114 protein-coding genes, 1 other RNA gene and 1 pseudogene (1 of these 116 only partly in view) are annotated in these 111,164 nt (G+C 71.2%); 65 read left to right on the forward strand and 51 right to left on the reverse strand.

Annotated features, from left to right (window positions below):
• Positions 1-13: 13 nt before the first annotated feature.
• A complete protein-coding gene (locus IE246_RS18360; protein WP_189992365.1) occupies positions 14-763 on the reverse strand; it encodes a sulfite exporter TauE/SafE family protein in 750 nt (249 codons plus the stop codon).
• Between the two features lie 3 nt (positions 764-766).
• Entirely contained in the window at positions 767-1,330 is a 564-nt protein-coding gene (locus IE246_RS18365) for a GNAT family N-acetyltransferase (protein ID WP_189992366.1), read from the reverse strand.
• A 228-nt stretch (positions 1,331-1,558) separates the two neighbouring features.
• Between IE246_RS18365 and IE246_RS18370 the strand changes: the two genes are divergently transcribed.
• A complete protein-coding gene (locus IE246_RS18370; protein ID WP_189992368.1) occupies positions 1,559-2,515 on the forward strand; it encodes a PfkB family carbohydrate kinase in 957 nt (318 codons plus the stop codon).
• A 6-nt stretch (positions 2,516-2,521) separates the two neighbouring features.
• Here IE246_RS18370 and IE246_RS18375 read toward each other — a convergent pair whose 3' ends face one another.
• Together IE246_RS18375 and eda are read right to left on the reverse strand one after the other, a co-directional pair.
• Positions 2,522-3,151: a glutathione S-transferase family protein gene (locus IE246_RS18375; protein WP_189992370.1), complete on the reverse strand. Its 630-nt coding sequence runs from the start codon at positions 3,149-3,151 to the stop codon at positions 2,522-2,524.
• A gap of 279 nt (positions 3,152-3,430) precedes the next feature.
• Positions 3,431-4,054 carry a bifunctional 4-hydroxy-2-oxoglutarate aldolase/2-dehydro-3-deoxy-phosphogluconate aldolase gene (gene eda / locus IE246_RS18380; RefSeq protein WP_229837372.1) on the reverse strand — a complete coding sequence of 208 codons (624 nt, stop codon included), beginning with the start codon at positions 4,052-4,054 and terminating at the stop codon, positions 3,431-3,433.
• Positions 4,055-4,172: 118 nt separating this feature from the next.
• Between eda and ffs the strand changes: the two genes are divergently transcribed.
• The 10 genes from ffs (at position 4,173) to argB (ending at position 11,548) form a co-directional block, all read left to right on the forward strand.
• An RNA gene (gene ffs, locus IE246_RS18385) (signal recognition particle sRNA small type) lies at positions 4,173-4,269 on the forward strand.
• A gap of 53 nt (positions 4,270-4,322) precedes the next feature.
• Complete coding sequence (locus tag IE246_RS18390) at positions 4,323-6,224, forward strand: DNA polymerase III subunit gamma/tau (RefSeq protein WP_189992374.1); 1,902 nt, start codon at positions 4,323-4,325, stop codon at positions 6,222-6,224.
• 7 nt (positions 6,225-6,231) lie between these two features.
• Positions 6,232-6,555, forward strand: coding sequence for a YbaB/EbfC family nucleoid-associated protein (locus tag IE246_RS18395; RefSeq protein ID WP_189992375.1), 324 nt, complete (start codon positions 6,232-6,234; stop codon positions 6,553-6,555).
• 40 nt (positions 6,556-6,595) lie between these two features.
• Positions 6,596-7,189, forward strand: a complete 594-nt coding sequence (gene recR / locus IE246_RS18400; RefSeq protein WP_189992376.1) for a recombination mediator RecR — start codon at positions 6,596-6,598, stop codon at positions 7,187-7,189.
• A gap of 92 nt (positions 7,190-7,281) precedes the next feature.
• A complete protein-coding gene (rpmH, locus tag IE246_RS18405) occupies positions 7,282-7,416 on the forward strand; it encodes a 50S ribosomal protein L34 (RefSeq protein ID WP_189992377.1) in 135 nt (44 codons plus the stop codon).
• A gap of 30 nt (positions 7,417-7,446) precedes the next feature.
• Positions 7,447-7,872, forward strand: coding sequence for a ribonuclease P protein component (rnpA, locus tag IE246_RS18410; RefSeq protein WP_189992378.1), 426 nt, complete (start codon positions 7,447-7,449; stop codon positions 7,870-7,872).
• Complete coding sequence (gene yidD, locus IE246_RS18415) at positions 7,872-8,162, forward strand: membrane protein insertion efficiency factor YidD (RefSeq protein ID WP_189992379.1); 291 nt, start codon at positions 7,872-7,874, stop codon at positions 8,160-8,162. Before rnpA ends, yidD begins: the two co-directional genes overlap by 1 nt.
• Positions 8,159-9,904, forward strand: coding sequence for a membrane protein insertase YidC (yidC, locus tag IE246_RS18420; protein ID WP_189992380.1), 1,746 nt, complete (start codon positions 8,159-8,161; stop codon positions 9,902-9,904). Before yidD ends, yidC begins: the two co-directional genes overlap by 4 nt.
• Positions 9,901-10,557, forward strand: coding sequence for a ribosome biogenesis GTP-binding protein YihA/YsxC (gene yihA / locus IE246_RS18425; RefSeq protein WP_189992381.1), 657 nt, complete (start codon positions 9,901-9,903; stop codon positions 10,555-10,557). The genes yidC and yihA overlap by 4 nt, the downstream gene beginning before the upstream one ends.
• Positions 10,558-10,639: 82 nt before the next feature.
• On the forward strand, positions 10,640-11,548 hold the full coding sequence (argB, locus tag IE246_RS18430; RefSeq protein WP_189992383.1) for an acetylglutamate kinase: 909 nt from the start codon (positions 10,640-10,642) through the stop codon (positions 11,546-11,548).
• Between the two features lie 37 nt (positions 11,549-11,585).
• Here argB and IE246_RS18435 read toward each other — a convergent pair whose 3' ends face one another.
• Positions 11,586-12,866: a DUF2336 domain-containing protein gene (locus IE246_RS18435; protein ID WP_189992385.1), complete on the reverse strand. Its 1,281-nt coding sequence runs from the start codon at positions 12,864-12,866 to the stop codon at positions 11,586-11,588.
• Complete coding sequence (locus IE246_RS28230) at positions 12,863-14,545, reverse strand: sensor domain-containing diguanylate cyclase (RefSeq protein ID WP_189992395.1); 1,683 nt, start codon at positions 14,543-14,545, stop codon at positions 12,863-12,865. The genes IE246_RS18435 and IE246_RS28230 overlap by 4 nt, the downstream gene beginning before the upstream one ends.
• 111 nt (positions 14,546-14,656) lie before the next feature.
• Between IE246_RS28230 and IE246_RS18445 the strand changes: the two genes are divergently transcribed.
• The 6 genes from IE246_RS18445 to IE246_RS18470 all read left to right on the forward strand — a co-directional run bounded on the left by IE246_RS18445 (position 14,657) and on the right by IE246_RS18470 (position 19,721).
• Positions 14,657-15,316, forward strand: a complete 660-nt coding sequence (locus IE246_RS18445; RefSeq protein WP_229837374.1) for a pyrimidine 5'-nucleotidase — start codon at positions 14,657-14,659, stop codon at positions 15,314-15,316.
• Between the two features lie 75 nt (positions 15,317-15,391).
• Positions 15,392-16,252 (forward strand): 2,3,4,5-tetrahydropyridine-2,6-dicarboxylate N-succinyltransferase, encoded by an 861-nt coding sequence (dapD, locus tag IE246_RS18450; RefSeq protein WP_189992400.1) that lies wholly within the window; start codon positions 15,392-15,394, stop codon positions 16,250-16,252.
• Positions 16,253-16,266: 14 nt separating this feature from the next.
• Entirely contained in the window at positions 16,267-17,448 is a 1,182-nt protein-coding gene (gene dapE / locus IE246_RS18455; protein ID WP_189992403.1) for a succinyl-diaminopimelate desuccinylase, read from the forward strand.
• Between the two features lie 10 nt (positions 17,449-17,458).
• Complete coding sequence (locus tag IE246_RS18460; protein WP_189992405.1) at positions 17,459-18,031, forward strand: hypothetical protein; 573 nt, start codon at positions 17,459-17,461, stop codon at positions 18,029-18,031.
• A gap of 118 nt (positions 18,032-18,149) precedes the next feature.
• Positions 18,150-18,818, forward strand: coding sequence for a glutathione S-transferase family protein (locus IE246_RS18465; protein WP_189992407.1), 669 nt, complete (start codon positions 18,150-18,152; stop codon positions 18,816-18,818).
• 147 nt (positions 18,819-18,965) lie between these two features.
• A complete protein-coding gene (locus tag IE246_RS18470) occupies positions 18,966-19,721 on the forward strand; it encodes a sensor histidine kinase (protein WP_189992409.1) in 756 nt (251 codons plus the stop codon).
• Between the two features lie 10 nt (positions 19,722-19,731).
• Here the strand turns inward: IE246_RS18470 and IE246_RS18475 are convergent, their stop codons facing one another.
• The gene (locus tag IE246_RS18475) at positions 19,732-20,499 is read right to left on the reverse strand and encodes an alpha/beta hydrolase (RefSeq protein ID WP_189992411.1); all 768 of its coding nucleotides are present in this window, start codon (positions 20,497-20,499) and stop codon (positions 19,732-19,734) included.
• 49 nt (positions 20,500-20,548) lie between these two features.
• Between IE246_RS18475 and IE246_RS18480 the strand changes: the two genes are divergently transcribed.
• From IE246_RS18480 to IE246_RS18495, 4 genes are read left to right on the forward strand one after another with little or no spacing between them, the layout of a single operon-like run.
• On the forward strand, positions 20,549-21,802 hold the full coding sequence (locus IE246_RS18480) for a glycosyltransferase family 4 protein (RefSeq protein WP_189992413.1): 1,254 nt from the start codon (positions 20,549-20,551) through the stop codon (positions 21,800-21,802).
• A 44-nt stretch (positions 21,803-21,846) separates the two neighbouring features.
• Positions 21,847-22,797, forward strand: a complete 951-nt coding sequence (locus tag IE246_RS18485) for a glycosyltransferase family 9 protein (RefSeq protein ID WP_189992414.1) — start codon at positions 21,847-21,849, stop codon at positions 22,795-22,797.
• 7 nt (positions 22,798-22,804) lie between these two features.
• The gene (locus IE246_RS18490) at positions 22,805-23,452 is read left to right on the forward strand and encodes a glutathione S-transferase family protein (protein WP_189992416.1); all 648 of its coding nucleotides are present in this window, start codon (positions 22,805-22,807) and stop codon (positions 23,450-23,452) included.
• 26 nt (positions 23,453-23,478) lie between these two features.
• On the forward strand, positions 23,479-23,868 hold the full coding sequence (locus IE246_RS18495; RefSeq protein ID WP_189992417.1) for a RidA family protein: 390 nt from the start codon (positions 23,479-23,481) through the stop codon (positions 23,866-23,868).
• 177 nt (positions 23,869-24,045) lie between these two features.
• Here the strand turns inward: IE246_RS18495 and IE246_RS18500 are convergent, their stop codons facing one another.
• Positions 24,046-25,110 (reverse strand): hypothetical protein, encoded by a 1,065-nt coding sequence (locus IE246_RS18500; RefSeq protein WP_189992419.1) that lies wholly within the window; start codon positions 25,108-25,110, stop codon positions 24,046-24,048.
• A 273-nt stretch (positions 25,111-25,383) separates the two neighbouring features.
• On the opposite strand from IE246_RS18500, the gene thrS reads away from it, so the two are divergent.
• Positions 25,384-27,306: a threonine--tRNA ligase gene (gene thrS / locus IE246_RS18505; protein ID WP_189992420.1), complete on the forward strand. Its 1,923-nt coding sequence runs from the start codon at positions 25,384-25,386 to the stop codon at positions 27,304-27,306.
• A 21-nt stretch (positions 27,307-27,327) separates the two neighbouring features.
• Complete coding sequence (gene infC, locus IE246_RS18510) at positions 27,328-27,867, forward strand: translation initiation factor IF-3 (protein WP_189992837.1); 540 nt, start codon at positions 27,328-27,330, stop codon at positions 27,865-27,867.
• Positions 27,868-28,068: 201 nt separating this feature from the next.
• On the opposite strand, the gene IE246_RS18515 is transcribed toward infC, so the two are convergent.
• Positions 28,069-29,088: a GNAT family N-acetyltransferase gene (locus IE246_RS18515; protein ID WP_189992421.1), complete on the reverse strand. Its 1,020-nt coding sequence runs from the start codon at positions 29,086-29,088 to the stop codon at positions 28,069-28,071.
• A 41-nt stretch (positions 29,089-29,129) separates the two neighbouring features.
• Here IE246_RS18515 and IE246_RS18520 point away from each other — a divergent pair, with 41 nt between their 5' ends.
• On the forward strand, positions 29,130-29,336 hold the full coding sequence (locus IE246_RS18520) for a hypothetical protein (protein ID WP_189992424.1): 207 nt from the start codon (positions 29,130-29,132) through the stop codon (positions 29,334-29,336).
• 9 nt (positions 29,337-29,345) lie between these two features.
• On the opposite strand, the gene ltnD is transcribed toward IE246_RS18520, so the two are convergent.
• On the reverse strand, positions 29,346-30,263 hold the full coding sequence (gene ltnD / locus IE246_RS18525; RefSeq protein WP_189992425.1) for an L-threonate dehydrogenase: 918 nt from the start codon (positions 30,261-30,263) through the stop codon (positions 29,346-29,348).
• Between the two features lie 26 nt (positions 30,264-30,289).
• Positions 30,290-31,120 carry a sulfite exporter TauE/SafE family protein gene (locus IE246_RS18530; RefSeq protein ID WP_189992427.1) on the reverse strand — a complete coding sequence of 277 codons (831 nt, stop codon included), beginning with the start codon at positions 31,118-31,120 and terminating at the stop codon, positions 30,290-30,292.
• 146 nt (positions 31,121-31,266) lie between these two features.
• Between IE246_RS18530 and IE246_RS18535 the strand changes: the two genes are divergently transcribed.
• A complete protein-coding gene (locus IE246_RS18535) occupies positions 31,267-31,938 on the forward strand; it encodes a DNA-3-methyladenine glycosylase I (protein WP_189992429.1) in 672 nt (223 codons plus the stop codon).
• A gap of 4 nt (positions 31,939-31,942) precedes the next feature.
• Here the strand turns inward: IE246_RS18535 and IE246_RS18540 are convergent, their stop codons facing one another.
• The 7 genes and pseudogenes from IE246_RS18540 to IE246_RS18570 form a co-directional block, all read right to left on the reverse strand.
• Complete coding sequence (locus tag IE246_RS18540; RefSeq protein WP_189992430.1) at positions 31,943-32,701, reverse strand: SDR family NAD(P)-dependent oxidoreductase; 759 nt, start codon at positions 32,699-32,701, stop codon at positions 31,943-31,945.
• Between the two features lie 182 nt (positions 32,702-32,883).
• Positions 32,884-33,822, reverse strand: a complete 939-nt coding sequence (locus IE246_RS18545) for an ABC transporter substrate-binding protein (protein WP_189992432.1) — start codon at positions 33,820-33,822, stop codon at positions 32,884-32,886.
• Between the two features lie 31 nt (positions 33,823-33,853).
• Entirely contained in the window at positions 33,854-34,159 is a 306-nt protein-coding gene (locus IE246_RS18550) for a lipid-A-disaccharide synthase N-terminal domain-containing protein (RefSeq protein ID WP_189992839.1), read from the reverse strand.
• A 12-nt stretch (positions 34,160-34,171) separates the two neighbouring features.
• Entirely contained in the window at positions 34,172-34,954 is a 783-nt protein-coding gene (locus tag IE246_RS18555; RefSeq protein ID WP_189992433.1) for a glycosyltransferase family 2 protein, read from the reverse strand.
• A 93-nt stretch (positions 34,955-35,047) separates the two neighbouring features.
• Positions 35,048-36,880, reverse strand: a pseudogene (locus IE246_RS18560) (methyl-accepting chemotaxis protein); the annotation flags it as partial.
• 335 nt (positions 36,881-37,215) lie between these two features.
• On the reverse strand, positions 37,216-37,938 hold the full coding sequence (locus IE246_RS18565; protein ID WP_189992437.1) for a haloacid dehalogenase type II: 723 nt from the start codon (positions 37,936-37,938) through the stop codon (positions 37,216-37,218).
• Between the two features lie 115 nt (positions 37,939-38,053).
• Positions 38,054-40,333 carry a carboxylesterase family protein gene (locus IE246_RS18570; protein ID WP_189992438.1) on the reverse strand — a complete coding sequence of 760 codons (2,280 nt, stop codon included), beginning with the start codon at positions 40,331-40,333 and terminating at the stop codon, positions 38,054-38,056.
• Between the two features lie 207 nt (positions 40,334-40,540).
• Between IE246_RS18570 and IE246_RS18575 the strand changes: the two genes are divergently transcribed.
• The 4 genes from IE246_RS18575 (at position 40,541) to IE246_RS18590 (ending at position 44,414) form a co-directional block, all read left to right on the forward strand.
• A complete protein-coding gene (locus tag IE246_RS18575) occupies positions 40,541-41,200 on the forward strand; it encodes a sulfite oxidase-like oxidoreductase (RefSeq protein WP_189992441.1) in 660 nt (219 codons plus the stop codon).
• Positions 41,193-41,756 carry a glutathione peroxidase gene (locus IE246_RS18580; protein WP_189992443.1) on the forward strand — a complete coding sequence of 188 codons (564 nt, stop codon included), beginning with the start codon at positions 41,193-41,195 and terminating at the stop codon, positions 41,754-41,756. The genes IE246_RS18575 and IE246_RS18580 overlap by 8 nt, the downstream gene beginning before the upstream one ends.
• Positions 41,753-42,220, forward strand: coding sequence for a tetratricopeptide repeat protein (locus IE246_RS18585; protein WP_189992445.1), 468 nt, complete (start codon positions 41,753-41,755; stop codon positions 42,218-42,220). Before IE246_RS18580 ends, IE246_RS18585 begins: the two co-directional genes overlap by 4 nt.
• A 163-nt stretch (positions 42,221-42,383) precedes the next feature.
• Positions 42,384-44,414 carry a methyl-accepting chemotaxis protein gene (locus tag IE246_RS18590; RefSeq protein WP_189992447.1) on the forward strand — a complete coding sequence of 677 codons (2,031 nt, stop codon included), beginning with the start codon at positions 42,384-42,386 and terminating at the stop codon, positions 44,412-44,414.
• A gap of 7 nt (positions 44,415-44,421) precedes the next feature.
• Here the strand turns inward: IE246_RS18590 and IE246_RS18595 are convergent, their stop codons facing one another.
• The 7 genes from IE246_RS18595 to acdA all read right to left on the reverse strand — a co-directional run bounded on the left by IE246_RS18595 (position 44,422) and on the right by acdA (position 52,486).
• Positions 44,422-45,357, reverse strand: coding sequence for a DMT family transporter (locus IE246_RS18595; RefSeq protein ID WP_229837375.1), 936 nt, complete (start codon positions 45,355-45,357; stop codon positions 44,422-44,424).
• Positions 45,347-46,570: a CaiB/BaiF CoA transferase family protein gene (locus IE246_RS18600; RefSeq protein ID WP_189992449.1), complete on the reverse strand. Its 1,224-nt coding sequence runs from the start codon at positions 46,568-46,570 to the stop codon at positions 45,347-45,349. The genes IE246_RS18595 and IE246_RS18600 overlap by 11 nt, the downstream gene beginning before the upstream one ends.
• A 137-nt stretch (positions 46,571-46,707) precedes the next feature.
• Positions 46,708-47,337: a glutathione S-transferase family protein gene (locus IE246_RS18605; protein ID WP_189992450.1), complete on the reverse strand. Its 630-nt coding sequence runs from the start codon at positions 47,335-47,337 to the stop codon at positions 46,708-46,710.
• Between the two features lie 14 nt (positions 47,338-47,351).
• The gene (locus tag IE246_RS18610; RefSeq protein WP_189992451.1) at positions 47,352-48,092 is read right to left on the reverse strand and encodes a class I SAM-dependent methyltransferase; all 741 of its coding nucleotides are present in this window, start codon (positions 48,090-48,092) and stop codon (positions 47,352-47,354) included.
• 50 nt (positions 48,093-48,142) lie between these two features.
• Positions 48,143-49,240: a YeeE/YedE thiosulfate transporter family protein gene (locus tag IE246_RS18615; protein ID WP_189992452.1), complete on the reverse strand. Its 1,098-nt coding sequence runs from the start codon at positions 49,238-49,240 to the stop codon at positions 48,143-48,145.
• A gap of 388 nt (positions 49,241-49,628) precedes the next feature.
• Entirely contained in the window at positions 49,629-51,254 is a 1,626-nt protein-coding gene (locus IE246_RS18620) for a thiamine pyrophosphate-binding protein (protein ID WP_189992453.1), read from the reverse strand.
• Positions 51,251-52,486, reverse strand: a complete 1,236-nt coding sequence (acdA, locus tag IE246_RS18625) for a 3-sulfinopropanoyl-CoA desulfinase (protein ID WP_189992455.1) — start codon at positions 52,484-52,486, stop codon at positions 51,251-51,253. Before acdA ends, IE246_RS18620 begins: the two co-directional genes overlap by 4 nt.
• Before the next feature lie 136 nt (positions 52,487-52,622).
• On the opposite strand from acdA, the gene IE246_RS18630 reads away from it, so the two are divergent.
• From IE246_RS18630 to IE246_RS18645, 4 genes are read left to right on the forward strand one after another with little or no spacing between them, the layout of a single operon-like run.
• Positions 52,623-53,522: a LysR family transcriptional regulator gene (locus IE246_RS18630; protein WP_189992458.1), complete on the forward strand. Its 900-nt coding sequence runs from the start codon at positions 52,623-52,625 to the stop codon at positions 53,520-53,522.
• 36 nt (positions 53,523-53,558) lie between these two features.
• Positions 53,559-54,089, forward strand: a complete 531-nt coding sequence (locus IE246_RS18635; protein ID WP_189992460.1) for a PAS domain-containing protein — start codon at positions 53,559-53,561, stop codon at positions 54,087-54,089.
• Between the two features lie 54 nt (positions 54,090-54,143).
• On the forward strand, positions 54,144-54,656 hold the full coding sequence (locus IE246_RS18640; RefSeq protein ID WP_189992461.1) for a PAS domain-containing protein: 513 nt from the start codon (positions 54,144-54,146) through the stop codon (positions 54,654-54,656).
• 59 nt (positions 54,657-54,715) lie between these two features.
• Positions 54,716-55,477 carry a sulfite exporter TauE/SafE family protein gene (locus IE246_RS18645; RefSeq protein ID WP_189992462.1) on the forward strand — a complete coding sequence of 254 codons (762 nt, stop codon included), beginning with the start codon at positions 54,716-54,718 and terminating at the stop codon, positions 55,475-55,477.
• A 10-nt stretch (positions 55,478-55,487) separates the two neighbouring features.
• Here IE246_RS18645 and IE246_RS18650 read toward each other — a convergent pair whose 3' ends face one another.
• On the reverse strand, positions 55,488-56,480 hold the full coding sequence (locus IE246_RS18650; protein ID WP_189992463.1) for a 2-hydroxyacid dehydrogenase: 993 nt from the start codon (positions 56,478-56,480) through the stop codon (positions 55,488-55,490).
• A 119-nt stretch (positions 56,481-56,599) separates the two neighbouring features.
• Here IE246_RS18650 and IE246_RS18655 point away from each other — a divergent pair, with 119 nt between their 5' ends.
• The gene (locus IE246_RS18655) at positions 56,600-58,147 is read left to right on the forward strand and encodes a gamma-glutamyltransferase family protein (RefSeq protein ID WP_189992464.1); all 1,548 of its coding nucleotides are present in this window, start codon (positions 56,600-56,602) and stop codon (positions 58,145-58,147) included.
• 30 nt (positions 58,148-58,177) lie between these two features.
• Here IE246_RS18655 and IE246_RS18660 read toward each other — a convergent pair whose 3' ends face one another.
• Together IE246_RS18660 and IE246_RS18665 are read right to left on the reverse strand one after the other, a co-directional pair.
• Positions 58,178-58,558, reverse strand: a complete 381-nt coding sequence (locus tag IE246_RS18660; protein ID WP_189992465.1) for a type II toxin-antitoxin system VapC family toxin — start codon at positions 58,556-58,558, stop codon at positions 58,178-58,180.
• A complete protein-coding gene (locus IE246_RS18665; RefSeq protein WP_189992467.1) occupies positions 58,558-58,776 on the reverse strand; it encodes an AbrB/MazE/SpoVT family DNA-binding domain-containing protein in 219 nt (72 codons plus the stop codon). Before IE246_RS18665 ends, IE246_RS18660 begins: the two co-directional genes overlap by 1 nt.
• A 186-nt stretch (positions 58,777-58,962) precedes the next feature.
• Here IE246_RS18665 and IE246_RS18670 point away from each other — a divergent pair, with 186 nt between their 5' ends.
• From IE246_RS18670 to cobU, 3 genes are read left to right on the forward strand one after another with little or no spacing between them, the layout of a single operon-like run.
• On the forward strand, positions 58,963-59,343 hold the full coding sequence (locus IE246_RS18670; RefSeq protein WP_189992469.1) for a Zn-ribbon domain-containing OB-fold protein: 381 nt from the start codon (positions 58,963-58,965) through the stop codon (positions 59,341-59,343).
• The gene (locus tag IE246_RS18675; RefSeq protein ID WP_189992471.1) at positions 59,340-60,497 is read left to right on the forward strand and encodes an acetyl-CoA acetyltransferase; all 1,158 of its coding nucleotides are present in this window, start codon (positions 59,340-59,342) and stop codon (positions 60,495-60,497) included. Before IE246_RS18670 ends, IE246_RS18675 begins: the two co-directional genes overlap by 4 nt.
• A complete protein-coding gene (gene cobU, locus IE246_RS18680; protein WP_189992472.1) occupies positions 60,494-61,015 on the forward strand; it encodes a bifunctional adenosylcobinamide kinase/adenosylcobinamide-phosphate guanylyltransferase in 522 nt (173 codons plus the stop codon). The genes IE246_RS18675 and cobU overlap by 4 nt, the downstream gene beginning before the upstream one ends.
• A 7-nt stretch (positions 61,016-61,022) precedes the next feature.
• Here cobU and IE246_RS18685 read toward each other — a convergent pair whose 3' ends face one another.
• Positions 61,023-61,553 (reverse strand): hypothetical protein, encoded by a 531-nt coding sequence (locus IE246_RS18685; protein ID WP_189992474.1) that lies wholly within the window; start codon positions 61,551-61,553, stop codon positions 61,023-61,025.
• Between the two features lie 127 nt (positions 61,554-61,680).
• Here IE246_RS18685 and leuC point away from each other — a divergent pair, with 127 nt between their 5' ends.
• Together leuC and leuD are read left to right on the forward strand one after the other, a co-directional pair.
• Positions 61,681-63,078 carry a 3-isopropylmalate dehydratase large subunit gene (leuC, locus tag IE246_RS18690; protein WP_189992476.1) on the forward strand — a complete coding sequence of 466 codons (1,398 nt, stop codon included), beginning with the start codon at positions 61,681-61,683 and terminating at the stop codon, positions 63,076-63,078.
• Positions 63,079-63,088: 10 nt separating this feature from the next.
• Complete coding sequence (leuD, locus tag IE246_RS18695; protein WP_189992477.1) at positions 63,089-63,706, forward strand: 3-isopropylmalate dehydratase small subunit; 618 nt, start codon at positions 63,089-63,091, stop codon at positions 63,704-63,706.
• 165 nt (positions 63,707-63,871) lie between these two features.
• Here the strand turns inward: leuD and IE246_RS28175 are convergent, their stop codons facing one another.
• Both IE246_RS28175 and IE246_RS18700 read right to left on the reverse strand, forming a co-directional pair.
• Positions 63,872-64,006: a hypothetical protein gene (locus IE246_RS28175; protein ID WP_268245284.1), complete on the reverse strand. Its 135-nt coding sequence runs from the start codon at positions 64,004-64,006 to the stop codon at positions 63,872-63,874.
• Between the two features lie 310 nt (positions 64,007-64,316).
• On the reverse strand, positions 64,317-65,204 hold the full coding sequence (locus tag IE246_RS18700; protein WP_189992478.1) for a DMT family transporter: 888 nt from the start codon (positions 65,202-65,204) through the stop codon (positions 64,317-64,319).
• Between the two features lie 173 nt (positions 65,205-65,377).
• On the opposite strand from IE246_RS18700, the gene cbiB reads away from it, so the two are divergent.
• Positions 65,378-66,340 carry an adenosylcobinamide-phosphate synthase CbiB gene (gene cbiB / locus IE246_RS18705; protein WP_189992479.1) on the forward strand — a complete coding sequence of 321 codons (963 nt, stop codon included), beginning with the start codon at positions 65,378-65,380 and terminating at the stop codon, positions 66,338-66,340.
• A 7-nt stretch (positions 66,341-66,347) separates the two neighbouring features.
• Here the strand turns inward: cbiB and IE246_RS18710 are convergent, their stop codons facing one another.
• Both IE246_RS18710 and IE246_RS18715 read right to left on the reverse strand, forming a co-directional pair.
• Positions 66,348-66,740, reverse strand: coding sequence for a VanZ family protein (locus IE246_RS18710; protein WP_189992480.1), 393 nt, complete (start codon positions 66,738-66,740; stop codon positions 66,348-66,350).
• A gap of 183 nt (positions 66,741-66,923) precedes the next feature.
• Positions 66,924-67,577 (reverse strand): glutathione S-transferase family protein, encoded by a 654-nt coding sequence (locus IE246_RS18715; RefSeq protein ID WP_189992482.1) that lies wholly within the window; start codon positions 67,575-67,577, stop codon positions 66,924-66,926.
• A 111-nt stretch (positions 67,578-67,688) separates the two neighbouring features.
• Here IE246_RS18715 and IE246_RS18720 point away from each other — a divergent pair, with 111 nt between their 5' ends.
• The 6 genes from IE246_RS18720 (at position 67,689) to IE246_RS18745 (ending at position 75,309) form a co-directional block, all read left to right on the forward strand.
• On the forward strand, positions 67,689-69,074 hold the full coding sequence (locus tag IE246_RS18720; RefSeq protein WP_189992484.1) for a leucyl aminopeptidase family protein: 1,386 nt from the start codon (positions 67,689-67,691) through the stop codon (positions 69,072-69,074).
• A gap of 97 nt (positions 69,075-69,171) precedes the next feature.
• The gene (locus IE246_RS18725) at positions 69,172-69,540 is read left to right on the forward strand and encodes a MarR family transcriptional regulator (protein ID WP_189992486.1); all 369 of its coding nucleotides are present in this window, start codon (positions 69,172-69,174) and stop codon (positions 69,538-69,540) included.
• 113 nt (positions 69,541-69,653) lie between these two features.
• Positions 69,654-71,510, forward strand: coding sequence for an extracellular solute-binding protein (locus IE246_RS18730; RefSeq protein ID WP_189992488.1), 1,857 nt, complete (start codon positions 69,654-69,656; stop codon positions 71,508-71,510).
• A 28-nt stretch (positions 71,511-71,538) separates the two neighbouring features.
• Positions 71,539-72,630 carry a microcin C ABC transporter permease YejB gene (locus IE246_RS18735; protein WP_189992489.1) on the forward strand — a complete coding sequence of 364 codons (1,092 nt, stop codon included), beginning with the start codon at positions 71,539-71,541 and terminating at the stop codon, positions 72,628-72,630.
• Positions 72,631-72,634: 4 nt separating this feature from the next.
• On the forward strand, positions 72,635-73,684 hold the full coding sequence (locus tag IE246_RS18740; RefSeq protein ID WP_189992491.1) for an ABC transporter permease: 1,050 nt from the start codon (positions 72,635-72,637) through the stop codon (positions 73,682-73,684).
• Positions 73,681-75,309, forward strand: coding sequence for an ABC transporter ATP-binding protein (locus tag IE246_RS18745; RefSeq protein WP_189992493.1), 1,629 nt, complete (start codon positions 73,681-73,683; stop codon positions 75,307-75,309). Before IE246_RS18740 ends, IE246_RS18745 begins: the two co-directional genes overlap by 4 nt.
• 6 nt (positions 75,310-75,315) lie before the next feature.
• On the opposite strand, the gene clpS is transcribed toward IE246_RS18745, so the two are convergent.
• Together clpS and IE246_RS18755 are read right to left on the reverse strand one after the other, a co-directional pair.
• Positions 75,316-75,621 carry an ATP-dependent Clp protease adapter ClpS gene (gene clpS / locus IE246_RS18750; protein WP_189992495.1) on the reverse strand — a complete coding sequence of 102 codons (306 nt, stop codon included), beginning with the start codon at positions 75,619-75,621 and terminating at the stop codon, positions 75,316-75,318.
• A gap of 67 nt (positions 75,622-75,688) precedes the next feature.
• Complete coding sequence (locus IE246_RS18755; protein ID WP_189992497.1) at positions 75,689-76,315, reverse strand: glutathione S-transferase family protein; 627 nt, start codon at positions 76,313-76,315, stop codon at positions 75,689-75,691.
• A 130-nt stretch (positions 76,316-76,445) separates the two neighbouring features.
• On the opposite strand from IE246_RS18755, the gene IE246_RS28180 reads away from it, so the two are divergent.
• Both IE246_RS28180 and IE246_RS18765 read left to right on the forward strand, forming a co-directional pair.
• Complete coding sequence (locus IE246_RS28180) at positions 76,446-77,378, forward strand: 2-hydroxyacid dehydrogenase (protein ID WP_189992499.1); 933 nt, start codon at positions 76,446-76,448, stop codon at positions 77,376-77,378.
• Positions 77,379-77,397: 19 nt separating this feature from the next.
• Complete coding sequence (locus IE246_RS18765) at positions 77,398-78,324, forward strand: 2-hydroxyacid dehydrogenase (RefSeq protein ID WP_189992501.1); 927 nt, start codon at positions 77,398-77,400, stop codon at positions 78,322-78,324.
• 171 nt (positions 78,325-78,495) lie between these two features.
• Here IE246_RS18765 and IE246_RS18770 read toward each other — a convergent pair whose 3' ends face one another.
• The 3 genes from IE246_RS18770 to IE246_RS18780 form a co-directional block, all read right to left on the reverse strand.
• The gene (locus tag IE246_RS18770; RefSeq protein WP_229837376.1) at positions 78,496-79,863 is read right to left on the reverse strand and encodes a flavin monoamine oxidase family protein; all 1,368 of its coding nucleotides are present in this window, start codon (positions 79,861-79,863) and stop codon (positions 78,496-78,498) included.
• 64 nt (positions 79,864-79,927) lie between these two features.
• Positions 79,928-80,710: an inositol monophosphatase family protein gene (locus IE246_RS18775; protein ID WP_189992503.1), complete on the reverse strand. Its 783-nt coding sequence runs from the start codon at positions 80,708-80,710 to the stop codon at positions 79,928-79,930.
• A gap of 19 nt (positions 80,711-80,729) precedes the next feature.
• On the reverse strand, positions 80,730-81,341 hold the full coding sequence (locus IE246_RS18780; RefSeq protein WP_189992505.1) for a c-type cytochrome: 612 nt from the start codon (positions 81,339-81,341) through the stop codon (positions 80,730-80,732).
• A gap of 245 nt (positions 81,342-81,586) precedes the next feature.
• Here IE246_RS18780 and IE246_RS18785 point away from each other — a divergent pair, with 245 nt between their 5' ends.
• Positions 81,587-82,306: a 3-deoxy-manno-octulosonate cytidylyltransferase gene (locus IE246_RS18785; RefSeq protein ID WP_229837397.1), complete on the forward strand. Its 720-nt coding sequence runs from the start codon at positions 81,587-81,589 to the stop codon at positions 82,304-82,306.
• A gap of 46 nt (positions 82,307-82,352) precedes the next feature.
• Positions 82,353-83,219 (forward strand): prephenate dehydratase, encoded by an 867-nt coding sequence (locus IE246_RS18790; RefSeq protein ID WP_189992509.1) that lies wholly within the window; start codon positions 82,353-82,355, stop codon positions 83,217-83,219.
• 97 nt (positions 83,220-83,316) lie between these two features.
• Here the strand turns inward: IE246_RS18790 and IE246_RS18795 are convergent, their stop codons facing one another.
• The 3 genes from IE246_RS18795 to IE246_RS18805 form a co-directional block, all read right to left on the reverse strand.
• Complete coding sequence (locus IE246_RS18795) at positions 83,317-83,619, reverse strand: GIY-YIG nuclease family protein (RefSeq protein ID WP_189992511.1); 303 nt, start codon at positions 83,617-83,619, stop codon at positions 83,317-83,319.
• A 178-nt stretch (positions 83,620-83,797) separates the two neighbouring features.
• Positions 83,798-84,790, reverse strand: coding sequence for an NAD(+) diphosphatase (gene nudC, locus IE246_RS18800; RefSeq protein ID WP_229837377.1), 993 nt, complete (start codon positions 84,788-84,790; stop codon positions 83,798-83,800).
• 103 nt (positions 84,791-84,893) lie between these two features.
• Complete coding sequence (locus IE246_RS18805) at positions 84,894-85,352, reverse strand: Lrp/AsnC family transcriptional regulator (protein ID WP_189992515.1); 459 nt, start codon at positions 85,350-85,352, stop codon at positions 84,894-84,896.
• Positions 85,353-85,495: 143 nt separating this feature from the next.
• On the opposite strand from IE246_RS18805, the gene IE246_RS18810 reads away from it, so the two are divergent.
• On the forward strand, positions 85,496-88,957 hold the full coding sequence (locus IE246_RS18810; protein WP_189992517.1) for an indolepyruvate ferredoxin oxidoreductase family protein: 3,462 nt from the start codon (positions 85,496-85,498) through the stop codon (positions 88,955-88,957).
• A gap of 19 nt (positions 88,958-88,976) precedes the next feature.
• On the opposite strand, the gene IE246_RS18815 is transcribed toward IE246_RS18810, so the two are convergent.
• The 3 genes from IE246_RS18815 to tldD form a co-directional block, all read right to left on the reverse strand.
• Positions 88,977-90,434 (reverse strand): methyl-accepting chemotaxis protein, encoded by a 1,458-nt coding sequence (locus IE246_RS18815; RefSeq protein ID WP_189992519.1) that lies wholly within the window; start codon positions 90,432-90,434, stop codon positions 88,977-88,979.
• 25 nt (positions 90,435-90,459) lie between these two features.
• The gene (locus IE246_RS18820) at positions 90,460-90,768 is read right to left on the reverse strand and encodes a hypothetical protein (RefSeq protein WP_189992521.1); all 309 of its coding nucleotides are present in this window, start codon (positions 90,766-90,768) and stop codon (positions 90,460-90,462) included.
• A gap of 154 nt (positions 90,769-90,922) precedes the next feature.
• A complete protein-coding gene (gene tldD, locus IE246_RS18825; RefSeq protein WP_189992523.1) occupies positions 90,923-92,356 on the reverse strand; it encodes a metalloprotease TldD in 1,434 nt (477 codons plus the stop codon).
• 359 nt (positions 92,357-92,715) lie between these two features.
• Between tldD and coxB the strand changes: the two genes are divergently transcribed.
• The 9 genes from coxB to IE246_RS18870 all read left to right on the forward strand — a co-directional run bounded on the left by coxB (position 92,716) and on the right by IE246_RS18870 (position 100,472).
• Positions 92,716-93,486 (forward strand): cytochrome c oxidase subunit II, encoded by a 771-nt coding sequence (gene coxB / locus IE246_RS18830; RefSeq protein ID WP_373297894.1) that lies wholly within the window; start codon positions 92,716-92,718, stop codon positions 93,484-93,486.
• 18 nt (positions 93,487-93,504) lie between these two features.
• A complete protein-coding gene (gene ctaD, locus IE246_RS18835; RefSeq protein WP_189992527.1) occupies positions 93,505-95,124 on the forward strand; it encodes a cytochrome c oxidase subunit I in 1,620 nt (539 codons plus the stop codon).
• Positions 95,125-95,167: 43 nt separating this feature from the next.
• Positions 95,168-96,097 carry a heme o synthase gene (locus IE246_RS18840; RefSeq protein ID WP_373297895.1) on the forward strand — a complete coding sequence of 310 codons (930 nt, stop codon included), beginning with the start codon at positions 95,168-95,170 and terminating at the stop codon, positions 96,095-96,097.
• 5 nt (positions 96,098-96,102) lie between these two features.
• Positions 96,103-96,243, forward strand: coding sequence for a cytochrome c oxidase system small membrane protein (locus tag IE246_RS18845; protein WP_189992529.1), 141 nt, complete (start codon positions 96,103-96,105; stop codon positions 96,241-96,243).
• Between the two features lie 4 nt (positions 96,244-96,247).
• A complete protein-coding gene (locus IE246_RS18850) occupies positions 96,248-96,883 on the forward strand; it encodes a cytochrome c oxidase assembly protein (protein ID WP_189992530.1) in 636 nt (211 codons plus the stop codon).
• A gap of 66 nt (positions 96,884-96,949) precedes the next feature.
• Positions 96,950-97,735, forward strand: coding sequence for a cytochrome c oxidase subunit 3 (locus IE246_RS18855; protein WP_189992532.1), 786 nt, complete (start codon positions 96,950-96,952; stop codon positions 97,733-97,735).
• A gap of 109 nt (positions 97,736-97,844) precedes the next feature.
• A complete protein-coding gene (locus IE246_RS18860) occupies positions 97,845-98,126 on the forward strand; it encodes a DUF983 domain-containing protein (RefSeq protein ID WP_308434498.1) in 282 nt (93 codons plus the stop codon).
• Between the two features lie 121 nt (positions 98,127-98,247).
• Positions 98,248-98,970, forward strand: a complete 723-nt coding sequence (locus IE246_RS18865; protein ID WP_189992536.1) for an SURF1 family protein — start codon at positions 98,248-98,250, stop codon at positions 98,968-98,970.
• Positions 98,967-100,472, forward strand: coding sequence for a carboxypeptidase M32 (locus IE246_RS18870; RefSeq protein WP_189992539.1), 1,506 nt, complete (start codon positions 98,967-98,969; stop codon positions 100,470-100,472). The genes IE246_RS18865 and IE246_RS18870 overlap by 4 nt, the downstream gene beginning before the upstream one ends.
• Positions 100,473-100,602: 130 nt before the next feature.
• On the opposite strand, the gene fabF is transcribed toward IE246_RS18870, so the two are convergent.
• The 3 genes from fabF to IE246_RS18885 all read right to left on the reverse strand — a co-directional run bounded on the left by fabF (position 100,603) and on the right by IE246_RS18885 (position 103,692).
• Positions 100,603-101,871, reverse strand: coding sequence for a beta-ketoacyl-ACP synthase II (gene fabF / locus IE246_RS18875; RefSeq protein WP_189992540.1), 1,269 nt, complete (start codon positions 101,869-101,871; stop codon positions 100,603-100,605).
• An 86-nt stretch (positions 101,872-101,957) separates the two neighbouring features.
• Positions 101,958-102,413, reverse strand: a complete 456-nt coding sequence (locus IE246_RS18880) for a MarR family winged helix-turn-helix transcriptional regulator (protein ID WP_189992543.1) — start codon at positions 102,411-102,413, stop codon at positions 101,958-101,960.
• Positions 102,414-102,477: 64 nt separating this feature from the next.
• Positions 102,478-103,692, reverse strand: a complete 1,215-nt coding sequence (locus tag IE246_RS18885) for a citrate synthase (RefSeq protein ID WP_229837379.1) — start codon at positions 103,690-103,692, stop codon at positions 102,478-102,480.
• A 78-nt stretch (positions 103,693-103,770) separates the two neighbouring features.
• On the opposite strand from IE246_RS18885, the gene IE246_RS18890 reads away from it, so the two are divergent.
• From IE246_RS18890 to IE246_RS18900, 3 genes are all read left to right on the forward strand, one after another.
• Positions 103,771-104,901: a citrate synthase gene (locus IE246_RS18890; RefSeq protein ID WP_189992545.1), complete on the forward strand. Its 1,131-nt coding sequence runs from the start codon at positions 103,771-103,773 to the stop codon at positions 104,899-104,901.
• Between the two features lie 174 nt (positions 104,902-105,075).
• Positions 105,076-105,681 carry a DUF433 domain-containing protein gene (locus IE246_RS18895; RefSeq protein ID WP_229837380.1) on the forward strand — a complete coding sequence of 202 codons (606 nt, stop codon included), beginning with the start codon at positions 105,076-105,078 and terminating at the stop codon, positions 105,679-105,681.
• Positions 105,678-106,088 (forward strand): PIN-like domain-containing protein, encoded by a 411-nt coding sequence (locus tag IE246_RS18900; protein ID WP_189992549.1) that lies wholly within the window; start codon positions 105,678-105,680, stop codon positions 106,086-106,088. Before IE246_RS18895 ends, IE246_RS18900 begins: the two co-directional genes overlap by 4 nt.
• A gap of 29 nt (positions 106,089-106,117) precedes the next feature.
• On the opposite strand, the gene IE246_RS18905 is transcribed toward IE246_RS18900, so the two are convergent.
• Genes IE246_RS18905 through IE246_RS18915 form a run of 3 tightly spaced genes read right to left on the reverse strand, consistent with a single transcriptional unit; the run spans position 106,118 to position 108,010 of the window.
• Entirely contained in the window at positions 106,118-106,477 is a 360-nt protein-coding gene (locus IE246_RS18905) for a putative quinol monooxygenase (RefSeq protein WP_189992551.1), read from the reverse strand.
• A gap of 45 nt (positions 106,478-106,522) precedes the next feature.
• Entirely contained in the window at positions 106,523-107,068 is a 546-nt protein-coding gene (locus IE246_RS18910) for a DUF2061 domain-containing protein (protein ID WP_189992553.1), read from the reverse strand.
• A gap of 21 nt (positions 107,069-107,089) precedes the next feature.
• Complete coding sequence (locus IE246_RS18915) at positions 107,090-108,010, reverse strand: NAD(P)-dependent oxidoreductase (RefSeq protein ID WP_189992554.1); 921 nt, start codon at positions 108,008-108,010, stop codon at positions 107,090-107,092.
• A 128-nt stretch (positions 108,011-108,138) separates the two neighbouring features.
• Between IE246_RS18915 and thrC the strand changes: the two genes are divergently transcribed.
• Together thrC and IE246_RS18925 are read left to right on the forward strand one after the other, a co-directional pair.
• Positions 108,139-109,554: a threonine synthase gene (gene thrC / locus IE246_RS18920; RefSeq protein ID WP_189992555.1), complete on the forward strand. Its 1,416-nt coding sequence runs from the start codon at positions 108,139-108,141 to the stop codon at positions 109,552-109,554.
• A gap of 17 nt (positions 109,555-109,571) precedes the next feature.
• Positions 109,572-110,828 (forward strand): M16 family metallopeptidase, encoded by a 1,257-nt coding sequence (locus IE246_RS18925; protein ID WP_189992850.1) that lies wholly within the window; start codon positions 109,572-109,574, stop codon positions 110,826-110,828.
• Positions 110,829-111,110: 282 nt separating this feature from the next.
• Here IE246_RS18925 and IE246_RS18930 read toward each other — a convergent pair whose 3' ends face one another.
• Positions 111,111-111,164, reverse strand: the end of a protein-coding gene (locus tag IE246_RS18930) for a type II 3-dehydroquinate dehydratase (RefSeq protein ID WP_189992556.1). Its footprint extends 402 nt past the window's final position; the window shows 54 of its 456 coding nt (coding positions 403-456); the start codon falls outside the window, past its right edge — the gene reads right to left on this strand; the stop codon is at positions 111,111-111,113.

A 111,164-nucleotide genomic window follows, 5' to 3' on the forward strand; every position in this document is an offset into this window, starting at 1 on the left:
CCAAGAAGGAAAGCTACCCCAGCGTCGCCCGGCCGATCGCGATGACCGCCAGCAGGAACAGCAGCACCAGTGCGGCCTGCCTGACCCGCTGCTCGGGCGCGATGCCGTACAGCCGGCGGCCGAGCCAGACCGCGCCCTCGACCAGCGGCACCAGGATCAGGCAGCGCAGCGCCAGGTTCGTGTCGACCAGCCCGTAGCCGGCCATCACCGCCAGCGACACCAGGTCGGTGACCAGGAACACCGCCACCGCGGTCGCCCGCAGGGTGGCGGCCGGCAGCGGCGAGGACAGGTACAGCAGGATCACCGGCGGTCCCGGAATGCCGGCCGAGCCGGACAGCAGCCCCATGGCGACGCCGGTGCCGAGCTTCAGCCCGGCCCCCGGCGCCCGCTTGAGGCCGAGCCCGGCGGCGATCGCCAGGGTCGCGGCCAGCACCGCGATGCCGATCCCGAGCCGCATGGCGTTGTCGTCGACCGAGGCCAGGGCCAGCGCGCCGAGCGGGATGGCGGGGAGCGCCCCCAGCACCATCAGCGCGCTGCCGCGCCGGTCGATGTCGTGGCGGACATGCGGCAGCAGCCGGATGCCGGCGAAGATGTCGAGCACCAGGGAGATCGGCACGATCTCGGCCGGCGGCGCCAGCACCGAGACCGAGGTCACCAGGATCAGCGCGAAGCCGAAGCCGGTGAAGCCGCGGACCGTGCCGGCGACCAGCGAGGCGGCGGCGGCGAGCGCCCAGACCTCCGCCGACCAGCCGAGCAGCTCCACCGCTCAGCCGACCCGCAGGCGCCGGTGGGTCACGACGGCGTCGCCGTCGACATCGTCTCCTCGATGACACCTCCAGGGCAGGACGCGCAGGGCGGCGTCGCGCGGCAGGGTGTCGAGGGACTGGCCCGCCAGGTCCTTGACCTGCAGGTGGCCGGCCGTGATCGGCCCGGGCATCGCGATGCCGTACGGCGCCGCCGGCTCGAAGCCGTAGGGCCGGTAGTAGGACGGGTCGCCGGAGACCAGGCACAGCCGCCAGCCGCGGTCGCGGGCGACCGACAGGCCGTGGCCGACCAGCGCCCGGCCGAGGCCCTGGCCGCGCAGCTCCGGGTCGACGGCGAGCGGGCCGAGCAGCAGCGCCGGCCGGTCGAGACCGAGCATCACCGCCCAGAACCGCAGGGTCGCCAGCGGCCGGTCGGTTTCGGGGTTCGCGGCGATGAAGCCGAGGGTCGGGGCGCCGAGCCGCAGCTTGTACACCGTGCGGCCGCGCCGGTCCGGGCCGAAGCCCAGGTCGTTGAGGGTTTCGATGACGGCGCCGTCGGACGGCAGCTCGGAGCGGATCTGGAACATCGTGACCACCTGGCCGGAGAGGGAAGGGCTATCCCCGCTCCGGCAGTGGCCGGGCGGGATCAGACGAAGGCGCGTCGACGCGCGCACCCCGGAGGCGTGACCTGCCGGGGGGTGATTCGTCGTCGCAGCTGATCTCGGCTCGTCGGGGTCATGGCCCGTGATCGTCCTCTGATACAGTGCCGCAACAGGTAGTCGAAACCGCCCCCCGGTGCCAGAGGATTTTCGCGCATGCCCGACACGACGTCGACGCAACCCGGCGAGTCGGCCCCCGCGCGGACGCCGCAGGTGCAGGGCCCCTATGTGCAGTGCCTGGGCGCGGCGACCCTCGACACGGTGCTGCGGGTGCCGGCGATCCCGCCGTACGGCAAGGTGCTGGCCGAGGCCTGCGCGGTGTTCGGGGCCGGCATGGCGTCGGCGGCGGCCGCCTCGATCGCCAGGCTCGGCGGCCGGGCCGGAATCTGGGCGCGGATCGGCGACGACGACGCAGGCACCCGCTGGCGGGCCGACCTGGAAGGCGAGGGCGTCGACGTCTCGGCGGTGCGGGTGGTGCCGGGCCGCCGCACCGCGATCTCGACGATCGTCGTGGACGCCGCCGGCGAGCGGCTGATCGTGCCGTACTACGACCCGGAGATGCCGCGCGACCCGTCCTGGCTGCCGCTCGACAGGCTCGACGGAGCCGCGGCGGTGCTGGTCGACACCCGCTGGCCGGACGGGGCGGCCGCCGCCCTCGACGCCGCCCGGGCCGCCGGGGTGCCGGCGATCCTCGACGCCGACGTGGCCGACCCGGCGGTGCTGCACGAGCTCGCCGCCCGGGCCGACCACGTGGTGTGCTCGGAGCCGGGGCTGGCGCTGCTGGAGCCGTCGGGCGACCCGGCGGCGCTGGCGGCCCGGCTGCCGCAGGCGCGCGTGGTGGCGGTGACGCTCGGGGCCGAAGGGGTGCGCTGGATCGCCGACGGCACCGCCGGCCGCCAGCCCGGCTTCCCGGTCGCCGCCGTCGACACCCTGTCGGCCGGCGACGTGTTCCACGGCGCCTATGCGCTGGCGATCGCCGAAGGCCGGGCGGTGGCCGACGCCATGCGGTTCGCGGCCGCCGCCGCGGCGATCAAGGTGACCCGGTTCGGCGGCCGGCTCGGCGCGCCGGCGCGGGCCGAGGTGGAGGCGCTGCTGGCGGCGCCGGCCGTCTGAGCGCCGTCATTCGTCCTTCGGGAACAGCTCGGCGTCGGTCGCCTGGGCACGCTTGAACGCGGCCCGTCCGGTCAGCCGGCCGACATAGGCGGTGAACACGTCGGTATCGGGGATCAGCTCGAACAGCATGCCCCAGCGCAGGGTCGAGCCGATCACCACGTCGGCGGCGGTGAAGGTCTCGCCCATCAGGTAGGGACCGGTCGCCAGCGCGCCGCCCAGCACCTGCATCACCGTGTCGTAGTCGCCATAGCCGACCGTCGAGCGCGGGCCGGCCTCGCGCTTCATCATGCGGTCGGTCATCGCCGGCTCGACGCAGCCCGGCCCGAAGAACAGCCATTTCAGGTAGGGGCCGCGGCGCGGGTCGCCGACCGGGAGGCTCAGGCCGGCCTCGGGGAAGGCGTCGGCCAAGTGGCAGCAGATCGCCGCCGCCTCGCTGACCGGCACGCCGTCGTGCAGCAGCACCGGCACCTTGCCCATCGGGTTCAGCTTCAGGAACGCCGGCGACCGGTTCTCGCCGTTCTTTAGGTCGACCATCCGCAGCTCGTAGGGGTGGCCGATCTCCTCGAGCATCCAGTGGACGATCGACGAGCGCGACGGGACGGCGTGGTACAGGATCAGCTCGGACCGGTCGTGCATGGTCTGTGTCCCTCGGCGAATGGTTCGGTTTCGACGATCGTCCCGGTCCGTGACGGAGTCAAGAACGGATCGGGAACATTGTGGGGTTCATGATAGGCCGTTGGATCAGACGCCCGTCGCTTCGTGGGTTCCGGATCCGTCCCGCCTGTCGCGGTCCGGTCCGGAATGACGATGGGGAAGACGGCACTCCCTCACCTGTCGTCATTCCGGACGGGCGCGCCGTCCTCGGCGCGGTCGAGCCGGAACCCACGACGCGACGGGCGGGGCGGCGCCTCGCCTCTACCCCCGCAGCGCCGCCGCCTGCCGCGCCAGGTTCTCGATCCGAGCCCAGTCGCCGTCGCGGATCGCGTCGGTCGGGGCCGGGAAGCTGCCGCCGACGCACAGCACGTTCGGCAGCCCGAGGTATTCCGGCGCGTCGGCGGCGCCGATCCCGCCGGTCGGGCAGAACGCGATGTCCGGCAGCACCGGGCGGATCTGGTCGAGGGCGTAGGTGCCGCCGGCCGCCTTGGCCGGGAAGAACTTCAGGGTGTCGAGCCCGGCCTTGCGGGCCGCCATCGCCTCCGACACGGTCTGGACGCCGGGCAGGTAGGCGAGGCCGGCGGCCGTCACCGGCGCCACCAGCTCGACGTCCAGGCCCGGCGACACCGCGAACGCCGCGCCGGCCTCGACCGCCGGGGCGATCTGGGCGCGGTCGAGCAGGGTGCCGACGCCGACGATGGCGTCCGGCACCTCGGCGCGGATCGCCCGGACCGCGTCGAGGGCGGCGGGCGTGCGCATGGTGACCTCGATCACCCGGATGCCGCCGGCCAGCAGCGCCCTGGCGAGCCCCGGGCCGCGGGCCGCGTCGTCGATGGTGACGACCGGGATCACGGGCCCCGCCTTCAGGATGTCGCGGACGTTCATGGCCGAGTCTCCCATGCCCGAGTCTCCGTTCCGGATGTCCCGGGGAAGCTAGGCCGGCCGGCCGTCCGGAACAAGCGACCCTTGCGCCGACCCACCCCCACGTCCTATATGCCGCCTCGGAAGGTCGGCGCGGACGGGCTCCTCGCCAATCCGGTCAGGTCCGGAAGGAAGCAGCCGTAACGAGTTCCGGTCCGGGTCGCTGCCGGCCTTCCGCCTTAATCCTTCATCGTCGGTTTCACCCTCGCCCGCGGCGCCCTATGATCCCCGCATGAGCGACGCCGTCGACAGTCCCGAGGTCACCCGGCCCGAGTCCACTCAGGCCGAGAACGGCACCGCCGAGTACCGGGTGCTGGCGCGCAAGTACCGCCCGCAGACCTTCGAGGACCTGGTCGGCCAGGAGACCCTGGTCCGCACCCTGCGCAACGCCTTCGCGCAGAACCGCATCCACCACGCCTTCGTGCTGACCGGGGTGCGCGGGGTCGGCAAGACCACGACCGCGCGGATCGTGGCCAAGGGGCTGAACTGCACCGGGCCGGACGGCACCGGCGGCCCGACCATGACGCCCTGCGGGGTGTGCGAGAACTGCCGGGCGATCGCCGAGGACCGGCACGTCGACGTCATGGAGATGGACGCGGCGTCGCGCACCGGCGTCGACGACGTCCGCGAGATCATCGAGAGCGTGCGCTACCGGCCGGTGTCGGCGCGCTACAAGGTCTACATCGTGGACGAGGTCCACATGCTGACCCGCAACGCCTTCAACGCGTTGCTGAAGACGCTCGAGGAGCCGCCCGAGCACGTGAAGTTCATCTTCGCGACCACCGAGATCCGCAAAGTGCCGATCACGGTGCTGTCGCGCTGCCAGCGCTTCGACCTGCGGCGGATCGACGTGCCGGTGCTGACCGGGCTGTTCGAGAGCGTGTGCGCAAAGGAGCGGGTGGAGGCCGAGGCCGAGGCCCTGCGGATGATCGCGCGCGCCGCCGACGGCTCGGCCCGCGACGGGCTGTCGATCCTCGACCAGGCGATGGCGCTGGCCACCGGCCCGGTCACCGCGGCCCAGGTCCGCGACATGCTGGGCCTGGTCGACCGCGAGCGGGTCTACGACCTGTTCGAGGCGGTGATGGCCGGCCGCATCCCGGACGCGCTCGACGTGCTGCGCATGCTGTACGACGGCGGCGCCGATCCGGTGGTGGTGATCCAGGACCTGATGGAGCTGACCCACGCGGTCACCCGCATGAAGGCAGCGCCGAAGGCGGCCGGCGCCAACGATTTGGGCGAGGCCGAGCGCGACCGCGGCCGCAAGCTGGCCGAGACCTTGGCCGTACCGGCGCTGACCCGGTCCTGGCAGATGCTGTCGAAGGGGCTGGGCGAGGTCCAGAACGCGACCACGCCGATCGCCGCCGCCGAGATGGTGCTGATCCGCCTCGGCTATGCCGCCGACCTGCCGGACCCGGCCGACCTGATCCGGCTGCTGACCGACGGCTCCGGCGCGGTCGCCGGCGGTCCGCCTGCCGCGGCTGCCGCACCGCGTGCCGCCGCGGCCCCGGTCGCCACGGCCCCGGCTGCACCGGTTGCAGCCGCACCGGGTGTCCCGACGCCAGCGCCCGAGCCTTCGCCCGGCCCCGACGAGCCGCCGTCCTACGTTACCGAGGGGCCGCCGCCGGAGGACCAGGACGACGGCCTGGCGGCCATGCCGGAGAGCTTCCGGGCGATGGTCGAGCTGTTCCACGCCCGCGGCGAGCCGGTGCTGTCGGCCCAGCTCGCCGGCTCGGTCCACTGCGTGTCCTACGCGCCCGGCCGGGTCGACATCCGCCCGAAGCCCGGGGCGGATCCCCGGCTGACCGCCCAGATGGCGGCGCATCTCGGGCGCTGGACCGGGCAGCCCTGGGACATCCGGGTCTCGCGCGACGACGGCGAGCCGACCCTGCGCGAGCAGGCCGGCCAGGCTCGGGCCGAGCGGTTCGCCCGGGCGGCCGAGCATCCGGTGGTCTCGAAGGTGCTGGAGCTGTTCCCGGGTGCCGCGATCGAGGACATCACCGCCCCGCCGCCGCCGCTCGACACCATCGGCGAGGCCGACGACGACGAAGAGGCGCTTGACGACGTCGACACGGTCGTGCTCGACGACGAGCACGCGGTGGGCGACCAACCCGCAGGCAAGGCCAACCAGGCGTGAGGCAGACATGAAGAACCTCGGCCAGCTCATGAAGCAGGCTCAGGAAATGCAGTCCAAGGTCCAGGAGATGCAGGAGCGCCTGGCCCAGCTGGAGGTCACCGGCATGTCCGGCGGCGGCATGGTCGAGGTCGTGCTGACCGGCAAGGGCGAGGCCCGCAAGGTCTCGATCGACAAGGCCCTGGTCGATCCGGCCGAGGTCGAGGTCCTGGAGGACCTGCTGGTGGCGGCGATCAACGACGCCCGCGCCAAGGCCGACGCGCAGTCCGCCGAGGAGATGCAGAAACTGACCGGCGGCATCAGCCTGCCGCCGGGCTTCAAGCTGCCGTTCTGACGGCGCCCGTCCGCAGACGGATCCGCAAAGGGAGAAGCCGGTGGCCGGCGGCGAGCTCGACCGCGCGATGCAGTATCTGGCGAAGCTGCCGGGACTGGGCCCCCGCTCGGCCCGGCGCGCCATCCTGCACCTGATGAAGCGCCGGGAGTCGCTGATGATCCCGCTCGCCGAGGCGCTGGCCGAGGCGGCGCGGGCGGTCCGGCCGTGCTCGACCTGCGGCAACCTCGACACCGTCGACCCGTGCGGGATCTGCACCGACCCGCGGCGCGACCCGCACACCATCTGCGTGGTCGAGGACGTGGCCGACGTCTGGGCGCTGGAGCGGGCCGCCGCGTTCGGCGGCCGCTACCACGTGATCGGCGGCGTGCTGTCGGCGCTCGACGGGGTCGGGCCGGACGACCTGAACGTCGACACCCTGGTGGCGCGGGCCTCGGACCCGGCGGTCACCGAGGTGATCCTGGCGATGAACGCGACGGTCGACGGACAGACCACGGCCCACTATATAGCCGACAGGCTCGCACCGACCGGCGTGCGGGTGTCGCGTCTGGCGCACGGCGTCCCGGTGGGCGGCGAGCTCGACTATCTGGACGACGGCACCCTGGCGCAGGCGCTGCGGGCCCGGCAGGCGGTGTAGGCCCGGCCGCAGGGACGTTGACTCGCCCCGGCGCAGCCGATATACACCCGCCCTCGCCAAACATGGCAACGTCGACGTGACGGAGACTTCCCGTGAAGCGCACCTATCAACCGAGCGTCCTGGTCCGCAAGCGTCGGCACGGCTTCCGCTCGCGCATGGCTACCGTCGGTGGTCGCCGCGTGATCGCCGCCCGCCGCGCGAAGGGTCGCAAGCGCCTCTCCGCCTGATACCGTTCGACGGCGTCGAACGGTGAAGCGATGCGGACGACCGGCGCCACTCCGCTGCAGCGCCTGCTCCGTCGCGCCGATTTTCTGCGCGCCGCTCGCGGCGTGAAGGCGGCAATGCCAGGCCTGGTCCTCCAGGTCCGCCGCCGCACGCCCGAAGAGACCGGCGACGATCACCGTCCCCGGGTCGGCTTCACCGCCAGCCGCAAGGTCGGCGGCGCGGTGGTCAGGAACCGCGCACGCCGGCGCCTGCGCGCCGCCGTCGTCGACGTGCTGTCGCGCCGCGCCGAGCCGGATCACGACTACGTGCTGATTGCCCGCGCGGCCACCGCCGGGCGCCCCTACGACGACCTGCTGGCCGACCTGGAGCGGGCGCTCGACCGGACCCGGGCGGGCAACCGCAGGGCCGGCGGCAAGGACCGGTCGCCGGAGGCCCGGACCCTGGAGGCCCGGCCGTGATGCGCACCCTGGTCAGTGCGCCGGTCCAGCTGTACCGGCTGTTCATCTCGCCGCTGCTCGGTCCGGCCTGCCGCTACGCGCCGAGCTGTTCGGCCTACGCCCTCGAGGCGATCGCCGTCCACGGGCCGTTGCGTGGCTGGGGGCTGGCGCTGCGCCGCCTGCTCCGGTGCCATCCCTGGGGCGGTTCCGGCTATGATCCGGTGCCGCCGCTGTCGGCTTCCGACCTCGACCGCCTGCCCACCCTGCCCACCCTGCCATCCCGCGGCCTTACCGACGGACTGCCACGATGACCGACCAGAAGAACATGATCCTCGCGATCGTTCTCTCCGTGCTGATTCTGCTCGGGTTCCAGTTCTTCGTCGAACGGCCGAAATACGAGCAGCAACGGGCCCAGCAGGCGCAGGAGCAAGCCCAGCAGCAGGCCGGCAGCGAAAGCACGGTCCCGACGCCGGGCCAGCAGGCGGCTCCGGGCGTGCCCGGCGGCGCCGGCGGCGCGGCGGCCGGCGTCGGCCGGGACGCGGCGCTGGCCTTGTCGCCGCGGGTCAAGGTCAGCACGCCGAGCGTCCAGGGCTCGATCGCGCTGAAGGGCGCGCGGATCGACGACGTGGTGCTGTCGAACTACCGGGTCGCACTGGATCCGGCGAGCCCGCCGATCCACCTGCTGGACCCGAGCGGGTCCGCGCAGCCGTACTATGCCGAGTTCGGCTGGGTGTCGGCCGGTGGTGCCGCGGTCGCCCTGCCGTCGCCCGAGAGCGTGTGGAGCGCGAGCGCCGACACCCTGACGCCCGACGCCCCGGTCACCCTGACCTGGGACAACGGCCAGGGCCTGACCTTCGAGCGCACCGTCGCGGTCGATAAGGACTACCTGTTCTCGGTGAAGCAGCGGGTCGTCAACCGGACCGGCGAGCCGGTGACCCTGTACCCGTACGGCCTCATCAGCCGCGGCGGCACGCCCGCGACCGTCGACTTCTACATTCTCCATGAAGGGCCGCTCGGCGTGTTCGACGACACGCTGACCGAGTTCAAGTACGCCGACCTCCGCGAGGACGGCGACGTCAAGAAGACCGCGACCGGCGGCTGGATCGGCATCACCGACAAGTACTGGCTGGCCGCGCTGGTGCCCGGGCAGGGCAAGCCCTGGACCTACAATTTCCGCTACACCGACAGCAATCGGACCGACCGCTACCAGGTCGACTACCTGGGCGAGGCGATGTCGGTCGCGGCCGGCGGCGAGGCGGCCGTCGAGAGCCTGCTGTTCGCCGGCGCCAAGGAGGTCAAGCTGCTCGACCGCTACGAGGAGCAGCACGGCATCGCCAATTTCGACCTCGCGATCGACTTCGGCTGGTTCTACTTCCTGACCAAGCCGTTCTTCTACGTGCTGACGTGGCTGCACGCGCTGCTCGGCAACTTCGGCCTGGCGATCCTCGGCCTGACCGTCATCATCAAGCTGCTGTTCTTCCCGCTCGCCAACAAGTCGTACAAGTCGATGGCGAAGATGAAGGAGCTGACGCCCAAGCTCCAGGAGATGCGGGAGAAGTACGGCGACGACCGCCAGCGCCTGAACGAGGAGATGATGGCGCTGTACAAGCGGGAGAAGGTCAACCCGGCGGCCGGCTGCCTGCCGATCCTGATCCAGATCCCGGTGTTCTTCGCGCTCTACAAGACGCTGTTCGTCAGCATCGAGATGCGGCACGCGCCGTTCTACGGCTGGATCCGGGACCTGTCGGCCCCCGACCCGACCTCGCTGTTCAACCTGTTCGGCCTGATCCCCTGGGATCCGCCGCAGTTCCTGATGATCGGCGCGTGGCCGGTGCTGATGGGCCTGACCATGTTCCTGCAGCAGAAGCTGAACCCGCAGCCGACCGACCCGGTGCAGGCCAAGGTGTTCATGTTCCTGCCGATCATGTTCACCTTCCTGCTCGGCCACTTCGCCGCCGGGCTGGTGATCTACTGGACCTGGAACAACCTGCTGTCGATCGCCCAGCAGGCGATCATCATGCGCCGGATGGGCATCAGGCGGGCGCTTTCGTGAGCGCAGGCGGCCCCGGACCCGAAGCCGAGTTCACGCCGGAGGCCATCGAGGCCGCCCGGGTGCTGTTCGCCGCCGAGTGCCGGTTCGTCTGGGCGGCGGCGACGGTCGACCAGCTGCCGCCGATCGGCCTGCCGGAGGTCGCGTTCGCCGGCCGTTCGAACGTCGGCAAGTCGAGCCTGGTCAACGCCCTGACCGGGCGGAAGACCCTGGCGCGCACCTCCAACACCCCAGGCCGCACCCAGGAGCTGATCTTCTTCGACCTGGGCGGCCGGCTGCAGCTCGTCGACCTGCCGGGCTACGGCTACGCCAAGGTCTCGAAGACCAAGGTGCAGCTGTGGACCGACACCCTGTTCGCCTATCTGCGCGGCCGCACCAGCCTGCAGCGCGTGAACCTGCTGATCGACTCGCGCCATGGCCTCAAGGACAGCGACCTGCAGGCCATGGACCTGTTCGACCGCGCCGCGCTGTCCTATCAGGTGGTGCTGACCAAGGCCGACAAGCCGAAGTCCCCGGAGCTCGCCGCGGTCATGGAGCAGACCGCCGCCGCCCTCGCCAAACGTCCGGCGGCGCATCCGGTGATCCGCCCGACCAGCAGCCTGACCGGCGCCGGCATCCCCGAGCTGCGCGCCGAACTCGCCCGGTTCGCGGTCTGACCGGCGCCGCGACGCCCTCGGGCTTGCACGGCGGCGCGCAATTGGCTCTATTCAGCGCAACCAAGAAAACGGGGCAGCTGCGATGAAGCCGATCGACCTCACGCGCCGGGAGGAATGGCTCTCCAAGGCCGACATCCTGACCGAGGCGCTGCCGTTCATGCGCCGCTACAACGACAAGACCGTGGTCGTGAAGTACGGCGGCCACGCCATGGGCAACGACGAGCTGGCGCTGCAGTTCGCGGCCGACATCGTGCTGCTCAAGCAGGTCGGCATGCACCCGATCGTGGTGCACGGCGGCGGCCCGCAGATCGGCCGCATGCTCGAGCGGCTGGCGATCAAGAGCGAGTTCGTCGACGGCCTGCGGGTCACCGACAAGGAGACCGTGGAGATCGTCGAGATGGTGCTGTCGGGCGCCATCAACAAAGGCATCGTGGCGGCGATCAACGCCGCCGGCGGCCGGGCCATCGGCCTGTCCGGCAAGGACGGCGGCCTGATCCAGGCGCGCCAGCTCCGCCGCACCAAGATCGACCCGGACAGCAACATCGAGAAGGTGCTCGACCTCGGTTTCGTCGGCGAGCCGGTGAAGGTCGAGGGCGACATGCTGCATCGCCTGGTGGTCCAGGACCTGATCCCGGTGGTGGCGCCGATCGGCGCCGGCGCGAACGGCGAGACCTTCAACATCAACGCCGACACCGCGGCCGGCGCGGTCGCCGCGGCGGTCGACGCCAGCCGCTTCCTGCTGCTGACCGACGTCGCGGGCGTGCTCGACAAGGAAGGCCGGCTGATGCCGGAGCTGACGGTCGCCGAGGCCCAGGCGCTGATCGCCGACGGTACCATCTCGGGCGGCATGATCCCGAAGATCGAGACCTGCATCGACGCGGTACGTGGCGGCGCCGAGGGCGCGGTGATCATCGACGGCCGGGTCCAGCACGGCGTGCTGCTGGAGCTGTTCACCAGCCACGGCATGGGTACCTGGATCAAGGCCGAGTAGGGCCCGGCCGAAAGCCGGTCGCCGGCCGGCCGCGCCGCTATTCGGTCCGGCCCTCGGCGTACATCTGCACCTGCCAGTCGAGCTGCTCGTCGTCCAGCGGGAAGCGGGCGCCGACGCTTGCCCGCAGGGTGTCGCGCGGCTCGATGTAGGCGAGCCGCAGCTGCAGCTGCTCGGCGAACTCCATGGTCATGCCGGCCTTCCAGGCCAGCGCCGTCACCACCTTGGCGCTGCCGGAGCTCATCATCGAATGCACCACCGGCTCGGGCAGCCCGGAGCGCACCGACAGCGCCGCCATCACGAAGGCGCGCCGGCCGGCGGTCAGCGCCTCGGTCAGCGACAGCTCGTCCAGCTCGCCCTGGCCGTACAGCGACAGCGCCCGGGTGCGCTCGGCGCTGGCCGGCGTGCTGCGCGTCCCCTCCTCCTCGATGCGACGGCTCATCGCCTCGGTCAGCCGGGCCGACGCTTCCTCGTCCAGGTCGGTGCGCTGGCGCAGCTCCTCGACCAGCGCGATCGCCACGAACCGGGCGAGCTTGCCGACGTGGCCGGCCGACAGCTTCGGGCGCGCGACCAGCGGCGCATGCCAGCTCGGCTTCTCGGGCGCCATGTCGATCAGCCGGTCGAGCGTCGCCTCGCGGATCTGCGCCGATTCGTTGGCCAGGAGGGCGGCGATGGCGGCGTCGTCCCCGCTCGAGGCGACCGCGTCGGAGACCCGCGACGACACCCCGCGACGGCGCGAGATCGAGGTCACCGCGCCGGTGTTCGCCGGGCTCCCGACGATGCCGATCAGGAAGTCGTCGGACAGCAGCGGCGAGTGCTCGAGCACCGGGCCGGCGACCTCGTGCGCGGTGTCGCGGGCCAGGACCTCGATCACCCGGCGCACGACCTCCGGCGGCGCGCTCTCGGCGTCCTTGACCGCTTCCGCGAGCCGCTGCCGGACCTTCTCGGCGGTGTCCAGGGCCAGGGCCTCCAGGGCCTCGATGGTGATCCGGCGATGCTGCGCCCGGCGCTCGTTCTTCAGGCCGGCGACATCCGACCCGATGCGCTGCGCGACCGAGGCCCGGACGGCCGCGTCGTCGTCGCGGGCCAGGAACTGGTGCGCGTGCCGGGGGGTCTCGGGATTGGCGGCGATCGCCCGTCGCACGCCGACGTCGTCGTCCTCGGCCAGATAGAACAGCAGCTCCGGCGCCAGGCCGGGGCGCTTGGCCAGGGCCCGTCGCGCGGCGGCGTCGCCGCTGCGGGCGATCCTGGTGGCCTCCGCGTGGGCTATCGGGTCGGCGACGGCGTCTTCGGCGCGCCGGCGAGGCTGGATCTCGGTCATCGGCTGTGTCGGCGTTCCTGTGTCGAGGCGGTGGTGCCGGCGGGTGCCGCGATCCGGTACCAGCCCTTTCCACCATGCTTGATTTCGTACATCACGGCGTCGGCCCGCGCGACAAGCTCGTCGCGGGTCTCTCCGGAGCCGGGATCCACCACCGCCATGCCGATCGACAGGCCGAGCGGATGCTCGGGGCTGCCGGAGAACGGCAGCAGCTCGCGTACCGATTCCAGGATGTTCTCGGCCCGGTCCGGGGCGTCCTCGATGCCGACCCCCTCCATCCAGACCGCGAACTCGTCGCCGCCGAGACGGGCCACGAAGTCGCCGGGCGTCGCCTGGCGCTTGAGGATGTCGGCGACCCGGATCAACGCCCGGTCGCCGACCTGGTGGCCGCGGGTGTCGTTGACCTTCTTGAAGTTGTCCAGATCGACGTAGGCCAGCGTGCCGGGGCCGAAACCGTGGCGGCCGAGCCGGTCGCCGATCGCCTCGTCGAACGCCCGCCGGTTCAGCAGGCCGGTCATGGCGTCGGTCGAGGACAGCGTGCGGAGGTGCTCGTGGGCGGCGACCTGCTGCAGGGCGATGCCCAGCTGGTCGGCGACCTCGACCAGCAGGCCGACCTCCTCCTCGTCCCAGAACGCGCCGGTGCCGGCGCGCCACAGCACCACCGTGCCGTTCATCTCCTGATGGTAGGAGAGCTGGTGGGCGAGGGCGGCTCCCTCCTCGATCTCGGCGACCACCGGCTCCCGGGTGTCCACGATCGCCTCGCGCAGGTCGTCGACGACGCGCTCCGGAACGCTCTGGCCGATGCCGACGGCCAGGTCGAGGCCGGCGCCGGGAACGATTCGGTAGAGCGCGCAGCCGTCGGCCGAGAGCGCGCGCGTCAGGGCCTCGGCGGCGGCGTCGAGCATGCGGTCGGGTTCGATCTCGTCGCGGATCGCGCGCACGATGTAGGTGGTCAGCCGCTCGCGGCTGCGGGCTCGGGTCAGCGCGGCGTCGCGCAGCCGGGCCTCGGTCATGTCGCGGCATACCCCGCGTGCACCGCTCCAGCGGCCCTTGTCGTCGAACAGCGGCGCGGCCGAGGCCTCCAGCGTCGACACGCCGCCGTCGGCCCGCCGGAACCGGACCTCGACGCCCTGCACCGGCTCGCGGGTGTCGAACGGGCTGACGATCTCGAGCCCCTCGGGGACCACCAGGAACTGCCCGGCCGGCCGCCCGACCAGCTCGTCCGGGTCGTAGCCCAGCGCCCCGGCGGTCGAGACGAACACGAACTGGCCGGTCGGCCCGGTTTCCCAGGCGAAGTCGGAGGAAATCTCCACCAGGTCCTTGTAGCGCTGGCGCGAATCGACCAGCGCGGCACGCAGGTTGTGGTCCAGCGAGACGTCTCGACCGACCAGCAGGGCGAGGTGCCCGCTCACCGGGATCGCCGCCAGATCGAGGGTGCTGCCGGTGTCCTCGTCGGAGATCTTGAAGCTCTGCGAGCCGGTACCGGCGGTGACCGCCGCCACCATTGCGGTGACGGCCGGCAACTCGCCGCCGAGGAACCGGTGGGCGAACGGCGCGCCCGGGATGTTGCGCGCCAGCACGCCGCCGTCGGTGCCGACCAGGAGGACGGGGCCCGGATGGTCGGCGAGCGGCCCGTCTTCGATCAGGTGGACCAGATCGGCAACCGACCCGTCTTCACCCATTTTCGTCGCCTCCAGCACCTTGTCCAACCGGCTCTCGGGCGCCACTCTAGCGGTACGTCCGTTAACAAGCCATTGTGGCAAATGCGATCTGAGCCGTTCGATCCACGCACCGTGGATACCTGGATCTTCGACCTCGACAACACGCTGTATCCGGCGCGCTGCAACCTGTTCGTCCAGGTCTCGGAGCGCATGACCCGGTTCATCCAGGACCGCTTCGACCTCGAGGCCGGGCCGGCGAAGGACCTGCAGCGCGACCTGTTCCGGCGCCATGGTACCACCCTGCGCGGGCTGATGACCGAGCACGGGGTCGAGCCCGGGGCGTTCCTCGACTACGTCCACGACATCGACGTCACCCCGGTCGACCCGTCGCCGCGCCTGGATGCCCTGCTGGCGGCGCTGCCGGGCCGCAAGCTGGTGTTCACCAACGGCTCGGTGCCGCACGCCGAGCGGGTGATGGACCGGCTCGGCGTCACCCGTCATTTCGATTCGGTGTTCGACATCGTTGCCGCCGGCTACGTGCCGAAGCCGGACCCCGGTCCCTACGACCGCCTGGTCGACAGCGCCGGCATCGTGCCGGAGCGGGCGGTCATGATCGAGGATATGGCCAAGAACCTGGCGCCGGCGGCGGCGCTCGGGATGCGCACGGTGTGGCTCAGGAGCGATCACGACTGGGCGCGCGACGGCGCCGAGGACGACCACGTGCACCACGTCGCCGAAGACCTGGTGACGTTTCTGGAAGGTCTCCCGTGCGCCGGCGTCGAGCCGCGTTGACACCCCTCGGGTGCGCCGCCATTGTGCCTCGGATTTCCGCCTGTTTCACACCTTGGACAGCCGACGACGGGACCGATGAGCACGAGCCAACTGCAAGCTGTGATCGACGCCGCCTGGGAGAACCGGGCCGAGATCGGCATCAACACGAAGGGCGAAGTGCGCGACGCCGTCGAGACCGCGCTGGACGGCCTCGACAACGGCAGCCTGCGGGTCGCCACGCCGAAGGGCGACCACCAGTGGGAGGTCAACCAGTGGCTCAAGAAGGCGGTGCTGCTGTCGTTCCGGCTGTTCGACATGGAAGTGATCCCGGGCGGTCCGGAGGATTCCGAGCGCGGCCCCGCCGGCTGGTGGGACAAGGTGCCGTCGAAGTTCGCCGGTTGGGGTGAGAACCGGTTCCGCGAGGCCGGCTTCCGGGCCGTGCCGAACTGCGTGGTCCGGCGCTCCGCCTACATCGCGCCGAGCGTGGTGCTGATGCCGAGCTTCGTGAACGTCGGCGCCTACGTCGACAAGGGCACCATGGTCGACACCTGGGCGACCGTCGGGTCGTGCGCGCAGATCGGCAAGGACGTGCACCTGTCCGGCGGCGTCGGCATCGGCGGCGTGCTGGAGCCGCTGCAGGCCGACCCGGTGATCATCGAGGACAACTGCTTCATCGGCGCCCGCAGCGAGGTGGTCGAGGGCGTGATCGTCGAGACCGGCGCGGTGCTGTCGATGGGCGTCTACCTCAGCAAGACCACCAAGATCGTCAACCGCGAGACCGGCGCGATCACCATGGGCCGGGTGCCGGCCTACTCGGTGGTGGTGCCGGGCTCGATGCCGGGCAAGCCGCTGCCGAACGGCCAGCCCGGCCCGTCGCTGTACTGCGCGGTGATCGTCAAGCAGGTCGACGAGCAGACCCGCTCGAAGACCTCGATCAACGACCTGCTGCGCGACTGAGCGAGGACGCGGTCATGGCGGAAGCCGGCAGCGGAGGCGGCGACAGTACCGGCGCGCTCGACCCGGTCGAGGTCGCCGGGCGGCTGATTCGCTGCCCGAGCGTCACCCCGGCCGAGGGCGGCGCGATCGACCTGCTCGAGCAGCTCCTGGCGCCGCTCGGCTTCGCCTGCCACCGGCTGCGGTTCGAGGCGCCGGGTACCGACCCGATCGAAAACCTGTACGCCCGGATCGGCACCGGGGGCCCGCATTTCTGCTTCGCCGGCCACACCGACGTGGTGCCGGTCGGCGACGCCGCCGCCTGGACCGTGGGGCCGTTCGAGGGCGAGGTGCGCGACGGCCTGCTGTGGGGTCGCGGGGCCGCCGACATGAAGGGCGGGATCGCCGCGTTCGTGGCCGCGGCGTCCCGGGTGATCGCCGAGAACGACGGGACGGTGCCGGGCTCGATCAGCCTGCTGATCACCGGCGACGAGGAGGGCCCGGCGGTCAACGGCACCACCCGGGTGCTCGACTGGATGGAGGCCAACGGCGAGATCCCCGATGCCTGCGTGGTCGGCGAGCCGACCAACCCGCAGGTGCTCGGCGACATGATGAAGATCGGCCGGCGCGGCAGCCTGACCGGCCGGCTGACCGTGCACGGCACCCAGGGGCACGTCGCCTATCCGCACCTGGCGGAGAACCCGATCCACCACCTGCTGCGGATGCTGGAGCCGTTCGCCCATGGCCAGCTCGACGAGGGCACCGCGCACTTCCCGCCGAGCACGCTGATGGTCACCACCATCGACGTCGGCAACCCGGCGACCAACGTGGTCCCCGCCCGGGCGACGGCGGTGTTCAACATCCGCTTCAACGACGCCCACACTTCGGAGTCGCTGGAGCGCATGCTGCGCGCCAGCTTCGACCAGAAGGGCGCGCGCTACGAGCTGACGACCGAATGCTCGGGCGAGAGCTTCGTGACCGAGCCCGGCGCGCTGAGCTCGCTGGTCGCCGACGCGGCCGAGCAGGTGACCGGGCGCCGGCCCGAGCTCAGCACCACCGGCGGCACCTCCGACGCCCGCTTCATCAAGCGGCTGTGCCCGGTCGTCGAGTTCGGCCTGGTCGGCCAGACCATGCACAAGGTCGACGAGCGGGTGCCGGTCGCCGACGTGCGCGCCCTGACCGACATCTATGCCGCCATGCTGCGGCGGTTCTTCGCCTGACCGGGCCGACATGGCCGCGCCCGACCGGATCGAGGTCGCGACCGCCCTGTACGGGGCGTGGCGGCTGATCCGCGGCGACTCCGGAGGCACCGCCTATTTCCGGCCCGGCCGCGACGGGTTCTGGGCCGCCGCCTGGGCGGTCGTGCTGGTCGTCCCGGCGCATCTGCTGACCCTCGGCCTGCATGTCGCCGGCAGCGACACCCTGGAGTTCGGCCTGGAGGATGCGGTCCGCGAGGCCGAGATCCTGGTGGTCGGCTGGTTCGGCTATGCGTTGCTGGCGTACTACGCCCTGCGCGCCTTCGGCCGGGTGCAGCGGTTCGACGGGTACATGACGGCGTATTTCTGGACCACCGTGCCGCTGGTCTACATCGAGACGCTGCTGAGCCTGATCCGGGCCGTCGACCTGTTGCCGGACGGGCTCGACCGGGTGCTGGCCATCGGCCTGCTGGTGCTGTTGCTCTGGACCCGCTGGTTCGTGGCCCGCACCGGGCTGGCGATCAACGGCGGCGAGGCCGCGGCGGTGGTGTTCGCCACCCTGTTGTTCGACTTCTTCGTCAGCAAGACGCTGTCGCCGCTGCTGTAGCGGCCGGCCGTGCCGTGCCGCCGTGCCGGCGCGCTGTTCGGTCGCGCTGTTCCGCCGCGCTGTTCCGCCCTTGCGGTTCCTGCTAGCGTGAAGCCCTCCGCCCGTGTCAAACGTCGGCATGCGCACGCTCTTTCATCTGGCCCTGTCACCGCAGTCGCGTCTGGTTCGTCTCGTGCTCGGCGAGAAGCGGATGGAGGCGCATCTGCGGGCCGAGCCGATCTGGGACCGCCGCGAGGAGTTCCTGGCGATCAATCCGGCCGGCGAAGTCCCGGTGCTGGTCGAGGACGACGGCACCACGATCGCCGGCGCCACGCCGATCGCCGAGTACCTGGAGGAGGTCTGCCCCGAGCCGCCGCTGCTGCACGGCGACCCGGCCGAGCGGGCCGAGATCCGGCGGCTGGTCGCGTGGTTCGACCGCAAGTTCGACCGCGAGGTGACCGAACTGCTGGTCGGCGAGAAGGTGCTGAAGCGGTTCCTCGGCATCGGCGAGCCGTCCAGCGAGGCGATTCGGGCCGGGCACGCCAACATCCTGATCCATCTGGACTACATCGGCTGGCTCGCCGAGCGGCGCGCCTGGCTGGCCGGCGACCGGTTCTCGCTGGCCGACGTGGCGGCGGCCACCCACCTGTCCTGCGTCGACTATCTCGGCGACGTTCCCTGGGAGCGCAACGCCGAGGCCAAGGACTGGTACGCGCGGGTCAAGTCGCGGCCGAGCTTCCGCCCGCTGCTGGCCGACCACGTCTCCGGCCTGCGTCCGGCCAAGCACTATGCCGACCTGGATTTCTGACCGGGCGTTGCGGTTCGCGCTTGCATGAGTCGGCGGTAATATAGCACCGTCCAGCGCCGCGACGCGCGAAGCGGGGCGAATGCCCGATTAACGCTTCGGTAACCAGGCGGTCCTACCCTTCGGGAAGACCGCGAGAGACGGGGTCCGATGATGGAAACGGGGCTCAGTGCGGCCGACAGCCGCCGACGCCTGTCCCGGGAGGCTGCGAACCAGCTCCGCGAGATCGCACACGAGCTGCGCAACCCCTTGAACGCCCTGACGGCGATCGCCGAGATCTTCCGCGACCAGCGGTTCGGGCCGCTGCCAGGGGACAGGTACGCCGAGTATGCCGAGCTCGCCCACGGCGCGACGCTGCGCATGCTGCAGCTGTGCGACCGGCTGCTGCTCGAAGATCCGACGGCCCCGTCGGTGGCGACCGCGCCGGTCGGCAAGGTGCTCACCGACATCGTCAGCCTGTTCGGCCCGATGGCGGAGGAACGCGGCGTGACGCTCAGCCTCGACCTGTCCGCGGCCCTGCCGGACATCCCGGTCGCGGTCGAGGCGTTGACCTCGGCGGTCAACAACCTGGTGGTCAACGCCATCAAGTTCACGCCGCGCGGCGGCCGGGTCACCGTCGCCGCCCGTGCCGAGCCGCTGGAGAACGTGGCGGTGCTGGTGATCTCCGACACCGGGGTCGGAATGGATCCGGAAGAGCTCGCCCGCACCATGGCACCGGGCTGGGGGCGCGGCCACTCGACCGTCGGCGTGCATGGCGATACCGGCAGCGGCATGGGTCTGGCGGTGGTGCGCCGGCAGGTCGAGCTGCTGGGCGGCACCCTGGAGCTGCGGTCCCAGAAAGGGGTCGGCACCTGCGCGATCATCCGGCTGCCGCTGCCCGGCGGACCCTCCCTGGCGGGTTGCTGAGCGCCGCCGTTCAGCCGGCCAGCAGCGCGTCCACCGTTTCGGTCAGGATCGCCAGGTCGCGGTCGGTCGAGAGCCGGTGGTCGCCGTCCTTGATCAGCCGGATCTGGACGTCGTCGCCCTCGAGCCGGTCGGCCAGGGTCAGGGCGTGCCGGTACGGCACGTCCGGGTCGCGCATGCCCTGCAGCAGCCGGACCGGCACCCGGATAGGGATCGGCGCGCGCAGCAGCAGGTGGCTCCGGCCGTCCTCGATCAGGTCCATGGTGACGATGCTCGGCTCGTCCGAGTATTCCGAGGGCATCCGCAGGATGCGGTCGCGCTCCAGGGTTGCCCGCTGGGTCGCGTCGAACTCGGCCCACATCAGGTCCTCGGTGAAGTCCGGCGCCGCCGCGATCCCGACCAGGCCGGCGACCCGCTCCGGCCGCGCCAGCGCGAGCAGCAGGGCGATCCAGCCGCCCATCGACGAGCCGACCAGGACCTGCGGTCCCTCGGTCAGGGCGTCGAAGGCCGCCACCGCGTCGTCGCGCCAGCGACCGATGGTGCCGTCCTCGAACCGGCCGGAGGACTGCCCGTGGCCACGGTAGTCGAAGCGCAGGAAGGCATGGCCGCGGTCGCGGACATGGGTCTCCAGGGCGGTCGCCTTGGTTCCCGTCATGTCCGAGGCGTAGCCGCCGAGGAACACCACCCCGGGGTTGCGGCCGGCGGTGCGGTGATACGCGAGACTCCTGCCGTCGGCGGTCGCGAGGCGGTCCGGCGACGCCGGCTGCGGCGCGTGCGTCATTGTGCTAGTGTCTCCCGGATTCGTGGACCATCGATGGCTGGAAGGGCCGGTGAACGAGCCGCTCGATCAGGGCGCGACAACAGCGCCGGACTCTAACAGGATCATCGAGGATTACGAAGCGTTCCGCCGGCCCGGCCCCAAGGGTGCGCCGACGGTTCTGCAGGTCCTCCCGGCGCTGGTCTCGGGCGGTGTCGAGCGTGGCACGGTGGACGTGGCGCGTGCCCTGGTCGAGGCCGGCTGGCGTGCGCTCGTGGTCTCGCGCGGCGGGCCGATGGTGCGCGAGCTGGAGCGTGTCGGCGCAACCCACATAGCCCTGCCGGTCCACTCCAAGAATCCGCTGCACTGGCGCGCGACCTTCGACGCCCTGGTCGACCTGATCTGGCGCGAGGGCGTCGACGTGGTGCATGCCCGTTCGCGCATGCCGGCCTGGCTGGCGTGGCGGGCGGCGCGCCGCAACCGGGTGCCGTTCGTGACCACCTTCCACCAGCGTCCGGCCGCCGCGACGGCGCTCAAGCGCTACTACAACTCGGTGATGGTGCGCGGCGACCGGGTGATCGCGATCTCGCACTACGTGGCCGACCGGCTGCTCGCCGACTACGGCCTCGATCCGGTGCGCCTGCGGGTGATCCCGCGCGGCGTCGACCTGTCGCTGTTCGACCCCGACAAGGTGACCGCCGAACGGCTGATCCGGCTGTCGGAGCGCTGGCGGATCCCGGACGGCGTGCCGGTGGTCGTGCTGCCGGGCCGGGTCACCAAGTGGAAGGGTCACGGCCTGTTGGTCGACGCGCTGGCCGGGCTGGAGCGCGGGTCGTTCCATTGCCTGATGGTCGGCGAGGACGGCGGGCGCCGCAGCGTGAAGGCGGCGCTGGAGCCGCGGATCGCCAGGCTCGGCCTGACCCCCTACATCCACTTCGTCGGGCGCAGCGACGACATGCCGGCGGTCTACAAGCTGGCCGACGTGGTGGTGTCCGCCAGCCTCGACCCGGAACCGTTCGGCCGGGTGATGATCGAGGCCCAGGCCATGGGCCGCCCGATCGTCGCCACCGACCACGGCGGCGCGCGCGAGACCGTGCTGCCGGGCGAGACCGGCTGGCTGGTGAAGCCCGGCGACCCGCAGGCGCTGGCCGACGGCATCCGGACGGCGCTGGCGCTCGACGCCGCGGGCCGGCAACGGCTGGCCGAGCGCGCGGTTGCGCATGTGCGCGAGAATTTCTCGCGCTATCAGATGTGCGCGCGCACCCTCGCGGTGTATAGCGAACTGCTGGACGAGCGGGCCCGGCCCGGTGCCGCCGCCGACCGCTGATCCCTGTTCCGTCGATCCCTGTTCCGCCGCCGTCTGCGAGTCGCATGCCCCACAGCCGCATCCTGGTGATCAAGCTCGGCGCCCTCGGCGACTTCCTGATGGCGCTGGGGCCGATGCAGGCGATCCGCCGGCATCATCCGGACGCCGAGCTGGTGCTGCTGACCCGCGCCGCCTACCGGGCGCTCGGCGAGGCGACCGGACTGTTCGCCGAGATCTGGGTCGACCCGGCGCCGCGCTGGAGCCCGGTCGCATGGTGGCGCTGGCGCTCGCGGCTGCGGTCCGCCGGCTTCACCCGGGTCTACGACCTGCAGACCTCGGACCGCAGCGCCGGGTACTTCCGGCTGTTTCCCGGCGATCGCCGGCCGGAATGGTCCGGCAAGGTGGCCGGTGCCAGCCACCGGCACGACTATCCCGAGGATCACCGCCTGCACTCGATCGACCGGCAGCGTGCCCAGCTCGCGATCGCCGGGATCGCCGACGTTCCCCTGCCGGACCTCTCGTTCCTGGACGGCGACCTTTCGCGTTTCGGCCTGCCCGAGCGTTTCGCGCTGCTGATCCCGGGGTCGTCGCCGGAGCGACCGGTCAAGCGCTGGCCGATCGAGCGTTATGCCGAGCTGGCGGCCCGGTTGGCGGCGCAGGGAGCGGTCCCGGTGGTGGTCGGCGGCGAGGCCGAGGCGGCGGCCGGGCGGGCGATCCGCGACCGGGTGCCGGCGGCGCGCGACCTGACCGGCCGCACCGGCCTCGGCCAGCTTGCGGCGCTGGCCCGCCGGGCGGTCGTCGCGGTCGGCAACGACACCGGCCCGACCCATCTGGTGGCGCTGGCCGGCTGCCCGACGGTGGCGCTGTTCTCGGCCGCCTCGGACCCGGCCAAGACCGCGCCCCGCGGGGCGGAAGTGTGCGAGCTGTACGCGCCGGCGCTGGCCGACCTGCCGGTCGACCGGGTGGCGGCGGCGGTCGACGATCTGATCCGGTTCGAGGGAGATGCACCATGCTGAAGGTGTCATGCTGAAGGTTTGGGGGCGCCGCGACTCGTTCAACCTGCAGAAGGTGATGTGGCTGGTCGGCGAGCTCGGGCTGGAGCACGAGCAGGTCATGGCCGGCGGCTCGTACGGCGGGCTCGACGATCCGGCGTTCCGGGCGATGAACCCGCACGGCCGGGTGCCGGTGATCGACGACGACGGCGTGGTGGTCTGGGAATCCCACGCCATCCTGCGCTACCTGGCGGCGAAGCACGGCGCGCCGGCGTTCTGGGCCGAGGATCCGGCCGAGCGCTCGCAGGCCGACCGCTGGATCGACTGGTCGGCGACCACCCTGCAGCCGGACTTCCTGAACGGCGTGTTCTGGGGCTTCTACCGCACGCCCGAGGCCGAGCGGGACACCGCCGCGGTCGCCACCAAGGTCGCGGCCTGCGCCCGCCACATGCGGCAGCTCGACCGGGCGCTCGCGGACCGGCCGTTCCTCGGCGGGGACCGCCTGGGTCTCGCCGACATCCCGGCCGGCACCAACCTGTTCCGGTACTACGGCGTCGACATCGAGCGGCCGTCGGTGCCGAACGTCGAGGCCTGGTACCGGCGCCTGCAGGATCGCCCGGCCTATCGCGAGCACGTCATGCTGCCGTTCGACCACCTGTACGGCCGGCTGGCATACTGATTCCCGTCATTGGCAGGGAGGCCGGCATGTCGCACCGCACGATCGACCCGAAGACCATCGTGACCCTGGGGGTCCCGAACTACACCCACGCTGTCGCCAGCGAGGCGGCGACCCGCTGGCTCCACCTCTCCGGGCAGGTCGGGGTGGCGCCGGACGGCCGCACCGCCGACGGGGCGTTGGCGCAGTGCCGGCAGGCCCTGGCCAATGTCGCCGCCCTGCTGGCGGCCGACGGCATGACCGTCGACGACGTCGTGCACATGCGGATCTTCCTGCTGGACCGGGCCGACATCCCGGCGCTCAGGGAGGCACGCGGCGAGTTCCTCGGCGACCGCCGGGTGGCCAGCACCCTGGTGCTGGTGTCGGGCCTGGTCGACCCGGCCTGGAAGGTCGAGATCGAGGTGGTCGCGGCACGGTAGGGGCGGCTGGTGGGTTCCGGATCGGCCCCGCCTCCGGCGCGTCCGTCCGGAATGGCGACAGGATGGAAAGCGGGGATCGAGCGCGGCCCCCACTTCTTGTCGTCATTCCGGACGGACGCGCCGCACTCGGCGCGGTCGAGCCGGACACCATACAGCGACGGGCGCCTGCCGGTTTCCTCAGTTCTCGCCGAACAGGAAGGCCAGCAGCGCGAACCGGCGGCCGGAGCGCATCGCCATGACCTCGTGCAGCAGCGAGCACGAGAACACGATCGCCGAGCCGGTCGGGGTCTTGTAGGCGGCCTCGGAGAACTCCGGGAACCGCAGCTCGGCGCCCTCGTACTCGTCGGCGTTCAGGTTCACGGTAACCGCGAACCGGCGGTGCGCCACGAACGGCAGGCTGTTGTCGCGGTGGCCGTGCTGCGAGCCGCCGCGGTAGCCCTCGTAGCAGGCGATGCGATAGCGCTCGTGCCGGGTGACCCGGTAGTTGAAGGCCTTGTGGATCTCCGGCATCAGCCGCGGCACCAGCCGGCTGTCGATGAAGTTGTTGGTCTGGGGCGCGCAGACCCAGTGGTCGATGCGGTCGTTGCGGCCGTATTCCGGGATCCGCATCTTGCAGTCGGTGGTGCGGCCCTGGAGCTGATTGTGGCCGGGCTCGACGAACTCCTGGCCCTGCATGGCGTAGATGCCGATCAGCTTGCGGCAGTCCTCCGGGCTCAGCACGTCCGGCACCACCAGCACCGGCGCGTGGATCGCCGGCACGCCGTCGGCCTTGCGCTTCTCGGCCAGCGGCCGGACCCGGTCGAGCACGGCGGCGGCCGGATCGCCCTCGGTGCCGGCATCCAGGCGCAGCAGCACGTGGCAGTTCGGCGCGATCGCCAGCACCGCGGCACCGTCCGCGCCCATCCCGGCCGGCACGCCCATCAGCCGGAACGCCGAGCCGTCCGGGTCGGCCAGCACCGGGAACGGCGCCGAGGTGGCTCGGTCGGCCTCGGCCGCCGGCAGCACCAGGTGGACGTGGACCCGCAGCTCGTCGAGGGCGTCGCGCGCCCGCGCGAAGGCGTCGAGCACCGCGGCGGCCTGCGGGCGGGCCAGGGCGCCGGCGAACACCAGGACCTGGAAGCGCCCGGCCTCCTCGTCGGCGAACGCGTCGAACGGCGTGCCCGAGCGGTGGCGCAGGGCCAGGCGCGGGGCGATGTCGCCGGTCTCGGGCCGTGCGGCGGCGGGCTGGATCTGGACGGTCACGCCGGCACCTCTTGGTTGGTGGCTGTGGAACTGATAGCGCGCCCCGGCGCCGGTGCAAGCCTGCAATGCCGACGCCGCCCTTGCGAGGCCGCCGCCGGCGCGTTAAGTAACGCCGCGTCATGACAATTGCAGGCGAACCGATGCGCCGCTCGCGCGAGCTGACTAGCAGGCCGTCTCGGACGATCTCCGTCTGAGGCGGCGCCCATTGCACGGGCCGGTGACCGCCGGCCCGACCGGTCCCTGTCAGTCAATCGCTTCGAGTCGAGACACGCCATGCCTGCCATCACGCTTCCCGACGGTTCCGTCCGTTCCTACGACAAGCCGGTGACGCCGGCCCAAGTCGCCGCCGACATCGGCCCCGGCCTCGCCAAGGCGGCGTTCGTCGCCAAGGTCGACGGCAGGTTCGTCGACCTCAACACGACGATCGAGAACGACGCCCAGCTCGCGCTGGTCACCCGCAAGGACGAGGCGGCGCTCGAGCATATCCGCCACGACTGCGCCCACGTGCTGGCCGAGGCGGTGCTGGAGCTGTACCCGGAGACCCAGGTCACGATCGGCCCGTCGATCGAGAACGGCTTCTACTACGACTTCTACCGCGAGCAGCCGTTCACCCCGGACGACCTGGTCGCCATCGAGAAGCGGATGCACGACATCGTCGACCGCGACGAGGCGATCACGCGCGAGGAATGGACGCGCGACGAGGCGGTGCTGCACTACAAGAAGACCCACGAGCCGTTCAAGGTCGAGCTGGCCGAGGCGATCCCCGAGGGCGAGATCATCAGCTTCTACCGCCAGGGCGAGTTCCTCGACCTGTGCCGCGGCCCGCACGGCCCGTCGACCAAGTCGGTTGGCCACGCCTTCAAGCTGATGAAGGTGGCCGGCGCCTATTGGCGGGGCGACAGCAGCAAGCCGATGCTGCAGCGGATCTACGGGACGGCGTTCGCCGAGCAGAAGCAGCTCGACGCCTACCTGCACATGCTGGAGGAGGCCGAGAAGCGCGACCACCGGCGCCTGGGGCGCGAGCTCGACCTGTTCCACATCCAGGAGGAGGCGGTCGGCTCGGTGTTCTGGCACCCCAAGGGCTGGACGCTGTATCGCATCATCGAGACCTACATCCGCGGCCGGCTCGAGGACGGCGGATACAAGGAGATCAAGACCCCGCAGCTAATCGACCGGTCGCTGTGGGAGGCCTCGGGCCATTGGGAGAAGTTCCGCGAGAACATGTTCACGGCCAATGCCGAGGACGACCGCGTGCTGGCCCTGAAGCCGATGAACTGCCCCGGCCACGTCCAGGTCTACAAGCAGGGCCTGAAGTCGTACCGCGACCTGCCGCTGCGCCTCGCCGAGTTCGGCTCGTGCCACCGCAACGAGCCGTCGGGCGCGCTGCACGGCATCATGCGGGTGCGCGCCTTCACCCAGGACGACGCCCACATCTTCTGCACCGAAGACCAGATCACCGCCGAGAGCATCCGGTTCTGCGACCTGCTGAAGAGCGTCTACAAGGACTTCGGCTTCGAGGACATCCGCATCAAGTTCTCGGATCGCCCGGCGGTACGGGCCGGCGAGGACGCGGTGTGGGACCGGGCCGAGGGCGCCCTGCGGGCGGCCTGCGACGCCGCCGGCCTCGAGACCACGCTGAACCCGGGCGAAGGCGCGTTCTACGGCCCGAAGCTGGAGTTCGTGCTGCGCGACGCCATCGGCCGCGACTGGCAGTGCGGTACCCTGCAGGTCGACTTCGTGCTGCCGGAGCGGCTCGACGCCGAGTATGTCGGCGAGGACGGCGCCCGCCACCGGCCGGTCATGCTGCACCGGGCGATCTTCGGCTCGATGGAGCGCTGGCTCGGCATCCTGATCGAGCAGTATTCCGGCCGGTTCCCGCTCTGGCTTTCGCCGGTGCAGGTCGTCGTCGCCACCATCACCAACGACGCCGACGACTATGCCGCCGAAGTCGCCGCGGTCTGCAAGGCGGCCGGGTTGCGCGTGGCGATGGACCGCCGCAACGAAAAGATCAATTATAAGGTACGCGAGCATTCCGAGGCCAAGGTGCCGGCGATCCTGGTGGTAGGCGCGCGCGAGGCCGAGGGCCGCAGCGTCGCCCTGCGTCGTCTCGGCGGCCAGGCGCAGGAAGTGCTTGCACTGGACGAAGCGGTTAATAGACTTAAATCCGAGGCTACTCCGCCCAGCGGACAGTCGTGACCATCAGAAGGAGATGACCCCATAGCTAGACCACCCTTCAACGCCGCGCCGCCTGCCAAGGACGGCCCGCGCGTCAACCGCGAGATCAACGTGCGCACCGTGCGGTGCGTCGGCCCCGATGGCGACATGCTCGGCGTGCTGAGCCTTCACGAGGCGCTGGCACGCGCCGAGGAGTACGGCCTCGACCTGGTCGAGGTGTCGCCGAACGCCGACCCGCCGGTCTGCAAGATCCTCGATTTCGGGAAGTTCAAGTACGAGGCCCAGAAGAAGAAGAACGAGGCCAAGAAGAAGCAGAAGGTCATCGAGGTCAAAGAGATCAAGATGCGCCCGAACATCGACGATCACGACTACCAGACCAAGATGCGCGCCGTGAACCGGTTCCTCGAGGACGGCGACAAGGTCAAGCTGACCATGCGCTTCCGGGGCCGCGAGATGGCGCACCAGGAGATCGGTCTCAACGTGCTGAAGCGCGTGCAGGACGAACTGGCCGAGGTGGCCAAGGTCGAGTCCTACCCGAAGCTGGAAGGCCGCCAGATGATCATGGTGGTGGCCCCGCGCTGACGCGCGGCCCCGCTCTACCCGTTCGCAACGGCCCGGGGCACCCGCCCCGGGCCGTTTGTCGTTTCCAATGCACCCTCATCCCGGACGGATGCGCGCCAGCGCGGCCGATCCGGGACCTACCAATCGGACCGGGTAGGTCCCGGATCGCGTCAGGCGCGTCCGGGATGAGGGAGGTTGGTGGAGCTGCACGTTGCGCCGTACTCAGAACCACGTGCCGGTCAGCGTCACCGGCGCGACCCCCAGGCCGAGCTTGAAGCGGGTGACGCCCGGCATCGAGGCGTCGAGGCCGCCGAGGTCGAGCCAGCGCACACCGGCGGCCGCCAGGCGCACGACGCCCTCCCAGACCAGCCGGTTGTGGGCGTGGGCGGCGCGGCCGTCCGGGCCGGTCCAGGCGAGGTGGTAGGTGGCGGCGTCGCCGTGGCGCAGGAACAGCACGCCGGCGACCGGCTCGGAGCCGCGCTCGGCGCGCAGCACCAGCACGTCCTGCGGGTTCGGCGCCAGCACCGCCAGGGCCGCCGCGAAGGTGCCGGTCGGCCCGCCGAAGCGGCGTCGGCGGCGGTGCTCGTCGTGGCGCTCGACCAGCCAGCCGAGGGCCGCGCCGCCGTGCGAGTCGCGAATCCGCAGCCGCTCCCTCTCGGCCCGCACGAGCTGGTTGCGCCAGTTCTGCCGCAGCCCGGCGCGCAGCGCGTCGGGGCCGGGCGACAGGTCGAGCCAGGCGGTGGTGTAGCCGGTCACCGTGCGGTGCATGCCGAGCCCGCGCATCAGCCGGTCGGCCCCGGGGCCGTCGGCCAGCTCCGGCGTCCAGAACAGCGCGTTCGCGCGGGCCAGCGGCCAGCGGTCGCGGATCAGCCGGAAGACCGCGTCCCGGACCGCCGGGTCCGGCTCGGGATCGAGGAACAGCGGCCCGCGCACGAGCTTGACCAGCCGGACCGTGCCGGCGACCGACCAGACCATCGCCTGCACCAGGGCGACGGTGCGGCCGCCGCTGCGGAAGACCCCGCGAACCGGCCGGTAGGGCGAGCCGGCGGCGATCGCCTCGCCATAGGTCCAGCTCTGCTCGAGCGGCACGCGGCCGGCCGCGGTCAGCAGCTTCGTCCAGTCGCGCTCGGTCGCGCCGCCCCAGACGCTCTCGACGCCGTCCAGGGAGGGGCCCGGCATCCCCTTGCCGGCGCCGGCCTTCGGATCCGCTCCGCGCCGCCGCTGCTGCCGCCGTTGTGCCATCCGTGTTCCCCGCCCGCTTGCGAGCGGGTAGTCTCCCGTCCGTGATCAGCCTGTTCAAGAAGCCCGTGCGCGTCCACGGCCACGCGATCCCGTCCCGCCGCTATACCGGCTGGGCGCTGCTCTACGTGCTGCTGTTCGTGGCGCTGCCGATCACCGCCCTGATGCTGCTGCTCGACCTGCTGGGCTGGGCGGTCACGGTAAAGCTGCTCGGCGCCTCGTGCTACGGCGTCGGCTGCCTGCTCGGCTGAGAGCAGGACCTACGCGCCGTCCTTCTCCGGCGGCAGCTCGATGCCGGTCAGCTTCTGGAACACCTTGATGACCGCCGAATCGTCCTGCCGCCCGAGGCCGGCCGCCGAGGCCGCCAGGAACTGCTGGTGCGCGGTGGCGGTCAGCGGCAGCGGGAAGGTGTGCCCCCTGCCGGTCTCCAGCACGATGCCGAGGTCCTTCACGAAGATGTCGACCGCGCTCTTCGGTGCGTAGTCGCCGTCGAGGATGTGCGGCACCCGGTTGTTGAACATCCACGACGCGCCGGCCGAGTTCGAGATCACCTCGAACAGGGTGCTCGGGTCGACCCCGGCGCGGATGCCGAGGGCCATCGCCTCGGCCGAGGCGGCGATGTGGACGCCGGCCAGCAGCTGGTTGATGGTCTTCACGGTCGAGCCGGTCCCGTGCTTCGGGCCGAGCCGGTAGACCTTGCCGGCGATCGCGTCGAGCACGTCCTGGGCCAGCAGGAACGCTTCGTCCGGACCCGAGGCCATGATCGACAGGTTGCCGGATTCCGCGCCGACGACGCCGCCGGACACCGGGGCGTCGATCATGTGGATGCGGTGCTCCGACAGCAGGAACCCGGTCTCGACCGCGAAGCTGGCCGGTACCGTGGCGCTGGCGATCACCACCGAGCCCTCGTGCAGGGTGCCGGCGGCGCCGGCCTCGCCGAACAGCACGGTGCGAACCTGGTCGGCGGTGGCCACCAGGACGATCGCGACGTCGACCTCGCGGCCGAGTGCGGCCGGGCTGGAGGCCGCGCGGCCGCCGGCCTCCTCGAGTTCCAGGATCGCGGAATCGCGGACGTCGAAGCCCCAGGTCTCGAAACCCGCGCGGCACAGGGATCGTGCCACGCCGATGCCCATCGAACCGAGCCCGATGACCCCGACGGTGGTCTTGGAAGCGGCCATGATCTGTTCTCCGATCCGACGATGGTTCAGCCCATCAGCTTGATGAACATACGCACGGACGTGACCGCGAGGAACAGGGCAAACGCTCGGCGCAGCCAGATCCGCGGCAGGGCATGCGCCAGCTTGGCGCCGACCGGGGCCATCAGCACCGACATCGGGAAGATCAGGATGAAGCCGACCAGGTTGACGTAGCCGATCGACAGCGGCGGCACGTCGTCGACCGACAGGCCGGCGGCCATGAAGCCGATGGCGCCCGGGAGCCCGATCGCCAGGCCGAGCGCCGAGGCGGTCCCGACCGCCCGGTGGATCGGGAAGTTGAAGGCCGACAGCACCGGCACCGACAGGGTGCCGCCGCCGATCCCCATCATCACCGAGAAGGTGCCGATCACGAAGCCGAGCAGGCCCGACTTGAACCGGTTGACCGGCAGCGCGTCGGCCACCCGCAGGCCGTTCGGTGTCGCCATGTTGAGGGCGACCAGGGCGGCCACCACGGCGAACACCGCGGTCAGGACCGAGCCCTTCACGAAGCCGGAGATGCCGGCGCCGAGGACCGCTCCCAGGAACGCCGCCACCGCCCACACCTTCAGCAGCTCGACGTCGACCGAGCCGCGCTTGAAGTGCGCGCGCATCGAGGCGATCGAGGTCGGGATGATGGTGGCGAGCGAGGTCCCGACGGCGACGTGCATGGCCGACTGCGGCGCCAGTTCCAGCACGCCGAACAGGTAGAACAGCACCGGCACGATGACGATGCCGCCGCCGACCCCCAGCAGCCCCGCCAGGGTTCCGGCCACCCCGCCGGTGAACAGCAGGGCGATCACTTTCGGCAGCAGGTCGATCAGGTCGACGTCGTAGGGCATCGCAACGGGTCTCCAGGACAATCGGTGCCCGTTCCTATCCTCACCGATGGCGATTTGGAAGCACACGCCGGCCGCATTGGTGTGGTGCAGTATGGCGAGCGATCCATGCGGCTGCCCAGGCGGCGGCCAGGTTCGGGAGGAACGCCATGCCGGCCTCGTTCGACCAGTTGTACGCTCGCGCCGCCGAACGCCACGGCGGGACGCAGGCCGTCGAGAGCCAGTTGCCGGTGCCGAAGTCGCGCGAGACCCTGGCGGCGATCCCGGACGACCGCTGGCTGTCCGAAATGACCCGGCGGGTGTTCCAGGCCGGCTTCAACTGGAGCGTCGTCGACACCAAGTGGCCGGGTTTCGAGGCGGCGTTCGAGGGCTTCGAGGTGCATCGCTGCGCGATGCTGAGCGACGACGACATCGACCGCCTGCTGTCCGATCCGCGGGTGGTGCGCAACGGGGCCAAGATCCGCTCGGTGCGGGAGAATGCGGCGTTCCTGATCGAGCTCGCCGCGGCCCACGGCTCGGCCGGGCGGGTGTTCGCCGACTGGCCGTCGGAGAACTTCGCCGGGCTGCTCGAGCTGCTGAAGGCCCGGGGCTCGCGGCTCGGCGGCCTGGCCGGTGCGCTGTCGCTGCGCAGCCTGGGCAAGGATTCCTACCTGCTGTCCGGCGACGTGGTGGTGGCGCTCAAGCGCGAAGGCGTGATCGACGGCCCGCCGGGCTCCAAGCGGGCCATGGCCGCGATCCAGTCGGCGTTCAACGCCTGGATGGCCGAGAGCGGCCGCGGCCTGTCGCAGATCAGCAAGGTGCTGGCGCTGAGCGCGGGCTGATGCCTCAGGCCAGCCCGCCGTTGACGTGGACGACCTGGCCGGTGACGTAGCCGGCGTCGCGCGACAGCAGGAAGCCGATCGCCGCCGCCACCTCGTCGGAGGTGCCCATCCGGCCCATCGGGATGCCCGCCGTCACCTGGGCCCGCAGTTCCGGCGTCACCGCGGCGTGGGTGCCCGGGTCCTTCTGGATGAAGCCGGGGGCCACCGCGTTGACCGTCACCCCGTCGGGCGCCAACTCGAAGGCCAGGGCCCGGACGTGGCTCTCCAGCGCCGCCTTGGCGCCGGCGGTGGTGGCGAAGGTCATGACGCCGGGGCGGAACACGTGCGGGCCGAACGCCGAGACCGCGACCAGCCGGCCGGCCGGCGACGCCTTCAGGTGCGGGGCCGCCGCCTGGGCCAGTGCCACGAAGCTGCGGGCGATGCCGTCATAGGCGGCCTCGACCTTCGCCGGGTCGGCCTGCAGCAGCGGCGTGCGGTCGGCCCAGCCGGCGTTCGCCACGACGCCGTCGAGGCCGCCGAACGCCTCGACGGCCCGCGCCACCAGGGCGGCCGGCAGGGCGGGGTCGGCGAGGTCGCCGGTCATGGTCTCGGCCCGGCCGCCGGCGGCCCGCACCGCCGCGGCGACCGCGGCCAGCCCGTCGGCGTTCCGGCGGGTGTGCAGCAGGGCGTGCAGGCCGGGCCCGGCGAGCCGGCGGACCAGGGCGGCCCCGATGCCGCTGGCGGCGCCGGTGACGAGCAGGCGGAAGGGGAGTGTGTCGGTCATGCGGCGATCATTGCGGCGTCGCCGGCAAAGCGCCAGCACGAGTTGGCGGGGGTGGAGCGGCGGGGTGGATTCCGGAGTCGTCCGCTACGCGACCGCTCCGGAATGACGAAGGAAAGAGGGCAAGCACGGATCCCCTCTTTGTCGTCACTCCGGAGCCGCGCAGCGGACTCCGGAATCCAGTCCTATGCCTCTGCCGCCAGCGGTTCCCAGGCCGAGCCGCGGTAGCCGGCGTTGAACAGGTCGGGGTGCAGGATCTCGGCGAGGATCTCGACCGAGCTGACCAGTCGCGGGCCCGGCCGGTTGAAGTAGGCGTTGCCGTCGACCGCCCACACCCGGCCTTCCCTGACGGCCCGGGTCTTCGCCAGCGTCGGACGCTCCACGAACACCCGGCCCTCGGCCATGGTGCGTGGCAGGTCGAAGCCGCACGGCATCAGCACCATGGCGTCGGCCCCGGACCCGGCGATCTTGGCGAGCGTGGTCGGCACCGCGTGGTCGCCGCTGTCGGCCAGCACCGGCCGGCCGCCGGCCGCGGTCACCAGGTCCGGGACCCAGTTGCCGGCGATCATCGGCGGGTCGAGCCATTCCACGCAGGCGACCCGCGGCCGCTCGCGCTCGCCGCTCAGGCGCTCGGAGATGATCCCGACCCGCTCGCGGGCATGCTCCGACAGCTCTCGCCCGGCCCAGCCGAGGTCGAGGGCGTCGCCGACCATGGCAAAGCTGTTCCACACTTCGGTCAGCGTCGCCGGGGCGAGCGAGACGACGGTCGGCGCCGTCCCGGTCCACTCGGCGAGTGCGGCCGCCAGATCCTGCTCGGTGACCGCGCAGGCCTCGCACTGGTGCTGGGTGAGGATGATGTCGGGGCGGACGGCGCGTAGGCGCTCGGCGTCGACCTCGAACACCGAGAGCGCCTTGCCGATCAGCTTGGCGACGTCGCGGTGGATGGCGCGCGACGGCTTGGCCGGGTCGACGCGGGCGCGGGTCAGCACCGGCGCCGCCTCGGCCTCCGGCGGGAAGTCGCATTCGTGGCTGCGCCCGACCAGCCGGCCGGCCAGGCCGAGGGCAGCGACGATCTCGGTCGCGCTCGGCAGCAGCGACACGATCCGGGGCGCGTGCTCGGTCATCGCTGGTTCCCCGAAGCCGTGCCGCCGGCGGTCATGAGGCCTGCACCCCCGCCGCCTGTTCGCGGCGCTCGCGGTAGATGAGCCAGAGGTTGCGGCTGTAGATGAACAGCCCGGTTCCCTGGCCGAGGATGAACACCGGATCCTGGCGCCACAGCGCGTAGACGAACAGCGTGGCGCCGCCGGCCAGCGAGAAGTACCAGAACGCGATCGGGATCACGCTCTTGCGGCTGATCTCGCTCTTCAGCCACTGGACCAGGAAGCGCATGGTGAACATGGCCTGCCCGGCGAAGCCGACGACCAGCATGATCGTCTCCTCGATGGACAGGTTGCGGAACATCTCCACGGTCGATCACTCCACTTCGTGGGCGTCCAGGCCGCGCGGGGCGCGGCGGATCAGCCATATCACGCCGATCAGGTCGGGGATACCGACCAGGGCCCGGCCGAGATTGTTGTATTTCGAGCGCCCGCTCTCGCGCGCCCGGTGATTGACCGGCACCACCGAGACGCTCGCGCCTTCGCGCTGGGCGAGGGCCGGAAGGTAGCGGTGCATGTGGTCGAAATACGGCAGCCGCAGGAACAGCTCCCGCTCGTACAGCTTCAGCGAGCAGCCGGTGTCGGGATTGTCGTCGCCGAGCAGGGCGCGGCGGACGGCGTTGGCGAACACCGAGGCGCGCCGCTTGGCCCAGCTGTCGCGGCGGTTGACCCGGTGGCCGGTGACCATCACCCGCCTGCGGCCGGCGGCGTCGGCGTCCTGCCAGACCTTGAGCAGCTTCGGGATGTCGGCCGGGTCGTTCTGGCGGTCGCCGTCGAGGGTGGCGATCAGCCGGCCGCGGGCCGCCGTCACGCCGCTGCGCAACCCGGCGCTCTGGCCGGCCCGGCGCGAGTGCCGGATGACCCGCAGCTCCGGCGCCTGGGCGCGCAGCGACGCCAGCACCTCCGGCGTGCGGTCGGTCGAGCCGTCGTCGACATAGACGATCTCGAACGGACACACCGGCCCCAACGCCGCCCGGATCTCGGCGACCAGCGGGGCGACGTTGTCTTGCTCGTTCAGGACCGGGACGACGACCGACAGCAGGGGCGTGCTGCGCGATGTCGGCGGGGTCTCGGCCGGCGAAAGCTGGCGGTCCGGCACGGGGCGTCGGCTCGTCGTTGGGAGTTGCGGCCCCTGATACCGCCGGGAGGGGCGGGAGTTCAAGGAAGAAGGGACGCGCGGACCCCGCCGACGCTACGCGGCCCGCACCTCGGCAAGAAAGCTCCGGACGGCGCCGCGCAGGTTCTCCGCCTGCCGGGCGAGGTCGTCCGAGGCCCGGCTGACGCTGCCGGAGGCCTGCGCGGTCTCGCGGGCCGACTGGCCGACATGGGCGAGGTTGTTCGACACCGCGTCGGTTCCGGCGGCGGCGTCCTGGGCGCTGCGGCTGATCTCGGTGGTGGTCGCCGTCTGTTCCTCGATGGCGGCGGCGATGGCGGAGGTCGTGCCGTCGATGTCCTCGACGTCGCCGGCAATGGTCCGGGTCACGCTGACCGCCTGGTCGGTGCACTCCTTGACCGCCGCGAGCTGGGCGGTGATCCGGTCGGTCATGCTGCGGGTCTGGGTGGCCAGCGCCTTGACCTCGCTGGCGACCACGGCGAAACCCTTGCCGGCGTCGCCGGCCCGGGCGGCCTCGATGGTCGCGTTCAGCGCCAGCAGGTTGGTCTGCTCGGCCACTTCGGAGATCGACACGACGATCTCGTCGATCTGGGCGACCGCCCGCAGCAGTTCGTCCATCTGCTGCCCGGCGTTGCGGGTGCCGACGGCGGTGGCGCGCAGCCGGTCGGCGTTCGCGGCGACCTGACCGTTGACCTCGCGGATCGCGGCGGACAGCTCCTCGGCCGCGGTGGCGACGGTCTGCACGTTGCCGGCGGCCAGCCCGGCACCGTCGACCGCGGCCCCGGTCTGGGCGGTGGTCTCCTCGATCGCCGCCGACAGCTGCTGGGCGATCGCCTGCAGTTCGGTGGCCGCCGAGCCGACCGTGTCGACGATGCCGCCGACCTGGGTCTCGAACCGGTCGGCGAGCTCCAGGGTGGCGCGGCGCTTGTCCTGTTCGGCGCGCTGCTCGGCCTCGCGGCGTTCCGCCTCCAGGCGCTCCTTCTCGATCGCGTTGTCCTTGAAGACCTGCACCGCGTCGGCCATCTCGGCGATCTCGTCGCGCCGCTTCGGCGACGGGATCTCGACCGTGGTGTCGCCGCCGGCGAGCCGGCGCATGATGCCGGTGATCGCCGTGATCGGGCGCACGATGGACCGGTTCATGACCCAGGCCATCGCCAGGGCGAGGCCGAGCGCCGCCAGGCCGATCGTAACGGATATGACGAACGCGTTCCGCAGGGCCGCATCCTGGGCGCTGCGGTCGAAGCCGATGGCGGCGACGCCGATCGTGCGGCCGCCGAAGTCCTCGACCGGCGTCAGGATCGCGGCATGGGAGACCCCGCGGACGTCGAGCCGCGGCACGATCGTCGGCTCCGAGGCCGCGGCGGCGGCCGTCAGTGTCTGCGGATCGAGGGCGACCCCGTCGGGAAAGGTGCTGGCGAAAGCCTCGACCTTGCCGGCGTCGATCAGGTAAAGGGCGGCCGGCGAGCCCGAGCGCCCGCTGAAGCGATCGAAGAAGGCCTGGCCGAAGGACAGGCCGAACTCCACCGAGCCGACCTGCTCGCCGTCGCGCCGGACCGGCACCACGCCGCGCATGCCGAGGCCGGCGACACCGTGCTCCAGGCCGGAGATCGCCTTGCCCTCGGTGTTCACCTCGACCACGGTCAGCCGGAACCCGGACAGGTCGTCCCCGAACTTCTCCGGCTTGTGCACGCGCAGGAACGACGTGGCGGGCGCCAGGTGGAACTGGAACTGCTCGACGTCCTGATCGGCCGCCAGCGCCTTGTACTGGGGCACCACCAGGGCGGCGAGCCGGTCGCGGTCGCGGGCCGCCAGGGCCTCCTGGACCGCGGTGTTCCCGGCAACGCTCGCGGCCATCGCACGGGCCCGCTTCGCCTCGGCGGCGATCGCGTCGGTCAGCTGGACGCGCAGCCCGGCCAGCTCCCGCCGGAACGCCTCGTCGCTCAGCCCGGTGGCGACCCACAGGTTGGCGGCGGTCGTGACCGCGACCGCGAGTAGGGCGCTGACGGCCAGTGCCAGCGCCAGGCGAAGGCCGATGCCGGCCGTTCCGATAGTCTTCATGTGCCGACTCACCGCGTCGATGGGTAAACGCGCGGCGAAATAGCGGTGAATCCCTTTCGCTATTGTTAATGTCGAAGCGATTCAGGAAAATTAGTGAAAACTAATCTTTATACTAAGGCATAGGGTGTGGGGCGGCATCTCTGTTCCGCAGGCCGGCGTCTTGCCGGTGGCGACGTCCGGCGCCCGCTTCAGCCGGCCAGCGCCGCCCGATGCGCGGCGACCATGTCCGCCATGCTGTCGAACCGGAAGTCGAAGCGCGGCATGTCCCCCGGGTTCATGGTCGCGCCGAAGCCTTGCTTGTCGTGGCGCCGGAAGATCCAGCACGAGGCCAGGCCGTGCCGGTTCGCCGGCCCATGGTCGTGGAACATGCTCTCGGCGGTGTGCAGGATGTCGGCCTTGCCGATGCCGAGGGTCTGCAGCTTCGCCAGCATGTACTCGAAGTTCCGGTCCGACGGCTTGTACGAGCCGATGTCCTCGGCGGTGTAGATCGCGTCGAAGGCGACCTGGAGCCTGGCGTTGCTGGCGGCGAAGCTCTCGTTGTCGACGTTCGACAGGATCACCAGCTTGTAGTGCCGCTTGAGGTAGCGCAGGGCCTCGGCCGAGTCCGGGAACGCCGGCCAGTCCCTGACCGAGCGGCCGTAGGCGACGCACTCCTGCCACTCGACCGGCACGCCCCACTCCTCCGCCAGCCGGCGGTACACGGTTGCCAGCAGCTCCTGGTAGCGACGGGCCGGCGTCTGCGCCTGCTGCGACGACTCGTGCCGGGCATGAGCCTCCAGGATCTCGTCGCGGCCGAGCGGGCGCCCGACCTTCGCCGTCAGCGGTTTCAACCCGTCGACCATGCCGGTCTCCCAGTCGATCAGGGTGCCGTAGCAGTCGAAGGTGAGGGCCTTGAAGTCGGTGAGTTTCATGGCGCGCATCCCGGCAGGTTCGCAGGGGAAACAGTGTCGCCCGGCGGCCGACGCTCCGCAAATGCCGACGCGTGCGCCGGCGGCGGAGGCCCGCAACGGGGATGCGCCGGCCGGCTCACTCGCCCGGGACGCGCCACTTCGGATAGACCGCGTCCGGCCTCCAGACGGTGTCGCACGACGCGGCCGACGCCATGCCGTCGATGGTTCCGGGGAAGCTGGGGGCGAAGGGCGCCAGCACGGCCTGACGGTCGTCGCCCGACGGGTAGAACTTCAGCCGGATGCCGTCCGACGAGACCTCCCCCGGAAGCGTGCCCGTGGACGCGAACGCGGCCCAGTCGCCGGTCGTCGAGGTGAGCGTCCAGGCGGCGTCGTCCGAGCCGTCCGGGCCGAAATGGCCGAACGTCGAGAATACCGCCGGCAGCTCGTAGCCGTGGCAGACGGACTGGTAGGTCTTCCGGTCCCCGTTGTTGCAGAGGTCGCCGGGGAACACCGGGCTGTCCGTCGCCGGCGCCCCGGAGAACAGATACATGCCGACCGGGACCGGCGTGTCCTGCGCCGTCCGCTGCGCGATCGCGGTCCGCGCCACCTCGATGTTGCCGCAGCGGAACACCAGGTCGGTGCCGACCCGCCCGAACGCGGTGGTGCCGGTATAGAGAGATTCGGTGAAGGGCAGCAGCGTGTCGTCCGCCGCCACGAAACCGCTCGTCTCCTTCGAGTAGGCCGGGCAGACGAAGTCCGCGGGATCGGCTGGCGTGAGATCCTTCGGCAGCTTCACCGGCAGCCCGCAGTACGGCTGAATGTCCCTGTCGTCCTTCGGGGTCGCCAACTGGCGGTGAACAGCCGCGACCGCTTCGTTGGCCGACAGGCCATCGGGCCGGGTGTTGGTCAGCAGCGCGTTGATCGCGTCGCCGTAGCCCAGGTCGAACGCCAGCGGCGCGCCGATCATGCCGACGAACAGGTCGGCCTCGTCGCGGTTGGTGCCGAGCAGCACCGGGATCGGGTTCGCCTGCCCCGCGGACCCGCTGTAGAAGCCCTGCTCCAGCGGCTGGCCGGGGAACAGGACGCCCTTCTCGTCGCCGACGAACGGCGTCCAGGGCAGCAGCGCGAACCAGCGCTGCCCGCCGGGCGCGTCCTTGATGTCGTCCAGGGTCGGGAGGATGGCGTTCTGGGTCTCGGCGATGACCGCGGCCGGGACGACGTATCCGTCGAGTGCGTTCTTCTCGGTCAGTTTCTCGAAGCCGGTGGCATAGGGGAACGCATCCCCGTCGGACTTCGCGGCGGCGCCGTAGTCGCAGGTCTTTTCGGCGTACCCGCCGCCGACCGCCTTGTCGTAGGCCGTGCGGACGAACCGGCACGATTCCGCGTTGACCTCGGCGGCGACAATCCCGTCGTTCGGCTGCTGGTAGTCGTGCTGCCGGTACGGTACGCCGAACGGGTTGCTCTCCATGATCGCGCGGTGGAACAGCGAGCCGCCCGACGCGGTGTTGAAGATGTGCAGGCCGACCGACATGGCGCCCGCGCTCTCGCCGAACACCGTGACGTTGCCGGGATCGCCGCCGAACTCGGCGATGTTGGCCTGCACCCACTCCAGCGCCTTCTTCTGGTCCAGGATGCCGTAGTTGCCGTAGGACTTCCGGCCGGCACCCGCGTCGTCGGCGTTGTGGTACAGGAAGCCGAGCGCTCCCAGGCGATAGTTCAGGGTGACCAGGATCAGGCCCTTCGCCCCGTCCGGCAGCGCCTTCTCCTTCTGCTGCGCTTCGGCCGCCTGGATCAGCCCGACGCCGCTGTACAGCGCCCGGTCCGGATCGAAGCGGGTCGCCACCTTCCCTTCCTTGTCGATCTCGACGCTGAGGGCGCCGTCGCCACCGGAGCCTTCGATGAACGCACCGCCGTGGATGAACACCATCACCGGCGCCTTGGTGGCGTCACCGGACGTGTAGATGTTCAGGAACAGGCAGTCGTCGTCGCCGATGCCGACCTTCTCGGTGTCGTCGCCGTCGTCGTTCCGGCCTCGTCCGCGCTGCAGCTGGCCGGCATGAACCTGCGGGCAGACCGTCGCGAAGTTCCGGGCGTCGACCGTCGGCGGCGTATCGCCGGCGCGGGTCAGGCCGACGTCGGGCAGGGCGAAGTCGGGCAGGGCGAAGTCGGGTGCCTGCCACCGGTCGGCCCGGGCATAGCGCAGCCCGAGATACGACTTGATGGCGGTCGACCCGCCCTGGTTCGGGTAGCGGCCGCACAGCGACAGCGGGGTCGCGCCGGGACCGCTGCCGTCCCTGAACAGCGTGACCTGGTCGACGAAGTCGCAGGACGACGTGTCGCTGCTCTGCGAATGTGCCTGCGTCGACCCGGCGGCGACCGCCAGGCCGAAGGCCAAGGACACGACGAAACCCCGCATGGTTCCCCTCCCTCGAGTGCGATATGCACGATCCCGCCTGCAGGGTCGCACGCGACCGCGTTGCGCTCTAAGCGGCAAGTTTTGACAAATCATTGCAATCTACCGGGGTGCCGTGCCCGCACGGGCAAGTGATCGTCCGGCCGTGACCGCGGGGCTGGCGGTCGCATTGAGGAGGTCGCATATCCAGTCGCAGCGGAGTATCGATCGATGACCGACGGACCGTTCATTCCGCCCGAGCGGGCCAAGCTGGTGGAGCGCAAGACGGCCTGGGCGCGCGAGCGCCGGGCGCCGGCCGGCCGCGGCGACCCCATGGCCCGGCGCCTGCCGCCCGGCCAGCACCGGGTGCGCGACTGGCCGGTCCTCGACCTCGGCGCCCACCCGAACCTCAACCCGAAGGACTGGCGGCTGTCGGTCGAAGGGCTGGTGGCGACCCCGACGGTCTACTCGCTCGCGGATCTCGCGGCGATCCCGCCCTTCGAGGTGACCGCCGACATCCACTGCGTCACCGCCTGGTCGCGGCTGGACAACCGCTGGCGCGGGGTCGCCACGCGCGACCTGATCGCCGAGGTCCGGCCGCTCGACGAGGCCCGGTTCGTCATCTTGAAGGGCTATGACGGCTACACCACCAACCTGTCGGCCGACTGGCTGCACGAGCCGGATTCGCTGATCGCCACCCACTGGGAGGGCAAGCCGCTGACCCGCGAGCACGGCGGGCCGGCGCGGCTGGTGGTGCCCGCCCTGTACTTCTGGAAGAGTGCCAAGTGGATCCGGTCGATCCGGTTCGTCGCGCGCGACGTAAAGGGCTTCTGGGAAGCGCGCGGCTACCACGATGTCGGTGACCCTTGGAAGGAACAGCGCTATGGGTAAGGCACTGCGGGCGATCCTGATGACCGCGATGACGCTGCTGGGAGGCTGGACCATGACCGCGCGAGACGCCGCGGCCGAGACGGCCTGGGATTTCACCTTCACCTCGATCGACGGCGAGGCGATGCCGCTGTCGTCCTGGAAGGGCAAGGCGCTGCTGGTGGTGAACACCGCCTCGCGCTGCGGTTTCACCCCGCAGTACGAGGGGCTGCAGGCGCTGTGGGAGCGCTATCGCGACCGCGGCCTGGTGGTGATCGGCGTGCCGTCCAACGATTTCGGTGGCCAGGAGCCGGGCAGCGCCGAGCAGATCAAGGCGTTCTGCCGGACCAACTTCGCCGTCGACTTCCCGATGACCGACAAGAACCAGGTGATCGGCGGCGACGCCCACCCGTTCTACCGCTGGGCGGCGGCGTCGCTCGGGGCCGAGGCGGTGCCGCGCTGGAACTTCCACAAATACCTGGTCGGGCCGGACGGCCGTCTGGTGTCCGCAATCCCGACCCGGACCGACCCGCTGTCGGAGCCGGTGATCGCTGCCGTGGAGAAGGTGCTGCCCCGATGATCCGTCCCGCTGCCGCGCTCGCGGCCCTGCTGCTGCTGACCGGCCCGGCCTCGGCGATGGCGCCGGCCCCGTCGACCGAGGAGCCGGCCGACGGCGCCAAGATGTCCGACTACGACAGGGCGATGGCGCTGATCGACGACGAGCGCTATGCCGAGGCGGTGCCGCTGCTGCAGGCGGTGGTGAAGCGCGCGCCGAAGAACGCCGACGCCTGGAGCCAGCTCGGCTTCGCCTCGCGCAAGTCGGGCAACTGGAAGGAGGGCGAGGGCTTCTACGCCAAGGCGCTGGCGCTCGACCCGAACCACCAGGAAGCGATGGAGTATCTGGGCGAGCTGTACCTTGAGACCGGTCGGCCGGAGCAGGCCGCGGCGCTGCTGGCCCGGCTGGTCAAGCTGTGCCCCGACGGCTGCGAGGCGCGTTCCGAGCTGGAAGAGGCGATCGAAGAGCACGCCCGCTCCAGGAAGTAGGCAGGACGACGGCACGCAGGCGAGAACCACCGTTAACTAAACCGCTCGTTAACGAACGGCTCCGTATCTTCCCTAATTGTGGGAGGGCGGTCGGCGGTCTACGGCCTCTGTGCTCACCGGGAGTTGCGAACCCGAACTCGGACACTCGGACCGGAGGCCTGCGATGCGGATCAAGCTGGGCGCCAAGCTCACCCTGTCGAATGCCGTGCTGCTGCTGCTGCTGGTGTTCGCCACCGGTGCGATGATCGTCGGCGCCGACCTGCAGCGTCGCGAGGTGGCGGCCGCCAACCGGAGTGCGGACTTCGCGGCGGGGACCGCGTTCGACCTGGTCGTGACCGTCAAGCGCCTGAATATCGACATCATCCAGATCCAGCAGTGGCTCACCGACATCTCGGCGACCCGGGGACTGGACGGCCTGAACGACGGGTTCGACGAGGCGGCCAAGGCCAAGGCGAGCGCCGAGGCAAATCTCGAGACGGCCGAGGCCCTGGCGAAGCAGGCCGGGGAAGAGGGGCTGATTGCCGAGTTTGCCAAGGTGCGCGCGGCGATCGGGCCGTACTACGCCGTCGGCTCGGAAATGGCGAAGGCCTATATCGAAGGCGGTCCGGCCGCCGGCAACAAGATGATGGCCGGCTTCGACGCCAAGGCGGAAGCCATGTCCGAAGCGCTGGAGAGCGTTGTCGCCTACGTCGACGACCTGGCGGGGAAGTCCCGGGAGAGCATGCGGGCCGACCTGTCGGAAGCAGGCAGGGTCGCTACGTTCTTCGAGTACGCGGCCATCGCACTGGCCGTCGCCGGCGTCGTCCTGTCGCTGGCGGTGATGCAGTTCATGCGGGGTCATGTGGTACGGCCCCTGGGCGCCATGACCGGTGCCCTGACCCGGATCGGCGAAGGCGACACCCAGGTGACGGTGCCGGACACCGGGCGGCGCTCCGACGAGATCGCCGACATGGCAAGAGCCCTGACGATCCTGCGCGACCGCACTGCCGAGAACATCCGGTTGCAGCAGGCCCAGCGCGAGGCCGAGGCCGCGGCCGAGCGCAGCCGGCGCGAGGCACTGGTCGGGATGGCCGAGACCGTCGAGCGGGAATCCCGCATCGCGGTCGAGCGGGTCGCTGCCGAATCCAAGCTGATGGACGAGACGGCGGAGGGCATGGAGGGCTCGGCCACCCAGGTCAGCGGCGACGCCCAGAGCGTGGCCGCCGCCGCCGAGCAGGCGCTCGCAAACGCCCAGGCCGTGGCGAGCGCGACCGAGCAGCTGACCGCCTCGATCCAGGAGATCAGCGGGCAGATCGCCAACGCCATGCAGGCGAGCCGGCAGGCGGTCGACAGCGGCGAGCGGACCCGCCAGACCATCGACAGCCTCAGCACCGTGGTCGCGCAGATCGGCGACGTCGCCAACCTGATCCGGGACATCGCCGCCCGGACCAACCTGCTGGCGCTGAACGCCACCATCGAGGCCGCCCGTGCCGGCGAAGCGGGCAAGGGCTTCGCGGTGGTGGCCGAGGAAGTGAAGAACCTGGCCAACCAGACCACCAACTCGACCGAGGAGATCAGCCGCAAGATCGAGGAGATCCAGTCGGTGACCGCCGAGGCGGTCCAGGCGGTGGCGCAGATCGGCACGGCGATCCGCAACGTCGACGAGATCTCGACCACCATCGCGTCGGCCATGGAGGAGCAGTCCGCCGCCACCCAGGACATCGCGCGCAGCGTCTCGGAGACCGCCGACGCCGCCAACGAGGTCGCGCGGCGGATCGCCGACGTGTCCACCGAGGCCCGCAGCACCGGCGACAAGGCCACGCTGATGCGGGGAGTCGCCGGTCGGGTGGCGTCGGGTGTCGCGGAGCTGCGCCAGACCATCATCCGCGTGGTGCGCACCTCGACCGACGACGTCGACCGCCGGCAGTCCGAGCGCTACGAGCTGTCGGTGCCGGCCGAGGTCCGGCACGGCGGCAAGACCGCGAAGGTGGTCATCCTGAACGCCTCGGGGGGCGGTGCGCTGCTGTCCGGCATCGAGTTGGCGAAAGGCGAAACCGGCGAGGTGACGTCCTCGATCCTGCCCAAGCCGCTCGGCTTTCGCGTGATCGGTTCGGAAGACGGCCATACCAGCGTCGGCTTCGGACTCGGTGAGGGGGACAAGGCGGCGCTGAACACGCATCTGGCTGCCGTCGTCCGGGGACGTCACGCGGCGTGAGTCGGCCTCAGGCCTGCCGCACCCGCTCGCGCCAGGCCAGCACCGCCGCGCCGGCGACGATCAGCGCGGCGCCCAGCACCGACAGGGCGGTCGGCAGGTCGCCGAACACCGCGGCGTCGTAGGCCGAGGCGAAGATCAGGGTGGCGTAGAAGAACGGCATCACGAAGCTGGCGTCGGCCCGCTTCAGGGCCTGGATGAACAGCGCCTGCACGCTCAGCATCACGACGCCGATGGCGGCCAGCATCGGCCACTGCGCCGGGGACGGCCAGACCCACACCGTCGCCGCCGCGGCCAGCGAGATGGTCGCGCCGATCGAGTTGTTGATGAACAGGATGCGGATCGGCGGCTCGCCGGCCTTGGTCGAGCCGCCGGCCAGCATCTTCACCACCACCACCTCGAACGCCATGAACACGGCGGCCGCCAGCGCCACCAGCGAGTAGGGCTGGAACGCCGCCAGGCCGGGCCGGATCAGCACCACCGCACCCAGCAGCGCGGTCGCCGCCGCTCCCCAGCGCCACGGCCCGATGCGCTCGCCCAGCAGCGGGATCGCCAGCACCATCGCGATCATCGGGTTGAGGAAGCTGATCGCGGTGGCGTCGGCCAGCGGCAGCACCGCGGCGGCCGCGAACATCCCGCTGACCCCGGCCCAGCCGCAGAACGAGCGGGCGGCGTGCAGCTTCCAGGCCGCGCCCTCGAAGCTCGGCCGCATCCAGGCGACGAACGGCAGCAGGGTCAGCCAGGCGAACGCGAACCGCCCGCCGCTGACCATGAACGGCGGCAGCGGCTCGCCCCCGACCCCGCGCCCGAGTGCCTTGGCTAGCAGCGTCGTCACCGCCACCAGGGCGGCCGCGGTCAGCATCAGCAGGGCGGCGGCTGTCGGGGAGGCGGGGGTGGTCAGGCCGGGCTGCGTGGGAGCGGCCGTCGCTTCGGGCTCAGATCGCACCCTTGGCCTTCTCCGCGGCGATCTCCTCGGCGCTCATGCCCAGCACCTCGCCGAGGACCTCGTCGGTGTGCTGGCCGAGGGTCGGCGGCGCGCGGCGGTACTCGACCGGGGTGCCGGAGAACTTCACCGGGTTGGCGATCAGCGGCACCGTGCCGTCGCCGGCCAGCGGGTGCGGCACCTCGATCCGCATGCCGCGGGCCTTGACCTGCGGGTCCTCGAACACCCGGTCGATGGTGTTCACCGGCCCGCCGGGCACGCCGGCCGCCTCCAGCGCCGCCACCCACTCGTCGGTGGTCTTGGTCTTCATGTACTCGGCGATCCGCGGCGTCAGCGCGTCGCGGTTGACGATGCGCAGCGGGTTGGTGGCGAAGCGCGGGTCGCCCTTCAGGTCGTCGGCGCCGGCCAGGTCGCACCAGCGCTGGAACTGGCCGTCGTTGCCGCAGGCCAGGATCAGGTGGCCATCGGAGGTCGGGAACACCTGGTAGGGGACGATGTTCGGATGGGCGTTGCCGAGCGGCTGCGGCACCTTGCCGGACACCAGGTAGTTGGTGCCCTCGTTGATCAGCCAGGCGACCTGGGTGTCGAGCAGGCAGCAGTCGACATGCTGGCCCTCGCCGGTGCGGTCGCGGTGGCGCAGCGCCGCCAGGATCGAGGTGGCGGCGTACATGCCGGTCATCACGTCGGTGATGCCGACGCCGACCTTGACCGGCTCGACGCCGGGCGTGCCGGTGATGCTCATGATCCCGCCCATGCCCTGGGCCAGGAAGTCGTAGCCGGCGCGCTTGGCGTAGGGGCCGGTCTGCCCGAAGCCGGTGACCGAGCAGTACACCAGCCGCGGGAACTCCTCCCGGAGCTGCTCGTAACCGAGGCCGAGCTTGGCGAGCGAGCCGACCTTGAAGTTCTCGACCAGCACGTCGCACTCGGCCAACAGCTTCTTGGCCAGGGCGACGCCCTCGGGCTTCGACAGGTCCAGTGTGATCGAGCGCTTGTTGCGGTTGGCGCACAGGTAGTAGGCGCTCTCCGAGGTGTCCTCGCCGTCCTCGCCCTTCACGTAGGGCGGGCCCCAGCGCCTCGTGTCGTCGCCCTCGCCCGGGCGCTCGATCTTGATCACGTCGGCGCCGAGATCGCCCAGCAGTTGGGTGCAGGTCGGGCCGGCCAGGATCCGGGTCAGGTCGAAGATGCGGACGCCGTCTAGCGGCAGGGGAGCGGGCATGGGCGGGGTCCTCGGAGGGCTTCGGCGGGCCCATCGCGGCCCCGCGCTCGGCGCGGCGCACCTCAGGGCGACGGGAATGCTCTGTCTATCGTCCCGGGGTGCGCGGCGCAACGCGCCGGAGCACGAAGGGTGTCGGCCTACAGGCTCCGGGTCAGTGGGTTCATCGCCGCCATGCTCGGCGCGGTCTCCTGCACCGAGGGCAGCGCCTCGTAGGCGGCCAGCCAGGCGGCGAGTGCCGGGTAGGCGCCGCGCCAGTCCGGCACCAGCCCGTAGAAGTCGACCATGCCCAGCGCCGCCACCAGGGCCAGGTCGGCATAGGTGATCGGCGGCTCGGCCGGCGGCGCCGGGATCGTGCGCTCGATATGCTCGAACGCCCGGATCGCCCGCTGCTCCTCGACCTCCAGGATGAACGGCGACTGCTCGTCGGCGGCGCGCCGCTTCTCGCGCGACCAGTTGGTGATGCCCTCCAGGAAGCCGCTCATCAGGCTCTCGCGGGCCTGCGCCTGCCAGTCGCTGGCCGAGGGCAGCGACGGCGGGTTGCTGCTGCGCTGGTCGAGATAGCCGCAGATCAGGCGCGACTCGCCGAGCACCAGGTCGCCGTCGACCAGCAGCGGGATCTTGCCGAGCGGGCCGTGCCGCAGCGACGGGCTGTCCGGCGTGCGCAGCGGCACCCGCACCAGCTCGAGCGCGTCGGCCAGCCCGCCCTCGATGGCGACGATCCGGCAGATCCGGGCGTAGGGCGAATTCGGGGTGTAGAACAGCCGCATCGGGCTTCCTCCGGTCAGGGCCGCACGGCGCTCAGGATCATCTGGCCGGCGGTCATCCAGTGCAGGTCGACCTCGACGAAGCCGGCGTCGCGCAGCCAGTCGAAGTGCTCGACGACGGTCGAGGGCTTGTCGATCGGATCCAGCGTCGCGTGGCGGAAATGGTTCCAGTCGGCGCGCCGGAACGCCTCGAAGCCGTCGAGATTTCCGTCGAGCGACAAGGCCCGGCCCCTCACCTCCTGGTCCCACAGGTCGGCGGCGATCGCCGAGCCCGCGGCACTGGCCGGCTGGACGACGTCGGCCAGCACGAACACCCCGCCGGGGGCGAGGGCGGCGTGCAGGTCGGCGAACAGCGTCCGCTTGCCGGGGCCGTCCAGGTGGTGCACCGCCAGCGAGGAGACCGCGGCGCTCAGCGGCGCCTCGAACCGCCGCCAGTCGCGCTCGGCGATGTCGATCTTGCGGGTGATCAGGCGGTCCGACCCTGCGGGGGACTGGGCGGCCCGCTCCCGGGTGGCGGCGAGCATGCTGTCGGAGCCGTCGAAGGCGAACACCCGGCCGACGGGCAGGTGCTGCAGCAGGGCCGCTGTCAGCAGGCCCTCGCCGCAGCAGATCTCCAGCACGTCGCCGGTTGCCGCCGCAGCGCCGACCCGGTCGACGATCAGCGCGATCTGGCGCTCGCGCTGCGGCACCGCATAGCGCGACAGGTCGCGATAGGTGGCGCTCTCGGTTTCGCTCCAGCGTCGGTCGGTATCGGACATGGGCGGGAGCCTAGCGGCTCACCGCCGTGTCGTCATCCTGCCTGGGACGGTCAGGCGGCCGCGGCGACCCGCCGCTCGATGCCGGCGCGCCAGGCGAAGCCGATGCGCGCTCCGGTCCAGATCGCGGCCAGCGCGATCATCGACGGATAGGCCAGGGTGGCGACGCCGCTCAGCCCCTGGCCGACCGCGCAGCCGAGCGCCAGCACGCCGCCGACGCCCATGGCGACACCGCCGAGCCCGGCCCGCGCCATCTGGGCCGGGTCCTCGAAGCCCTCCAGGCGCAGGCTGCGCGTGGCGGCGGCCTGCAGGAAGGCGCCGGCCAGCACGCCGGCGAACAGCACGATGCCGAAATTGGCGGCCACCCCGGTCGAGATCATCGCGTACATCAGGGAGTCGGCGCTCGGCTGGGTGAAGCGCAGGGACTCGACGGCGACCGGGTCGAACGCCTCGGAAGACACCCAGGTGGTGGCGGCGAAGCCGGCGGCCACCAGCAGGCCGACGCTGCCGCCGACCGCCAGCGGCAGGACGCGGCGGCCGGCCTCGTGGAACGCCAGCGACAACCCGAGCACCAGGGCGACCGCACCGAGGCCGAGGGCGACCGCCTCGGCCGGCAGCCCGAGGCCGGTCGCCAGCAGGTCCGGGATGCTGGGCGCGGCGTCGCCGGGCACCCTTGTGCCGTCGGCGAAGCCGGCACGGGCCTGGGCCAGCATGCCGCGGATCGCGGCGTAGCCGACCACCGACACCACCAGCAGCGTGAACACCGAGCGCAGGTTGCCGCGCACCGACAGCACCGTCAGCCGGCTGATGCAGCCGCCGGCGAAGGTCATGCCGATGCCGAACAGCAGCCCGCCGACGACGAGCCCGCCGAGCGAGAAGTCGGCCTGCAGGTACGGGGTTCCGGAGACGTCGATCAGCCCGTGCGCGATCCCGCCCTGGGTCGCGGCGATCGCCACCGCGGTGGCGGCGATCCACTGCGCCAGCTTCGGACGCGCGCCGCCCGGCCGCGTGGTCTCCTGGACCGCCGCGCGGAAGCAGAAGCCGGACCACTGGGCCAGCGCGCCGAACGCCAGGCCGAGCAGGCCGCCGAACAGCAGCAGGAAGTCCTCGGGCTCCCAGCCCTCGAAGATGCCGACCGCCAGTGCGTCCATCACCGCCTCCGCCACCGTGTCCGAACGGCTCGTTCGGATTGACGGAATGTTCGATATACAGAACAAGAAGAATGGTCAAGCGAACTCGTGCGATCCACCGGTCCTTCGCGGCCGCACGATATGCTGCCGCGATGCGTCAGGTCCGGCGGTCGCAGCTCTTGCGGTCGATGCGGGGATTCGGTGGGGGATTCGCGGATTCGGTGACAGAGTTCGGTGACGGTAGATTCGGTGACAGTGCACTCATCTTGAGCGGCAGACTATGATCGCATGATAAGTGCACTGTCACCGAGATTACGAGATTACCCACCTAGATTGCCGAGATTCGAGATTGCTCGGACCTGGCGGCGAAGTCGCACAGATCCGGGACCCCACGCGGCGACGAGCGCCTTCAGATCCGGCCGTCGTAGCTCTTGCGGTCGATGCGGCAGGCGCAGAGGGTGAAGGTGTCGGCGCCCAGGCCGTCGCGGATGGCGGCGGCCAGGGTCTCGCGGTCCTCGCAGACCACGCCGCGGCCGCCGAGCGTCCGGGCGATGCCGGCGAAGTCGGTCTCGGCGAAATCGACCCCGGCGTTGGCGTAGGTCATCGAGCGCTGCTTCATCTCGATCAGCGCCAGCGAGGCGTCGACGAACACCACCACGATCACCGGCAGCCCGGTGTCGCGCAGGGTCACCAGCTCGCCGAGCACCATCTCGAGACCGGCGTCGCCGGTGAAGGCGACCACGGCGCGCTCGGGTGCTGCGATCTTGGCGCCGGTCGCCAGCGGCAGGGCGCAGCCCATGGTGCACAGCCCGGTCGACTGCAGCACCGCGTGCGGCACGAAGCTCTCCCACACCTGGCTGGCCAGGATGCGGTGGGCACCCGAGTCGATGGTGATCACCGCGTCGCGCGGCACCGTTTGGCGGACCGTGGTGACGATCGCCGCCGGTCCCCAGGCCTCGTTCTGGCCGTAGGCGCCCGCGAGGGCCTCGCGCACCTTCGCCGGCTCGCCGCCCGGCCAGCGCGTCGCCTTCGGCTCGACCCCCTCGCCGATCACCGCGAGGGAGGCGCCGACGTCGCCGACGAAGCTGATCGAGGACTGGTGCATGTAGTGGGTGTTCGGCGCCGCCGCGACCTCGATGACCCGCTGGTTGCCGGCGTCCCAGACGTTGCGCCAGCCGACCCGCATCTCGATCGGGTCGTAGCCGGCCAGCACGATCAGGTCGGCGGCCTTCAGGACCGGGAGCAGCTGGCGGTCGGCGACCGGCGACAGGCCGGCACCACCGAGCGACAGCGGCGAGTCGTCGGGGACGATGCCCTTGGCCTTGTAGGTGGCGACCGTCGGAATGCCGAACGTCTCGGCGAACGCGCGGACCGCGGCCTCGCCGCCCTGGCTCAGCACGTCGAGGCCGACCACCATCACCGGCCTCTCGGCCCCGGCCAGCCAGTCGCGGGCGGTGTCGAGCGCGGCCCCCGTCGCCGGCACCCCGGCGAGGCCGGACGAGCGACGGGTCGGCAGCGCCGGCACCGGCACCTCGGCCGCCGCCACCGAGATCGGCAGGTCCAGGTGGACCGGGCCGGGGCGCGGGTCGAGGGCGATCGCGACCGCCTTGTCGGCCTGGGCGTCGACCGCGCCGGCGGTGACGCGGAAGCTGGCCTTCACCACCGGGCGGAACACTTGGCTGTGGTCGAAGACCTGGTGGTTGTAGGTGACCGCCTCGTCCTCGTCGACGCAGCCACTGACCACGATCAGCGGCACCCGGTCCTGCTCGGCGTTCGCCGCCACGTTCAGCGCGTTCGCCACGCCGGGGCCGACGGTCGCCACCAGGATGCCGGGTGCGCCGGTCATGTGGTAGACGCCCTCGGCCATGAAGCCGGCGGCGTTCTCATGCTTGGCCAGCACGAAGCGGATGCCGGCTTTCTCCAGCGCATCGACGAAGGTCAGGACCTCGCCGCCGGGAATCCCGAAGGCCCAGCGGCAGCCGGCATCGTACAGCCGGCGGGCCAGCAGGTCGGCGGCCCTCACGGTCTGGCTCATTCGGCGGCCTGCGTCCGGCCGGTGGTGGCCTGGCCGAGCCTGGCGTAGCCGTCGCGGGTCTGCGGCAGCTTGCTGCCGAGCAGGCGCGAGGCGACCACGGTGCGCAGGATCTGCGCGGTGCCGCCGCCGATGGTGAACATCCGGGCGTCGCGCTGGATGCGCTCCATCGGCCAGTTGCGGGAATAGCCGCGGGCGCCGTGGATCTGCAGGCCGTCGGTGGTGACCTTCAGCGCCATCTCGGAGGCGAATATCTTGGCCTGGGCGGCGGCCAGGCTGTCCGGGAACGGGTTGCCGTCCTTGCCGGCGGTCGCCGCGGCCCGCCAGATCAGGGCGCGCGCCGCCTCGATCTGCACGCTCAAGTCGGCCAGCATCCACTGCAGGCCCTGGAACTCGGCGATCGGCCGGCCGAACTGCTCGCGCTCCTTGGAGAACGCCAGGGCCCGGCGGTAGCTGCCCTCGGCGAGGCCGAGCGCGACGGTGCCGGCGCCGACGCGCTGCGAGTTGTAGGCGTTCATCAGGTCGGCGAAGCCGCGCTTCAGCCCGCTCGGCGGCATCACCAGGCGGTCGGCCGGCAGCTCCAGGTCCTCGAAGATCACCTCCGTCTCGGGGATGCCGCGCAGGCCCATGGTCGGCTCGCGGGTGCCGATCACCAGGCCCTGGTCCTCGTCCCGGAACGCCAGGAACCCGCCGATGCCAAGCTCGGCGCCGGCCTCGTCGAACACCCGGGCGAAGATCAGGTGCAGGCGCGACACGCCGCCGCCGGTGATCCAGTGCTTCTTGCCGTTCAGCACGTATTTGTCGCCCTGCCGGTCGGCCCGGGTCGTCATCTCCGTCGCGGCCGAGCCGGCCTCCGGCTCGGTGATGCAGATCGCCGGCTTGTCGCCCGCCAGCACATACTCGGCGGCCCGCTTCTTCTGGGCCTCGGTGCCGTACTGCATGACCGCGGAGATCGCGCCCATGTTGCCCTCGACCGCGATCCGGCCGGTGACGCCGCACTGCGCCGCCATCTCCTCGATCACCAGGGTGACGTCCAGGAAGGAATGGCCCGGGCCGCCGTACTCCTTCGGCACCGTCATGCCCATGAAGCCGGCCTCGGTCAGCGCCTTCACGTTGTCCCAGGGATAGCTCTCGGTGCGGTCGACCTCGGCAGCGCGCGGCGCGATCACCTGCTCGGCCAGTTCGCGGGCCTTGGCGCGCAGCGCCTCCTGCTCGGCGGTCAGGGCGAAACTCATGATGTCATCCTTTCCGCGGCCGGGTCGGGAAGAAGGGGGCCGCTCACGGAACCGTGAGCTTCAGGGTGGGGGGCGCTTGAACTTAAGGCAAGCGAATTAACTTGAAGTCTATCTTCAGGAAACTTGATTGTATTGCATGAACCTGAGGCACCTCGAGACCCTGCTGGCGATCGCCGAGACCGGCAGCTTCGCCGCCGCCGCCGACCGGGTCGGGGTGACGCAGTCGGCGGTTTCGATGCAGATGCAGGCGCTCGAGCAGGTGCTCGGCGCCAGCCTGTTCGACCGCGCCCGGCGCCCGCCGGTGCTGAACGAACTCGGGCGGGCGATCCTGGTGCACGCCCGCACCGTGGTGCGCGCGGCCGAGGACCTGTCGGCGGCGGCGTCCGGGGCGGCGCTGCGCGGCCGGTTGCGCCTCGGCATCATTCCGACCGCCGCGATCGGCCTTGTCCCGGATGCGCTGACCCGTCTGGCGACCCGGGCCCCGGACCTGCAGATCCGCGTCGAGTCGGGACTGTCGACCGACCTCGCCCGGCGGGTCGGCCAGGGTGTGCTGGACGCCGCGCTGGTGACCGAGACCCCTCGCCTGGAGCGCGGGCTGGCGGTCCGCCCGGTCCTGGAGGAGCCGCTGCTGGTGGTCGCCCCGCGCTCGGCCGCCGGGCCGCCGGCCAGGGCCCTGCTGCGCCGCCTGCCGTTCATCCGGTTCAACCGTCGCACCGGCGTCGGCCGGGTAATCGACGCGGCGCTGCGGCGCGACCGGCTCGCCGTCGTCGAGACCATGGAGTTGGATTCGATCGAGGCGATCCTGGCGATGGTGGGGCGCGGCCTCGGTGTCGCGGTGGCGCCGGCCGGATCGCTGGTCGGGCCGGTCTCGGCGACCGTTCACGCGCTGCCGTTCGGCGACCCGCCGGTGCTTCGCCGGGTCGGGCTGCTGGAGCGCGAGCGACCCGCCGGCGGCGAACCCAACCCCGTGACCTCGGCGCTTCTGGACGTGCTGCGGGCGTCCGTCGTGCCGCCGGCGCGGGCGGTCGTCGATTGACTCGACTCCTTCCGGCCGGTCCCGGACAATTGCACGATGCGTACGCCGGTATTCGAGGGCGGGCCCGCACCGCTCGGACGCGACTGCCTGGGCGACGACGCCGTCGGGCGGCTCGCCGGGTACTGGTTCGAACTGGCGGATGCGGATGCGGCCGGGGGCGTGCCGCTGCGCTCTTCGTTCGACCCGGCCCGGGTGGTCGACCTGCTGCCGCGCCTGGTGATCGCCGAGCATCTGGGCGGCCACGATTTCCGCTACCGGCTGCTGGGGACCGAGGTCGACAGCTTCACCAAGGCCCGCTACACCGGCAAGCGGAGCTCGGAGATCGAGGGGCACGGCCCCGGCAACCGGATTCACGACGTGTTCGTGGCGACGCTGGAGGGCGGGCGTCCCTATGCGATGGCCATGCCCTATGTGGGCAGCAGCCGGTTCTGCCGGTCGGTGCGCCAGCTGTCGCTGCCGTTCAGGACCGAGGCCGGGGGCGACCAGATCATCTCGCTGATCGATTTCGACCTGCGTCCGGGCGTGGTCCCGTCCCTGGTGCCGGCAGCGGACCGTGGGCTCCTCTAAGGTGTCGCTTGCCGGTCGGGCGACTCCTCGCAATGATACGCCATGAGGACTCCGGTGTCCGAAGAGGGGCCGGCACCGGTTCGTCCCGGGGATCTCGGGGACGACGATCTTGGGCAGCTGGCCCGATACTGGTTCGAACTCGCGACCGAAGCCGGTGGCGTGCCGCCGCGGTCCGCCTTCGACCCGGCACGGGTCGAGCGCCTGCTGCCCCGGCTGATCGTGGTCGAGCACCTCGGCGGCCAGGACTTCCGCTACCGTCTCCTGGGCACCGAGGTCGACCGGTTCACCAAGGCCCGCTACACCGGCAAGCGCACCTCGGAGATCGAGGGGCACGGCCCGGGCAACCGGATCCACGCCCTGTACGTCGCCACCCTGGCGTTCGAGTGTCCGATCGGCATGGCGCTGCCCTATGTCGGGCGCAGCTCGGTGTGCACGTCGGTCCGGCAGATCGCCGTGCCGTTCCGGACCGCCGAGGAACCGGACCAGATCGTCTCGCTGATCGAGTTCGTCATGAAGCCGAACGTCATCCCGCGCCTGCTGGCGGCGTCCGACCGCCGGCTGATTTGACCGTCCGTGCGCCGGCGTCGGCTGGCGGGGGGCACGCCACTCGGCTATAGCAGCCGGCCATGCCCGCACTTGCTCTCCCCGATCCCGGGACCCTGCTGCTGATCGTCGTCGCCTTCGCCCTCGCCGGCGGCATCAAGGGCGTGGTCGGGCTCGGCCTGCCGACGATCTCCGCCGGGATCATGGCCAGCGTCATCGACCTGCGGGCGGCGGTCGGCATCCTGATCGTGCCGCTGCTGGTCACCAACCTCTGGCAGGTGCTTCAGGTCGGCGGCTTCGGTACGCTGGCGCGGCGTTTCGGCGTGCTGAACCTGGCGGCCGGAATCGGGCTGTGGATCGGCACCGAGATCCTGTTCTCGGTCGATCCCCGGTGGATGCGGATCGGTCTCGGCGTCTTGCTGATCGCCAACGCCGCGTTCCAGTTCTCCGGCCGGATCCCGACCATCCCGCGCTCCGGCGAGGCGAGGCTGGCGGTGCCGATCGGCCTGGTTTCGGGGGTGGTCGGCGGCACCACCGGCAGCCAGGGCATCGTGATCGCGGTCTACCTGGCCAGCCTGAACCTGACCCGCGACGAGTACGTGCAGGGTGTCGGCCTTTCGTTCTTCCTGACCGGGCTGGTCTGGGCCGCGGCGATCGCGGCCAATGGCGGGATCACCGCCGAGACCCTGCCGCTGTCGGCGGTCGCCCTGGCGGTGGCGCTGGCGGCGATGGCGGCCGGCACGCGGCTGCGCCGGCACCTGCCGCAGGCGCGGTTCCGCCAGGCGGTGTTCCTGGCGATGGCGCTGATCGGCGCGAACCTGATCCGGCGCGCGGTGCTCGGCTGAGCGCCGGCGGTTACGCCTCGCCCTCGAAGCAGACGTTCAGCAGCTCTTCGCCGCGCGCGAAGCGGTCGAGCTGCCTGGCCACGAAGGTCCAGCGCCGGGTGCTCATCTCCTGGGTCCAGGCCGAGTTGTGCGGCGACAGGATGACGTTCTCGAGCTTCTGGAACGGGAACCGCGACGGCCAGGGGTTCGGGTCCGTCTTGGACGGGTAGGTGTACCAGACGTCGATGATGCCGCCGCGGATCCGGTTGCCGGCCAGCGCCGCGTACAGCGCCGCCTCGTCGATCACCTCGCCGCGGCCGACATTGGCGATCACCGCGTCCGGCTTCATCTTCGCGAACTGCTCGGTGCCGATCATGCCGCGGGTGGTGTCGTCGAGCGGCGCGCACACCACCACGAAGTCGCTCTCGGCCAGCAGGGTGTCCATCTCGGCGACGGTGCCGTACCAGTCGACCAGGTCCGGCTCGTCGCGGACCGTCCGGCTGACCGCCATCACCCGCATGCCGAACGCCTTGCAGCGGCGCGCCACCTCGCGGCCGATGTGGCCGTAGCCGACGATCCCGACGGTGTGGTCGCGCAGCTCGCGGTGCATCGGGCCGGCCGAGATCGAGCGGCCGTTGTACGACTTGGCCACCATCATCGGATGGGTGTCGCGCATCAGCCCGATCTGGAACTCCAGCATGCCCAGCATCACGTGCTCGGCGATCGTGGTCTCGTGCTCGTAGGTGTTGCAGAACACCACGCCCTTCGGCAGGTCGGCCGGGGTGATCCAATCGTAGCCGGTGAACGGGATCTGGTAGAGCTTCAGCCGGTTGCCGGCCGGCACCTCGACCCGGCTGCCGCCGATCAGCACGTCGGCCTCGGCCAGGGCCTGCCGGAAGCGATCAGGCTGCTCGTTGGCGTCGCAGCACAGGATGCGCCAGTCGGTCTCCGTCGTGGTCGCCAGGAAATCGGCGCGACGGATGGAGTTCTTTCCGGCCAGAAGGACGGTCGGCTTTTCGCTCACGGCTGGGCCTCTTGGGTGTAGCATCCGGAAGAGTCGCCGGGCCCGGCGACGCTCAGACCTTGTGTCCGGTGCGGCGGTTTGTCCAGTCTCGCCGGAAGCCCCAGAGCAGGAGAACGACGATGCCCGAAGGTGGCGACGCCTACGGTGGTTGGATCGGCTGGGAGCGCGCGGCCATGACCCGCGGCGCCGTGGCCTGCGGCAACCCGGACGCGGCGGCGGCGGGTGTCGAGATCCTCGAGGCGGGCGGCAACGCCATCGACGCGGCGATCGCCTGCGCCTTCGCCATGGGCGTGGTCGAGCCGCTGGACAGCGGCCTCGGCGCCGGCGGGTTCATGACCCTGCACCACGCCGCCAGCGGCACCACCACCTGCTTCGACTTCATGGGCACGGTCCCGGCGGCGACCCGCTACGAGCTGTACCAGGGCACCGATCCGCTCGGCGACTACACGATCAAGGTGAAGGGCCGGCACAACGAGGACGGCCACCGGTCGGTGGCGGTGCCGGGGGCGGCGGCCGGGCTGTGCGAGGCGCTCGAGGCCTTTGGCGCCCTCGACCGCAGGACGGTGATCGCACCGGCGATCCGGCTCGCCGATTCCGGCTTCACGGTGGCGTCCAAGGCGGCGCTGCGGATGGCCCGGACCGAGGCGATGCTGGACCTGACCGCGGAGTGCCGGCGGGTGCTGAAGAAGCCCGACGGCAGCCTGTACCGGGCCGGCGACCGGATGGCGATGCCGGACTACGGCCGCAGCCTGGAGGCGGTCTCCGAGCACGGTCCGGCGGCGTTCTACACCGGCCAGCTGGCGGCCGCGATCGTCGCCGACATGCAGGCCCATGACGGGTTCCTGACGGCCGCCGACCTCGCCGGCTACCGGGTGGTCCGGCGCGAGCCGGCGACCGGCGAGTACCGCGGCCGGCGAATCGCCACCATGAGCCCGCCGTCGTCCGGCGGCCTGGTCGCGGCCGGGCTGGCGGCGCTCGAGCGCCAGGGCGTGCCCGACGGCGCCGAGGGCCGGGCCGAGGCGCTGGCCCGCTCGATGCTGGCGATGTTCGAGACCCGGCGCACCGGCCTCGGCGACCCGGCCTTCGTCAAGCCTTCCTCTGTGCACTCGGGGGGCGAGTCGACCGAGACCACCAGCCTGTGCGCGATGGACGCCGCCGGCAACGCCGCCTGCATCACCTACTCGAACAACAACCACTCGGGCGTGGTGGTACCGGGCACCGGCATTCTGCTGAACAACCAGATGCGGCTGTTCCACGCCTGGCAGGGCAGCCCGAACTCGATCGCGCCCGGCAAGCGGCCGGCCAGCTCGATGATGCCGACCCTGGTGTTCGACGGCGCCCGGGTCGCCATGGCGATCGGCGCCTCCGGCTCGACCCGGATCGTCACCGCGCTGCTGCAGATCATGTTCCACCATCTCGGCCGCGGGGTGCCGCTGGAGCAGGCGGTGCGCGAGCCGCGCCTGCACGCCGAGGAGGACATGCTGATGGCGGACGCCGACTACCGCGAGATCGCCGAGCCGCTGGCCGCCGAGCTCGGCCTGCGGTTCACCGCCTCGCCCGGCCGCGACCCGATGATGGCGTCGTGCCAGACCATCGCGGTCGAGGCCGACGGCACCGCCACCGCCGTCGGCGACCCGCGGGCGCGGGCGCAGGGGAGGGTGGTGTAGGGGCGGGAACCTGTACCAGCCCCACGAGTCTCAGGCGCCGATCTTCGCCACGTAGGTCACGCCCGGCAGCCCCTGGAAATGGCCGTCGCAGGTCAGCAGATCGGCGCCGTGGGCGACCGCCGTCGCGTACACGATGGCGTCGGCCGTCGCCAGATTGTGCCGGGCGCACATCTCGGCGGCCGACAGGGCGGTGCCGGTGTCGAGGTCGGCGACGACGCACACCTCGGTGAACGCGATCACCCGGTCGGCCTTGTCCTCGCCGACCTCGCGTGCGAGCCACTTCGCCAGCTCGAGCTGGACGACGGTCGGGACCAGCCACTGTTCGCGCGCGGGCAGCTCGGGAGCGAGCGACCGGCCCGTCGGGGAGTCGATCAACCATTCGATCCAGGCCGAGGTGTCGACGAGCCGCATCAGGTCCGGTCGGCCCGGTCGCGATAGTCGTCGGCGCGCGCCCCGCGTGCGAGGCCGGCGAGCTCGTCGCGCGACGGAACCGGGACCAGCAGGACGCCCTCGCCCTTGGGGATGAAGACGAACTCCTGGCCGGCCCGCCAGTGCCGGTCGGTCCGGACGGCCTTCGGGATGGAGATCTGGAATTTGGACGAGAGACGCGCCGTGTTGCTCTTGCGCATTACGGTTTCTCCATCGAAAGAGAAATCGTAAGAAATATAGACCGGTCGCGAGGCTGCCGGTAGCGGCCGCGGCCGTGTCGTCGGTGTTTCGGGGCGAGTCGGTTATTGAAATGCCATTTCGCGGGTTCCCATGCCGCGTCGTCCGCGCCATCCTGCCGGCCCGCAATGTCGCCGTGAGGAGCCCGGATGTCCGAGCAAGGCCCCGACGCCACCTACTTCGCCTATCTGGCGGCGAAGGACTGGCGGATCCCGAAGTGCCGCGGCTGCGGCGCCCACGTGTTCCAGCCGCGGATCATGTGCCCGTCCTGCGGCGGCGAGGCGTTCGACTGGGTCGCCCCGTCGGGCCGGGGCGTCGTGCACTCGACCACGGTGGTCCGGCGTCGGCCGGCCGATGGCGGCGACTACAACGTGGCGCTGATCGACCTTGCCGAGGGCGTGCGGATGATGAGCCGGATCGAGGGCGTCGAGCCGGCCGACGTCGCCATCGGCATGCCGGTGACCGCCCGGCTTGCCGATCAGGACGGCGACACGATCGTCGTCTTCGATCCGGCGGAGGGCGGCCGATGACCTGGGATCTGCGCGGCAGGACCGCCATCGTCGGCGCGGCCACCGCCCATCTGGGCACCGCACCCGGCTATTCGCACATGGAGATCGCCGCGGCGGCGGCCCGGGCGGCACTGGCCGACGCCGGGCTGACGGTCAAGGACGTCGACGGGCTGTTCGCGGTGTCGATGCACTCGGTGTTCCCGGCGCTGACCTATGCCGAGTACCTCGGCATCCAGCCGCGGTTTTCCGAGGCCACCATCGTCGGCGGCTCGTCGGCGGTGATCCAGATGCTGCACGCCGCATTGGCCCTGGAGAACGGCCAGTGCGACGTGGCGCTGATCGTCTACGGCTCCAACCAGCGCTCGGCCTCCGGCAAGCTGCATTCGCCGTCCGGCGCCGAGAACCTGCCCTACGAGAAGCCGTACAGGCTGCGGTCGCCGATCGCCGGCTACGCCATGTCGGCGGCCCGCCACGTGCACGACTACGGCACCACGCGCGAGCAGCTCGCCGAGGTGGCGGTGGCGGCCCGGTTGTGGGCGGCGATGAACCCGGAGGCGTTCATGCGCGACCCGCTGACCGCCGCCGACGTGCTGGGATCGCGCATGGTGTGCGACCCGCTGACCGTGCGCGACTGCTGCCTGGTGACCGACGGCGGCGGTGCGGTGGTGATGACCCGGGCCGACCGGGCCCGGGACCTCAAGAAGGATCCGGTCTACCTGCTGGGCTGTGCCGGCGGCCACACCCACCGCCAGTACTCGATGATGCCGACGCTGACCACGACGGCGGCGGTGCAGAGCGGCCGCGCGGCGTTCGCGATGGCCGGGCTGACCCCGGCCGATGTCGACGTGGTGCAGGTCTACGACGCCTTCACCATCAACGCGGTGATGCTGCTGGAGGATCTCGGCTTCTGCCCGAAGGGCGAGGGCGGGGCGTTCGTCGGCGACGGCCGGCTGCGGCCCGGCGGCGCGCTGCCGTTCAACACCTACGGCGGCGGCCTGTCCTGCACCCATCCCGGCATGCTCGGCATCTTCACCACCATCGAGGCGGTGCGGCAGCTGCGCGGCGAGTGCGGCGAGCGCCAGGTGGCGGGCGCGACCGTCGGCCTTGCCCACGGCAACGGCGGCATGTTCGCCCACGAGTCGACCGCGCTGCTCGGCACGGCGGCGACGTTGTGAGAGGACGGCTCGCCCTGATCGTCGGCGGCGCCCGGTCCGGCAAGTCGCGCCGGGCCGAGGCGCTGGCGCTCGATTGGGGCGGCGAGCCGGTTTACCTCGCCACCGCCGAGCCGTTCGACGACGAGATGCGCGAGCGCGTCGCGCAGCACCGGGCCGACCGGCAGGGTCGCGGCTGGGTCACGGTCGAGGAGCCGCTCGACCTGCCGGCGGCGCTGGCCCGCGAGGCGACCGCCGGCCGCACCGTGCTGGTCGAGTGCCTGACCACCTGGGTCGGCAACCTGATGGTCCACGATCGGCCGGTCGAGCCGGAGATCGCGCGCCTGCTGGCCGGCCTGGATCAGGGCCTTGCCGCGGATCTGGTGCTGGTCGCCAACGAGGTCGGGCTCGGCATCGTGCCGGAGAACCGCATGGCGCGGGCGTTCCGCGACCATGCCGGCCGGCTGCACCAGGAGCTGGCGGCGCGCGCCGGCCGGGTCGAGCTGGTGGTGGCCGGGATCCCGATGACGGTGAAGGGCTGAGCCCGACTCAGTCGGCTCGCGCGAAGTCCGGCCGGTCGATCGTCGCCCAGGCGTAGGTCGTCAGGTTGACGATGGTATCGACGGTCTCGCCGTCGGCCGCCAGCGGCAGGCTGAGCCGGGCCAGCTGGCGGGCGTGCCGGGACGAGGCGACCCGCGGCCAGCCCTGGCGGAACTCGGGCTGCCGGGTCTCGACCAGCCGGGTGAAGGCGGCGTTCAGGGTCTCGGCCCGCGACGCCGGGTCGATGAACTCGTCGATGTAGCGGCCCGAGCGGGCGAACGGCGAGGTCATGTAGACGGCGCTGCCGACCAGCTGCAGACGGAAGCGCAGCGGATCGCGCTCGACGTCGACCAGCCACAGGTGCTGCAGCAGCTGCGGATACCGGTGCGCCAGCTCGACCGGGTCGAAGTGCTGGCGGCCGGGCAGCTTGCCGTTCAGCGGATGGATGCCGTGCCAGTGGTCGTACAGCAGCGACTCGAGCTGGCCGAGCCGGCCGTCGAACGGGCGTGGCGAATCCGGGCAGTCGAAGGCATAGGCCATGGGCGCACTCCGGGGAACTAGAACCCGGACTATGCCGGCAAATCCCGAACTTTCCGTTAAAGGCAGAGGTTAAGCCGGACCGCCAAGCGGATCTTGCCAGTTTGCCGCCGCCGGGTACTCTCCGCCCATGACCGCACCGACCACCCTGTTCGAAAAGATCTGGCGCCAGCACCGCATCGTCGAACGCGACGACGGCCAGGCTCTGCTGTGGATCGACCGCCATCTCTGCCACGAGGGATCGTTCCACGCCTTCGACAAGCTGGCGCGCTCCGGCCGCAAGGTCCGGCGCCCGGACCTGACCTTCGCGATCGCCGATCACTACGTGCCGACCCGCGACCGGGCCGCCGGCGCCCGCGACCCGGAGATCGCGACGATGATCCGGCTGCTCGGCGAGAACGCCGCGGCCAACCGGGTCCGGCTGTTCGGCCTGGACGATCCGGACCAGGGCATCGTGCACGTGGTGGCGCCCGAGCTCGGGCTGACCCAGCCCGGTGCCACCCTGGTGTGCGGCGACAGCCACACCTCGACCCACGGCGCCTTCGGGGCGCTGGCCTTCGGGATCGGCGCGTCCGAGGTCGCGCACGTGCTGGCGACCCAGTCGCTGTGGCAGAAACGGCCGCGCACCCTGCGCATCGCGGTCGACGGGCGGCTCGGGGCCCATGTCACCGCCAAGGACCTGATCCTGGCGGTGATCGCCCGGATCGGCGCCGACGGCGCGGCCGGCCACGTGGTCGAGTACGCCGGCGAGGCGGTCCGCGCGCTGTCGATGGAAGCCCGCATGACGGTCTGCAACATGACCATCGAGGCCGGCGGCCGGGCCGGCATGATCGCGCCCGACGACACCACCCTGAACTGGCTGCACGGCCGGCGCTACGCGCCGAAGGGCGCCGACTGGGACGCCGCGGTCGCCGACTGGCGCGGCCTGGCGAGCGACCCTGAGGCGGCGTTCGACCGCGAGGTCGCGCTCGACGCCGCCGGGATCGCGCCGACCGTCACCTGGGGTACCAGCCCGGAGCACGCGCTGCCGGTGACCGCGACGGTTCCCGATCCGTCGAACGAGCCGGACAGCGGCAGGCGGGCGGCCCTCGAGGCGGCGCTGTCCTACATGGAGCTGACGCCGGGGACGCCGCTGGTCGGCATCGCGGTCGACCAGGTGTTCATCGGGTCCTGCACCAACGCCCGGCTCGACGACCTGCGGGCGGCCGCGGCGGTGCTGAAGGACCGGCGGGCGGCGGTGCCGGTGATGGTGGTGCCGGGATCGTCCGCGGTGAAGCGCGCCGCCGAGGTCGAGGGGCTCGACCGGGTGTTCCGCGACGCCGGCGCGGAGTGGCTGGAGTCCGGCTGCTCGATGTGTGCCGCCACCAACGGCGACATGGTGGCGCCGGGGAAGCGCTGCGCCTCGACCACCAACCGGAATTTCCGCGGCCGCCAGGGCCCGGGTTCGCGCACCCACCTGATGAGCCCGGCGATGGCCGCGGCCGCCGCCGTCACCGGCCGGATCACCGACGTAAGGGAACTGGCGTGAGGGAACTGGCGTGACCCCGTTCGACACCCTGACCGCGCCGGCGGTCCCGTTGCGGCTGGCCAACGTCGATACCGACCAGTTGCTGCCCGGCCGGTTCCTGCGCAAGCCGCGCAGCGACGGCTACGACAACTACCTGTTCCACGACGTCCGGCGCGATGCCGACGGCGCGCTCCGGCCGGACTTCCCGCTGAACGATCCCCGCTGGGCCGGTGCGCCGATCCTGGTGGCCGACCGCAACTTCGGCGGCGGGTCGTCGCGCGAGGGCGCCGTCTACGCCCTGGTGGACGCCGGCATCCGGGCGGTGATCGCGCCGAGCTTCGGCGACATATTCTACTCGAACGCCATCAAGAACGGCCTGCTGCCGATCCGGCTGCCGGTCGAGGCGATCGAGCGGCTGTGGCAGATCGCCGAGGTCGACCCCTCGGCGCCGCTGACCGTCGACCTGGCCGCCCAGACCGTGCGTCCCGCCAACGGCGAGCCGGTCGGCTTCGAGATCGACCCGTTCCACAAGTCGTGCCTGCTGGCCGGCACCGACGACATCGACCTGACCCTCGAGCACGCCGACGCGATTTCGGCGTTCGAGCGGTCGGACCGGGCGGCGCGGCCGTGGCGGGCACCGGCCGGCTGACGCTTACGGGTCATCCGTCGCGCTTGGACGGTCTCTTTAAGACCTGAAGGTGAAAGGCCTCGAGCGCTTTCAGGTCGCGCCGGATCTGACAGTGGCACCCGGGCGTGGCTGTCGTCTCTGATCCGACCGCTGGACGGGGGCGTCCGGCAAGCGGCGGGAATCGCCTCAGAAGAACTGCCACTCGCCGGTCAGGTCGTGCAGCCGATACACCGATGTGGTGTACGCCAGGGCCACGACCGCAAAGGCCGAGGCCCCGGCCGCCGGCAGGCCGGTCTGGGCGGCCGCTTCGACCGCAATCATGGTTAACGTCGCTGGAACCCCGAGCCAGGCGCAGAGACGCAGCCGGCGTCGGGCTTTCGTCTCGGCGTGGCGACGTCGGGTGAAGACCCTTCGTTGCATCGCACCCGCCTTCCGAACGGAAACAAAAATTTCTGATTGACCTTACAACAGGAGGGCCTATAGTCAAAGTGCTTTCGGACTGGGGCACGTCCCCCTCTCCCCACCTGATGCCCGGTTCGAGACGCGAGTACCAGTAGGCCCGGAAGGTTCGCCTTCCGGGCCTCGCTCGTTGGGGGATCGGGCGTCAACAGCCTGTAGTTGTTTTGATTTTCTAGTCAGGCTCGCTTTGATCGTGTTGCGCCGAGGCCGCCCGCCGGCGGGCCGCGCGCGCCAGGGTTGCTTCGCGGTGGGCGATGTAGGCGGCCGATCCGGCGATCACCGCCGCACCGAGAAAGGTCCACACCGTCGGCACCTCGCCGAACGCCGCCCAGCCGATGGCGGCGGCGAACGGCATGCGCAGGTACTCGAAGCTCATCACCAGGCTGGCCTCGCCGGCCGCGAAGCCGCGCGTGACCGCCAGGTGCCCGAGCGTGCCGCACAGCCCGATCGCGGCGGCGATCCCGATCTGGGTCGGCGACGGCCACTCCCAGAACGGCAGGGCGGCGACCAGGGTCATCGGCGTCATCATGACCACCATCCAGGTGACCACGGCCTCGGTCGGTTCGGTGTCGGTCAGCCGCTTGACGATCAGCATGTTGGCGGCGGTGGTGGCGGCCGCCAGCAGGGTCCACAGCGCCGCCGGCTCGACCGCGGTGACCCCCGGCCGCAGGATGATCAGCACGCCGATGAACCCCAGCACCGTCGCCGTCCAGCGCCGCCGCCGCACGGTCTCGTGCAGCACCAGCGCGGCGCCGACCGTCGCGAACAGCGGGGCGGTGAAGCTGAGCGCGGTGGCGTCGGCCAGCGCGATGAACCGCAGCGCGTAGAACCCGGCCAGCATGCCGACCAGCCCGAACGCCGCCCGCGCCGTGTACAGCGGCAGCTTGCGGGTCCGCAGTGCCCGCGGCCCGTGGCGCAGCAGCCACGGCGCCATCCACAGCAGCCCGAAGAAGCAGCGCAGGAACGCCACCTCGAACGGGTGCAGGTCGCGCGCCGCGAACTTGATCAGCCCGCCCATCACCGCGAAGGCCAGGCCGGCCAGCGCCATCCAGATCGCCACGCGCGCGGGGCCGGGCAACCGGCCGAGCGGGTCGCCCCGGCCTGGTGCCTGATTGCGGACCGCCTGGGCGATCGGTGCGGACGAGACGGGAGCGGGAGCCATGGATGCCGTGGACAGGGACCGGGCGAGCGTAGTACCGAACCGGTCGGGGAACCAGCCGCGAAGGGGGCCGCGTGGACCGCGCCGTCGTTCTTCTGCTCGGACAGGCTTTCGACGCGCTGGTCGGCGAGCCGGAGGCGTTGTGGCGGCGATTGCCGCACCCGGTGGTGCTGGCCGGCCGGCTGGTCGGTTGGCTGGACCGGCGCTGGAACCTGGACGGCGATCCCCCCACGAGACGGCGCGACCGCGGCGTCGCCGCGCTGGCGGTCGTACTGATCGCAGCGGCGGCGGCCGGGGCGGTCCTGGCCGGCACGTTCGGGCGCCTGGGGCTGCTCGGCGGGCTCCTGGAGGCCGGCGTGGTCGGCGTGCTGCTGGCGCAGCGGTCGCTGCACGACCACGTCACCGCGGTCGCCGACGCGTTCCTGCGCGACGGCCTGTCCGGTGCCCGCCACGCGGTCTCGGCGATCGTCGGGCGGGATCCGGGCACCCTGGACGAGGCCGGAGTGTGCCGGGCGGCGATCGAGAGCACGGCCGAGAACTTCTCCGACGGGGTGGTGGCCCCGGCGTTCTGGTACCTGATCGCCGGGCTGCCCGGACTGCTGGCCTACAAGGCCCTGAACACCGCCGACAGCATGATCGGCCATCGCAGCGACCGGCACCGGCATTTCGGCTGGGCGGCGGCCCGGCTCGACGACCTCGCCAACTGGGTGCCGGCCCGGCTGTCGGCCCTGCTGGTCGTGGCGGCCGCCTGGACCCTGCCCGACGGCGAGCCGGCGGCGGCCTGGCGGGCGGCGCGACGCGATGCCGACCGGCATCGTTCGGTCAACGCCGGCTGGCCGGAGGCGGCGTTCGCCGGCGCTCTCGGCCTGCGGCTTGCCGGGCCGAGGGTCTACGACGGCTCGATGGTCGAGGATGCCTGGATGGGCGACGGCCGGTCGGCGGCGACGCCGGAGGACATCCGGCGGTCGCTGGCGCTGTTCCGTCGGGCCTGCCTCGGGCTGGCGGTGCTGGCGGTGCTGCTGGCGTTCGGGAGCTGAGCGACGGTCAGCTGCCGCGGACCGGATCGACGTCGGCGCTGCGCGGCCGGCCGAGCCAGCGACGCAAGGGAATCGCCGCCAGCCAGCCCAGCGCGACGCCGAACTGATCGAACGCGAAGTCGGCGATGTCGGCGTTGCGGCCCGGGTCGAAGGCCTGCATCAGCTCGACGACCAGGCCGGCGTTCAGCAGGATGATCGCGAGGATGCCCGGGCTGACCCAGCGTCCGAGCAACGGGATCGCGAGCAACGTCGCGGCGAAGAACGCCAGCAGATGCTCGACCTTGTCGGCCTGGACCATGTGGGCCCAGGTCAGCAGTTCGGCAGGCGTCTCCAGGCTGAACCAGGCCGCGACGTTCAGCGCCGTCACGTAGACGACGGCCCAGGCGATGCGGGTCCGCATCCGGCGCGACCGCCTGCGTCGCCGTCGCTCGCGCCGCTTGCGGCGATCGATGGCCCGGCGCGCGGCACCCAAGGCATCCGATTCGACCGTCACTCTGTTCCCTTCGAGACCGTCCCGCCCGAATCCTAGAAGATGCCGGCGGGCTTGGCGAGGGTCACTCCCGCCGTCGGAGCACGGCGGTCGTCAGAACTCGGCCGAATCGATGACCATCGGCTCGTCGGCGGCCGACTTCGCCCACTCCTTCATGCTCTCCAGGCTCCAGACGGCGTCGGCATAGGCCTGCTCGACCTCGCCCAGGGCCACCGCATAGGTGCGGAACCGCGAGACCACCGGCGCGAACATCGCGTCGGCGATCGTGAAGCGCCCGAACAGGAACGGCCCGTCGCCGCCATGGCGCGACCGGCATTGCCGCCACAGGGCTGCGATCCGGTCGATGTCCTCCTTCACCCCCGGCTTGCGGCCCTCCTCGGGAAACCGCGACCGGATGTTCATCGGCATGTGGGTCCGCAGGGCCGAGAAGCCGGTGTGCATCTCGGCCGAGATCGAGCGCGCGACCGCCCGGGCGGCGGAGTCGTCCGGCCACAGGCCGGCCTCGGGCCGCAGTTCGGCGACGTACTCGCAGATCGCCAGGCTGTCCCAGACCGTCAGGTCGCCGTGCTTGAGCGCCGGGACGCGGCCGGAGGCCGAGTGCTTCAGGATCGCCGCCTTGGTGCCGGGTTCGTCGAGCGCGATCAGGACCTCGTCGAACGCGATGCCCGCATGGCGCAGTGCAAGCCATGGTCTGAGCGACCATGACGAGTAGTTCTTGTTGCCGATGACCAGGGTGAACTCTGCCACGCCGCGTTCCTCCAGACCTGCCTTGACGTCCACATTTAAGCGCCTCGCTTGTCGGCGTGAAGCCCCGAGCGGTATACCGTCGGCAAACCGCTGCGATTACGGAGACTTCCCGTGCCCTACAATCTCGTCGGGCGGGCGACCGCCGGAACGGTTCCGATCAGCCCGCTGACGACGGCGGGTCTCGATGCCTGGCTTGCCGGAGCCGACGGCCGCGTCGCCGCCTGGGTGCGCGCCACCGGCTTCAAGGCCAAGGCCGGCGAGGTCGCGCTCATTCCCGACGACAAGGGCGCGCTGTCGCGGGTCCTGCTCGGGGTCGAGACCGCCGAGCGCACCGGCCTCTGGGACTATGCCGGGCTGCCGGGGGCGCTGCCCGCCGGTCGCTATGCGATCGACTCGGAGATCGCGCCGGCGGACGCCACCAGGGCCGCCCTCGGCTGGGCGCTGGCGACCTACCGGTTCGACCGCTACACCAAGATGCCGGCGGCCGAGGCCGAGCTGGTCTGGCCGAAGGGCGCCGACCGCGGCCATGTCGAGCGTGCCGCCGCCGGCACCGCGCTGGCCCGCGACCTGATCAACACCCCGGCCAACGACCTCGGTCCGACCCAGCTCGCCGAGGTCGCCAAGGGGCTGGCCAGGGAGTTCAAGGCGAAGTTCTCGGTACTGGTCGGAGATCAGCTGCTGAAGAAGAACTACCCGACGATCCACGCGGTCGGCCGGGGGGCCGCCGACGCGCCGCGGCTGATCGACTTCACCTGGGGCGACCCGTCGCATCCCAAGGTCACCCTGGTCGGCAAGGGGGTGTGCTTCGACACCGGCGGCTACGACCTCAAGCCGTCGAGCGGCATGCTGCTGATGAAGAAGGACATGGGCGGCTCGGCCCAGGTCCTCGGGCTCGCCCGCATGATCATGGACGCCGGGCTGAAGGTCCGGCTGCGGGTGCTGGTGCCGGCGGTCAAGAACATGGTGTCCGGCGACGCCTTCCTGCCGATGGACGTGATCCGGACCCGCAAGGGGCTGACCGTCGAGATCGGCAACACCGACGCCGAGGGCCGGCTGGTGCTGTGCGACGCGCTGGCCGAGGCCGATTCGGAGAAGCCGGAGCTGCTGCTCGACTACGCCACCCTGACCGGGGCGGCCCGGGTCGCGCTCGGCACGGACCTGCCGGCGCTGTTCAGCAACGACGACGGGGTCGCCGGCGACTGGATGCGCTGCGGTCTCGACGAGGAGGACGCGGTCTGGCGGCTGCCGCTGCACGCGCCCTACAAGTCGATGCTGAAGACCAAGATCGCCGACCTGTCGAACACCGGCAGTGCGCCGTTCGCCGGCGCCATCACCGCCGCCCTGTTCCTCGAGCATTTCGTTTCGCCGACGACGCGGTGGGCGCATATCGACCTGATGGCCTGGAACACCAAGGACCGCCCCGGTCGGCCGGAAGGCGGCGAGGCCATGGCAATGCGCAGCGCCTACCGTATGATCGAGCACCGTTTCGGCGGCTAACGGTTTACGGTTTCGAAACGATTGCCGGGCAGGTATGCTCGGTTCGCTCGCGTAACGACCATGGTCGCGGGCGGTTTGGGGCGCTAGAAGGGGCGGCATGCAGGCGGCGGAGCAGCACCGGGCGTTGAATCTGTGGCGTCTGGCGACCGTCGCGAGCGTGCGGCGGGACGGGCCCGACCTCACGGCACGGCAGATGGCGATCCTGCTGACCGCCTATATGACGCCGCCGCCGCACACCGTGCGCGGCCTGGCCGAGGCGATGGGGATCTCCAAACCGGCGGTGACCCGAGCCCTCGACCGGCTCGGCGATCTCGGCTTCCTGCGGCGCAAGGTCGACGACACCGACCGGCGCAGCGTCCTGGTGCAGCGGACGGTGAAGGGCTCGGTGTTCCTGTCCGAGTTCGCTGAACTGGTGCGCGGGGCCGAGCGCATGCTCGACGGCGTGGAGTCCGGCGATCCCGCCTGATCACCCGGTTTGATCACAATGCGTCGGATGTCCGACTTGGAAGGCTGGCGCCATCTTCCGGTCACACCCGAGGTGTGTAAGATCGACCGAGCCCCCGAGCCGTGAGGAACTCGATGCCGACAGCCCGTCTCCGCGCCGCCGCCGTCCTGCTCCTGGGTTTCGCCCTCGGACTGCCCGCCGCCGTCCCGGCCGCGGCAGCCGAGTACAGCGCTCCGCCGTCGCACGGCATCGCCATGCACGGCGACCTGAAGTACGCGCCGGACTTCACCCATTTCGAGTACGTCGAGCCGAACGCCCCGAAGGGCGGCACCCTGGTCAGCGAGGCGACCGGCAGCTTCGACAGCTTCAACCCGTTCATTCTGCGCGGCCAGCCGGCTTCCGGCGTCGCGCTGATCTACGACACCCTCACCGAGCAGGCGCAGGACGAGCCGTTCAGCGAGTACGGGGCCCTGGCCGAGAGCATCGAGATGCCGGCGGACCGGTCCTGGGTCGCCTTCAACCTGCGGCCGGAGGCGCGCTGGCACGACGGCCGGCCGGTGACCGCCGGGGACGTGGTCTGGACCTTCGACACCCTGGTCGAGAAGGGGGCGCCGTTCTACCGCGCCTACTACGGCGACGTCGTCGAGGTGAAGGCGACCTCGGAGCACCGGGTCCTGTTCGTCTTCAAGGGGCCGGGCAACCGCGAGCTGCCGCTGATCCTCGGCCAGCTCGCCGTGCTGCCGAAGCACTGGTGGCAGGGCAAGGACTTCGCCAACCCGCCGTTCGAGCCGCCGCTCGGCTCCGGCCCGTACCGGGTGAAGGGCTACGAGGCCGGCCGCACGGTCACCTACGAGCGGGTCGCCGACTACTGGGGCAAGGACGTGCCGGCGATGCGCGGGCGCTGGAACGCCGACACCATCCGCTACGAGTACTTCCGCGACCGCGACATCGCGACCGAGGCGTTCAAGGCCGGCGCCTTCGATCTCCGGGCCGAGAACTCCTCGAAACGCTGGGCCACCGCCTACAGCTTCCCCGGCCTGGACGCCGGCATGGCGATCAAGGAGGAGGTGCCGCACCAGAACGTCGCCGGCATGCAGGGCTTCGTGTTCAACACCCGCCGGCCGGTGTTCCGGGACCGCACCGTGCGCGAGGCGATCGGTTACGCCTTCGACTTCGAGTGGACCAACAAGGCCCTGATGTACGGGGCCTATACCCGGACCGACAGCTACTTCGACAACTCCGAGCTGGGCTCCTCCGGCCTGCCGACCGGCGCCGAGCTGGCGCTGCTGGAGCCGTTCAGGGACCGGTTGCCGCCGGAGGTCTTCACGACCGAATTCACGGTCCCGAAGACCGACGGGTCGGGCAATCCCCGCCAGAACCTGCGCACCGCCCTGAAGCTGCTGCGCGAGGCCGGGTGGGCGGTGAAGAACGGCGTACTGACGAACGCCGAGGGGCAGGCGCTGAGCTTCGAGATCCTGCTGGTGTCGCCCGACATGGAGCGCATCGTGCTGCCGTTCGCGGCCAACCTGGAGAAGCTCGGCATCAAGGCGTCGGTCCGCACGGTCGATCCGGCGCAGTTCCAGAACCGGGTCCGCGACTTCGACTTCGACATGATCGTGGGCTCGTTCGGCCAGTCGCAGTCGCCCGGCAACGAACAGCGCGACTACTGGTCGTCGGCGATGGCCGACCTGAAGGGCTCGCGCAACGTCATCGGGGTCAGGGACCCGGTGGTCGACGCGCTGGTCGAGAAGGTCATCCAGGCCCCCGATCGCGAGGCCCTGGTGGCGGCGACCCGGGCGCTCGACCGGGTCCTGCTCTGGGGCTTCTACGTGGTCCCGCACTTCCACAGCGAGACCTACCGCCTGGTCTACTGGAACAAGTTCGGCAAGCCGGCCGTCGCCCCGAAATACGGGCTCGGCTACCCGGACACCTGGTGGATCGATCCCGCGAAGGCCGCCGCCGTCGAGGCCTGGCGGCGCGGCCGAAGCTGATCGCGCGGACCGGGCGGGAGGAGGACGCGTGCTCGCCTATATCCTGCGACGCCTGCTGCTGATCGTGCCCACCCTGGTCGCGATCATGGTGCTGAACTTCGTGATCGTGCAGTTCGCACCGGGCGGGCCGATCGACCAGATCATCGCCCAGATCGAGGGCAAGGGCGACACCACCGCCCGGGTCAGCGGGCAGGGCGGCGGCGAGGCCGGGGCGGCGCCCCAGGCGTCGGACTCCGGGCAGACCCGCGGCACCCGCGGCCTCGATCCGGAGCTGATCGCCCAGCTCGAACGGCAGTTCGGCTTCGACAGGCCGCTGCACGAGCGCTTCCTGACGATGATGGGCAACTACGTCGTCTTCGACTTCGGCGACAGCTTCTTCCGGGCCCGCCGCGTCGTCGACCTGGTGCTGGAGAAGATGCCGGTGTCGATCTCGCTCGGCATCTGGACGACCCTGCTGGTCTACCTGATCTCGATCCCGCTCGGCATCCGCAAGGCGGTGCGCGACGGGTCGCGCTTCGACATCTGGACCAGCGCGGTGATCATCGTCGGCAACGCCATCCCGGCGTTCCTGTTCGCGGTCCTGCTGGTGGTGCTGTTCGCCGGCGGCAGCTATCTGCAGGTGTTCCCGCTGCGCGGGCTGGTGTCGTCGAACTGGGCGGAACTGAGCCTGGTGGACAAGGTGCTCGACTATCTCTGGCACATGGTGCTGCCGATCACGGCGATGGTGATCGGCGGGTTCGCCAGCCTGACCATGCTGACCAAGAACTCGTTCCTGGAGGAGATCAACAAGCAGTACGTCCTGACCGCCAAGGCCAAGGGGCTGAACGAACGCGGCGTGCTGTACGGCCACGTGTTCCGCAACGCCATGCTGATCGTTATCGCCGGCTTCCCGTCGGCCTTCGTGTCGGTGCTGTTCACCGGTTCGCTGTTCATCGAGATCATCTTCTCGCTCGACGGCCTCGGCCTGCTCGGCTTCGAGTCGGCGATCCAGCGCGACTACCCGGTGATGTTCGGCACGCTGTACTTCTTCACGCTGCTCGGCCTGCTGCTGAACCTGATCGGCGACGTCATGTACGTGGTGATCGACCCGCGGATCGATTTCGAGGCGCGGGGGGGCTGAGCGGATGGTCGGCCGCCTGCTCGGTTCCCGCATCACGCCGATCAACCGCCGGCGCTGGGAGAACTTCCGGCGCAACCGGCGCGGCTTCTGGTCGGCCTGGATCTTCCTCGGGCTGTTCGGGCTCAGCCTGTTCGCCGAGATGCTGGCGAACGACAAGCCGATCCTGATCTGGTTCGACGGCGGCCTGTACGCGCCGGTCGCGGTGTCCTACCCGGAGACCGCGTTCGGCGGCGATTTCCCGACCGAGGCCGACTACCGCGACCCGTTCGTGCAGGAGCTGATCCAGGAGAAGGGCTGGATCCTGTGGCCGCCGGTCCGGTTCTCCTACGCCACCATCGACACCGAGCTGGACCGTCCGGCGCCGTCGCCACCGGACGCCCGGCACTGGCTCGGCACCGACGACCAGGCGCGCGACGTGCTGGCCCGCGTGATCTACGGCTTCCGGATCTCGGTGCTGTTCGGGCTGCTGCTGACCTTGTTCTCGTCGCTCATCGGGATCGCCGCGGGGGCCGTGCAGGGCTTCTACGGCGGGCTGCTCGACCTGACGTTCCAGCGCTTCATCGAGATCTGGGGCGGCATGCCCTTCATCTACATCCTGATCATCCTGTCCTCGGTGATCGTGCCGGGGTTCACGACCCTGCTGCTGCTGCTGCTGCTGTTCAGCTGGACCAGCCTGGTCGGCGTGGTGCGCGCCGAATTCCTGCGCGCCCGCAATCTCGACTACGTCCGCGCCGCCCGGGCGCTCGGCGTGTCCGACGCCACGATCATGTTCCGGCACATGCTGCCCAACGCCATGGTCGCCACCCTGACCTTCCTGCCGTTCATCCTGAACGGCTCGATCACCGCGCTGACCGGGCTCGACTTCCTCGGCTTCGGCCTACCGCCCGGCTCGCCGTCGCTCGGCGAGCTGCTGAGCCAGGGCAAGAACAACCTGCAGGCGCCGTGGCTCGGGCTGACCGCGTTCTTCACGCTCGCGATCATGCTCAGCCTGCTGATCTTCGTCGGCGAGGCGGTGCGCGACGCCTTCGACCCGCGAAAGACCTTCCTGCAATGACCGCGCTGCTCGACATCCGCGACCTGTCGGTGGCGTTCGGCGGCAACCTGGCGGTGCGCGGCGTGTCGTTCGACATCCGGGCCGGCGAGACCGTGGCGCTGGTCGGCGAGTCCGGCTCCGGCAAGTCGGTGACGGCGCTGTCGATCCTGCAGCTGCTGCCGTATCCGGTGGCCGGCCACGGCGCCGGCTCCAGCATCGCCTGGAAGGGCGAGGAGCTGATGGGCGCGCCGGAGAGCACGCTCCAGCGGATCCGCGGCAACGAGATCGCGGTGATCTTCCAGGAGCCGATGACCTCGCTGAACCCGCTGCACACGGTGGAGAAGCAGATCGGCGAGATCCTGGCCCTGCACAAGGGGCTGCGCGGCGACGCGGCGCGCGCCCGCACGCTGGAGCTGCTGGACCTGGTCGGCATCCCGGATCCGGAGCGCCGGCTCGGCTCCTACCCGCACCAGCTGTCCGGCGGCCAGCGCCAGCGGGTGATGATCGCCATGGCGCTCGCCAACGAGCCCGACCTGCTGATCGCCGACGAGCCGACCACCGCGCTCGACGTCACCATCCAGGCGCAGATCCTGGCCCTGCTCGGCGACCTGCAGCGCCGGCTCGGCATGGCCATGCTGCTGATCACCCACGACCTCGGGATCGTGCGCAAGATCGCCGACCGGGTGTGCGTGATGACCGCCGGCGAGATCGTCGAGCAGGGCGAGACCGAGCGGGTGTTCACCGAGCCGCGGCACGACTACACCCGAAAGCTGCTGGCGGCCGAGCCGAAGGGCAACCCGGAGCCGGTCCCGGCGCAGGCGCGCACCGTGCTGCAGGCGTCCGACGTGCGGGTCTGGTTCCCGGTCCAGCGCGGCGTGCTGAAGCGCACGGTCGGCCACATCAAGGCGGTCGACGGGGTCAACGTGAAGGTCAGCGCCGGCGAGACCGTCGGCATCGTCGGCGAGTCCGGGTCCGGCAAGACCACGCTGGCGATGGCGCTGCTGCGCCTGCAGGCGTCGACCGGCCGGCTGGCCTTCATGGGCCGCGAGATCCAGGGCCTGGACCGCAAGCAGGTCCGGCCGCTGCGCCGCGACATGCAGATCGTCTTCCAGGACCCGTACGGCAGCCTCAGCCCGCGCATGTCGATCGCCGAGATCGTGCGCGAGGGGCTGGACGTGCACGAGCCGGCGGAGCTCGGCCTGCCGACGCCCGAGGACAAGGAGCGCCGGATCGACGAGGTGCTGCGCGAGGTCGGGCTCGACCCGTCGATGCGCGACCGCTACCCGCACGAGTTCTCCGGCGGCCAGCGCCAGCGCATCGCCATCGCCCGGGCCATGGTGCTGCGCCCGAAGCTGCTGGTGCTGGACGAGCCGACCTCGGCCCTCGACATGAGCGTGCAGGCCCAGATCGTCGACCTGCTGCGCGACCTGCAGGCGGCGCACGGGCTCGCGTACCTGTTCATCAGCCACGACCTGAAGGTGGTGCGGGCGCTGTCGCACCGGGTCGTCGTCATGAAGGACGGCAAGGTGGTCGAGGCCGGCGACACCGAGGCGGTGATGGGCCGCCCGCGGCAGGCCTACACCCGCGCCCTGATGGCCGCCGCCTTCGACCTGGTGGCGACCGAGGGCGGGGAGGTGCGCAAGTAGCGCCGGCTACTCCTCCGGCTCGGTCGTGAACATCAGGGGGTATCCCTTGCGGCGGGCCATGTCGGTGGCGCGAGACGCCTTGGTCTCGGCGACGTCCCTGGGATAGACCGCGACCACGCAGGCGCCGCGCCGGTGGGCGGTCATCATCACCCGGTAGGCTTGGTCGTCGCCAATGCGGAACTCGGTCTTCAGCACGGTGACCACGAACTCGCGCGGCGTGTAGTCGTCGTTCAACAGGATGACTTTGTGCAGGCGCGGCCGCTCGACCTTGGGCCTGGCCCTGGTGCGCGGCTCGAGGTCGGTCTCGTTCATCGCGGCGCCTCCGCTGACGATGACGCTCCCGACTCTCGCGCTGAATCCGCTACCGGCTCAAGCCCTCTCAGGGAATGCCGTTGCGCCCGTGCTCGCGGAAGCCGGGCCGCTCGGCCAGCCGGTCGTAGTAGGCGGCGACCGCCGGCAGGTCCGGGCGCCCGGCCAGCGGCGTCATCGCCCAACGGTTCACCGACAGGCCGAGCACCACGTCGGCGACCGTGAAGCCGTCGCCGGCCACGAACCCGCCGGTGTCGGCGAGCCGGCGGTCGAGGATCGCCATGGCGGCGTTCCAGCCGGCGGTGCCGGCGGCGATCCGGGCCGGGTCCTGGAAGTCCGGGTGCCGGCGCACCAGCCCCATGAAGGCGTCGCGCCACGCACCGTTCAGGTCGGTCGCCTGCCAGTCCATCCACTTCTCGACCTCGGCGCGGGCGCGTGGTGCTGTCGGCAGCAGGTCGATGCGCCCGTGCCTGGCGGCGAGGTAGCGGCAGATGGTGTTGGACTCCCAGAGTGGGCCGTCCTCGTCGACGATCACCGGCACCAGCCCGTTCGGGTTCATCGCCAGGAACTCCGGCGTCCCGGTCGCGGCGAAGCCGCTGCCCCAGTCCTCGCGCGCGTAGTCGAGGCCGATCTCGCGGCAGGTCCACAGCACCTTGCGCACGTTGATCGACGAGGCCTTGCCGAGGATGCGGAGCATGGGGGTGGCTTTCCGTCGGTCGAGATGTGGCGCGGAGCTTGCTGTTGCGCGACCGCCGCGACAAGCGTCGACATCGCGAGGCCGACTTCATATGGTCGTGGATCACCGACCGCGACTGCGAGAGAGCGCCATGCCGGCTGTGCTTTTCCGATCCCCGAACGATTCCAGCGCGGCTTGGCGCAAGTCGCTGTCCGAGCGGATTCCCGGTATCGACTTCCGGGCCGACCCGGACATCGGCGACCCGGCCGACGTCGAGTTCGCGCTGGTCTGGAAGGTGCCGGCCGGCTACCTCAAGCAGTTCCCGAACCTGAAGGCGATCTGCTCGCTCGGGCAGGGGGTCGACCACATCTTCGCCGACCCGGAGCTGCCGCGCGGCCCGCACATCATCCGCCTGGTCGACCCGTGGATGGGCCGGGCGATGGCCGAGTGGGTGCTGCTGCAGGTGCTGCGCTTCCACCGCCAGGGCCCCGAGTACGAGGAGCTGCAGCGCCGCCGGGAGTGGAAGTCGCTGCCGGCGCCCGAAACCTCGACCCGGCGGGTCGGGATCCTCGGCCTCGGTGCGCTCGGGGCCGAGGCGGCGACCACGGTGGCCGCACTCGGCTTCGACGTCGCCGGCTGGTCGCGCACCCGCAAGTCCATCCCCAACGTGAAGAGCTATGCGGGCCCCGAGGAGTTCGACGCCTTCCTGGCGCGCACCGACATCCTGTGCGGGCTGCTGCCGCTGACCCCCGAGACCCGCAACCTGATGGACGCCGAGCTGTTCGCCAAGCTGCCGAAGGGCGCGTACGTGGTGAACTCGGGCCGCGGCCAGCAGCTGGTCGAGGCGGATCTGCTGGCCGCGCTCGATTCGGGCCACATCGCCGGCGCCTCGCTCGACGTGTTCCAGGTCGAGCCGCTGCCGACCGACCACCCGTTCTGGACCCACCCGAAGGTGCAGGTCTGGCCGCATGTCTCGGCCCAGACCAACGCCGACAGCGGCGCCGACCAGGTGGCCGAGAACATCCGCCGGGTGTTCGCCGGCGAGAAGCCGATCAACGAGGTCGATCCGGACCGGCAGTACTGACGGGGTCGGATTGATGGGCGTGATCCTCGTCCACATCGAGGGCTACGACCCGGCACCCTGGATCGACGAGCTGAAGCGGCAGGCCCCGGACCTCGATGCCCGGGCACGGCCGGATGTCGACGATCCGGCGGCTGTCGAGGTGGCGATCACCTGGCGGCTGCCGTTCGGGGTCTACCGGACCTTCCCGAACCTCAGGCTGATCCAGTCGATGGCGGCCGGCGTCGACCACATCCTGGCCGACCCCGAGCGCCCGCCGCGGGTGCCGGTCGCCCGGGTCGTCGACCCGTGGATGGCCCGCTCGATGGTGCACCACGTCACGCTCGCGGTGCTGCGCTGGCACCGGCGCATGGACTGGCTGGAGGGCCGGCGAGCCACCGCGTCCTGGCCAACCGGCATCGTGTTCGACGCCGATGCGGTGCGGGTCGGGGTGCTCGGACTCGGCAACCTAGGTCAGGCGGTCGCCCGCGCCATGCAGGACCTGGGGTTCGAGGCCGCCGGCTGGTCGCGCTCGCCGAAGGCGATCGACGGTCTGGTCTGCCACCACGGGCCGGACGGGCTGCGGGATCTGGCGGCCTGGTCGAGCGTGCTGGTCTGCCTGCTGCCGCTGACCGCCGAGACCGCGGGCATCCTGAACGCCGGGCTGTTCGCGCTGATGCCCGAGGGCTCGCTGCTGGTGAATGTCGGCCGCGGCGGCCACCTGGTGGAGGACGACCTGACGGCGGCGCTCGACTCCGGCCGGCTGGCGGCCGCCGCCCTCGACGTGTTCGGCACCGAGCCGCTGCCGGCCGGGCACCGGTTCTGGGGCGACAACCGGATCTACCTGACCCCGCACATCGCCAGCGAGATCAACCCGGTGACCGCGACCCGGGCGTTCGTCGAGAACATCCGCCGGGTCCGCGCCGGCGAGGCGCCGGTCGGCCTGATCGATCCGGCCAAGGGGTACTGAGGGCGCCCGTCGCTTCGTGGGTTCCGGCTCCGTCCCGCTTGCGACGGTCCACTCCGGAATGACGACAGGGGAGGAACAGCCCTCCTATATTGTCGTCATTCCGGACGGACGCGCCGCTCCGGCGCGGTCGAGCCGGAACCCACGAAGTGACGGGCGCCCGCCGCCCTTCGCTCACCCCAGTTCGTCGACCACCCGCCCGGCCGCGTCGAGGCCGGACAGCCAGGCGCCGTGGACGGTGCCGTGGAAGTCGAACCGCGTGTGCTCGCCGCACAGGAACAGCCGGCCGCCGACCGGCTCGGCCAGGCCGTCGAACTGCGCCGCCCGGTTGCCCGGCCGCGGATGGCTGTAGGCGCCGAGCGCGTAGGGATCGGTCGACCAGTGGGTGGTCAGGGTGCGCAGCGGCCGGCCGACCGCATCGCCCCAGGCCTGGCGCAGCACGGCCAGCGCGTCGGCCGCCATCTCGGCGTCGGCCATCCGGTCGGCGACCGGCGCGTAGCCGCCGACGCTCAAGCCCAGCAGCACGTTGCGGTCCGAGAAGGTGCGGTAGTTGAGCCAGTAATTCCAGCGCCCGACCGGCTCGGTCATGATCCCGAAATACTGGGTCTCGACGTCCCAGAACGGCCGGGCGAACTCGAACGCGATCTTGGTGACCGTCCCGAAGCCGAGCGCCCGGATGCTGTCGACATGGCCGCGCGGCAGGGCGGGCTCGAAGGCGATGCCGCCGGCCTTGAGGACGCCCAGCGGGACGCTGCACACCACGGCGTCGGCCCGGATCGCGCTGCCCCCGGTCCGCACCGTCGCGCCGTTCCCGGCGATCGCGATGCCGGCGACCGGCGACGAAAGCCGGATGTCCAGGCCGTCGGCGACCGGCGGCAGGATCCGGTCGTAGCCGTCGGGCAGGATCACGTCGACGCCGTCGAAGGCGTCGTCCTCGTCGAACAGCGTCGCCGAGATGTCCCCGAGCGGCGCGCCGATGTCGAACTCGGTGTAGGCCGACAGGGCCCACAGCATTCCGGGATCGGCGAGTGCGTCGGGGGCGATCTCGGCAATGGCGTCGCGCAGGCTGCGGCGGTCGTCGTTCTCGAGCGCGGCATCGACCCGTTTCAGCAGGCGTTCCCAGCGCGCGTCGATGGCGTCGACTTTGGTGGCGGGGATCTCCCGGCCGGCGGGATCGAACACCGCCAGGCTGGAATCGTCGGCGACGAACCGGCGGGCGCCGACGTCGTCGGCCAGCCGCCGGATCGGGTTGTCCCTGCTCGGCCCGTGGATCCAGCCGGCCCCGACTTCGAACGGCACGCCGAGCGAGCGGTCGGTGAACAGCCGGCCGCCGGTGCGGGCGCGGGCCTCCAGGACGGTCAGCTTCGCGCCCTGCGCGGCCAGCGCCCGGGCGGCCGCCAGCCCGGAGACGCCGGCCCCGACCACGACCACCGTCCGGCCGCGCAGCGCCCGCGCCGGCCGGGGCCGCAGCGCCACGAAGGCGCCGCCCGCCAGCAACGCGGTCTTCAGGATCCGTCGGCGGTCGACGGTGGGTCGCTGCATCGGACACGCTCCGGCCAGTATCGGGCAATCCTATACCGAAGCGCGGGGGCCGCAGCCCGGCAGACTATCCCTGCAGGCGCTTCAGCGCTTCGGCGTGCAGTTCCGGGGTGCGGGCGGCGAGCACGCGGCTGGTCGATCCGAGGCCGACCGGAACGCCGTCCCAGTCGGTGACCAGCCCGCCGGCGCCGGCGATCACAGCGGCCGGCGCCAGGTAGTCGTAGTCCTTCAGGTCGGCCTCGACCACCAGGTCGATGGTGCCGAGCGCCACCAGTCCGTAGTTGTGGCAGTCGCCGCCGTACATCGGCAGCCGCACCTCGGCGCGCAGCCGCTCGAACGCGGTCAGCTCCCAGCCCTGCCTGAACATGTGCGGCGAGGTGGTGGCGAGCGTCGCCTCGGCCAGGGCCCGTGCCGGGCGCGGCGATACGGGCTGGCCGTTCAGGGTGGTCGGCAGGCCGGGGCCGCCGATCCAGCGCTCGTCCAGGATCGGGCAGTCGATCACCCCGAGCAGCGGAGCCTTGCGTTCGGTGACGGCGATCAGCGTGCCGAAGGTCGGCCGGCCGGTGATGAACGCCTTGGTGCCGTCGATCGGGTCGAGCGACCAGACGTAGTCGGCATCCGGCGCCTTCAGCCCGAACTCCTCGCCGGCGATGCCGTGGTCGGGGAAACGCGCCTCGATCAGCTCGCGCAGCCGCTTCTCGACGCCGCGGTCGGCGACCGTGACCGGGCTCTCGTCGGCCTTCGATTCGACGGCCAGCGCGGTCCGGAAATGCTCGCGGATGATGGGGCCGGCCACATCCGCCAATTCGGCGGCGAACGCGGCCAGCTCGTTCAGGTCTGGGTGCGCCATGACCGATGGCGCCGGCGGCTCAGCCGCCGGCCTTCGCCTTTTCGAAGGCGTCCTGCGCGGCCTTGACCTCCTCGGCGGTCGGCAGCGGGGCCGGGGTCCCGGCCATGGTCCGCAGATAGGCGATCAGGTCGGCGCGGTCGCTCGCCTTCTTCAGGCCGGCGAAGTTCATCTTGGTGCCGGGCATGTACTCCGACGGCTTGTGCAGGAACTTGTTGAGCGACTCGTAGGTCCAGTTCTTCGGGTCGGAGAACGACTTCATCGCGTCGGAGTAGTTGAAGCCCTCGTGGCTGCCCTTCTCCCGGTTGACGATGTCGAACAGGTTCGGGCCGACCTTGTTGGCGCCGCCCTGGTCGAAGGTGTGGCAGGCGGCGCACTTCTTCGCGCCCTTCTCGCCGGCGGCCACGTCGGCGCTGGCGAGCAGCGGCAGCACCGGCTCGACCGGGGCCGGGCCCTGCGCGGCGGCCTCGGCGGCACCGCCGCCCACGCCCTCGGGAACGTCGATCTTGTAGACGTTCTCCTGCAGTTCCTTGGGATGCACGAGGCCATCGGCGATCTTGCCGGTCACCATCGCGAGCAGCCCGGCGGCCAGGATGCCGGCCAGAATCTTGTTGCCTTCGAGCGACGTCGCCATGCCTCGAACCCTTCTTGTCCCGCCCGTCTCGTTCTCTGCGCGAACCCGCCCCCGGGGCGCGGCGGCGCTAACATACCCACGGCGCCCGGCGCTGTCCACGCGCAGGCGCTCGCCTCCTGCAGCGACTTAGCCCGCGCGCGCGTGCTTGCGCAACCGTATGGGCGGGGCGTAAGAGGGCCGGCTCACGCGGCATTTCGCCGCAAACGGAGTGGACCGTGAATCCGATCGTGCTGATTCCGGCGCGCATGGCGTCGACCCGGCTGCCGGGAAAGCCGCTCGCCGACATCCTGGGCGAGCCGATGATCGTCCAGGTCTGGCGCCGGGCCGTCGAGGCCGATGTGGGCCGGGTGGTGGTGGCGGCCGGCGAGGCCGAGATCGCCGACGCCGTGGCCGCCGCCGGCGGCGAGGCGGTGCTGACCGCGCCGTCGCATCCGTCCGGGACCGACCGGATCAGCGAGGCCCTGAACCGCGTCGACCCGGACGGCCGCCACGACCTGATCGTGAACGTCCAGGGCGACCTGCCGGTGCTGGAGCCGAAAACCGTGCGGGCCGCCATGGCGGCGCTGACCCGCATGCCGGACGCGGCCATGGGCACGGTCGCCTGCCCGATCGAGGGCGACAGCGACCTGCCGCCGACCAGCGGCGTCAACAAGCTGGCGGTGGCCTGGGAGCCGGACGGCCGGTTCGGCCGGGCCCTGTACTTCAGCCGCCTGCCGATTCCGTACGGCGGGGCCACGGTGTTCCACCACATCGGACTCTATACCTACCGGCGCGCCGCGCTCGACCGGCTGGTGGCGCTGCCGCCGTCGCCGCTCGAGCAGAGCGAGAAGCTGGAGCAGCTGCGGGCGCTGGAGGCCGGCATGCGGATCGAGGTCGGCCGGGTCGAGACGGTCCCGCTCGGCGTCGACACCCCGGCCCAGCTCGAGCAGGCGCGCCGGCTGCTTGCCGAGTCGCGCCCGGCCTGATTATGTGCGCGCTCCCGACCCCGTCCGCCGCCGGAGACCCCGTCGCATGAGCCGCAAGCCGATCGTCGCCTATCAGGGCATCGCCGGTGCGTACTCGCACCTCGCCTGCACCAACGCGCTGCCCGACCACGAGCCGATGCCGTGCCAGAGCTTCGAGGACATGCTGGCGGCGGTGCAGGAGGGCGAGGCCGACCGGGCGATGGTGCCGGTCGAGAACTCGGTGGCCGGCCGGGTCGCCGACATCCACCACCTGCTGCCGGAATCCGGGCTGTTCATCGTCGGTGAATACTTCCAGCGCGTGAACCACATGCTGCTGGGCCTGCCGGGCACCCGGCTCGACGAGCTGAAGGAGGTGCGCGCCCACCCGCAGGGCCTGGCGCAGTGCCGCAAGCTGATCAAGCGGCTCGGGCTGAAGCGCGTGAACCATGCCGACAACGCCGGCGCGGCGCACGAGGTCGCGGCACTCGGCGACAAGTCGGTGGCCGCCATCGCCTCGTCGCTGGCCGCCGGGATCTACGGCCTGGAGATCCTCGAGGACTCGGTCGAGGACGCCGAGCACAACACCACCCGGTTCCTGGTCATGGCGCGCCAGGGGGTGATGCCGCCGGTCGCCAACGGGCCGTGCATCACCACCATGGTGTTCCAGGTCCGCAGCGTGCCGGCCGCGCTGTACAAGGCTCTCGGCGGTTTCGCGACCAACGGCATCAACCTGACCAAGCTGGAGAGCTACATCATCGACGGCTCGTTCTCGGCGGCGCAGTTCTACATCGACGCCGAGGGCCACCAGGACGACCCGGCGATGCAGAACGCCCTCGACGAGCTGCGGTTCTTCTGCCCGAAGGGCAAGGTCCGCATCCTCGGCACCTATCCAGCCTCGCCGTTCCGCACCGGCGGCGGCGAACGGGAGGCGTAAGGGGGCGGCTACCCCAATCTCGTCATTCCGGAGCCGCGCAGCGGACTCCGGGATCCCTGGTGGGGCCGGGATCGCATGCCGAGCCGGAGACCCGCCGTCAGACGAGGCCCGCGAGCCCCGGATACAGATCGTGCCAGTCCGGGTTCTTCTGCTCGATCGGCGCGATCTTCCAGTCACGGCGCCAGTCCTTGAGCCGTTTCTCACGTCGGATCGCCGTTTGCATGTCCGGCTTCGGTTCGTACCAGACCAAGCGCTTCACACCGTAACGCGCGCAGAAGCCCGACGGATGTTCGCGGTGCACCCACACGCGACGGATCAGGTCGCCGGTTACCCCGACGTAGAGCGTGCCGTACGGTTTGGAAGCGAGGATATAGACGCAAGGTCGGAGTGTTCGGGGCATACGCCGGCTATGGAAAGGCGACGGCGAGTTTGCTCAGCATGCCCGGTCATGGATCCCGGAGTCCGCTGCTCGGCTCCGGAATGACGAAAGGAAAGTGATAGAGCATCCTACCCCTCGTCATCCCGGTGCGGCCGCCTTGCGGCCGACTCCGGGATCCACCGGGCGGCTGCCTCAGCCCTCAGGTGGTGCGCACCGGGTAGGCGCTCGGCACGGCGTCGACGGCGTCGTACAGCTCCGGGCGGACGCTCTCGACCCAGTCCTGGACCAGCCGGCGGGCGATCGAATCGCGGCGTGGCAGGAACTTGCCGAGCGCCTCGAAGTCTGACAGCTGCTCGGCGGTGAACCACTGGGCGTCGCCCAGTTCGTCATCGTTGCGGACGATGTCGAAGCTCTTGGCCTCGGCGTGGAAGCCGAGCATCAGCGAGGACGGGAACGGCCAGGGCTGCGAGGAGTGGTAGCGCACGTTGCGCACCCGGATTCCACTCTCCTCCCAGACCTCGCGGGCGACCGCCTCCTCCAGGGTCTCGCCGGGCTCCACGAAGCCGGCCAGGGTCGAGTACATGCCCTCCGGCCAGACCTTCTGGCGGCCGAGCAGGCAGCGCTCGCCGTCGTGCACCAGCATGATCACCGCCGGGTCGGTGCGCGGGAAATGCGGGGCCCGGCACTTCTCGTTGCTGCAGCTGCGCTGGTGGCCGCCCTTGACGCTCTCGGTCGGGTGGCCGCAGACCCCGCAGAACCGGTGGCGCTGGTGCCACCACATCAGGCCGCGGGCATAGGCCAGCAGCGAGCCCTCGAAGCGCTGCAGCAGCGGCCCGATGCGGCGCAGGTCGGTGAAGCCGCCATGCGCCGCCAGGATGTTCAGCAGGTCGGTCTCCTCGAGCGGCGACAGGTCGAGGGCGACATGCGCGACCCCCTCGTGCTCGCCGAGGAAGGCGATCGACTCGGCGTGGGCGACCAGGTGCCGGTGCTCGCCGGCCGACAGCATGGCGGCGCGCGGCCCGGCCTCGTCGACCTCCAGCACGAAGGAGCGGGTGCGCCAGACCGGCACCAGCCGGGTCTCGGGACGCTCCAGCAGCTCGTCCAGCCAGCCCTCGCGCTCGCGGATGTGGGCGGAGCGGTCGAGTCCACCGAACCCGTAGAAGTTCGGACGCTTTTCGATCAGGTCGGTCACGGGCGGCTCGGTCGGCTGGTCGGGGGGAAGGGTCGGCATGGCGCGGCGAGTGTACACCGGCCGGCCGGGCGGGCAATCACCGTGCGGGCGGACGACCCGCCCCTCACACCGGCAGGCGCCCGTGCTGCTTGATGTCCTTCAGGATCAGGTTGGTCCGGACGTGGGCGATTCCCGGCAGGCGGAACATGAAGCCTTCGAGGAAGTCGTTGTAGGCCTCCTTGTCGCGGCAGACGACCCGCAGGTGATAGTCGGCCTCGCCGGTGGTCGAGTAGCACTCCAGCACCTCCGGGCGCTCCGCGACGCGCTCGATGAACACGTCGAGCTGCGAGGCGTCGTGCCGGGTCATGGTGACGTGGACGATGGCGCTGAAGGCGAGGCCGCAACGGCCGGCGTCCAGCACCGCCGGGTAGCCGGCGATCACCCCGGCCTCCTCCAGCGCCCGCACCCGCCGCCAGCAGGCCGAGGCCGACATGCCGGCCTGCTCCGCCAGGGCCTGGTTGGAGATTCGGGAGTCCGCCTGCAGGGCGCGCAGGATGCGGCGGTCGGCGTCGCTGAGTTCCATTCGCGGGAATCCGGTTGGATCTTCCAGGCAGACGGGTAGTTTCGAATAGATCTTCCAGTTTGTCCATCGCAGTCGGACAATCTGGCAAGTTCTGCCAGGGGCGGCGGGTATAATGGGGGAACCATCCGACCCGGGAGCCGGTCATGAACGATCCAGCAGCCGCGCCGGTCGATGCCGGCTATCGCCTCGAGGACCGCTACACCCGCGGCTCCGGCCGGGTGTTCCTGACGGGGACCCAGGCGCTGGTCCGGATCGCCCTCGACCAGGCGCGCCGCGACCGGACGGCCGGGCTGAACACCGCCGGGCTGGTCTCCGGCTACCGCGGCTCGCCGCTCGGCGCGGTCGACCTGGAGATGTGGCGGGCCAGACGGCTGGTCGACGAGCACGGCATCACCTTCCTGCCGGCGGTCAACGAGGACCTGGCCGCCACTGCCGTGCTCGGCAGCCAGCAGGTGGAGAGCGACCCGAACCGCACGGTCGATGGCGTGTTCGGCCTCTGGTACGGCAAGGGGCCGGGGGTCGACCGGGCCGGCGACGCCCTGAAGCACGGCAACGCCTACGGCTCCTCCCCGCATGGCGGCGTGCTGGTGGTCGCGGGCGACGACCACGGCTGCGTGTCGTCGTCGATGCCGCACCAGTCCGACGTCGCCTTCATGGCGTGGTTCATGCCGACCCTGAGTCCGGCCTCGGTCGCCGAGTACCTGGCGTTCGGCGAGTACGGCTACGCGCTGTCGCGGTTCTCGGGCATGTGGGTCGGCTTCAAGGCGGTCTCCGAAACCGTCGAGGCGGCGGCTTCGGTCGAGATTCCGGAGCCGCGTCGGTTCGTCGTGCCCGACTTCGAGATACCGCCGGGCGGCCTGCACTACCGCTGGCCGGACCTGCCCGGACCGCAGATCGAGGAGCGCATGGAGGCGAAGAAGCACGCGGTGTTCGCGTTCGCCGCCGCCAACCCGATCGACCGCCACGTCTACAACGTCCCGGACGCCCGGTTCGGGATCGTGACCACCGGCAAGGCGCATCTCGACCTGATGGAGGCGCTGCGGCTGCTCGGGATCGACGAGCGCGAGTGCCGGCGCATCGGCATCGACGTCTACAAGATCGGCATGGTGTGGCCGCTCGACCGCCGCGACGCGCTGGCGTTCATGCGCGGCAAGCGCGAGGTGCTGGTGGTCGAGGAGAAGCGCGGCATCGTCGAGAGCCAGTTCAAGGAGTACTTCTACGACTGGCCGGGTGCGAAGCCCGAGCGCATGGTCGGCAAGCACGACGAGACCGGCGAGCGGCTGATCCCGTGGACCGGCGAGCTGTCGCCGCTTCTGCTGGCGCCGATCGTGGCGCGGCGACTGGACGGGGTGTTCCCGGGGCTGAACCTGGCCGAGCGGGCGGCCCGGCTGGTCCCCGGGACCGACCGGGTGATCCAGGTCGCCGGCGCCACCCGCACCCCGTATTTCTGCTCCGGCTGCCCGCACAACACCTCGACCCGGGTGCCCGAGGGCTCGAAGGCGCTGGCCGGTATCGGCTGCCATTTCATGGCGAGCTGGATGGACCGCGACACCTCCTCGCTGATCCAGATGGGCGGCGAGGGGGTGAACTGGGCGGCCTCGTCGAAGTTCACCGGCCAGGGGCACGTCTTCCAGAACCTGGGCGAGGGCACCTACTACCACTCCGGCTCGATGGCGATCCGCCAGGCGATCGCGGCCGGCGCCAACATCACCTACAAGATCCTTTACAACGACGCGGTCGCCATGACCGGCGGCCAGCCGGTCGACGGGCCGATCAGCGTGCACGCCGTCGCCCACGGCGTGCGGGCCGAGGGCGTGCAGCGGATCGCCCTGGTGTCGGACGATCCCGCGAAGTTCGCCGAGGCCGACTTTCCTTCCGGCCTGACCATTCACCCCCGCGACGAGCTCGACGCCGTGCAGCGCGAGCTGCGCGAGGTGCCGGGCGTCTCGGTGCTGATCTACGAGCAGACCTGCGCCACCGAGAAGCGGCGGCGCCGCAAGCGCGGCACCCTGGAGGACCCGAAGCGCTTCGCGGTCATCAACGACCTGGTGTGCGAGGGCTGCGGCGACTGCTCGGTGGCGTCGAACTGCCTGAGCGTCGAGCCGAAGGAGACCCCGTTCGGCCGCAAGCGCCGGATCAACCTGTCGAGCTGCAACAAGGACTTCTCCTGCCTGGACGGGTTCTGCCCGAGCTTCGTGACAGTCGAGGGCGCGACCCGCCGCAAGCGGGGCGGAACCGGGGCGGACTGCGCCGGCCGGGCGGCCGGCCTGCCGGAGCCGCAGCGCGCGACCCTCGCCGAGCCCTACGACCTGCTGGTCACCGGCGTCGGCGGTACCGGGGTGATCACGGTCGGGGCGCTGGTCGCCATGGCCGCGCACCTGGAGGGCAGGGGCGTGTCGGTGCTCGACTTCACCGGCTTCGCCCAGAAGTTCGGGCCGGTGCTGAGCTATCTGCGGATCGCCGAGGCGCCCGAGCGGATCAACCAGGTCCGGATCGACCAGGGCGCGGCCGACGCGCTGATCGGCTGCGACGTGGTGGTGTCGTCGTCGCCGAAGGCGTCCGGGACCTACCGGCCCGGGACCCGGGCGGTGGTGAACTCGGCGGAGATGCCGACCGGCGACGTGGTGCGGCTGCGCGACGCCGACCTCGCGGTCGGGGCCCGGCTGGCGGCGATCCGGCGGGTGGTCGGTGCCGACAACCTCGACTCGCTCGACGCCAACCGGCTGGCCGAGACGCTGTTCGGCGACGCGGTGTTCGCCAACGTGATCATGCTGGGCTTCGCCTGGCAGCGCGGGCTGGTGCCGGTGTCGCGGGCGGCGCTGGACCGGGCGATCGAGCTGAACGGCGTCGCGGTGGAGGCGAACCGCCAGGCGTTCGCGGCCGGCCGGCTGGCCGCCACCGACCCGGCCTTCGCGCTAACCGGCGAGCCGGAGCGCGAGCCCGAGACCCTGGACGACGTCATCGCCCGGCGCGAGGCGTTCCTGCGCGACTACCAGGACGCCGCCTGGGCCGGCCGCTACCGGGCGCAGGTCGACCGGGTGCGGGCAGCCGAGCCGGCGTCGTACGGCGGCGCGCTGACCGACGCGGTCGCCCGCGCGCTGTTCAAGCTGATGGCCTACAAGGACGAGTACGAGGTGGCGCGGCTGCACGTCGAGACCGGCTTCCTCGACGGTCTGCGCCGCGAGTTCGAGGGCGATTTCACGGTCCGCTACCACCTGGCGCCGCCGCTGCTGCGCACCGGCACCGACGCCCGCGGCCGGCCAGCCAAGCGGTCGTTCGGGCCGTGGGTCCAGGGGGCGTTCCGGCTGCTGGCGAAGCTGAAGCGGCTGCGCGGCACGCCGTTCGACCCGTTCGGCTACACCGCCGAGCGACGGATGGAGCGCGCGCTGATCGGCTGGTACGAGGGCGTGGTCGGGACCGTGCTGGACCGGCTGGCCAGCCATGACCGGGCGACCCACGACCGGGCCACCCTGCTGGCGCTGGCGAGGGCGCCGCTCGAGATCCGCGGCTTCGGGCCGGTCAAGGAAGCGGCGGTGGCGAAGGTCAGGGCCGAGGTCGACCGGCTGCTGGCGGATCCGCCGCGGGAGCGGCGCCCGGCGGCGTGAGGGCCGGCCGCCGGATCGGTCAGCTCGCCCGGACCTGCTCGACGAAAGTCGTGGTCTCGCGGCGCAGGCGTTCGGCGTGGCGGGCCAGGTCCTCGCTGGCGCGCCGCACGTCCTCGGCGGAGGTGCCGCTCTCGCGGGTCTCCAGCGCGACCCGGGTGATCGCCTCGGCGGCGTCGCGGCTGGTGTCGGCGAGGCCGCGGACCTGGTCGGCGATCTGCCGGGTGACGCCCGACTGTACGCCGATGGTCTCGGCGGTCGCCCGTGCGGTCTCGTCGATCCGGGCGACCGCCTCGGCGATTCCGCGGATCGCCGCCACCGCCCCCTCGGCCTCGGCGCGGATCGACTCGATCTCGCCGGCGATCCGGTCGGTGGCCTGCGCGGTCTGGGTCGACAGCGACTTCACTTCCGAGGCCACCACCGCGAAGCCCTTGCCGGCCTCGCCGGCGCGGGCGGCCTCGATGGTGGCGTTCAGCGCCAGCAGGTTGGTGCGCTCGGCGATGTCGTTGATCAGCCCCAGGACGTCGCCGATCCGGTGCACCGCCTCGGCCAGGCCGGCGACCGTGGAATCGGTCTCGCGGGCCCGTTCGGCGGCGTCGCGGGTGATCTCGCCGGACGACACGACCTGCCGGTTGATCTCCTCGATGACCGTGTTGAGCCGCCCCACCTCCGCCTCGGTGGCGCGCGCCCGTTCACTGGCTTCCCGGGTGTTGCCGGCCACCGCCTCGGAGCGATCGGCGGCACGGGTGGTGGTATCGGTCAGGACCGACGAGGTCCGGTTCAGTTCCTCGGCGGCGGCGGCGACGGTCTCGGAGATGCTGCCGATCGACGCCTCAAGGGCCTCGGCGGTCTGCCGCAGGGCGGCCGCCCGCTCCTCGGCGCCGCGGCGCTCCTGGTCCTGCTGGCGGGCGGCGATCGCCGCCCGCTCGGCCTCGGCGGCCTCGGCCTCGGCCCGCGATTTCGCCGACTGCTCGAAGGCGTGCGCGACCTGATGGGTCAGCCACACCAGCACCGCCGCCTCGGCGACCACGATCACCGCATGCAGCACCACCCGGCCGAAGTCGGAGCCGTCGGGGAACACCGCGGCCGGCAGCAGGAAGTTGAGCGACAGGTGGTGGACCGCGACGACGGCGGTCGCGGTGACGATGGCCCGCCAGTCGGTCAGCCCGGCCAGCATCGCCAGGCAGGCGAAGTAGTACATGTGCATGTCGATCTGCCAGGGGTGCCCCGCGAACTGGAACACCAGGATCGACACCGCGCCCATCAGGCCGGCGGCGAGCGCCAGGCGGGTTCCCGGATCGTCGATTCGCCAGCGCGTCAGGGCACCGACCGTGGCGGCGACCACCGTGATCGCGCCGACCGGCAGCAGCAGATCCCGGCCGAGGACCAGGGCGACGGCGGCGGAGACCGGGATCTGCAGGACGAGGAAGATGGCGAGGACGGTGGTCGCCCGGCGCCGCAGGGTCGTGAGTTCGTTCATCGGGAGTCTCCTTGGGCCGTCGGCGTCAGGCGGAGCCGGTGCCGAGGCAGCCGCCGGCGGCAACCGGATCGACGACCAGGACGGCGCCGTGGGCGCGCAGGCGGTCGGCCAGGTCGGGGCCGGCGGGACGCACCACCAGGATGGTTGCGATGGCGCCCTCGCGGACGATCAGACCGTCGGATCGGGCGACCGCGGCGGCCGCCTGCTCGCGGTCCCACCAGGGCGGGAAGACGGCGGCGACCGCCGATTCGGGAGCCGTCGGAACGGCGATGGCCGATGCCCCCGCCACGATCAGGGTGAGCGCGGCGATCAGTGCCGGAACGGCATAGTTCACGATCTCGGACTCCCTCGCTGGCCGGCAGTGACGACTTGCCGGTACGGGGAGTCACGACGATCGGGTTTAACGAAGTGCTAAAGTCGACGCGAATATGAGAGGTGATTGCGGATTATACGTACCGCCGCGCCCGCCCGCCGCGCCCGCCCGCCGCTCACACCGCCGTGCCGCCGACGGTGATGCCGCGCATCTTCAAGGTCGGCTGGCCGACCCCGACCGGCACGCCCTGGCCGTCCTTGCCGCAGGTGCCGATCCCGTCGTCGAGGCGCGAGTCGTTGCCGATCATGGTGATCTTGGTCATCGCGTCGGGACCGTTGCCGATCAGGGTGGCGCCCTTGACCGCCGGGCCGATCTTGCCGTCCTCGACCAGGTACGCCTCGTTCATCGAGAACACGAACTTGCCGGAGGTGATGTCGACCGAGCCGCCGGCGAAGTTCACGGCGAACAGCCCCTTCTTCACCGAGCGCAGGATCTCCTCCGGCGACGCCGTGCCGTCGGCCATGAAGGTGTTGGTCATGCGCGGCATCGGGTGGTGGGCGTAGCTCTCGCGGCGGCCGTTGCCGGTGGCCGCCATGCCCATCAGCCGGGCGTTCTGGCGGTCCTGCATGTAGCCGACCAGGATGCCGTCCTCGATCAGCACGGTGCGCGAGGTCGGCGTGCCCTCGTCGTCGACGGTGAGCGAGCCGCGCCGGTCCGGCAGGGTGCCGTCGTCGATCACGGTCACGCCGGGGGCGGCGACCCGCTGGCCGATCATGTCGCTGAAGGTCGAGGTCTTCTTGCGGTTGAAGTCGCCCTCCAGGCCGTGCCCGACCGCCTCGTGCAGCATCACGCCCGGCCAGCCCGGGCCAAGCACCACGTCCATCTCGCCGGCCGGGGCCGGCACCGCGTCGAGGTTGACCAGCGCCACCCGGATCGCCTCGTCGACCGCGTGATGCCAGGCTTCGGGATCGACGAACCGGTCGAACATCAGCCGGCCGCCGCAGCCGTAGGAGCCCGATTCCATGCGGTCGCCGTCGCCGACCACGACCGAGACGTTGAGCCGGACCAGCGGCCGCACGTCGCCGACCCGCTGGCCGCCGGCCCGCAGGATCTGCACCGCCTGCCAGGAGCCGACCAGCGAGGCCGATACCTGGCGCACCCGCGGGTCCTTTGCGCGGGCGTAGGCGTCGATCTCGGTCAGGACCTTGATCTTCGCCTCGGTCGACACGCCCTGCAGCGGGTTGGCGTCGGTATAGAGGTGGCGGTTGGTGCCGACCGGCCCCTCGGCCATGGTGCCGGAATGGCCGGCGTGCACCGCGCGAACGGTCCCGGCGGCACGGCGGATGGCGTCCTCCGACAGCTCGGAGGCGTGCGCGAATCCCCGCGCCTCGCCGGCGATCGCCCGCAGGCCGAAGCCCTGCGAGGTGTCGAAGGAGGCGGTCTTCAGCCGGCCGTCGTCGAACGCCAGGCTCTCGCTCTGCCGGTACTCGAGATAGAGCTCGCCGTCGTCGGCGCCGTCCAGCGCGTCGTCGACGATTGCCTGCGTGCGCCCGGCGTCCAGGCCGGCACGGGAGAAGAACAGTTCGTCGGTGATGGCGCGATCGGTCACGGCGTGCTCCTGGCGCGGGGGCCGGTTGAACGGGATTCAGCCTGACATAGGCATTCGGCCGGCGGAAGTCGACCGGTCGGCAACGGTGCGGCGCCCGTCGTTGATCCAGCGCACGGCGCGACCGAATGCCGCGTGAGGGCTGCTTGCCCAGGCATTATCAGCGTTCTAGCTTGCGACCGAGCACGCCGCCCCGCGTTGCGCCGGGCGTGCGTTGGTGTCATAACCAAGCCCGCCGCGGGGGGCGCGGCGAGAGCAACGACAACGGGAACGACCGACTGATGGATCGGATCCTCGGATTGGCCGTGTCTTGGGCGCGGCATATCGGATGGGCGGCGGCTTCGCTCGTCGCTACCGCGACCATGGCATGGGCGGACAGGCCGCGTGAGTGGCAGCTCGGGATGCAGGAAAGCGTCACGCCGACGCACGACCGGCTCGACGACCTGCACAACCTGCTGCTCGTGATCATCACCCTGATCGCGATCTTCGTGCTGGTGCTTCTGGTGTATGTGTGCCTGCGGTTCCGCGCCAGCAAGAACCCGGTACCGTCGAAGACGTCGCACAACACCCTGCTGGAGATCATCTGGACCGGCGTGCCGGTGCTGATCCTGGTGGTGATCGCGATCCCGTCGTTCAAGCTCCTGTATTTCGCCGACAGGGCGGTCGAGCCGGACATGACGGTGAAGGTCCAGGCGCACCAGTGGTACTGGAGCTACGAGTACCCGGACCAGCAGATCGCGTTCGACAGCAACATGATCGCCGATGCCGACCTCAAGGAAGGCCAGATCCGGCTGCTCGACGTCGACAACCGCCTGGTGGTTCCGGTCGGCAAGAAGGTGCAGGTGCTGGTCACCACCTCGGACGTCATGCACTCGTTCTTCATCCCGTCCTTCGGCGTGCAGATCTACGGCACCCCGGGCCGGATCAACGAGACCTGGTTCCAGGTCGACAAGGCCGGCGTGTATTACGGCCAGTGCAACCAGATCTGCGGCCTGAACCACTCCTACATGCCGATCGTCGTGCAGGCGATGGAGCAGGCCGAGTACGACGCCTGGCTGGCCGAGGCCAAGACCAAGTTCGCGATGGACGACGGCGCCGCCGGCCCGACGCTGGCCGCGGTCGTGTCCAAGTAATCGAGCGGAGACGAGACGATGAGCAGCGCTGATCACGCCCACGGCGCCCACGGGCACGACGACCACGGCGCGCCGACCAGCTTCGTGCGCCGCTGGCTGTACTCCACCAACCACAAGGACATCGGGACGCTGTACCTGGTGTTCGCGGTGGTCGCCTCGCTCGTCGGTGGCGCCATCTCGATCTACATGCGCATGGAGCTGCAGAACCCCGGCCTGCAGTTCATGGAGGACGGCAACGTCTGGAACGTCATGGTCACCGCCCACGGCCTGATCATGGTGTTCTTCGTGGTCATGCCGGCGCTGATCGGCGGCTTCGGCAACTGGTTCGTGCCGTTGATGATCGGCGCGCCGGACATGGCGTTCCCGCGCATGAACAACATCTCGTTCTGGCTGCTGGTTCCGGCGCTGCTGCTGCTGGTCCTCTCGATGTTCGTCGAGGGCACCGGCGGCGCCAACGGCGCCGGCGTGGGCTGGACCGTCTATCCGCCGCTGTCCGGCAAGCTCGGCACGCCGGGCATGGCGATGGACCTGGCGATCTTCTCGCTGCACCTCGCCGGTGCCGGGTCGATCCTGGGCGCGGCCAACTTCATCACGACCATCTTCAACATGCGCGCGCCGGGCATGACCCTGCACAAGATGCCGCTGTTCGTGTGGTCGATCCTGGTCACCGCGTTCCTGCTGCTGCTGTCGCTGCCGGTGCTGGCGGGCGCCATCACCATGCTGCTGACCGACCGCAACTTCGGCACGGCGTTCTTCGAGCCGTCCGGCGGCGGTGACCCGGTGCTGTTCCTGCACCTGTTCTGGTTCTTCGGCCACCCGGAGGTCTACATCATGATCCTCCCGGCGTTCGGCATCATCAGCCAGGTGGTCAGCACGTTCTCCAAGAAGCCGGTGTTCGGCTACCTGGGGATGGCCTACGCGATGGTGGCGATCGGCGTGGTCGGGTTCGTGGTCTGGGCCCACCACATGTACACCGTGGGCCTGGACGTCGACACCCGCGCCTACTTCACTGCGGCGACGATGGTCATCGCGGTGCCGACCGGCATCAAGATCTTCTCGTGGATCGCCACCATGTGGGGCGGCTCGATCGAGTTCCGGGTCCCGATGATCTGGGCGATCGGCGTGATCTTCCTGTTCACCGTCGGCGGCGTGACCGGCGTGGTGCTGGCGAATGCCGGCGTCGACCTGGCCCTGCACAACACCTACTACGTGATCGCCCACTTCCACTACGTGCTGTCGCTGGGCGCCGTGTTCGGCATCTTCTGCGGGTTCTACTACTGGTTCTCGAAGATGACCGGCTACGAGTACAACGGCTTCCTGGCCCGCCTGCACTTCTGGGTGACGTTCGTTGGCGTGAACCTGACGTTCTTCCCGATGCACTTCCTCGGCCTGGCCGGCATGCCGCGGCGCTACATCGACTACCCCGACGCGCTCGCCGGCTGGAACTACGTGTCCTCGATCGGCGCGTACATCGGCGGCATCGGCACCCTGATCTTCTTCTGGGTGGTGATCGAGGCGTTCATGAAGAAGCGCAAGGCGGCCGACAACCCGTGGGGCGAGGGCGCCACCACCATCGAGTGGACCCTGTCGTCGCCGCCGCCGTTCCACACCTTCGAGGAACTGCCCCGCGTGAAGTGACCCCGGGGCAGACCCGGGGCCAGGGGGCCGAGAGGTTGTTGACGTGACCGATACTTCCGCCGACATCGTGCGGATCGACGCCGCCGCCGAGGCCGTCCCTGGTGGGACGGCCTCGGTCGCCGACTACGTCGCTCTGCTGAAGCCGCGGGTGATGTCGCTGGTGGTGTTCACCGGCGCCGTCGGCCTGGCGGTGGCGCCGGGGCATCTGCACCCGGTGCTGGCGGTGATCGCGGTGCTGTGCATCGCCATCGGCGCCGGCGCGTCGGGCGCGATCAACATGTGGTACGACCGCGACATCGACGCGGTCATGGAGCGCACCCAGGCCCGGCCGATCCCGGCCGGTCGCATGAATCCGGACGAGGCGCTGGCCTTCGGCGTCGTTTTGTCCGGCTTCTCGGTGCTGGTCATGGGGCTGGCGGTCAACTGGGCCGCCGCCGCCCTGCTCGCCGGCACCATCGGCTTCTACGTCTTCATCTACACGATGTGGCTGAAGCGGCGCACGCCGCAGAACATCGTGATCGGCGGCGCCGCCGGCGCGTTCCCGCCGATGATCGGCTGGGCCGCGGTGACCGGCGACGTGTCGGTCGCCTCGATCGTGCTGTTCGCCATCATCTTCATGTGGACGCCGCCGCATTTCTGGGCGCTGGCGCTGTGGCGCTGCGGCGACTACGCGCGGGCCGGCGTGCCGATGCTGCCGGTGGTGGCGGGCGACCGCGAGACCCGCCGGCAGATCCTGATCTACTCGCTGCTGCTGGCCCCGCTCGGCACGGCCCCGGCGCTGCTGGGCTTCGCCGGGACCGGCTACGGCATCGTCTCCGGCGTGCTCGGCGGCCTGTTCGTCGTGGCGGCCCTGCGGGTCTGGCGCGGGTCCGCGGCCGACCACCGGCCGGCCAAGCAGCTGTTCGGCTACTCGATCCTCTACCTGTTCGCGCTGTACGGCGCGCTGCTGGTCGACAGCTGGGTGGCGGGGTGACCGACATGGCGGACCGCGATCGCAAGCCGGGAACGGAGCAGGACCAGTGGGTGGTCGCCCGCCGCGGCAAGAACATCGCCATCTTCAGCACCATCATCGCGCTGGCGGTGCTGTTCTTCGTGATCACCATCCTGCGGATGAGCTGAACCGATGAGCGCGGATCAGGACCTCGACCTCGAGACCCGGGTGCGGCGCGCCCGCAACCTGCGGACCGGCGGCATTCTGGCCGGCGTGGTCGTGGGCATGGTCGGCATGGCCTATGCGGCGGTACCGCTGTACGAGATCTTCTGCCGGGTCACCGGATACGGCGGGACCACCCAGGTCGCGACCGCAGAGTCCGACCGGATCCTGGACCGCACCATGACGGTGCGATTCGATTCGAACGTGAACCCGGAGCTGCCCTGGCGGTTCGAGCCGGTGCAGCGCTCGATGTCGCTCAAGGTGGGCGAGACCAAGCTGGCGTTCTACCAGGCCACCAACACCGGCACCGAGACCGTGGTCGGGACCGCGACCTTCAACGTCACGCCGGACAAGGCCGGGCTGTACTTCGACAAGATCGACTGCTTCTGCTTCACCGAGCAGGTGCTGCGCCCGGGCGAGACCGTCGACATGCCGGTGTCGTTCTACCTGGATCCGGATCTCGCCGACGATCCGAAGATGGACGGCGTGACCACGATAACCCTGTCGTATACTTTCTTCCGCGCCCAGGATCAGGCCAAGGCGCGGCAACTCGCCGAATTGCCGGGGGCCGCCGAGCCGGCTGCCACCGGCGACCTGAAACGATGACGAAGCACCACGCGGGGGTGCCCCGGTCGGCGGACGACCCGGGCCGCACGTGAGACGAGGGGACTGATGGCACACGAACAGAAGCATCCTTACCATCTGGTCGAGCCGAGCCCGTGGCCGTTCGTCGGCGCCGGGGCCGGTTTCGTGCTGGCGGCCGGGACCGTGCTCTTCATGCATGGCAAGCCGTTCGGCGCGCCGATGTTGATCGTCGGCCTGCTGCTCGTGCTGATGACCATGTTCTTCTGGTGGCGCGACGTCATCCGCGAGGCCCAGTACCAGGGTCATCACACCCCGGTGGTCCAGATCGGCACGCGCTACGGCATGATGCTGTTCATCGCCTCCGAGGTGATGTTCTTCGTGGCGTTCTTCTGGGCGTTCTTCGACATGGCCATGTACCCGCGCACCGGGGTGTGGCCGCCGGAGGGGATCGAACCGTTCGATCCCTTCGACCTGCCGCTGATGAACACCCTGATCCTGCTGCTGTCCGGCACCACGGTGACCTGGGCGCACGCCGCGCTGCTCCAGGGCGACCGCAGGAACCTGCTGATTGGCCTGGGCATCACCATCCTGCTCGGCCTCAGCTTCACGGCCCTGCAGGCGGTCGAATACAGCCACGCGGCGTTCGGCTTCACCGAAGGGATCTATCCGTCGACCTTCTACATGGCCACCGGTTTCCACGGCTTCCACGTGATCGTCGGAACCATCTTCCTGATCGTCTGCTGGTTCCGTGCCTATGCCGGCCACTTCACGCCGGAGCAGCATTTCGGTTTCGAGGCGGCGGCCTGGTACTGGCACTTCGTCGACGTGGTCTGGCTGTTCCTGTTCGTCTGCGTCTACTGGTGGGGCAGCTGAGCCGGATCGGAACAACGGGGGCGGACCGGTGAGCGACGCCTACGGTCCGCCTCCGTCCCCGATTGCCGCCGGCCTCGCCTGCAGGTGTCCCCGGTGCGGACGCGGCCGGTTGTTCAGCGGTTACCTGACGGTCGCCGAGCGGTGCGAGGCCTGTGGCCTGCCCATGGCCGACCACGACACCGGCGACGGTCCGGCGGTGTTCGTCATCTTCATCCTCGGTGCCGTGGTGGTCCCGCTCGCCCTGTGGGTGGAGGCGGCGTTCGAGCCGCCGCTCTGGCTGCACGCGGTCCTGTGGGGCACGGTGGTCATGGGCGGGACGATCGCCCTGCTGCGTCCGCTCAAGGGGGTGATGGTCGCGCTCCACTACCGGCACCGTACGCCGGGCGGCTGATAGCGGCCCTCCAGGCGCCGGGAACGCAAGGCGCGACGACGCGCCGCTTGCCCTTCGGGTTCCGGCGCCCGATCTAACGGATCCGCGGCCCCGTCCGCCCGACCACCGAGCCGAGACACCCATGCCGTTCCGCCCGCGCCTCTGGCCGACCCTGTTCACCGTCCCCGCCGTTCTGATGATGGTCGGCCTCGGCATCTGGCAGCTCGACCGGCTGGCCTGGAAGACCGCGCTCATCGACAGCTTCGAGAGCCGGGTCAACGAGGCGCCGGTCGCGCCGCCGGCCGCCGTCGACGACGCCGAGGCCTGGCGGTTCCGTCACGTCCGGGCGACCGGGCACTTCCTGAACGACAAGGAACTCCAGCTCACCGGGCGCCCCTTCGAGGGCAATGCCGGGTTCCACGTGCTCACGCCGTTCGTCGTCGATGGCGGGCCGACCGTGCTGGTGAACCGCGGCTGGGTGCCGCTCGACCGGCGGCGGCCGCAGGATCGCCCGGAGACCCTGAAGGGCGGGACCGTGACGATCGACGGCATCGTTCGGATCGCCGGGCAGAAGGGCGCGTTCGTCCCGGACAACGAGCCGGACCGCGACATCTGGTTCACCGTCGATCCCCGCCAGATGGCCGCGCATCTCGGCATCGGCCCGGTCGCCGGCTACTATGTCGACGTGCTGCGGCCGGGCGCGAAGCCGACGGAGCTGCCGATCGGGGCGGTGCCGACCATCCAGGTCCGCAACGAGCACCTGCAGTACGCGCTCACCTGGTTCCTGCTCGCCGCCACCCTGATCGTGGTCTACGTGGTCTGGCACGTGCAGGCCGACCGCAAGGAGCGGGAGGACCGGGCATGACCGCCGCGTCAGCCACCCCCGCCGCCGACGCGCTGGAGGCGCGGTTCCGGCGGCTGTCCGCCATCGAGGGCGCGCTCGGCGTGCTGTCCTGGGACCGGCTGGTGATGATGCCGCCGGGCGGCGGCGACGCCCGCGCCGAGCAGTCGGCGACCCTGGGGGTGCTCGCCCACGAGATCCTGACCGCGCCGGAGGTCGGCGACCTGCTGGAAGCCGCCGCGGCCGAGCCGCTGGCCGGCTGGCGGGCCGCCAACCTGCGCGAGATGAAGCGGCGGCACGCCCACGCCACCGCGCTGTCTTCGGCCCTGGTCGACGCGATGGCCCGGGCGTCCGCGAAGTCCGAGACGGCGTGGCGCGCTGCCCGGGCGGAATCGAGCTTCGCCGGCGTGCGCGGGCCCCTCGGCGAGGTCCTGCGCCTGACCCGCGAGGCGGCATCGGCCAAGGCCGAGGTGCTCGGCCTCGAGCCCTACGCGGCACTGCTCGACCAGTACGAGCCGGGCGGCTCGGTGGCGCGTATCGAGGGACTGTTCGCCGAGCTCGAGGCCGCCCTGCCGCCGATCCTGGAGGCGGTGCTCGAGCGTCAGGCCCGGGCCGGCGACCCGGAGATGCCGACGGGCCCGTTCCCGGTGCCGGCCCAGCGCGGCCTCGCCCGCGACATCATGGCGACGCTCGGCTTCGACTTCACCCACGGCCGGCTCGACGAGACCCTGCATCCGTTCTGTGGCGGCGTGCCCGACGACGTCCGGGTCACCACCCGGTTCTCCGAGAGCGGCTTCGTGTCGGGCGTCATGGGAGTGATCCACGAGACCGGCCACGCCCTGTACGAGCGCGGCCTGCCGGCCGAATGGCGCGGCCTGCCGGTCGGCGAGGCCCGCGGCATGGTGCTGCACGAGAGCCAGTCTCTGCTGATGGAGATGCAGGCCTGCCGGTCGCCGGAGTTCCTGGCGCACCTGTCGGGGATGGCCCGGGCGGCGTTCGGTGGCGACGGCAGCGCCTGGGACCCGTCCAACCTGCGGCGCATCTACACCCATGTCGAGCGCGGCTTCATCCGGGTCGAGGCCGACGAGGTGACCTACCCGCTGCACGTCATCCTGCGGACCCGGCTGGAACGGGCGCTGCTGGCCGGCGACCTGGCGGTCGGCGACCTGCCGGGCGCCTGGAACGCGGGCATGCGCGACCTGCTCGGCGTGACGCCGCCGGACGATACGCGCGGCTGCCTGCAGGACATCCACTGGTACGACGGGGCGGTCGGCTACTTCCCGACCTACACCCTCGGCGCGCTGGCGGCGGCCCAGCTGTTCGCGGCCGCCACCGCGGCCGATCCGGCGATCGTCGAGGCGATCGGGCGGGGCGACTTCACCCGCTTGCTCGCCTGGCTGCGCCCGAACGTGCACGGGAAGGCCAGTTCGGCGACCACCGACGAGATCCTGACCGCCGCGACCGGCGCGCCGCTCGGCGCCGGGGCGTTCCTGGCGCACCTGAAGCGGCGTTACCTGGACGGGTAGGGCGGCGCGCCTCGGCCCCGGATCGCCGCTGGTGCGGCGTCCGGGATGAGGTTTGAAGGTGACGTCCACATGGGTCCTCATCCCGGACCGGCGCGTGTCAGCGCGGCCGATCCGGGACCGAGCCGCGCCGTCAGCCGTCCCACCGCCTGAAGATCAGCGTCGCGTTCACGCCGCCGAAGCCGAAGCCGTTGGACATGGCGTAGTCGACGCCGGTCCGCCGGGCGGACGGCCCGATCAGGTCGAGGCCGTCGGCTGCCTCGTCGGGATCCTCCAGGTTCAGGGTCGGCGGCAGCTCGCCGGTGCGCAGCGCCTGGATCGAGAATACCGCCTCGAGCCCGCCGGCCGCTCCCAGCAGGTGGCCGGTCGCCGACTTGGTCGACGAGATCGCCACCCCGGCGCCGGTGCCGAACACCGTTCGGATCGCCGCCAGCTCGCCGGCGTCGCCGACCGGTGTCGAGGTGGCGTGGGCGTTCAGGTAACCGATCGCCGACGGCTCCAGCCCGGCCTGGGCCAGCGCCTGGCGCATCGCCCGGGCGGCGCCGTCGCCGTCCTCCGGCCCCGAGGTCATGTGGTAGGCGTCGGCGGTCGTGCCGTAGCCGACCAGCTCGGCCAGCGGGGCGGCGCCGCGCCGCTCGGCGTGCTCGAGCGCCTCGATCACCACGACGCCGGCGCCCTCGCCCATTACGAAGCCGTCGCGCTGCCGGTCGAACGGCCGCGACGCGGCCGACGGCCGGTCGTTGAAGCCGGTCGAGAGTGCCCGGGCGGCGGCGAAACCGGCGAGGCTGACGGTGTCGATGCAGGCCTCGGCGCCGCCGCACACCGCCACGTCGATCTCGCCGGCGCGGATCATCCGGGCGCCGTCGCCGATCGCCTGGGCACCGGCCGCGCAGGCGGTCACCGGGGCGCCGAGCGGGCCCTTGAAGCCGTGGGCGATCGAGACCTGGCCGGCCGCCAGATTGGCCAGGAACGACGGCACGATGAACGGCGACAGCCGCCGGGTGCCGCGTTCGGCGACCGTCCTGGCCGCCTCCATCATGGCCGGGAACCCGCCGACGCCCGAGGCGATCACCGTCGCCGTGCGCTCCTGCTCGCGGACGTCCTGCGGCTGCCAGCCTGACTGCCCGACCGCTTCGCCGGCGGCGACCATGGCGAACTGGATGAACCGGTCCATCTTCTTGAGGTCCTTCGGCGCGATCGCGACCGTCGGGTCGAAGCCGGCCGGGTCCGCGTCCTTGCCCGGCACCACGCCGCCGACCCGCGCCGGCAGGTCGGCCGCCACCGGATCCGGCAGCCGCACCAGCCCGGAGTGCCCCGAGACGAGGCGGTTCCACACGGCGTCCACGCCGACCCCGAGCGGCGCCACCACGCCCAGCCCCGTCACCACCACGCGTCGTGTCATGCCCCCGGCTCCTCATGCGATCTCAGAGTACGGAACAGATATGTATATACACAGTTAAAAGCAAGGACCGTCCCGCCGGTGCGCCGTCAGTCCTGCGTCGGCCCGGCATCGCGGGCCGCCGTCCGAAGCCGCTCCAGGGCCGCCCGGGCGTCGGCGAGCCCCTCCTCTCCGAGGGCGGAGACCAGGCGGCCGTGGGCCTCTTCCCAGATCGGCACGGCCGCTTCGATGACGGCGCGGCCTGAAGCGGTCAGCGCGAAGCGCTTGGCCCGGCTGCCGGCCGGGCGCTCGGATTCGATCAGCCTGTTGCGCTCCAGCAGCTTGAGGTTCCGCACCAGGGTCGAGCGGTCGAGCACCAGCAGCTCGGCCAGCTCCGCCATGCCGGCCTCGGGATGCAGGGCGAGAGCGCCCAGCAGGTGGAACTGCGTCGTCGGCACGCCGAGGCTGCGCATGGTGGCGCCGTACACCCGGGCGACCGCCCGAGCGGTCATCGCCGTCTGGAGCGCCAGGCACTCCCTTTCCATGCGCTGCAGGCCGGAGGTCATGCCCCGCCTATAGCCGCTTGCCGGCGGCTCGGCAACGCACCCGGCGCGCGATCGCGCTCGAGCGTCACGGCCGGGCCCGGTTGCCGTGGGCCGGCCGCGGTTCCGGCCCGGTGTAGCGGGCGCGCGGCCGGATCAGGGTGCCGGACGCCAGCTGCTCGGCGGCGTGGGCGAGCCAGCCGACGCTGCGGCCGATCGCGAAGACCCCGATCGCCCTGTCGGCGTCGAGCCCCCAGGTGGCGGCCAGGGTGGCGAGCCCGAAGTCCAGGTTCGGGCCGAGCCCGGTCGCCGCCCGCCCGGCCGCCGCGACCGCGTCGACCACGTCGAGCAGCGGCTGTGGCCCGGTCGCCTTGCGCACCGCCTGCAGGGTCGCGGTCGCCCGCGGGTCGCCGTCCGGGTACAGCGGGTGGCCGAAGCCGGGCAGGGCCTCGCCGCGGCGCAGCCGCTCGGTCACCGCCGCCCGGCCGTCGCCCAGCCGCAGCGCCTCGTGGATCAGCGCCAGGGTCTGCGGGGTCATGCCGCCGTGCCGGGGGCCCTCCAGGGTGGCGAGCCCGGCGATCACCGCGGCGTACGGGGTGGCGCGGGTCGAGGCGGCGACCCGGACGGCGAAGGCCGAGGCGTTCAGCTCGTGGTCGGCGCACAGCACCAGGGCGGTGCGGATCGCCTCGGCCGCGGCCGGCACGCCCCAAGCGGTCGCCAGCACCCGGTGCGCCGGACCGTCGGGCACCGCACCGTCCGACCACACCGAGACCAGATGCCGGACGATGCGGGCGCCGGTTCGGGCCAGCGCCGGCGTGGTGCGGGCATAGGCGGCGACGTCGGCGCGGCCGGCCACCGCCAGCCGGGCGATCGCCCCGGCGATCCCGGGGGCGGCCGGGGGCTCGGGTTCGATGACCACGTCGGCGAACGGGTCGGAATCGTCGAGCTGCCACAGCAGCCCGGCGACGGTCTCGAGCGAGGCGGACTCGGCGAGCGCCAGCGCATCGCGCCCGCGGTAGTACAGCCGGCCGCCGTCGATCAGGGTGATGGCGCTGTCGAGTAGCGGCGCCCCGAAGTCGAGGGCGCGATCGGGCGTGCCGCCGCTGCCGGCGTCGCCGTGGCTGCGCAGCCGGCGGATGTCGGTCGCGGCGTACAGCCGCCTGCGCGAACCCGGCTGGCCGCGCGATTCGACCAGCCCGCGGCTGACATAGGCGTACAGCGTGGCCCGGCTGACGTTCAGCTCGGCCGCGGCCTCGGCGGCGGTGATCCAGGCCCTGGAGGACGATGCGGCGCGCTCGGACATTGACTGTATGTATCAACATTGATCAAGATTGATGAGCGTCGCATATCCCTCGCCGGACAGCAAGCGAGGAGACCGACGATGACGACGATGGACGACGTGGTGGCGGCCGAGACCGTGCTGAGCCGGGTCGACGGCGAGGGCGGGCGCCTGGTGGTGCACGGTCTCGACCTGGAGGACCTGGTCGCGGCCCACGGCTTCGAGGCCACGGCGGCGCTGCTGTGGGGCGCGATCGATCCGGAACTGGGCGACCTGGAACTGGGCGACCCGGAACTGGGCGACGCTGGTGAGGTGGCCCGGGCGCTCGGCTCGGCCCGCGCCCGGGCGTTCGCGCGGGTGCCGGCGATCCTGGCGGCGACCGAAGACCTGGCGCCGATCGACGCGCTGCGGGCCGGCATCGCCTGCCTGGCGGCCGACGGCGACCGCGCGGCCGTCGTGCTGGCGACCGCTGCGATGCCGGTGCTGCTGGCGGCGGCCTTCCGCCGCGACCGCGGCCTGCCGCCGGTCGCTCCGGACCCGGCGCTCGGCCAGGCGGCCGACCTGCTGCGCATGCTCGACGGCACGCCGGCCGATCCCGGCCGGGTGCGGGCGCTCGAGACCTACCTGGTGACGGTGGCCGACCACGGCATGAACGCCTCGACCTTCGCGGCCAGGGTGATCGCGGCGACCGCCTCGGACCCGGTCTCGGCGGTCGCCGGCGCCGTCGGCGCGCTGAAGGGCCCGCTGCACGGCGGGGCGCCGGGGCCGGTGCTCGACATGCTGGACGCGGTCGGCACGCCGGCCAACGCCGCGGCCTGGATCGCGGCGGCGCTCGACCGCGGCGAGCGGCTGATGGGGTTCGGGCACCGGATCTACCGCACCCGCGACCCGCGCGCCGACGTTCTGAAGGCGGCGCTCGCCGCGCTCGGGCCGCGCGACCCGGCCCGCACCGCGCTGGCCGAGGCGGTCGAGCGGGCGGCCCGCGACGCCCTGGCGGTGCGGTATCCGGGGCGCCGGCTCGACACCAACGTCGAGTTCTACACCGCCCTGCTGCTGGAGGCGGTCGGCATCGACCGGGCGTTGTTCACCCCGATGTTCGGGGTCGGCCGCGTGGTCGGCTGGACCGCCCACGTGCTGGAGCAGCGCGCCACCGGCCGGCTTATCCGCCCGAAGGCCCGCTACGTCGGCCCGGTGCCGGCGGGCGACACGTTCCGGGCGGCGGCGAACGGCTGAGGTCGGAGCTCCGTACGCCCTCCAGTTGGGCGTTCGTGATGCCGTCGGCCCGTGTTACCGTCCGCGACGGTCGTCGCGCAGGGGAACACTTCGTTGACAGACACGGCTCTCATCGGTGTCGGACTATACACGTTGGCGGAGGCGGAGCGCCTAGTCGGAGTACCGGCAGGAAAGGTGGGACGCTGGCTGCGGGGGCATCGTGCGCATGGACGGCAGTACGAGCCACTCTGGAAGCCGGAGGTCGATCTCGGCGATGAAAGGATCTACCTCGGTTTCCGGGATCTGATGGAGGTACGAGTCGCGGCTGCGTTCATCCATGCCGGGCTCAGTCCTCAGAAGGTGCGGCGTGCCATAGACTTGGCACGCGAGATGATCGGTCTCGACCGTCCGCTTTCGACGGTCCACTTCCGTACGGACGGACGAACGGTCTTCCTCCGCATGGCCGAAGACGACAGGGATCGACTGATCGACCTGTTCCGCAAGCAGTATGCGTTTCGAGAGATCGTCGAGCCGAGCCTGAAGCACGTCGATTTCGGCGAGGACGGAGTTCCCAGACGATGGTGGCCACTCGGCCGTCGCGGGCACGTCGTCGTTGATCCCGAGCGAGCCTTTGGTCAACCGATCGAGAGTACGACGTCAGTGCCGGTTGCGTCGCTCGTTGCGGCGGTCAGTGCCGAGGGATCCGTCGAGGCTGCGGCGGCAGCATGGGATGTTCCATCTTCGGCAGTTCGACATGCTCTGGAGTTTTCCAGCCTCGGTGAAATGCGAAAGGCGGCGTGAAGGTCTTCTTCGACAATTGCACTTCACCTGTGTTGGCGTCGTCGCTGGACGGCTTGATCCGTCATGACGGCCATGCCGCTGCACACATTCGAGATCTGCCGTGTGGTCGGCACGCAAAGGATATTGAGTGGTTTCAAATGCTTCGTGACGATCCGAATGAATGGATCGTGATAACGGGCGATGGCCGGATATCGAAGAACGCAGCAGAGCGGGCGGCTTTCCGTTCGGCCGGGCTTTTCGGCATCGTTCTGGCGCCTGGCATTCTTCGCCTGCGCGTGAATCAACAGGCGTCGATATTGCTGTGGCGATGGCCCGATATCATGAGCCTCCTTCGACTGGTGGGCCGTCCGGCTCTGAACGAACTGCCTCAGAACCGCGGTTCCGCACTCCGTACGCTTCCACTCTGAGGCGATACCCGAAATGGCTGAGGGGGCAGCTACCGGGCGAAGCCGCCGAGCGGCTTCATGTACACCGCCCCCATCCGGTCCAGGGCCTTGGTGGCGGCCTCGTCCGGGCTGCCGTAGACCGTCAGGCGCTTCGGCTCGGCGATCGCCAGGAACCGCTTGGCGGCGTTCGCCCCGAACCAGGCGATGTGGGTCATGACCGCGGCGGAGTCCCGGTAGCGCTCGTAGATGTGGCAGGTCGCACCGTCGCCGGAGATCGCCCACTCGTAGTTCAGGGCGTCGGGCTCGTTGTCCCGGGTCGCCGCGACCATCTCCTCCATCAGCGCGCGGAACGCGTCGAGCTGGCCGTCCTTGACGGCGACCTCCAGCATCCAGTGGACGTTTCCGGTCATCGTCGGGATTCTCCCTGCTGAGGGGGTGCGGCGGCGCCGGCCCCGCTATCGTTCCGGGCGCGGCCGGAAGATGTCCCAGGCCACGTCGTTGGTGGCGTAGATCGCGGTGTCGATCGCGAACGCGGCGGCGGCGAACCCGGCCGACGGCAGCAGCGATCCGGTGAAGGCGTACGACAGCGCCAGGTTCCGCGCCCCGGTCAGCACCTGATAGCCGACCGCCTTGGTCGCCAGGGTGTCGGCCGTGGTCTCCGACGGCGGCGGACCGAAGCGGTCCCAGGCCAGCTCGTAGGGGTAGTACAGCATCGCCGCGGTCGCGGTGTTCGCCACCAGGAAGATCGCGCTGGTGCCGGCGCCGGCCTCGAAGATCGCCCCGAACAGCGCCATGTCGGCCAGGTTGGCGGCGGTCTGGAAGGTCAGGGTCTTGTAGGCCGCCCGCTCCCAGGTCGAGAGCGGGTCCGGCTCGGCGGTGGGCGTGGCGGGAACCGCGGTGGGCGGGGCGGCGGGCGGCTCGGTCGCCAGCGCCGGACCGACCGTTCCGAGCATCAGCGCGGCGGCGAGCGTTCCGGCAGCCAGTGACCCGCTTCCCGCCATGGCGCTGGACCCTCCCTCCGCCTACTCCTCGGCGCCTTCGGCCGGCATCCCCGATTCCAGGGCGCCGGCGACGATCTCGGCGACCTCCTCGGCAGTCAGGCCGATCGTGCGGTCCTCCGGGAGCTCCTGGCCGAGCGCGGTGGCGGTCACCAGCCGGTAGATGTCGGCGGCGCCCAGGAACAGCTTGGGGTCGAGCCCGACGTCGGCGACGGTGCGGGCGATCTCCTCCATCTCGCCGACCCAGCGATAGGCCTTCGGCGCCATGTCGGGCAGGGAGCGCGCGAACCGGTCGCTCAGCATCCGCTGGCTGGCCGCCATCTCGGCCCGCAGCTCGCGGTCGACGCCATAGGCCTTGGCGGCCGACAGCGACACCGTGGCGAGCGCGGTCAGCCCCTTGGTGACCGCGGCATAGCACATCTTCAGGGCCGAGGCGGCGCCGACCCCGCCCGGCACCGAGCGCACGTCCAGGCCGTAGCGCCGCAGGCCGAGCGCGAACTGCACCGCGTCGGCGGCGCCGGAAATGTAGATCCGGGGCCCCAGGCTGTGGCCCGGCCGCGGCGGCGGGCCGACGATGCCGCCGTCCAGGAACGGGCCGCCGACGGAGTCGACGATCTCGCCGGCCTCGACGGCGGTCGCCGGCGCGGTGGCGTTGAGGTCGATGTACAGCGGCTTGTCGGCGACCGCGGCGAGCGCCGAGGCCAGCCGGGTCGCCATGTCGACCGCCTGGTCGGGGGGCAGCACCGACAGCACGATGTCGGCGTTCTCGATCGCTTCGACGTCGTCGCGCGCGTCGACGATGCCGGCCAGCGAGGCCAGCCGCTGGGTGCGGGGCGACCGGTCGGCCAGGTTGGTGGTCACCCGCAGACCCGCGTCGACCAGCACCCGGCCGATCGAGGAACCCATATCGCCTGGTGCGAAGATCGCCACCGTCCGCAATGCCATGAAGTCGACCCCGGCTGCCCGTTTCCCGGCTGCGCCAAACCGGCGCGGCGTCCCAGATTGCACCACGGTTGCACCCGGATGACGCCACCGATAGGTTACCGCGTCATTATCCGGGGATACACATCTCAGTGCAGTACATCAGCACCCGCGGCCGCGCTCCCGCACTTCCCTTCGACGAGGTTCTGCTGTCGGGCCTGGCGCGCGACGGCGGGCTGTACGTGCCGGCGGTCTGGCCGCTGTTCTCGCGCGACGACATCCGGGCCATGAAGGGGCTGTCCTACGCCGAGGTGGCGCTGCGGGTGATGCAGCCCTTCGTCGGCACGACCGTGCCGGCCGACGCGCTGCGGGGGATGGTCGAGGAGGCCTATGGCGGCTTCGGCCACAGCTGCGTGGCGCCGCTGAAGCAGATGGCGCCGAACCTGTGGCTGATGGAGCTGTTCCACGGGCCGACCCTGGCGTTCAAGGACTACGCCATGCAGGTGCTGGGGCGGCTGTTCGACCACGTGCTCAGCGCCCGCGGCGAGCGGGTGACGATCGTCGGCGCCACCTCCGGCGACACCGGCGCCGCCGCCATCGAGGCCTGCCGCGACCGCGACAACATCGACTGCTTCATCCTGTTCCCGAAGGGCCGGGTGTCGCCGATGCAGCAGCGCCAGATGACCACGGTCGACGCGCCGAACGTGCACGCCATCGCGGTCGAGGGCACCTTCGACGACTGCCAGGACCTGGTGAAGGCGGCGTTCAACGACGCCGGCTTCCGCGACGCCTACGGGCTGTCGGCGGTCAACTCGATCAACTGGGCGCGGATCATGCCGCAGATCGCCTACTACTTCTGGGCGGCGGTCAACCTGGGCGCGCCCGAGCGGGCGGTGTCGTTCGCCGTGCCGACCGGCAATTTCGGCAACGTCTACGCCGGCTACGCCGCCCTGCAGATGGGGCTGCCGGTCGAGCGGCTGGTGGTCGCCAGCAACGCCAACGACATCCTGGCCCGGTTCTTCGCCAGCGGCACCATGGAGATGCGCGGCGTGGTGCCGACCCTCAGCCCGTCGATGGACATCCAGGTGTCGAGCAATTTCGAGCGGCTGCTGTTCGACCTGTTCGACCGCAACGGCGCCGAGGTCGAGGCGACCCTGACGGCGTTCCGCAAGGACGGACGGTTCGCGGTCGGCGACAACCAGCTCGGCCGGGCGACCGCGCTGTTCCAGGCCGGCCGCATCGACGACGACGAGGCGGTCGCCACCATCCGCCGGGTCCGCGACGAGACCGGTGAGCTGCTGGACCCGCACACCGCGACCGGCATCGGCGTGGTCGAGCGGACCCGCGCGCTGCGCGATCCGGCGGTGCCGGTGGTGACGCTGGCGACCGCCCATCCGGCCAAGTTCGCGGCGGCGATCGAGCGCGCCGTCGGCGCGCCGGCCGCCCTGCCGGAGCGCATGGCCGACCTGATGGACCGGCCCGAGCGCATGCCGGTGATCCCGAACGACCTCGCCGCCCTGCAGGCCTACGTCAAGGACCACGCGGTGGCCCGCGGAGCCGCCGCGTGAGCGTCGCCGTTCCCGAGATGGGAATCCGCGTCACCCGCCTGGACAGCGGCCTGACCGTCGTGACCGACGCTATGCCGTCGGTCGAGTCGGCGTCGGTCGGCCTGTGGGTCGGGGTCGGCACCCGCCACGAGAACCCGGCCGAGAACGGCCTCGCCCACCTGATCGAGCACATGGTGTTCAAGGGCACCCGGCGGCGCGACGCGGCGGCGATCGCCCGCGAGATCGAGGACGTCGGCGGTCACATGAACGCCTACACCTCGCGCGAGCAGACCGCCTACTACGCCAAGGTGCTGGCCGACGACCTGCCGGTGGCGGTCGACCTGATCGCCGACATCCTGCAGGACTCGGTGTTCGACCCGGCCGAGCTGGCGCGCGAGCGCTCGGTGATCGTGCAGGAGATCGGCCAGGTCGCCGACACCCCGGACGACATCATCTTCGACCACTTCCAGGAGGCCGCCTACCCGAACCAGGGGCTGGGCCGCCCGGTGCTGGGGCGCAGCGAGATCGTGCAGGGCCTGGGGCGCGACGCCCTGGTCGGCTACCTCGACACCAATTACGGCCCCGGCGTCTCGATCCTGTCGGCCGCCGGCAAGGTCGACCACGACGCGCTGGTGGCGCTGGCCGCCGAGCGCTTCGACCACCTGCCGGGCCGGGCGGTCGCGACCACCGATCCGGCCGCGTATGTCGGCGGCGAGGCCCGCATCGAGCGCGATCTCGAGCAGCTGCACGTGATCCTCGGCTTCAAGGGGGTGTCGTTCTCCGACCCGGACTTCCACGCCATGCAGGTGTTCTCGACCCTGTACGGCGGCGGCATGTCCTCGCGGCTGTTCCAGGAGGTCCGCGAGAAGCGCGGGCTGGCCTATTCGGTGTACTCGTTCGCCTCGTCCTATCACGACGACGGCATGCTCGGGGTCTATGCCGGCACCGGGCCGGACGAGATCGACGAGGTCATGCCGGTGATCGTCGAGCAGCTGCACGCGGTCGCCGACCGGCTGGAGGACGGCGAGCTGGCGCGCGCCCGCACCCAGCTCAAGGCCTCGCTGCTGATGAGCCGGGAGAGCACCGGCACCCGCTGCGAGCAGCTGGCCAACCACATGCTGGTCTACGGCAAGCCGCCGTCGATCCCGGAGATCGTCGCCAAGGTCGAGGCGGTCGACGAGGAAGCGATCCGGCGGGTGGTGAAGCGCCTGCTGGAGGCGTCGCCGACCCTGGCCGCGATCGGCCCGACCGACGCCCTCGAGAGCTACGACAAGGTCAAGGCAAGGCTGGCCTGACGCCCGCCGCATCGGCCGCCGGTGGATTCCGGAGCCCGCTACACGTCTCCGGAATGACGGAAGTGGGGGAGTCCTCGGTTCGTTCCGGGCTGCATGGTGCGACCTTGCGTCTGGTTTCTCGATCCGACGTGGGTCCCGGCTCTCCGCACCGCTTCGGCCGGGATGAGGTCGTCAGGTGTATCCCCTCTCAGCCCTCATCCCGGACGCAGCGGCAACGCCGCGGCGATCCGGGACCCACGCCGCAATCCGAATGAGGCCCGACTAGAGCGGCCGCGACTGGACTCAGCGCCCCGGCTCGCCCTGCTTCAGCATCTCGGCGATGCACTCCAGCGCCAC

This window comes from Thalassobaculum fulvum, assembly GCF_014652915.1.
Classification (GTDB): domain Bacteria; phylum Pseudomonadota; class Alphaproteobacteria; order Thalassobaculales; family Thalassobaculaceae; genus Thalassobaculum_A; species Thalassobaculum_A fulvum.

Coding starts and splice junctions, on each gene's coding strand:
- IE246_RS18610 (WP_189992451.1), bottom strand. CDS start 48,092: ATGTCCGATACCGACCGACGCTGGAGCGAAACCGAGAGCGCCACCTAT.
- IE246_RS18395 (WP_189992375.1), top strand. CDS start 6,232: ATGAAGAACCTCGGCCAGCTCATGAAGCAGGCTCAGGAAATGCAGTCC.
- argB (WP_189992383.1), top strand. CDS start 10,640: ATGAAGCCGATCGACCTCACGCGCCGGGAGGAATGGCTCTCCAAGGCC.
- IE246_RS18890 (WP_189992545.1), top strand. CDS start 103,771: ATGACGACGATGGACGACGTGGTGGCGGCCGAGACCGTGCTGAGCCGG.
- IE246_RS18725 (WP_189992486.1), top strand. CDS start 69,172: ATGCAGGCGGCGGAGCAGCACCGGGCGTTGAATCTGTGGCGTCTGGCG.
- IE246_RS18540 (WP_189992430.1), bottom strand. CDS start 32,701: ATGACCGACACACTCCCCTTCCGCCTGCTCGTCACCGGCGCCGCCAGC.
- IE246_RS18790 (WP_189992509.1), top strand. CDS start 82,353: ATGAGCCGCAAGCCGATCGTCGCCTATCAGGGCATCGCCGGTGCGTAC.
- leuC (WP_189992476.1), top strand. CDS start 61,681: ATGACCGCACCGACCACCCTGTTCGAAAAGATCTGGCGCCAGCACCGC.
- IE246_RS18745 (WP_189992493.1), top strand. CDS start 73,681: ATGACCGCGCTGCTCGACATCCGCGACCTGTCGGTGGCGTTCGGCGGC.
- IE246_RS18870 (WP_189992539.1), top strand. CDS start 98,967: ATGACCGCCGCGTCAGCCACCCCCGCCGCCGACGCGCTGGAGGCGCGG.
- IE246_RS18485 (WP_189992414.1), top strand. CDS start 21,847: ATGCCCCACAGCCGCATCCTGGTGATCAAGCTCGGCGCCCTCGGCGAC.
- dapD (WP_189992400.1), top strand. CDS start 15,392: ATGAGCACGAGCCAACTGCAAGCTGTGATCGACGCCGCCTGGGAGAAC.
- IE246_RS18645 (WP_189992462.1), top strand. CDS start 54,716: ATGCCCGCACTTGCTCTCCCCGATCCCGGGACCCTGCTGCTGATCGTC.
- yidD (WP_189992379.1), top strand. CDS start 7,872: ATGCGCACCCTGGTCAGTGCGCCGGTCCAGCTGTACCGGCTGTTCATC.
- IE246_RS18770 (WP_229837376.1), bottom strand. CDS start 79,863: ATGCAGCGACCCACCGTCGACCGCCGACGGATCCTGAAGACCGCGTTG.
- IE246_RS18390 (WP_189992374.1), top strand. CDS start 4,323: ATGAGCGACGCCGTCGACAGTCCCGAGGTCACCCGGCCCGAGTCCACT.
- IE246_RS18865 (WP_189992536.1), top strand. CDS start 98,248: ATGCCGTTCCGCCCGCGCCTCTGGCCGACCCTGTTCACCGTCCCCGCC.
- IE246_RS18740 (WP_189992491.1), top strand. CDS start 72,635: ATGGTCGGCCGCCTGCTCGGTTCCCGCATCACGCCGATCAACCGCCGG.
- dapE (WP_189992403.1), top strand. CDS start 16,267: ATGGCGGAAGCCGGCAGCGGAGGCGGCGACAGTACCGGCGCGCTCGAC.
- IE246_RS18475 (WP_189992411.1), bottom strand. CDS start 20,499: ATGACGCACGCGCCGCAGCCGGCGTCGCCGGACCGCCTCGCGACCGCC.
- IE246_RS18635 (WP_189992460.1), top strand. CDS start 53,559: ATGCGTACGCCGGTATTCGAGGGCGGGCCCGCACCGCTCGGACGCGAC.
- IE246_RS18665 (WP_189992467.1), bottom strand. CDS start 58,776: ATGCGCAAGAGCAACACGGCGCGTCTCTCGTCCAAATTCCAGATCTCC.
- IE246_RS18495 (WP_189992417.1), top strand. CDS start 23,479: ATGTCGCACCGCACGATCGACCCGAAGACCATCGTGACCCTGGGGGTC.
- IE246_RS18530 (WP_189992427.1), bottom strand. CDS start 31,120: ATGCCCTACGACGTCGACCTGATCGACCTGCTGCCGAAAGTGATCGCC.
- IE246_RS18580 (WP_189992443.1), top strand. CDS start 41,193: ATGGGTAAGGCACTGCGGGCGATCCTGATGACCGCGATGACGCTGCTG.
- ltnD (WP_189992425.1), bottom strand. CDS start 30,263: ATGGCCGCTTCCAAGACCACCGTCGGGGTCATCGGGCTCGGTTCGATG.
- eda (WP_229837372.1), bottom strand. CDS start 4,054: ATGAACGTCCGCGACATCCTGAAGGCGGGGCCCGTGATCCCGGTCGTC.
- IE246_RS18370 (WP_189992368.1), top strand. CDS start 1,559: ATGCCCGACACGACGTCGACGCAACCCGGCGAGTCGGCCCCCGCGCGG.
- IE246_RS18660 (WP_189992465.1), bottom strand. CDS start 58,558: ATGCGGCTCGTCGACACCTCGGCCTGGATCGAATGGTTGATCGACTCC.
- fabF (WP_189992540.1), bottom strand. CDS start 101,871: ATGACACGACGCGTGGTGGTGACGGGGCTGGGCGTGGTGGCGCCGCTC.
- IE246_RS28180 (WP_189992499.1), top strand. CDS start 76,446: ATGCCGGCTGTGCTTTTCCGATCCCCGAACGATTCCAGCGCGGCTTGG.
- IE246_RS18550 (WP_189992839.1), bottom strand. CDS start 34,159: ATGTTCCGCAACCTGTCCATCGAGGAGACGATCATGCTGGTCGTCGGC.
- clpS (WP_189992495.1), bottom strand. CDS start 75,621: ATGAACGAGACCGACCTCGAGCCGCGCACCAGGGCCAGGCCCAAGGTC.
- IE246_RS18460 (WP_189992405.1), top strand. CDS start 17,459: ATGGCCGCGCCCGACCGGATCGAGGTCGCGACCGCCCTGTACGGGGCG.
- IE246_RS18515 (WP_189992421.1), bottom strand. CDS start 29,088: ATGGCACAACGGCGGCAGCAGCGGCGGCGCGGAGCGGATCCGAAGGCC.
- IE246_RS18465 (WP_189992407.1), top strand. CDS start 18,150: ATGCGCACGCTCTTTCATCTGGCCCTGTCACCGCAGTCGCGTCTGGTT.
- IE246_RS18620 (WP_189992453.1), bottom strand. CDS start 51,254: ATGAGCCAGACCGTGAGGGCCGCCGACCTGCTGGCCCGCCGGCTGTAC.
- IE246_RS18570 (WP_189992438.1), bottom strand. CDS start 40,333: ATGCGGGGTTTCGTCGTGTCCTTGGCCTTCGGCCTGGCGGTCGCCGCC.
- IE246_RS18805 (WP_189992515.1), bottom strand. CDS start 85,352: ATGGAACTCAGCGACGCCGACCGCCGCATCCTGCGCGCCCTGCAGGCG.
- IE246_RS18675 (WP_189992471.1), top strand. CDS start 59,340: ATGACCTGGGATCTGCGCGGCAGGACCGCCATCGTCGGCGCGGCCACC.
- IE246_RS18585 (WP_189992445.1), top strand. CDS start 41,753: ATGATCCGTCCCGCTGCCGCGCTCGCGGCCCTGCTGCTGCTGACCGGC.
- IE246_RS18615 (WP_189992452.1), bottom strand. CDS start 49,240: ATGGACGCACTGGCGGTCGGCATCTTCGAGGGCTGGGAGCCCGAGGAC.
- IE246_RS18845 (WP_189992529.1), top strand. CDS start 96,103: ATGGCGGACCGCGATCGCAAGCCGGGAACGGAGCAGGACCAGTGGGTG.
- IE246_RS18785 (WP_229837397.1), top strand. CDS start 81,587: ATGGCGTCGACCCGGCTGCCGGGAAAGCCGCTCGCCGACATCCTGGGC.
- IE246_RS18630 (WP_189992458.1), top strand. CDS start 52,623: ATGAACCTGAGGCACCTCGAGACCCTGCTGGCGATCGCCGAGACCGGC.
- yidC (WP_189992380.1), top strand. CDS start 8,159: ATGACCGACCAGAAGAACATGATCCTCGCGATCGTTCTCTCCGTGCTG.
- IE246_RS18775 (WP_189992503.1), bottom strand. CDS start 80,710: ATGGCGCACCCAGACCTGAACGAGCTGGCCGCGTTCGCCGCCGAATTG.
- IE246_RS18375 (WP_189992370.1), bottom strand. CDS start 3,151: ATGCACGACCGGTCCGAGCTGATCCTGTACCACGCCGTCCCGTCGCGC.
- IE246_RS18815 (WP_189992519.1), bottom strand. CDS start 90,434: ATGAACGAACTCACGACCCTGCGGCGCCGGGCGACCACCGTCCTCGCC.
- IE246_RS18810 (WP_189992517.1), top strand. CDS start 85,496: ATGAACGATCCAGCAGCCGCGCCGGTCGATGCCGGCTATCGCCTCGAG.
- IE246_RS18880 (WP_189992543.1), bottom strand. CDS start 102,413: ATGACCTCCGGCCTGCAGCGCATGGAAAGGGAGTGCCTGGCGCTCCAG.
- IE246_RS18670 (WP_189992469.1), top strand. CDS start 58,963: ATGTCCGAGCAAGGCCCCGACGCCACCTACTTCGCCTATCTGGCGGCG.
- IE246_RS18565 (WP_189992437.1), bottom strand. CDS start 37,938: ATGAAACTCACCGACTTCAAGGCCCTCACCTTCGACTGCTACGGCACC.
- IE246_RS18605 (WP_189992450.1), bottom strand. CDS start 47,337: ATGCGGCTGTTCTACACCCCGAATTCGCCCTACGCCCGGATCTGCCGG.
- IE246_RS18600 (WP_189992449.1), bottom strand. CDS start 46,570: ATGCCCGCTCCCCTGCCGCTAGACGGCGTCCGCATCTTCGACCTGACC.
- IE246_RS18730 (WP_189992488.1), top strand. CDS start 69,654: ATGCCGACAGCCCGTCTCCGCGCCGCCGCCGTCCTGCTCCTGGGTTTC.
- IE246_RS18590 (WP_189992447.1), top strand. CDS start 42,384: ATGCGGATCAAGCTGGGCGCCAAGCTCACCCTGTCGAATGCCGTGCTG.
- acdA (WP_189992455.1), bottom strand. CDS start 52,486: ATGAGTTTCGCCCTGACCGCCGAGCAGGAGGCGCTGCGCGCCAAGGCC.
- rnpA (WP_189992378.1), top strand. CDS start 7,447: ATGCGGACGACCGGCGCCACTCCGCTGCAGCGCCTGCTCCGTCGCGCC.
- IE246_RS18490 (WP_189992416.1), top strand. CDS start 22,805: ATGCTGAAGGTTTGGGGGCGCCGCGACTCGTTCAACCTGCAGAAGGTG.
- IE246_RS28175 (WP_268245284.1), bottom strand. CDS start 64,006: ATGATTGCGGTCGAAGCGGCCGCCCAGACCGGCCTGCCGGCGGCCGGG.
- ctaD (WP_189992527.1), top strand. CDS start 93,505: ATGAGCAGCGCTGATCACGCCCACGGCGCCCACGGGCACGACGACCAC.
- IE246_RS18795 (WP_189992511.1), bottom strand. CDS start 83,619: ATGCCCCGAACACTCCGACCTTGCGTCTATATCCTCGCTTCCAAACCG.
- IE246_RS18915 (WP_189992554.1), bottom strand. CDS start 108,010: ATGGCATTGCGGACGGTGGCGATCTTCGCACCAGGCGATATGGGTTCC.
- coxB (WP_373297894.1), top strand. CDS start 92,716: ATGGCATGGGCGGACAGGCCGCGTGAGTGGCAGCTCGGGATGCAGGAA.
- IE246_RS18435 (WP_189992385.1), bottom strand. CDS start 12,866: ATGACCGAGATCCAGCCTCGCCGGCGCGCCGAAGACGCCGTCGCCGAC.
- IE246_RS18925 (WP_189992850.1), top strand. CDS start 109,572: ATGGGAATCCGCGTCACCCGCCTGGACAGCGGCCTGACCGTCGTGACC.
- IE246_RS28230 (WP_189992395.1), bottom strand. CDS start 14,545: ATGGGTGAAGACGGGTCGGTTGCCGATCTGGTCCACCTGATCGAAGAC.
- IE246_RS18685 (WP_189992474.1), bottom strand. CDS start 61,553: ATGGCCTATGCCTTCGACTGCCCGGATTCGCCACGCCCGTTCGACGGC.
- IE246_RS18780 (WP_189992505.1), bottom strand. CDS start 81,341: ATGGCGACGTCGCTCGAAGGCAACAAGATTCTGGCCGGCATCCTGGCC.
- IE246_RS18535 (WP_189992429.1), top strand. CDS start 31,267: ATGCCGGCCTCGTTCGACCAGTTGTACGCTCGCGCCGCCGAACGCCAC.
- IE246_RS18855 (WP_189992532.1), top strand. CDS start 96,950: ATGGCACACGAACAGAAGCATCCTTACCATCTGGTCGAGCCGAGCCCG.
- thrS (WP_189992420.1), top strand. CDS start 25,384: ATGCCTGCCATCACGCTTCCCGACGGTTCCGTCCGTTCCTACGACAAG.
- IE246_RS18710 (WP_189992480.1), bottom strand. CDS start 66,740: ATGCGGACCCGCATCGCCTGGGCCGTCGTCTACGTGACGGCGCTGAAC.
- IE246_RS18545 (WP_189992432.1), bottom strand. CDS start 33,822: ATGACCGAGCACGCGCCCCGGATCGTGTCGCTGCTGCCGAGCGCGACC.
- IE246_RS18910 (WP_189992553.1), bottom strand. CDS start 107,068: ATGGCGGGAAGCGGGTCACTGGCTGCCGGAACGCTCGCCGCCGCGCTG.
- IE246_RS18470 (WP_189992409.1), top strand. CDS start 18,966: ATGATGGAAACGGGGCTCAGTGCGGCCGACAGCCGCCGACGCCTGTCC.
- IE246_RS18850 (WP_189992530.1), top strand. CDS start 96,248: ATGAGCGCGGATCAGGACCTCGACCTCGAGACCCGGGTGCGGCGCGCC.
- IE246_RS18885 (WP_229837379.1), bottom strand. CDS start 103,692: ATGTCCGAGCGCGCCGCATCGTCCTCCAGGGCCTGGATCACCGCCGCC.
- IE246_RS18905 (WP_189992551.1), bottom strand. CDS start 106,477: ATGACCGGAAACGTCCACTGGATGCTGGAGGTCGCCGTCAAGGACGGC.
- IE246_RS18365 (WP_189992366.1), bottom strand. CDS start 1,330: ATGTTCCAGATCCGCTCCGAGCTGCCGTCCGACGGCGCCGTCATCGAA.
- IE246_RS18575 (WP_189992441.1), top strand. CDS start 40,541: ATGACCGACGGACCGTTCATTCCGCCCGAGCGGGCCAAGCTGGTGGAG.
- IE246_RS18655 (WP_189992464.1), top strand. CDS start 56,600: ATGCCCGAAGGTGGCGACGCCTACGGTGGTTGGATCGGCTGGGAGCGC.
- IE246_RS18755 (WP_189992497.1), bottom strand. CDS start 76,315: ATGCTCCGCATCCTCGGCAAGGCCTCGTCGATCAACGTGCGCAAGGTG.